The organism is Actinosynnema sp. NPDC053489 (assembly GCF_044544865.1).
Lineage (GTDB): Bacteria > Actinomycetota > Actinomycetes > Mycobacteriales > Pseudonocardiaceae > Actinosynnema.
Map to the genome: position 1 here is coordinate 173015 of NZ_JBITXT010000001.1, position 115343 is coordinate 288357.

The 115343-nt window shown below is 73.9% G+C and carries 96 protein-coding genes and 1 pseudogene (1 of these 97 cut by a window edge); 53 read left to right on the forward strand and 44 right to left on the reverse strand.

All coding sequences use genetic code 11. The features are described from left to right. From ACIGNX_RS00680 to ACIGNX_RS00695, 4 genes are all read left to right on the forward strand, one after another. Positions 1 to 1233, forward strand: partial view of an ATP-binding protein gene (locus tag ACIGNX_RS00680; RefSeq protein ID WP_396534782.1) — the end only. It extends 1251 nt beyond the left edge of the window; 1233 of the gene's 2484 nt are visible here — the last part of the coding sequence; its start codon lies off the left edge, out of view; the stop codon is at positions 1231 to 1233. A 61-nt stretch (positions 1234 to 1294) separates the two neighbouring features. Next, positions 1295 to 1924: a hypothetical protein gene (locus ACIGNX_RS00685; RefSeq protein WP_396534784.1), complete on the forward strand. Its 630-nt coding sequence runs from the start codon at positions 1295 to 1297 to the stop codon at positions 1922 to 1924. Positions 1925 to 2011: 87 nt separating this feature from the next. Further along, positions 2012 to 3187 carry a GDSL-type esterase/lipase family protein gene (locus tag ACIGNX_RS00690; RefSeq protein ID WP_396534786.1) on the forward strand — a complete coding sequence of 392 codons (1176 nt, stop codon included), beginning with the start codon at positions 2012 to 2014 and terminating at the stop codon, positions 3185 to 3187. 75 nt (positions 3188 to 3262) lie between these two features. After that, positions 3263 to 4408, forward strand: a complete 1146-nt coding sequence (locus ACIGNX_RS00695; RefSeq protein WP_396534788.1) for a macrolide family glycosyltransferase — start codon at positions 3263 to 3265, stop codon at positions 4406 to 4408. Here ACIGNX_RS00695 and ACIGNX_RS00700 read toward each other — a convergent pair. Next, the gene (locus ACIGNX_RS00700; RefSeq protein ID WP_396534790.1) at positions 4368 to 5585 is read right to left on the reverse strand and encodes an amidohydrolase family protein; all 1218 of its coding nucleotides are present in this window, start codon (positions 5583 to 5585) and stop codon (positions 4368 to 4370) included. The two genes, ACIGNX_RS00695 and ACIGNX_RS00700, sit on opposite strands and share 41 nt — an antisense overlap. Positions 5586 to 5829: 244 nt before the next feature. On the opposite strand from ACIGNX_RS00700, the gene ACIGNX_RS00705 reads away from it, so the two are divergent. After that, positions 5830 to 6933: a glutamate--cysteine ligase gene (locus ACIGNX_RS00705; RefSeq protein ID WP_396535642.1), complete on the forward strand. Its 1104-nt coding sequence runs from the start codon at positions 5830 to 5832 to the stop codon at positions 6931 to 6933. A 9-nt stretch (positions 6934 to 6942) separates the two neighbouring features. Here the strand turns inward: ACIGNX_RS00705 and ACIGNX_RS00710 are convergent, their stop codons facing one another. From ACIGNX_RS00710 to ACIGNX_RS00730, 5 genes are all read right to left on the reverse strand, one after another. Further along, positions 6943 to 8082 (reverse strand): histidine decarboxylase, encoded by a 1140-nt coding sequence (locus ACIGNX_RS00710; RefSeq protein ID WP_396534792.1) that lies wholly within the window; start codon positions 8080 to 8082, stop codon positions 6943 to 6945. 159 nt (positions 8083 to 8241) lie between these two features. Then, on the reverse strand, positions 8242 to 9270 hold the full coding sequence (locus ACIGNX_RS00715) for an ABC transporter ATP-binding protein (protein ID WP_396534794.1): 1029 nt from the start codon (positions 9268 to 9270) through the stop codon (positions 8242 to 8244). Further along, a complete protein-coding gene (modB, locus tag ACIGNX_RS00720) occupies positions 9267 to 10070 on the reverse strand; it encodes a molybdate ABC transporter permease subunit (protein WP_396534796.1) in 804 nt (267 codons plus the stop codon). The genes ACIGNX_RS00715 and modB overlap by 4 nt, the downstream gene beginning before the upstream one ends. Continuing rightward, complete coding sequence (gene modA / locus ACIGNX_RS00725) at positions 10067 to 10837, reverse strand: molybdate ABC transporter substrate-binding protein (protein WP_396534798.1); 771 nt, start codon at positions 10835 to 10837, stop codon at positions 10067 to 10069. The genes modB and modA overlap by 4 nt, the downstream gene beginning before the upstream one ends. After that, positions 10834 to 11241, reverse strand: a complete 408-nt coding sequence (locus ACIGNX_RS00730; RefSeq protein WP_396534800.1) for a molybdopterin-binding protein — start codon at positions 11239 to 11241, stop codon at positions 10834 to 10836. Before ACIGNX_RS00730 ends, modA begins: the two co-directional genes overlap by 4 nt. 351 nt (positions 11242 to 11592) lie before the next feature. Between ACIGNX_RS00730 and mbhE the strand changes: the two genes are divergently transcribed. The 9 genes from mbhE (at position 11593) to ACIGNX_RS00775 (ending at position 21005) form a co-directional block, all read left to right on the forward strand. Beyond that, the gene (mbhE, locus tag ACIGNX_RS00735) at positions 11593 to 13884 is read left to right on the forward strand and encodes a hydrogen gas-evolving membrane-bound hydrogenase subunit E (protein ID WP_396534802.1); all 2292 of its coding nucleotides are present in this window, start codon (positions 11593 to 11595) and stop codon (positions 13882 to 13884) included. Next, complete coding sequence (locus tag ACIGNX_RS00740; RefSeq protein WP_396534804.1) at positions 13881 to 14348, forward strand: MnhB domain-containing protein; 468 nt, start codon at positions 13881 to 13883, stop codon at positions 14346 to 14348. Before mbhE ends, ACIGNX_RS00740 begins: the two co-directional genes overlap by 4 nt. Next, on the forward strand, positions 14345 to 14776 hold the full coding sequence (locus ACIGNX_RS00745) for an NADH-quinone oxidoreductase subunit K (protein ID WP_396534806.1): 432 nt from the start codon (positions 14345 to 14347) through the stop codon (positions 14774 to 14776). Before ACIGNX_RS00740 ends, ACIGNX_RS00745 begins: the two co-directional genes overlap by 4 nt. Continuing rightward, positions 14776 to 16158: a complex I subunit 5 family protein gene (locus ACIGNX_RS00750; protein ID WP_396534808.1), complete on the forward strand. Its 1383-nt coding sequence runs from the start codon at positions 14776 to 14778 to the stop codon at positions 16156 to 16158. Before ACIGNX_RS00745 ends, ACIGNX_RS00750 begins: the two co-directional genes overlap by 1 nt. A gap of 14 nt (positions 16159 to 16172) precedes the next feature. Further along, the gene (locus tag ACIGNX_RS00755) at positions 16173 to 16655 is read left to right on the forward strand and encodes a Na+/H+ antiporter subunit E (RefSeq protein WP_396534810.1); all 483 of its coding nucleotides are present in this window, start codon (positions 16173 to 16175) and stop codon (positions 16653 to 16655) included. A 5-nt stretch (positions 16656 to 16660) separates the two neighbouring features. Then, a complete protein-coding gene (locus ACIGNX_RS00760) occupies positions 16661 to 16930 on the forward strand; it encodes a monovalent cation/H+ antiporter complex subunit F (RefSeq protein ID WP_396534812.1) in 270 nt (89 codons plus the stop codon). Then, entirely contained in the window at positions 16927 to 17250 is a 324-nt protein-coding gene (locus ACIGNX_RS00765) for a monovalent cation/H(+) antiporter subunit G (protein ID WP_396534814.1), read from the forward strand. Before ACIGNX_RS00760 ends, ACIGNX_RS00765 begins: the two co-directional genes overlap by 4 nt. Continuing rightward, positions 17247 to 18074: a universal stress protein gene (locus ACIGNX_RS00770; protein WP_396534816.1), complete on the forward strand. Its 828-nt coding sequence runs from the start codon at positions 17247 to 17249 to the stop codon at positions 18072 to 18074. Before ACIGNX_RS00765 ends, ACIGNX_RS00770 begins: the two co-directional genes overlap by 4 nt. Before the next feature lie 174 nt (positions 18075 to 18248). Beyond that, the gene (locus ACIGNX_RS00775) at positions 18249 to 21005 is read left to right on the forward strand and encodes a SpoIIE family protein phosphatase (protein ID WP_396534818.1); all 2757 of its coding nucleotides are present in this window, start codon (positions 18249 to 18251) and stop codon (positions 21003 to 21005) included. 82 nt (positions 21006 to 21087) lie between these two features. Here ACIGNX_RS00775 and ACIGNX_RS00780 read toward each other — a convergent pair whose 3' ends face one another. From ACIGNX_RS00780 to ACIGNX_RS00795, 4 genes are all read right to left on the reverse strand, one after another. Next, the gene (locus ACIGNX_RS00780; RefSeq protein ID WP_396534820.1) at positions 21088 to 21372 is read right to left on the reverse strand and encodes a DUF3040 domain-containing protein; all 285 of its coding nucleotides are present in this window, start codon (positions 21370 to 21372) and stop codon (positions 21088 to 21090) included. A gap of 24 nt (positions 21373 to 21396) precedes the next feature. Continuing rightward, positions 21397 to 21852 (reverse strand): hypothetical protein, encoded by a 456-nt coding sequence (locus ACIGNX_RS00785; protein WP_396534822.1) that lies wholly within the window; start codon positions 21850 to 21852, stop codon positions 21397 to 21399. A gap of 145 nt (positions 21853 to 21997) precedes the next feature. Beyond that, positions 21998 to 22204: a hypothetical protein gene (locus ACIGNX_RS00790; RefSeq protein ID WP_396534824.1), complete on the reverse strand. Its 207-nt coding sequence runs from the start codon at positions 22202 to 22204 to the stop codon at positions 21998 to 22000. 127 nt (positions 22205 to 22331) lie between these two features. Then, positions 22332 to 23990, reverse strand: a complete 1659-nt coding sequence (locus tag ACIGNX_RS00795) for a hypothetical protein (RefSeq protein WP_396534826.1) — start codon at positions 23988 to 23990, stop codon at positions 22332 to 22334. Positions 23991 to 24306: 316 nt separating this feature from the next. Here ACIGNX_RS00795 and ACIGNX_RS00800 point away from each other — a divergent pair, with 316 nt between their 5' ends. Continuing rightward, positions 24307 to 25554, forward strand: coding sequence for a serine hydrolase domain-containing protein (locus tag ACIGNX_RS00800; protein ID WP_396534828.1), 1248 nt, complete (start codon positions 24307 to 24309; stop codon positions 25552 to 25554). Here the strand turns inward: ACIGNX_RS00800 and ACIGNX_RS00805 are convergent. From ACIGNX_RS00805 to ACIGNX_RS00850, 10 genes are all read right to left on the reverse strand, one after another. Beyond that, positions 25534 to 26349, reverse strand: coding sequence for a S1 family peptidase (locus ACIGNX_RS00805; protein WP_396534830.1), 816 nt, complete (start codon positions 26347 to 26349; stop codon positions 25534 to 25536). The genes ACIGNX_RS00800 and ACIGNX_RS00805 overlap by 21 nt on opposite strands. A gap of 134 nt (positions 26350 to 26483) precedes the next feature. Continuing rightward, a complete protein-coding gene (locus ACIGNX_RS00810) occupies positions 26484 to 29246 on the reverse strand; it encodes a SpoIIE family protein phosphatase (RefSeq protein WP_396534832.1) in 2763 nt (920 codons plus the stop codon). Positions 29247 to 29533: 287 nt separating this feature from the next. Beyond that, positions 29534 to 31228 (reverse strand): M14 family zinc carboxypeptidase, encoded by a 1695-nt coding sequence (locus ACIGNX_RS00815; protein WP_396534834.1) that lies wholly within the window; start codon positions 31226 to 31228, stop codon positions 29534 to 29536. 97 nt (positions 31229 to 31325) lie between these two features. Continuing rightward, positions 31326 to 32306, reverse strand: coding sequence for a serine hydrolase domain-containing protein (locus ACIGNX_RS00820; protein WP_396534836.1), 981 nt, complete (start codon positions 32304 to 32306; stop codon positions 31326 to 31328). Next, positions 32303 to 33223: a DUF6895 family protein gene (locus ACIGNX_RS00825; protein WP_396534838.1), complete on the reverse strand. Its 921-nt coding sequence runs from the start codon at positions 33221 to 33223 to the stop codon at positions 32303 to 32305. Before ACIGNX_RS00825 ends, ACIGNX_RS00820 begins: the two co-directional genes overlap by 4 nt. Further along, the gene (locus ACIGNX_RS00830; RefSeq protein WP_396534840.1) at positions 33220 to 33948 is read right to left on the reverse strand and encodes a hypothetical protein; all 729 of its coding nucleotides are present in this window, start codon (positions 33946 to 33948) and stop codon (positions 33220 to 33222) included. Before ACIGNX_RS00830 ends, ACIGNX_RS00825 begins: the two co-directional genes overlap by 4 nt. 51 nt (positions 33949 to 33999) lie before the next feature. Then, positions 34000 to 34179, reverse strand: a complete 180-nt coding sequence (locus ACIGNX_RS00835; RefSeq protein WP_396534842.1) for a hypothetical protein — start codon at positions 34177 to 34179, stop codon at positions 34000 to 34002. A 264-nt stretch (positions 34180 to 34443) separates the two neighbouring features. Beyond that, a complete protein-coding gene (locus ACIGNX_RS00840; RefSeq protein ID WP_396534844.1) occupies positions 34444 to 37251 on the reverse strand; it encodes a BTAD domain-containing putative transcriptional regulator in 2808 nt (935 codons plus the stop codon). 68 nt (positions 37252 to 37319) lie between these two features. Continuing rightward, complete coding sequence (locus ACIGNX_RS00845; RefSeq protein WP_396534846.1) at positions 37320 to 38219, reverse strand: hypothetical protein; 900 nt, start codon at positions 38217 to 38219, stop codon at positions 37320 to 37322. Beyond that, on the reverse strand, positions 38201 to 38650 hold the full coding sequence (locus ACIGNX_RS00850; protein WP_396534848.1) for a peptidase inhibitor family I36 protein: 450 nt from the start codon (positions 38648 to 38650) through the stop codon (positions 38201 to 38203). Before ACIGNX_RS00850 ends, ACIGNX_RS00845 begins: the two co-directional genes overlap by 19 nt. A gap of 261 nt (positions 38651 to 38911) precedes the next feature. On the opposite strand from ACIGNX_RS00850, the gene ACIGNX_RS00855 reads away from it, so the two are divergent. The 4 genes from ACIGNX_RS00855 (at position 38912) to ACIGNX_RS00870 (ending at position 43143) form a co-directional block, all read left to right on the forward strand. Continuing rightward, positions 38912 to 40117 carry a zinc-dependent alcohol dehydrogenase gene (locus ACIGNX_RS00855; RefSeq protein ID WP_396534850.1) on the forward strand — a complete coding sequence of 402 codons (1206 nt, stop codon included), beginning with the start codon at positions 38912 to 38914 and terminating at the stop codon, positions 40115 to 40117. Next, a complete protein-coding gene (locus ACIGNX_RS00860) occupies positions 40114 to 41901 on the forward strand; it encodes a thiamine pyrophosphate-requiring protein (RefSeq protein WP_396534852.1) in 1788 nt (595 codons plus the stop codon). Before ACIGNX_RS00855 ends, ACIGNX_RS00860 begins: the two co-directional genes overlap by 4 nt. A gap of 743 nt (positions 41902 to 42644) precedes the next feature. After that, entirely contained in the window at positions 42645 to 42791 is a 147-nt protein-coding gene (locus ACIGNX_RS00865) for a hypothetical protein (RefSeq protein WP_396534854.1), read from the forward strand. Positions 42792 to 42924: 133 nt separating this feature from the next. Then, positions 42925 to 43143 (forward strand): hypothetical protein, encoded by a 219-nt coding sequence (locus ACIGNX_RS00870; protein WP_396534856.1) that lies wholly within the window; start codon positions 42925 to 42927, stop codon positions 43141 to 43143. A 9-nt stretch (positions 43144 to 43152) separates the two neighbouring features. On the opposite strand, the gene ACIGNX_RS00875 is transcribed toward ACIGNX_RS00870, so the two are convergent. Beyond that, positions 43153 to 43677 carry a hypothetical protein gene (locus tag ACIGNX_RS00875; protein ID WP_396534858.1) on the reverse strand — a complete coding sequence of 175 codons (525 nt, stop codon included), beginning with the start codon at positions 43675 to 43677 and terminating at the stop codon, positions 43153 to 43155. A 281-nt stretch (positions 43678 to 43958) separates the two neighbouring features. On the opposite strand from ACIGNX_RS00875, the gene ACIGNX_RS00880 reads away from it, so the two are divergent. From ACIGNX_RS00880 to ACIGNX_RS00945, 14 genes are all read left to right on the forward strand, one after another. Continuing rightward, complete coding sequence (locus ACIGNX_RS00880) at positions 43959 to 44747, forward strand: endonuclease/exonuclease/phosphatase family protein (protein ID WP_396534860.1); 789 nt, start codon at positions 43959 to 43961, stop codon at positions 44745 to 44747. 610 nt (positions 44748 to 45357) lie between these two features. Further along, entirely contained in the window at positions 45358 to 46752 is a 1395-nt protein-coding gene (locus tag ACIGNX_RS00885) for a cytochrome P450 (protein WP_396534862.1), read from the forward strand. A 107-nt stretch (positions 46753 to 46859) separates the two neighbouring features. Next, entirely contained in the window at positions 46860 to 47342 is a 483-nt protein-coding gene (locus tag ACIGNX_RS00890; protein ID WP_396534864.1) for an SRPBCC domain-containing protein, read from the forward strand. A gap of 46 nt (positions 47343 to 47388) precedes the next feature. Further along, complete coding sequence (locus tag ACIGNX_RS00895) at positions 47389 to 49122, forward strand: ABC transporter substrate-binding protein (RefSeq protein WP_396534866.1); 1734 nt, start codon at positions 47389 to 47391, stop codon at positions 49120 to 49122. A 301-nt stretch (positions 49123 to 49423) separates the two neighbouring features. Next, positions 49424 to 50341: a DUF1702 family protein gene (locus tag ACIGNX_RS00900; protein ID WP_396534868.1), complete on the forward strand. Its 918-nt coding sequence runs from the start codon at positions 49424 to 49426 to the stop codon at positions 50339 to 50341. A gap of 25 nt (positions 50342 to 50366) precedes the next feature. After that, positions 50367 to 52265 (forward strand): CRTAC1 family protein, encoded by a 1899-nt coding sequence (locus ACIGNX_RS00905; protein WP_396534870.1) that lies wholly within the window; start codon positions 50367 to 50369, stop codon positions 52263 to 52265. Beyond that, on the forward strand, positions 52262 to 53209 hold the full coding sequence (locus ACIGNX_RS00910) for an enediyne biosynthesis protein UnbU (protein ID WP_396534872.1): 948 nt from the start codon (positions 52262 to 52264) through the stop codon (positions 53207 to 53209). The genes ACIGNX_RS00905 and ACIGNX_RS00910 overlap by 4 nt, the downstream gene beginning before the upstream one ends. Further along, positions 53206 to 58725 carry an SDR family NAD(P)-dependent oxidoreductase gene (locus ACIGNX_RS00915; RefSeq protein ID WP_396534874.1) on the forward strand — a complete coding sequence of 1840 codons (5520 nt, stop codon included), beginning with the start codon at positions 53206 to 53208 and terminating at the stop codon, positions 58723 to 58725. Before ACIGNX_RS00910 ends, ACIGNX_RS00915 begins: the two co-directional genes overlap by 4 nt. Continuing rightward, complete coding sequence (locus ACIGNX_RS00920; protein ID WP_396534876.1) at positions 58718 to 59146, forward strand: acyl-CoA thioesterase; 429 nt, start codon at positions 58718 to 58720, stop codon at positions 59144 to 59146. The genes ACIGNX_RS00915 and ACIGNX_RS00920 overlap by 8 nt, the downstream gene beginning before the upstream one ends. A gap of 374 nt (positions 59147 to 59520) precedes the next feature. Beyond that, positions 59521 to 60723 carry a DUF6004 family protein gene (locus ACIGNX_RS00925; RefSeq protein ID WP_396534878.1) on the forward strand — a complete coding sequence of 401 codons (1203 nt, stop codon included), beginning with the start codon at positions 59521 to 59523 and terminating at the stop codon, positions 60721 to 60723. 81 nt (positions 60724 to 60804) lie between these two features. After that, entirely contained in the window at positions 60805 to 61704 is a 900-nt protein-coding gene (locus ACIGNX_RS00930; protein WP_396534880.1) for a methyltransferase domain-containing protein, read from the forward strand. Further along, positions 61704 to 62342, forward strand: coding sequence for a YncE family protein (locus ACIGNX_RS00935; protein WP_396534882.1), 639 nt, complete (start codon positions 61704 to 61706; stop codon positions 62340 to 62342). Before ACIGNX_RS00930 ends, ACIGNX_RS00935 begins: the two co-directional genes overlap by 1 nt. Next, positions 62326 to 63636, forward strand: a complete 1311-nt coding sequence (locus ACIGNX_RS00940) for an ABC1 kinase family protein (protein ID WP_396534884.1) — start codon at positions 62326 to 62328, stop codon at positions 63634 to 63636. The genes ACIGNX_RS00935 and ACIGNX_RS00940 overlap by 17 nt, the downstream gene beginning before the upstream one ends. Before the next feature lie 30 nt (positions 63637 to 63666). After that, positions 63667 to 64347: a winged helix-turn-helix transcriptional regulator gene (locus ACIGNX_RS00945; RefSeq protein WP_396534886.1), complete on the forward strand. Its 681-nt coding sequence runs from the start codon at positions 63667 to 63669 to the stop codon at positions 64345 to 64347. Between the two features lie 60 nt (positions 64348 to 64407). Here ACIGNX_RS00945 and ACIGNX_RS00950 read toward each other — a convergent pair whose 3' ends face one another. The 5 genes from ACIGNX_RS00950 to ACIGNX_RS00970 are packed head-to-tail and all read right to left on the reverse strand — an operon-like array spanning position 64408 to position 70203. After that, positions 64408 to 65049, reverse strand: a complete 642-nt coding sequence (locus ACIGNX_RS00950; protein WP_396534888.1) for a YncE family protein — start codon at positions 65047 to 65049, stop codon at positions 64408 to 64410. Further along, complete coding sequence (locus tag ACIGNX_RS00955) at positions 65046 to 66758, reverse strand: ABC transporter substrate-binding protein (RefSeq protein ID WP_396534890.1); 1713 nt, start codon at positions 66756 to 66758, stop codon at positions 65046 to 65048. The genes ACIGNX_RS00950 and ACIGNX_RS00955 overlap by 4 nt, the downstream gene beginning before the upstream one ends. A 16-nt stretch (positions 66759 to 66774) precedes the next feature. Further along, positions 66775 to 68064, reverse strand: coding sequence for an aminotransferase class V-fold PLP-dependent enzyme (locus ACIGNX_RS00960; RefSeq protein ID WP_396534892.1), 1290 nt, complete (start codon positions 68062 to 68064; stop codon positions 66775 to 66777). Between the two features lie 55 nt (positions 68065 to 68119). Continuing rightward, positions 68120 to 68836, reverse strand: coding sequence for a DUF899 family protein (locus ACIGNX_RS00965; protein WP_396534894.1), 717 nt, complete (start codon positions 68834 to 68836; stop codon positions 68120 to 68122). Next, positions 68833 to 70203 (reverse strand): DUF885 domain-containing protein, encoded by a 1371-nt coding sequence (locus ACIGNX_RS00970; RefSeq protein ID WP_396534896.1) that lies wholly within the window; start codon positions 70201 to 70203, stop codon positions 68833 to 68835. Before ACIGNX_RS00970 ends, ACIGNX_RS00965 begins: the two co-directional genes overlap by 4 nt. A 140-nt stretch (positions 70204 to 70343) precedes the next feature. Between ACIGNX_RS00970 and ACIGNX_RS00975 the strand changes: the two genes are divergently transcribed. The 5 genes from ACIGNX_RS00975 to ACIGNX_RS00995 are packed head-to-tail and all read left to right on the forward strand — an operon-like array spanning position 70344 to position 75353. Next, entirely contained in the window at positions 70344 to 71060 is a 717-nt protein-coding gene (locus tag ACIGNX_RS00975) for a crotonobetainyl-CoA--carnitine CoA-transferase (RefSeq protein ID WP_396534898.1), read from the forward strand. Beyond that, the gene (locus ACIGNX_RS00980; RefSeq protein WP_396534900.1) at positions 71057 to 72319 is read left to right on the forward strand and encodes an aminotransferase class V-fold PLP-dependent enzyme; all 1263 of its coding nucleotides are present in this window, start codon (positions 71057 to 71059) and stop codon (positions 72317 to 72319) included. Before ACIGNX_RS00975 ends, ACIGNX_RS00980 begins: the two co-directional genes overlap by 4 nt. Before the next feature lie 24 nt (positions 72320 to 72343). Beyond that, a complete protein-coding gene (locus tag ACIGNX_RS00985) occupies positions 72344 to 73210 on the forward strand; it encodes a class I SAM-dependent methyltransferase (RefSeq protein WP_396534902.1) in 867 nt (288 codons plus the stop codon). Between the two features lie 8 nt (positions 73211 to 73218). Next, positions 73219 to 74373 carry a trans-sulfuration enzyme family protein gene (locus tag ACIGNX_RS00990; protein WP_396534904.1) on the forward strand — a complete coding sequence of 385 codons (1155 nt, stop codon included), beginning with the start codon at positions 73219 to 73221 and terminating at the stop codon, positions 74371 to 74373. Continuing rightward, positions 74370 to 75353: a homocysteine S-methyltransferase family protein gene (locus tag ACIGNX_RS00995; protein WP_396534906.1), complete on the forward strand. Its 984-nt coding sequence runs from the start codon at positions 74370 to 74372 to the stop codon at positions 75351 to 75353. The genes ACIGNX_RS00990 and ACIGNX_RS00995 overlap by 4 nt, the downstream gene beginning before the upstream one ends. Here ACIGNX_RS00995 and ACIGNX_RS01000 read toward each other — a convergent pair. The 5 genes from ACIGNX_RS01000 to ACIGNX_RS01020 form a co-directional block, all read right to left on the reverse strand. Beyond that, a complete protein-coding gene (locus ACIGNX_RS01000; RefSeq protein ID WP_396534908.1) occupies positions 75261 to 76625 on the reverse strand; it encodes a metallopeptidase TldD-related protein in 1365 nt (454 codons plus the stop codon). The genes ACIGNX_RS00995 and ACIGNX_RS01000 overlap by 93 nt on opposite strands. Next, positions 76622 to 78085: a TldD/PmbA family protein gene (locus ACIGNX_RS01005; RefSeq protein WP_396534910.1), complete on the reverse strand. Its 1464-nt coding sequence runs from the start codon at positions 78083 to 78085 to the stop codon at positions 76622 to 76624. The genes ACIGNX_RS01000 and ACIGNX_RS01005 overlap by 4 nt, the downstream gene beginning before the upstream one ends. Positions 78086 to 78230: 145 nt before the next feature. Continuing rightward, positions 78231 to 78764, reverse strand: coding sequence for an EF-hand domain-containing protein (locus tag ACIGNX_RS01010; protein ID WP_396534912.1), 534 nt, complete (start codon positions 78762 to 78764; stop codon positions 78231 to 78233). 67 nt (positions 78765 to 78831) lie between these two features. Further along, positions 78832 to 79812 carry a TIGR03618 family F420-dependent PPOX class oxidoreductase gene (locus ACIGNX_RS01015; protein WP_396534914.1) on the reverse strand — a complete coding sequence of 327 codons (981 nt, stop codon included), beginning with the start codon at positions 79810 to 79812 and terminating at the stop codon, positions 78832 to 78834. Beyond that, positions 79809 to 80678, reverse strand: a complete 870-nt coding sequence (locus ACIGNX_RS01020) for a methyltransferase domain-containing protein (protein WP_396534916.1) — start codon at positions 80676 to 80678, stop codon at positions 79809 to 79811. The genes ACIGNX_RS01015 and ACIGNX_RS01020 overlap by 4 nt, the downstream gene beginning before the upstream one ends. Before the next feature lie 239 nt (positions 80679 to 80917). Between ACIGNX_RS01020 and ACIGNX_RS01025 the strand changes: the two genes are divergently transcribed. From ACIGNX_RS01025 to ACIGNX_RS01035, 3 genes are all read left to right on the forward strand, one after another. Beyond that, the gene (locus ACIGNX_RS01025; RefSeq protein WP_396534918.1) at positions 80918 to 81742 is read left to right on the forward strand and encodes an SAM-dependent methyltransferase; all 825 of its coding nucleotides are present in this window, start codon (positions 80918 to 80920) and stop codon (positions 81740 to 81742) included. 50 nt (positions 81743 to 81792) lie between these two features. Next, positions 81793 to 82623 carry a methyltransferase domain-containing protein gene (locus ACIGNX_RS01030; protein ID WP_396534920.1) on the forward strand — a complete coding sequence of 277 codons (831 nt, stop codon included), beginning with the start codon at positions 81793 to 81795 and terminating at the stop codon, positions 82621 to 82623. Between the two features lie 362 nt (positions 82624 to 82985). Next, complete coding sequence (locus ACIGNX_RS01035) at positions 82986 to 83495, forward strand: hypothetical protein (RefSeq protein WP_396534922.1); 510 nt, start codon at positions 82986 to 82988, stop codon at positions 83493 to 83495. 183 nt (positions 83496 to 83678) lie between these two features. On the opposite strand, the gene ACIGNX_RS01040 is transcribed toward ACIGNX_RS01035, so the two are convergent. Further along, a complete protein-coding gene (locus ACIGNX_RS01040) occupies positions 83679 to 84572 on the reverse strand; it encodes a DUF6801 domain-containing protein (protein ID WP_396534924.1) in 894 nt (297 codons plus the stop codon). A 113-nt stretch (positions 84573 to 84685) separates the two neighbouring features. Beyond that, positions 84686 to 85117, reverse strand: a complete 432-nt coding sequence (locus ACIGNX_RS01045) for a hypothetical protein (protein WP_396534926.1) — start codon at positions 85115 to 85117, stop codon at positions 84686 to 84688. A 452-nt stretch (positions 85118 to 85569) separates the two neighbouring features. Here ACIGNX_RS01045 and ACIGNX_RS01050 point away from each other — a divergent pair, with 452 nt between their 5' ends. Continuing rightward, a complete protein-coding gene (locus tag ACIGNX_RS01050) occupies positions 85570 to 86811 on the forward strand; it encodes an acetyl-CoA hydrolase/transferase family protein (protein ID WP_396534928.1) in 1242 nt (413 codons plus the stop codon). Between the two features lie 255 nt (positions 86812 to 87066). Then, positions 87067 to 87807, forward strand: a complete 741-nt coding sequence (locus tag ACIGNX_RS01055) for a hypothetical protein (protein ID WP_396534930.1) — start codon at positions 87067 to 87069, stop codon at positions 87805 to 87807. Between the two features lie 86 nt (positions 87808 to 87893). On the opposite strand, the gene ACIGNX_RS01060 is transcribed toward ACIGNX_RS01055, so the two are convergent. Further along, the gene (locus ACIGNX_RS01060; protein WP_396534932.1) at positions 87894 to 89153 is read right to left on the reverse strand and encodes a glycosyltransferase family 39 protein; all 1260 of its coding nucleotides are present in this window, start codon (positions 89151 to 89153) and stop codon (positions 87894 to 87896) included. A 584-nt stretch (positions 89154 to 89737) separates the two neighbouring features. On the opposite strand from ACIGNX_RS01060, the gene ACIGNX_RS01065 reads away from it, so the two are divergent. Beyond that, the gene (locus ACIGNX_RS01065) at positions 89738 to 90898 is read left to right on the forward strand and encodes a S1 family peptidase (RefSeq protein WP_396534934.1); all 1161 of its coding nucleotides are present in this window, start codon (positions 89738 to 89740) and stop codon (positions 90896 to 90898) included. Between the two features lie 156 nt (positions 90899 to 91054). Further along, a complete protein-coding gene (locus ACIGNX_RS01070) occupies positions 91055 to 93835 on the forward strand; it encodes a WD40 repeat domain-containing protein (RefSeq protein WP_396534936.1) in 2781 nt (926 codons plus the stop codon). Between the two features lie 82 nt (positions 93836 to 93917). On the opposite strand, the gene ACIGNX_RS01075 is transcribed toward ACIGNX_RS01070, so the two are convergent. From ACIGNX_RS01075 to ACIGNX_RS01090, 4 genes are all read right to left on the reverse strand, one after another. Then, positions 93918 to 94598, reverse strand: a complete 681-nt coding sequence (locus tag ACIGNX_RS01075) for a hypothetical protein (RefSeq protein ID WP_396534938.1) — start codon at positions 94596 to 94598, stop codon at positions 93918 to 93920. Between the two features lie 59 nt (positions 94599 to 94657). Then, positions 94658 to 95680 (reverse strand): endonuclease/exonuclease/phosphatase family protein, encoded by a 1023-nt coding sequence (locus tag ACIGNX_RS01080; RefSeq protein WP_396534940.1) that lies wholly within the window; start codon positions 95678 to 95680, stop codon positions 94658 to 94660. 121 nt (positions 95681 to 95801) lie between these two features. After that, complete coding sequence (locus ACIGNX_RS01085) at positions 95802 to 97619, reverse strand: thiol-activated cytolysin family protein (RefSeq protein WP_396534942.1); 1818 nt, start codon at positions 97617 to 97619, stop codon at positions 95802 to 95804. An 871-nt stretch (positions 97620 to 98490) separates the two neighbouring features. Beyond that, positions 98491 to 98943 (reverse strand): hypothetical protein, encoded by a 453-nt coding sequence (locus ACIGNX_RS01090; RefSeq protein ID WP_396534944.1) that lies wholly within the window; start codon positions 98941 to 98943, stop codon positions 98491 to 98493. Between the two features lie 626 nt (positions 98944 to 99569). On the opposite strand from ACIGNX_RS01090, the gene ACIGNX_RS01095 reads away from it, so the two are divergent. From ACIGNX_RS01095 to ACIGNX_RS01105, 3 genes are all read left to right on the forward strand, one after another. After that, positions 99570 to 101408, forward strand: a complete 1839-nt coding sequence (locus ACIGNX_RS01095; protein ID WP_396534946.1) for a glycosyltransferase — start codon at positions 99570 to 99572, stop codon at positions 101406 to 101408. Positions 101409 to 101454: 46 nt separating this feature from the next. Then, positions 101455 to 102519, forward strand: a complete 1065-nt coding sequence (locus ACIGNX_RS01100) for a hypothetical protein (RefSeq protein WP_396534948.1) — start codon at positions 101455 to 101457, stop codon at positions 102517 to 102519. Positions 102520 to 102735: 216 nt separating this feature from the next. After that, on the forward strand, positions 102736 to 103125 hold the full coding sequence (locus ACIGNX_RS01105; RefSeq protein WP_396534950.1) for an HPF/RaiA family ribosome-associated protein: 390 nt from the start codon (positions 102736 to 102738) through the stop codon (positions 103123 to 103125). 134 nt (positions 103126 to 103259) lie between these two features. Here ACIGNX_RS01105 and ACIGNX_RS01110 read toward each other — a convergent pair whose 3' ends face one another. The 5 genes from ACIGNX_RS01110 to ACIGNX_RS01130 form a co-directional block, all read right to left on the reverse strand. After that, on the reverse strand, positions 103260 to 104237 hold the full coding sequence (locus ACIGNX_RS01110; RefSeq protein WP_396534952.1) for an ABC transporter permease subunit: 978 nt from the start codon (positions 104235 to 104237) through the stop codon (positions 103260 to 103262). Next, positions 104234 to 105133, reverse strand: coding sequence for an ABC transporter ATP-binding protein (locus ACIGNX_RS01115; protein WP_396534954.1), 900 nt, complete (start codon positions 105131 to 105133; stop codon positions 104234 to 104236). Before ACIGNX_RS01115 ends, ACIGNX_RS01110 begins: the two co-directional genes overlap by 4 nt. Then, on the reverse strand, positions 105130 to 105525 hold the full coding sequence (locus ACIGNX_RS01120) for a GntR family transcriptional regulator (RefSeq protein ID WP_396534956.1): 396 nt from the start codon (positions 105523 to 105525) through the stop codon (positions 105130 to 105132). The genes ACIGNX_RS01115 and ACIGNX_RS01120 overlap by 4 nt, the downstream gene beginning before the upstream one ends. A gap of 297 nt (positions 105526 to 105822) precedes the next feature. Continuing rightward, positions 105823 to 106488, reverse strand: a complete 666-nt coding sequence (locus ACIGNX_RS01125; RefSeq protein WP_396534958.1) for a cupin domain-containing protein — start codon at positions 106486 to 106488, stop codon at positions 105823 to 105825. Between the two features lie 15 nt (positions 106489 to 106503). Beyond that, positions 106504 to 107742, reverse strand: coding sequence for an adenosylhomocysteinase (locus ACIGNX_RS01130; protein ID WP_396534960.1), 1239 nt, complete (start codon positions 107740 to 107742; stop codon positions 106504 to 106506). 345 nt (positions 107743 to 108087) lie between these two features. On the opposite strand from ACIGNX_RS01130, the gene ACIGNX_RS01135 reads away from it, so the two are divergent. The 5 genes and pseudogenes from ACIGNX_RS01135 to ACIGNX_RS01155 all read left to right on the forward strand — a co-directional run bounded on the left by ACIGNX_RS01135 (position 108088) and on the right by ACIGNX_RS01155 (position 112990). Beyond that, the gene (locus ACIGNX_RS01135; RefSeq protein WP_396534962.1) at positions 108088 to 108387 is read left to right on the forward strand and encodes a hypothetical protein; all 300 of its coding nucleotides are present in this window, start codon (positions 108088 to 108090) and stop codon (positions 108385 to 108387) included. Positions 108388 to 109305: 918 nt separating this feature from the next. Further along, positions 109306 to 109467 (forward strand): hypothetical protein, encoded by a 162-nt coding sequence (locus tag ACIGNX_RS01140; RefSeq protein WP_396534964.1) that lies wholly within the window; start codon positions 109306 to 109308, stop codon positions 109465 to 109467. Positions 109468 to 110439: 972 nt separating this feature from the next. Beyond that, positions 110440 to 111903, forward strand: a complete 1464-nt coding sequence (locus ACIGNX_RS01145) for a wax ester/triacylglycerol synthase domain-containing protein (RefSeq protein WP_396534966.1) — start codon at positions 110440 to 110442, stop codon at positions 111901 to 111903. A 107-nt stretch (positions 111904 to 112010) separates the two neighbouring features. Beyond that, a pseudogene (locus tag ACIGNX_RS01150) lies at positions 112011 to 112280 on the forward strand (SDR family NAD(P)-dependent oxidoreductase); the annotation flags it as partial. A gap of 50 nt (positions 112281 to 112330) precedes the next feature. Beyond that, positions 112331 to 112990 (forward strand): SDR family NAD(P)-dependent oxidoreductase, encoded by a 660-nt coding sequence (locus ACIGNX_RS01155; RefSeq protein WP_396534968.1) that lies wholly within the window; start codon positions 112331 to 112333, stop codon positions 112988 to 112990. 114 nt (positions 112991 to 113104) lie between these two features. Here ACIGNX_RS01155 and ACIGNX_RS01160 read toward each other — a convergent pair whose 3' ends face one another. Next, entirely contained in the window at positions 113105 to 114490 is a 1386-nt protein-coding gene (locus ACIGNX_RS01160; protein WP_396534970.1) for a tol-pal system YbgF family protein, read from the reverse strand. Between the last annotated feature and the right edge of the window lie 853 nt (positions 114491 to 115343).

Sequence of the window (115343 nt, forward strand, 5' to 3'; positions counted from 1 at the left end):
CCGGACCGGGGTCCGACGCCGGCGCGCCGGTTCGCCGACCGGGGCGCGGCGGTCGACTGGATGGCCGCGGAGCGGGTGAACCTCCAGGTCGTCGCGGACCACGCGGCCCGGCACGGCCGCTCGGGCGACGCGGTCGAGATCGTCGCCGCGACGCACGGGTTCCTGCGCACCTTCGGGTACTGGCACCAGGACCGGGCGTTGCAGGACCTGGCCGTCGCCGAGGCGCGCCGGGTCGGCGACCGGTCGGCCGAGGCGAAGGCCCTGCACCGGCTGGGCGAGGTGCAGCGGCTGATGGGCGAACTGCCGGCGTCGGTGATCAGCCTGCGGGGGGCGCTGGACCTGTTCCGGGATCTCGGCGACGCCCTCGGCGAAGCGGACGTGCTCACCGACCTGGGGTTCGTGCAGCGCCGCACGGGCGAGTACCCGGCGTCGGCGGCGAACCTGCGCCGGGCGCTGGAGCTGTACCGCGAGCTGGGCGACCGGCACGGCGAGGCGGGCGCGTCGAACTACCTCGGCGACGTGCAGCGGCTCACCGGCGACTACCCGGCGGCCATCGCGAGCCAGGCGGGGGCCCTGGCCTCGTTCCGCGCCCTCGGCGACCGGATCGGCGAGGCCAACGTCCTCACCTCGCAGGGCGAGGCGCTGCGCATCCTGGACGACCACGAGGCCGCGTCGGCGGCCCTCACCGAGGCGCTGACCCTGTTCCGCGAGTTCGGCAACCGCCACGGCGAGGCGAACGCCCTCAACTACCTCGGCGACGTGCGCCGCCGGCTCGGCGACCTGCCGGCGGCCATGGCCGGGCAGTTGCGGGCGCTGGCGCTGTACCGGGAACTCGGCAACCGGCACGGCGAGGCCGGCGCGCTGAACTGCCTGGGCGAGGTCCAGCGGCTGCGCGGCGAGCGCGAGGCCGCCGCGGCGAGCCAGGCCCGGTCGCTGCGGCTGCACCGCGAGCTGGGCGACCGCCACGGCCAGGCCCGCGCGCTGATCAGCCTCGGCCACCTGGCCCTGGACGACGGCGACCGGGCCACCGCGCGGGAGCGGTTCACCGAGGGCCTGCACCTCGCCCGGTCCCTCGCGGCCCGGCACGAGGAGGCGGAGTGCTGGGAGGGGTTGGGCCGCAGCGCGGGCGGCACGGCGTCGGGCAGGGCGTCGTTGCGCCGGGCGCTCGTCCTGTACCACCGCATCTCATCACCGCGGGCCCGTGCGCTGGCGGAGGAGCTGTCCGCCCGGTGACGCTCGACCGCCGGCACCGGGGCGCGACCGGTCCCGGCGCCGCCGCCCTACCGTGGCCGCCGTGATGCGCGGGGTCCTGGTCGTCGTGGTGCTCGCCCTGGCCGTGCCTGCTGTGGCCCGACCCGACCCTCGACGCCGCGGACCTCGACGCGGCGCTCCCACCGCGGGTGACCTGCCCGGCTTCGTCGCGCACGACGGGCTCACCGGCCCCCTGCCCGTGCCGGGCTCCGACCAGGACGGTCGGTCCGTGCCGACCGGCACGGCGTTGCGGGAGCAGTGCCGGAAGTGGCGCGCGGAAGGCGACGGCTGGGCCTGCGAGCACGCGCACGGGGTGGGCATGGTCGTGCTGGAGCTGTCGGAGAACGTGTTCTTCCGCGTCCTGTCCGACGTCGTCGCCTACGACGACGAGGACGCGGCGGAAGCCGGCTGGGACGGGCTGGTGGCCGACCTCCGCGACCGCGTCCGGCGGGAAGGGGTTCCCGGTGTCCGGGAGCGCTCGCCCGGGTGGGGCGACGAGGGCCTGTCCTTCGAGGGCGACGGGGTCACGGCCATGGCGATCCGGGCCGGCAGCGTGGTCGTCGCCTCCTCGGTGTGGGACGGCAGCGACCAGGTCGACGAGCGGGACGAGCGGGAGACGGCCCGGGAGTGGCCCGCGTTGCAACTGTCGAGGATCGAGCGGTTCGTCGGCTGACGCCGGTGCGCGTCAGCTCCGTGTCAGCGCCGTGTGAGGTGGTCGGCGCAGTGTCCGCGCATCCACCGCGGACGACGGAGGCAGTAGATGGACAACACCGACAACTGGGTGCGGACCTGGGCGGCCGCGCCCCAAGCGGCGCACGACGGGCTCGGCTCGCTCGACGGCCACCCGCCCTTCACCGACGTGACGCTGCGCCAGGTGGTGCGCGTCGGCGGCGGCGGGCGGCGGGTGCGCATCCGCTTCACCAACGAGTTCGGGACCACGCCCCTGACCGTCGGAGCGGCACGGGTCGGCTTCGCGGAGCCCGGCGGCGGGGTGCGGTCGGGGGTCGCCCTGACCTTCTCCGGCGCGGCCGCGGTCACCGTGCCGGCGGGCGCGCCGGTCGTGAGCGATCCCGTCGACCTGGACGTGCCCGACCTGGCCGAGCTGTCCGTCAGCCTCTACCTGCCGACGGTCGTGGAACACGTCACCTGCCACGACCCCGCCCCGGACCCCGGCTGGGCGATCCCGGGCGACGCCGTCGCCGCACCCGCCGTGCCGGAGGGCGCAGAGCCCCTGCCGGTGCGGGCGCTGCTGTCCGCAGTCGAGGTGCTGCCCGACCGCCCGGCCGGGGCCGTCGTCGTGATCGGCGACTCCCGCGTGGACGGCGCGGGCTCCACCCCCGGCGCGCACCACAGCTGGCCGGAGCTGCTGGCCGAGCGCCTCGTGCGGCACGGCCTGCCCGGCTACGTCTGCAACCAGGGCATCAGCGGCAACCGGCTGCTCACCGACGGCATCGGCACCGCCGTGCTCGCCCGCTTCGACCGCGACGTGCTCGCCACACCCGGCCTCGCCCACGTGGTGATCTCGGTGGGCGGCAACGACCTCGGCATCTCCCACGCCCCGCACGACGGTCCCCTGGGCGACTTCCTGCGGGCGTTCCCCGGCCCGCCGGTGACCGTCGCCGACGTCATCGCGGGCCACCGCCGCCTGGTCGCGCGAGCCAGGCGACGGGGCGTGCGGGTCCACGCCACCACGATCGCGCCCTTCGAGGGCGCGGAGATCCACACCCGGGAGGCCGAGAGCGCGCGTCGAGCGGTGAACGAGTGGATCCGCACCTGCGGCGAGTTCGACGCCGTGCTGGACTTCGACGCCGTCTGGCGCGACCCGGCCCACCCCGCTCGCATCCGGGACGGCTTCCACTGCGGCGACCACCTGCACGGCAACGACGCGGGCTACCGCGCCCTGGCCGACGCCGCGGACCTGTCGCTGTTCGCCTGAACCGGGAAATCGGTTGCGACCACCCGGCCGGGGCCGACAGGCTCGGCCGGGGGTGCGACCGGTTCAGGAGGTCAGGTGGAGGTTCTCTTCGTCACGCTGACCGGGCACGGCCACGTCACGCCGACGCTGGCCCTGGTCGAGGAGCTGGTGCGGCGCGGTCACCGGGTGGACTACGCGACCGGGCCCGAGCACGCCCGCGCGGTCACCGCGGCCGGGGCGGGCTGGGTGGAGCTGCCGGGGTTGCCGCCGTTCCGCCCGGCCGGCGGGGACGTCGTGGCGGCCTGGTTCCGGCACTACTTCGCGGCGATGCGGGAGGTCCACCCGGTCCTGCTCGACCGCTGCCGGGTCCGGCGTCCCGACGTGGTCTGCTACGACGCGACGAACTGGCCCGCGCGGCTCGTGGCACGGGAGTTGTCCATCCCGGCCGTGCGGTGCGTGCCCCACCTCGCGTCCAACGAGTCGTTCGCGCTGCCCATGCCCGACTCGCTGCACGTGATCGCCGACGACTGCGCGGAGTTCGCGGCACGGCACGGGGTCCCGCTCGACGCGCGCGGCACGGTCGACGCGCCCGAGGAAGTGAACCTGGTGTTCGTGCCCCGGGAGTTCCAGCCCGCGGGGGAGACCTTCGACGGCACGTTCCACTTCCTCGGTCCCCTGCTGGGCCGCCGCACCGTCGAACCGTGGTCGCCGAAGCACCCCGACCTGCCGCTGCTCTACGTCTCGCTCGGCTCGATCCTGACCGACCCGGCGTTCCACCGCGCCTGCGTCGCGGCGTTCGCCGACGGCGCGTGGCAGGTCGCCCTGAACGCGCCGGACCCGGGCCCGGTCCCCGACACCGTGGACGCCCGGGACTGGTTCCCGCAACCGGCGGTGCTGGGGCGGGCGCGGGCATTCGTCACGCACGCGGGGATGAACTCGACGATGGAGGCGCTGCACCGCGGCGTCCCGCTGGTCGCGGTGCCGCGGACACCGGAGCAGGGGGCGAACGCCGACCGCGTCCAGGAACTGGGCCTGGGCGTGCGCCTGCACGAGGGCGACGACCTGCGGGCGGTGGTCGACCGGGTCGCCGCGGACCCCGGGGTGCGGCGCGAACTGGACCGGATGCGCGCCGCGATCCACCGCGCGGGGGGCGTGGGGCGCGGCGCGGACCTCGTGCTCGCCGCCGGGCGCCGAACCGCGGTCAGCCCCGGTCGTGCCGCTTCACGCGACCGCCCTGCATGACGAAGTCGACGCCACCGGTGCACCCGATGTCGTCGAACGGGTCGCCGGGCATGGCGACGAGGTCGGCCGCCGCCCCGGGGCGGACCACGCCGCGGTCCGGGAGGTCGAGCAGCGCGGCGGCTTCGCGGGTCGCCGCGCGCAGCGCCCGCAGCGTGCCGATGCCGGTGGACACCATGGCGGTGAACTCGCGCCAGTTGTCGCGGTGCGGCAGGACGCTCGCGTCGGACCCGAACGCGATCCGCACGTCGGAGTCGGCGGGGTTCCCGGCGCACTCACGCAACCGGTCCGCGTGCCGCCGGATGCCGCTGCGCAGGTGGTCGGGCTTGTCGGCCCAGAACGCGTCGTCGTCCAGGCGGCGCAGGAACTCGAAGGTCACAAACCGGGTCGGCACGAGCCAGGTGCCCTTGTCCGCCATCAGGTCCAGCACGGCGCGGCCGGCGAGCGAGGCGTGCTCCACGGAGCGGACGCCGGCGAGCGCGGCCCACCGGACGCCCTCGTCGGTGAACGCGTGCACGGCGGTCGGCTTGCCGAGGTCGCGGGCGGTGGACACCAGGGCGTGGACCTCCTCCTCGGAGTAGGTGACCCGCTCCGGGTCGTCGCGCTCGGTGCTGAAGCCGCCCGTGCCCGCGAACTTGATCCAGTCCGCGCCCTGGCGCGCCTCCTCGCGGACGACGCGGATCACCTCGTCGACCCCGTCGGCCACCGCGCCCAGCTCCACGCCGAAGCGGACGGGCAGGCCGGCGGACTTGTCGCCGTGGCCGCCGCGCCCGGAGATGATGCGGGGGGCCACGACCAGCCGCGGCCCGGCGACGACACCGGCCCGCTGGGCCTCCCGGAGGTCCACGGTGATCGCCGGGTTCGCGCACCCGAGGTCGCGCACGGTGGTGAATCCGTTGTCCAACAACGTCCGCATCGCGGGCAGGGCGGCCAGGGCCAGCGCGCTGACGGAGGTGTCCGGCGACGACTCGGACACGACGTGGACGTGGCAGTCGATGAAGCCCGGCACCAACGTGCGGTCACCCAGGTCGATCACCGTCGCGCCCTCCGCCCGCCCGGGACCGACCCGCTCGACGCGCCCTCCCCGCACGAGGACCCCGGTCCGCCCGGCGGGGTGGTCCGACACCCCGTCCCAGAACCGGTCCGCGACCACGACCACCGATTCCCCGTCATCCGGCATTCCTGGCCCTCCGAATCGTTCATGGAATCGTTCCGACCGGACGTCCGCACTCGAACCACGCCGTGCCCGGAGGGGTTGACGCAATCATCTCGCGGGAAACCCGAAGAATGGCTCGACGTTCGACCGGGTCAGGTCAAGGGGAATTCCTGCGAGCCGCGGAGTTGGAATGGACCGAACGACGACCACGCCGAATTCGCCGCCGGTCGAATCCGCGACGGCGCCACCCGACCGCTCCGGCGTGACGATGGGGGTGGAGGAGGAGTTCCTCCTCGTGGAACCCGGGTCGGGGTTGCCGGCGAGCGCCGCGCGGGCCGTGCTGGACCGGGTCGTGCCCGGCGAACTGGCCGAGGGCGCCCGCGTAGAGCGCGAGCTGTGGGACACCGAGGTCGAGGCGAGCACCGGCGTCTGCACCACGCTCACCGCCGTGCGCGAGGCGCTCACCCGCCACCGCGCGGCACTCGGGCGTGCGGCGCGGGCCGAGGGGCTGGAACTGGTGGCGGTGGGGTTACCGGTGTTCGGCGCGGAGACCGCACCGCCCAACCGGGACGGCCACTACCGGTGGATGGGCGACGCCTACGGGCTCGTCCTGTCCGACCAGGAGTTCTGCAGTTGCCACGTCCACGTGGGCGTCGCCGACCGCGAGGTGGCCGTCGCCGTGCTCAACCACCTGCGGCCGTGGCTGCCGACGCTGTCGGCGCTCACCGCCGACTCGCCCTTCCGGCGCGGCCGGGACACCGGGTTCCAGAGTTGGCGGACCGTGGCCTACACCCGCCTGCCCGCCTCCGGCGTCCCGCCGTGGTTCGGCTCGCTCGCGGAGCACGACGCCGACCTGGCCCGCCTCGGTGAGTGCGGCCTGCTGCCCCGCGACCACGGCGGCCTGCGCCTGGCCCGCCTGTCCGGCCACCTGCCCACGGTCGAGGTCCGCGTCGCCGACGCCGTGCCGTCGGTGGACGAGGCGGTGCTCCACGCGGCCCTGGTGCGCGGCCTCGTGCGGACCGCGCTGGACGAGTTGGCCTCGGGTCGGGAGGCCGACCGGCCGGCCGACGGCGTCCTGGGCCAAGCGCTGTGGACGGCCGCCCGGCACGGTCTCGCCGGCCCGGCGATCGACCCGTGGACCGGCGCGCCGACCTCACCGCACGCGATGGCGGCACGCCTGCTCCGGCGGGTCGAGCCCGCCCTCACCGCCACCGGCGACCTGGCCGGGACCCGTTCGCTGCTGCACGGCGTGCTGCGGCACGGCAACGGGGCCGTGCGGCAACGCCGTGCCGCGGCCGAGGGTGGCATCGACGACGCGTTGTCCCTGCTCATCCGGGAGACGACCGCGGCCCACCTCTCCGACGGCGGGTGACGCGCGCCCTCACGTCAGGTCGGCGCACATCCGGTCGATCACGTCGGCGGTGAGGTGCGGCATGACGGACAGGTGCGCGCGGCCGTCCACGTCCAACAGGTTCCAGGTGCGCATGACCTGCTCGTCGGGCGCGTCGAACAGCACGACGTTGCCGCCGGGCGCGCGGGTCGGGTGGCGGCCCGCCTCGGCGAGGCGTCGGACCGCGTGCCCGGTCACCTCCAGGCACCGGTGCGCCCGCCGCGCGAGCCCGTCACCGCCCAGCCCGCGCAGCGCGTACCACAGCAGCAGCGGGGACAGCGCGTCCCGGGAGCCGCCGATGGTGTCGTCGTCGCTGCCCACGGCCACCCCGGGCGTGCGGACCCGGTCCGCGTCGGCCGCGCGCACGAGCACCACGCTGCTGGGCAGCGGCGAGCCGATCATCTTGTGCCCGCTGACCGACACGCTGTCCGCGCCGTCGGGGAACGCCCACGGCCGCGGCGGGTCCCCGAACGCCGCCAGCGGCCCGCCGAAGGCCGCGTCGGCGTGCACGAACACGTCGTCCACGCCCGCGGCGGACGCGGCCCGGCGGATGCCCGGGATGTCGTCGTACGCGCCGCGGCTGGTGGTGCCCACGGTGGCGACGACGATCGCCGGCGCTCCCCGGTCCCCGATCTCGCGGCCCAGTTCGCCGAGGTCCATCGCGCCGTCGTCGTCCACCGCCACCTCCACGAGCGGCACGCGGAGCAACCGGGCGATCTTGGGCACCGAGTAGTGCGCCTCCCGCGAGGCGAACAGCACCGCGTCGGGGTACCGCTCGCGCGCCACGTAGACCGCGTAGAGGTTCGCCTCCGTCCCGCCGTGCGACAGGTGGCCGAACACCTCGTCCGGCCGCCCGCCGGCGAGTTCGGTGAAGAACCCCACCACCGCCCGCTCGAACGGCTTGGTGTCCAGCCGGTACTCGCTCGTCTGACCGGGGCTGCCCGCGTTGTTGAGGTGCAGCGACAGGAACGGCGCGAGCGGGCCGTAGTCGAAGTCCAGGTTGACCGGGAACCCGGCGTGGTGCCGGAGGCGCTCCTCGGCCGAGTCGGCGAAGCGGCGCAGCAGTTCGGCGTCCGCGCCCCGGTCCGCATTCTCCTGTGACGGGATGCGCAATTCTTCGGTGGTGAACACTAATCCGCCTCCCGGAAGCCACCCGTGTGATCGGATCACCGCGCGCGATTCCACGTGGCGCGCTCACCGGCCCGCCGGTCGCGATTTCCGCCGAATCGGCTGGAATTGCCGAATCCGCACCGCGGAATGCACTCGGCGTTCGACGGTACCCGAACGGCGTCAGCTCGGGTAGGTGTGAATCTCGGTCGCCTTCACCGCCGCCCACAGCGCGTCGCCCGGCCGGAGGCGCAACTCGGCGACGGTCGCCGTGGTGACGTCGGCCGACACCGGCGGCGTGCCGTCGAGCCGGACGCGGGTGGTGTGGGCGTGCTGCTCGATCCCGACCACGGTGACGGGCCAGGTGTTGCGCGGGCTGCCCGCGGGCCGCTCCGGGTACAGGCCCACCGCCGTCGGCGGGAACGCCACGTGGACCTCCCCGGTCACCGGCTCGGCGACGGTCAGCCGCCCGCCGCCCGCGAGCGCCACCCCGGTGCCGTCGGCCGTGCCGCGGTAGAGGTTCAGGCCGACGAGGTGGGCGACGTAGTCGGTGCGCGGTCGGCGCGCGACCTCGGCCGGCGTGCCCTGCTGCACGACCCGGCCGTGCTCCAGGATGACGATCCGGTCGGCGAGGACCATCGCGTCCAGCGGGTCGTGGGTGACCAGCAGCGTGTGACCGGGGTAGTCGCGCAGGTGGCGACCGAGGTCGGAGCGGACCTTGAGGCGGGTGCTCGCGTCGAGCGCGGCCAGCGGCTCGTCCAGCAGCAGCAGGCGCGGGTCGGTGGCCAGGGCGCGGGCCAGGGCGACGCGCTGCGCCTGGCCGCCGGACAGCGCCTGGGGCTTCACGCCGGCGAACCCGGCCAGGCCGACCCGCTCCAGCCAGGCGGCGGCGATCGCGTTGGCCCGCGCCTTCGCGGTGCCGCGGGCGCGCGGGCCGAAGGCGACGTTGTCCAGCGCGGTCAGGTGCGCGAACAGCAGGTGGTCCTGGAACACCACGCCGATCGGGCGCCCCTCCGGCGGCAGCCCGTCCCACGTCGCCCCGTCCACCCGGACGGCCGCGCCCCCGACGAGCCCGGCCAACGCGCGCAACGCCGTGGTCTTGCCCGCGCCGTTGGGCCCGAGCAGCGCGACCACCTCGCCCGGTGCCAGGTCCAGGTCCAGGTCGAGGCGGAACGCCCCGCGGGTGACGCGGATCTCGGCGTGCAGCGTCACGTCGCCCCGCCGATCCACCGCTCCCGCAGCCCGGCCAGCACGCCGACCGACACCGCGAGCAGCACGACGCTGAGCACGATCGCCGCGTCCGGGTCGGTCTCCAGCGCCAGGTACACGGCCAGCGGCATGGTCGTGGTCTCGCCCGGGAAGTTGCCGGCGAAGGTGATGGTCGCCCCGAACTCGCCGAGCGCGCGGGCCCAGCACAGCACGGTCCCCGCCACGACCCCGGGCAGCACCGAGGGCAGGGTCACCCGCCGGAACGCGTGCCACCGCGACGCGCCCAGGGTGGCGGCGGCCTCCTCGTAGCGGGGATCGGCGGCGCGCAGCGCGCCCTCCACCGAGATGACCAGGAACGGCATGGCCACGAACGCCTCCGCCAGCACGACCCCGGCCGTGGTGAACGGCAGCGAGACGCCGAACCAGGCGTCCAGGTGCTGCCCGACCAGCCCGCGCCGGCCGAGGACGAGCAGCAGCGCGACACCACCGACGACCGGCGGCAGCACCAGCGGCACGGTGACCAGCGCGCGCAGCACCCCGCGGCCGGGCAGGTCGCCGCGCGCCAGCACCCACGCCAGCGGCACGCCCAGCAGCAGGCAGAGCGCGGTGGCCAGGCTCGCGCAGACCAGGGACAGCCGCAACGCCCGGCCCACCTCCGCGCTGAGCAGCCGGTCGGGCAGGGTGGCCCAGGGCGTGCGGATCAGCAGCCCGACCAGGGGGAGCAGCAGGAACGCCAGCCCCAGCAGCGCGGGCAGCACGAGGACGACGGGCAACCGCCCCCGCGGCGTGCGCTCGGTGCTCACGGCGCGGCGAAGCCGGCCTCGGCCAGCACCGCGCGGCCCCGGTCCGACAGCACGTGGGCGAGGAACGCCTCCGCCCCGGCGGCGTTGGGCGCCTTGGCCAGCGGTGCGATCGGGTAGTCGTTGACCGCCTCGCCGGACTCCGGGAAGTCGATGCCCTCGACCGCGCCGCCCGCCGCCCTGACGTCCGTGCGGTACACCAGCGCCGCGTCCACCTCGCCCAGCGACACCTTGGTCAGCACGGCCTTCACGTCCTGCTCCAGCGTGTCCGGCCGGGGGGTGATCCCGGCCGCCTCGAACACCTCCTCCGCCGCCGCGCCGCACGGCACCTGCTCCGCGCACAGCGCGATCTTCAACCCCGCCTCGCCGAAGTCGGCCAGGCCGCCGACCCCGCCCGGGTTCCCCCTGGGCACGGCGATCTGGAGGCTGTTCCTGGCGAACGTCGTCGGCGTGGCGGTGATCGTGCCGGTGTCGATGACCTGCCTCATGTTCGCCGGCGCGGCGGAGGCGAACACGTCGGCGGGCGCGCCCTGGTTGAGCTGCCGGGCCAGGGCGGAGCTGCCGCCGAAGTTGAACCTGACGGCCGCGCCGGGGTGGGCCGCCTCGAAGTCCTCGCCCAGCCGCGTGAACGCCTCGGTCAGCGACGCGGCGGCGAACACCGTCACGTCACCGGTGACGCCGGACGTGCCGCCGGTCGCCGGGGCGTCGGTCGACGGGGAACCGCACCCCGCCACCAGCAGGGCCGCGAGCACCGGGATCAGCCGTCTCACCTCGTCACGCCTCCTTCGATCTCGACCACGACGTGGGTGGACTTGATCGAGGCGACGGCGACGCTGCCGACCTCGAGGCCGAGCTCGTCCGCGGACTCGCGGCTCATCAGCGACACGATCCGGAACGGGCCCGCCTGCATGTCGACCTGCGCCATCACGCCGTCCTTGACGACCCGGGTGACGATTCCGCGCATGCGGTTGCGCGCCGAGGCCGCGACCGTGGCACCCAACTCGGGCGACTCGGCCAGCTGCTGGGTGAACGCGGCCAGCTCCGCGCCATCGATCGCCTTGCGCCCGTTGTCGAGCACGACCGACCGCAACCGGCCCTGGTCGATCCAGCGGCGCACCGTGTCGTCGCTGACGCCCAGCAGCTCGGCCGCCTCGCTGATCCGCAGATTCGGCATGAAGACGAGTGTAGGTCCGAATCCGCGGAGTTCTACCTCGGGGTGCTCGATCCGCCCGCCCGAACCGACCGGTCGGCCCGCGTGGGCGAATCCCGGGGATCGCCGACCGCCGGGAGCGCTCCGGCTCCGATGCTCCGCGGACCCGGTCCGCCGGCCCGGGTGGGGCGTGCGGATCACCCACCTGATCGAGCGAATTGGACAGTCTGAAGTGGACGAAAAAGCTCTGGGCTGGTAGAGCCGGAGACCGTCCTCTTGCGACAGGAGATCACCACCCGAGCGGGTCCACGACGCCTGCGGACCCGCTCGGGATCACGTAGGTTGCGGGCTATCCGACAGCCGGAGGAGTTGCCCGTGGTCGTCGCTCGCGGTGGTGCGGAAGCCCGCGGTGAGGGTGAGCAGCGCCCCCGACCGGGCGTGGACCGGCAGGGCTGGACGGCGTGCGCGGCGGCGGTCGCGGGGTTCGCGCTGTGCCTGATCGGCTGGCTCGCGGGTGGCGGCACGGTCTCGTTCCCGTGGGCCCCGACCCTGGACCTGCGGCTGAGCTTCGCGCTGGACGGCCTGGCCGTGGTCTACGGGCTGCTGGCCACCGGCGTCGGCGCGCTGGTCTTCGCCTACGGCACCCGCTACCTCGCCCTGCACCTGGAGCACGAGCGCCGCCCGGCGGCGGAGCGGTGGCGGTTCTGGCCGTGGATGGCGCTGTTCGCCGCGTCGATGGTCGGGCTGGCCACCGCGCAGGACCTCGTGCTGGTGTTCGTCTTCTTCGACCTGACCGCGGTGTGCTCGTACTTCCTCATCGGCTTCGACCGGTCCGAACGGGCCGCGCGGACCGCCGCGCTGATGGCCCTGCTGGTCACGGTGGTCGCCGCCGTGGCGATGCTGATCGGCGCGGTGCTGCTCTACGCCACCTACGGCACGTTCTCCATCCCCGACCTCGTGTCCCTGGTCGAGCCCTCGCCGACGACCACGCTCGCGGCCGCGCTGCTGGCCGTCGCCGCGCTGGCCAAGAGCGCGCAGGTCCCGCTGCACTTCTGGCTGCCGCGCGCGATGGCAGCGCCGACGCCCGTGTCGGCCTACCTGCACTCGGCGGCGATGGTCGCGGCCGGGGTGCTGGTGATCGGGCGCGTGCACCGGCTGCTGGCCCGCAGCGACGTGGTGCTGACCGGGCTGCTGGTGGTCGGGGCGGCGTCGGTGGTGGTGGGCGGGGTGCTGGCGCTGCGGCAGGACGTGCTCAAGCAGGTCCTCGCCTACTCCACGATCTCGCAGTACGGCTACCTGGTCATGATGTACGGGATGGGCGCGGCGGAGGGCAACGGCGGCGCCGCGTTCTACGTGATGGCGCACGCGGTCGCCAAGAGCGCCCTGTTCCTGACCGCCGGCACGGTGACGATGAGCACCGGCGAGGACCGGCTGTCCCGGCTGGGCGGGCTCGGCAGGCGCGCGCCGGTCCTCGCGGTGGCGTCGGGGGTGGCGGCGGCGACGCTGGCCGCGCTGCCGCTGACGATCGGGTTCTTCAAGGACGAGCTGTTCTACGCGGCGGCGCTGCGCCACGGCCCGCTGACCGCGGCGCTGGCCGTCGTGGCGGCGACGCTGACGGTCGCCTACATCGGGCGCTTCTGGCTGGCGCTGTTCCTCGGCCCGCCGCGCGGCGAGGTCGGCGGGACGTCGGGCCTGCTGGTCGCCCCGGTCGTGGTCCTGGCGGCCGTGGCGGTGTTCGGCGGCCTGGTCGTGACGCCGTTCGCGCGGCTGGCCGGCGCCGCGGCGAGTGTCTCCTCCGGCCGGGAGGTCGTGCTCGCACCCGGCTACCACCTCGACGCCCGCCCGGAGAACCTCATGGCCGTGGCCGCCTGGGTGCTGGGCGGGCTGCTGCTGGCGCTGCCGCGGCTGGTGGACCCGGTGGCACGCGCCGCGGCCGCGGCGGGGGAGCGGTGGGGGCCGCGCCGGGCCTACGAGGCGGCGCTGCACGGGTTGGGGCTGCTGTCGGCCGCGCTGCACGACCGGGAGGTGCGGGACCTGCGGTCGAGCATCGCCGCGGTGCTGGTGCCGGCCGGGCTGGTGATCGGCCTGGCCTTCGTCGCCACGCCGACGGCCGGCGCGTACGCCGTCGGCGCGGTGGCGGGCGCGGACTGGCTGGTCCTGCCGCTGCTGGCGCTGGTCGTCATCGCCACCGTGGCGATCGCCGGTTCGCGGTCCCGGGTGGCCGTCGCCCTGGCCCTGGCGGTGGTGGGCTTCGCGCTGGCCGCGGTGTACGCGCTGGTCGGCGCACCGGACGTGGCGCTGGTCGCCGTGGTGGTCGAGACCATGCTGACCCTGGTCTTCGTCGCGGCGCTGGCCCGGATGCCCCGGCCGGACCCGAAGCGCGACCCGATCCCGCCGGCCCGGCCCCGGCAGCGGTGGCGCGACCCGCTGGCCGGCGGGGTGGCCGGGCTCGCCGTCTTCGCCTCGGTGTGGGGGTTCCTGTCGCAGCCGGCCGCGGACAGCGTGTCCGCCGAGCACGTCCGGCTCACCCCGGCCGCGCACGGCGGTGACGTGGTCACCGTGATCGTCGCCGACTTCCGCGGCCTGGACACGCTGGTCGAGATCACGGTGCTGCTGGTCGCGGTGGTCGGCGTGGCCACCCTCATGCGGCGCGGGAGGCTGTGGTGAGCGCGGAGGAGGAGGGCAGTGGCCGCCCGGACGCGGTGGTCCGGGTCGTCGCCCGGCTGCTGCCCGGCCCGAGCCTGGTGTTCGCCGCCGCCCTGATCGCCAAGGGCTACGCCGAGGTGGGCGACGGGTTCGCCGCCGGGGTGATCGTCGCGCTGGCGGTCGCGCTGATCTACGTGGCGCTGGGCGCGGAGGGCGCGGAGGCGGCGCTGCCGGTGCTGCGCCACGCACCCCGGCTGGCCGTCGGCGGCCTGCTCCTGGCGCTCGCGAGCGGGTTCTTCGGCCTCGCGCTGGGCGACCCGCCGGTGACCCACCGCCCCGGTCCCGGCGCGCACGTCGTCAAGGTCGGCACGCTGGAGCTGTTCACCCCGCTGCTGCTCGACATCGGGGTTTTCCTGCTGGTCGTGGGCGTGCTCACGACGTTGCTGCACCAGCTCGGACGGCCGCTGGGGGTGGGCGGGCGGTGATCCTCGCCTTCGCCCTCGCCGCGGCCGTGCTGTTCGGCTCCGGCGCCTACCTGCTGCTCAAGCGCGACCTGATCCGCATGGTCGCGGGCATCATGCTGATCTCGCAGAGCGCCGTCGTCACGATCATCGCCGCCGGGCTGGCCCGTGGCCGGGCGGCGATCGCGGTGGCGCCCGGCGACGCGGTGAGCGACCCGCTGCCCCAAGCGCTCGCGCTGACCGCGCTGGTCATCGGGCTGGCCACGGTGGCGCTGCTGCTCGCCCTGGTGCACCGCGCCATCGTGGTCTTCCGCACCGCCGAGCAGGACGAGCTGGCCGCGACCGAGGCGGAGCACGAGGCCGGGTTGGAGCGGCAGCGGCAGGCCGACCGCGAGGAGGCCGAGGCCCGCGAGGAGAGCGAGCGGCAGGCCGAACGGGGGCGTGCCCGCTGATGCTGCTGTCGATCGCCCTCCTCGTGCCCTGGGTGTCGGGCGCGGTGCTCGTGGCGCTGGACGGGCGGCTGCGGGTGGTCGCCTGGCTCGCCGCCGCCTCGCTCGCGGCGACCCTGGCGGTGCTGGGCCTGCTGGCCGCCGAGGTGTTCGCCGAGGGCAGCCGGGAGGTCGTCACCGGCGGCTGGCCCGCCGGCGTGGGCATCGTGCTGCGCGCGGACGCCCTGGGCGTGGCGTTCGCGCTGCTGTCGGTGCTGGTGCTGCTCGCCTCGGCGGCGCATGAGGCGGTGGGCGGGGTGCGGTCGCGGACCTTCCCGGGCCTGGTGGTGCTGCTCGGCGCCGGGTTGACCGGCCTGTTCGTCACCGCCGACGTGTTCTCCTTCTACGTCTTCTTCGAACTGGCGATGACGGCGTCCTACGCGCTCAGCGCCTACGGCGGGAAGCGGCGGCAGCTGCGGGCCGCGCTGGTGTTCACCGCGGTCAACCTGCTGGGGTCGTTCGTCTTCCTGCTGTCGGTGGCCGGCGCCTACCGGGTCACCGGCGCGCTGGCGATGGACCAGGTGGCCGCGCGGGTGCTCGCGGTGAACCCCAACGCGGCGACGTTGATCGCGGCCGGGTTCTTCATCGCGTTCAGCGTCAAGCTCGGCCTGTTCCCCTTCCACTTCTGGCTGCCCACGGTCTACGCCGGCGCGCGGCCCGCGGTCGCCGCGGTCCTCAGCGGAGCGGTGGCCAACATCGGCGCGTACGGCTTGCTGCGCTTCGGCGTCGACCTGTTCCCCGAGCAGTTGCGGCACGCCGGCGTCGCGCTGGTGGTGCTGGGCGCGGCGTCGATCGTCTACGGCGGCGTGCTGGCGGTCGCCCGCGGCGACGCGGCCGAGATGCTCGCCTACTCCGCCATCGGGCAGGTCGGCTACGTGCTGGTGGCGCTGGGCGTGGGCGGTCCGGTCGGGCTGGTGGCCGCCGTGCTCTACAGCGTGGTCAACTCGCTGAACAAGGCGTTGCTGTTCCTGGCCTCCGGGGTGCGGGGCGCGCTGGTGGCGGGCGCGTTCGCGGTCGGCGCGCTGAGCGTGGCGGGCGTGCCGCCGGCGGCGGGGTTCGTCGGGAAGCTGGAGCTGTTCCGCACCGCGATCGCGGCCGGCAGCGCCGCCCTGGTGGTGCTGCTGCTGGCCGGCAGCGCCCTCTCGCTGGTCTACCTGTTCCAGGTCTACCAGCGCCGCTTCTGGCGGCCGGACACCGCGGTGACCGGCGCGCCGAACCCGTTGCCGCAGCGGTTGTCCACAGCGGTCCTGGCCCTGCTGGTGCTCGCCGGCGGGCTGTGGCCCGAGCCGCTGCTCCTGCTCAGCAGCCACGCGGTCGACGTCCTGCTGGCCGCACACCACCCCTGACCACGGAGGTCGCAATGAGCGCAGTGGTGCTCCGCGTCGTCATGCTCACCACCGTCTACCTGCTGGCGTTGACGAGCCTGCGCCCGGGGGACGTGGTCGTCGGCCTGGTGCTGGCGACGCTGCTCGTGCTGGTGGCCCGGCGCATCCGCCCACCGGGCCCGGCGTCGCCGCTGGGGCGCAGGCTCGCCGGCGTGCCGGCGCTGGTCGGCGGGACGCTGGTCGACCTGGTGGTCGGCACGTGGCAGACCGCCGCCTGCCTGGTCGGCCGGGGCCCGACCGCGGCCGGGCTGGTGGAGGTGCCGATACCGCGCAGCGGCCCGGCGTCGGCCGCGGCCTGGGGCGTCCGGGTCGGCTTCGTGCCCGACACCGTGGTGGTCGAGATCGACGAGGAGCGGGGCCGGATGCTGCTGCACGTCCTGGACGCGCACGACCCCGCGGCCGTGGTCGCCGCCCAGCACGACTCCTACCGGCGGCGGCAGCGCCGCGTCTTCCCCTGACCGCCGTGCCCGCCGTCGTCGTGGTCCTCGCCCTGTTCTGGGTCACGCTGCTGCTGGTCGCCGGTGGCGTGGCGCTCGTCCGCGCCCGTGACGTGCTCCAGCGGGTCGTCGCGCTCGACCTCCTCGCGGTGATCGTCATCTCCCTGCTGGCCCTGCTGTGCTACCTGCGGGGCCAGGCGTACTACTTCGACGCCGCCGTCGCGCTCGCCCTGCTGTCGTTCGTGGCGACCGTGGCGACGGCCCGCTACCTCGGTTCCGGGGGTCCGTTCGGATGATCTCCCTCGTGCTCGACGTACTCGGCGGCGCGCTGCTGCTGATCGGCCTGGTGCTGCTCACGATCAGCCTCGTGGGCGTGCTCCGGCTGTCGGACACCTACGCGCAGCTGCACGCCCAGGGCCTGGCCACCGGGCCCGGGGTGGTCGCGGTCCTGGCGTCCTCGATCGCGACCGAGGACCCGACGATCATCACGTTCGCGGTGCTCGCCATCGCGTTCGTCGTGCTCACCTCGCCGGTCGCCGGGCACGCGATCGCCCGTGCCGCCCACCGCAGGCGTGCGCGGGAGTCGCGGGAGGCGGACGGCGGGGGCGGCGCGTGACCACGGGGACGCGCGTGCTGGTGGCGACCGATTTCTCGGCGGGCGCCGGTGAGGCGCTGCGGCGGGCGTTCGCGATCGCCGGCCGCCGCGGCGCGGGCGTGACCGTCGTGCACGTCGTGCCGCGAGGGCTGGACGCCCGGTTGACCGCCACCGCCGAGGAGGCGCTGGGTCGACTGGCGCGGGACGCGCCCGTGCCGACGGACGCGGCCCTGGTCACCGGGCCGGTCGGGCCGGGGGTCGCGGCGGAGGCCGAGCGCCGGCGGGCGGACCTCGTCGTGGTCGGCGCGCACGGCGCGCACTGGTTGCGGGACGTCTTCCTCGGCTCCACCGCCGAGCTGGTGGCGGAGGTGAGCCCCGTCCCGGTGCTGCTGGTGAAGGGCTTCACCGGCGCGGACTACGCGGCGGTGCTGGTCGCGGTCGACGCGTCGGTCCGGTCGTTCCGGGCCGCGCGGCTGGGGGTGGCGTTGACCCGGGCGCCGCGCTACGCGCTGCTGCACGCCGTCACCGTGCTGGGGGAGAACCTGCTGCGGCTCAACGGCGCGGACGACCACGCCGTCGACCGGCTGCGCCGCGGTCAACTGGCGGTCGCGCGTTCCGAGGTCGAGCGGTTCGCCGGGGAGCTGGCGCCGGCCCCGGCGGAGGTGCTGGTCGAGCCGGGGCGCCCCGAGGAGGTCGTGTCGGCGCTGGCCGCCCGCCGCGGTGCCGACCTGGTCGTGGTCGGGGTCGAGCGGGGCGCCGGGCTGCGGCACGCGCTCATCGGCAGCGTGAGCCGGCACGCGATGCGCGGCGCTCCGTGCGACGTGCTGGTCGTCCCGGTCGACTGAGGCCGGCCGGGACGACCCGCGACCGCAGCCCCGCAGCGCGGTTCTCCCGAGGCGCCCACGACGTCCGACCCGAGTAGTGTTACGCGGTGTGAGAAGGCCCCGTCCCCGCCTGGACCACTCCGCCACCGGGTCGCAGCGCACCGCGGTTCGTCCGGATCACAATGGTGACGTTCAGTGACCGCGGACAGCGTGTCGGGCGCGCGCGCGGTGCCGGCCGGAGCCGCCGGGTCGGGGAGTGCGGACCTGCCCGGTCTGGTCGACGACCTGGGCGTGGTCGTGTGGGAAGCGGACGTGGCGGCGCGGCGCTTCACCTTCGTCTCCCGCTACGCCGAGGTGCTGCTCGGTTACCCCCTCGAACGCTGGTTCGACGGGGTGGACGGCCTGGTGGAGCTGCTCGACCCGGCCGACCTCGGGGAGGTCCGGCGCGCCTGGCGCACCGGCGCCGCCCAGGACTACTTCGAGGTGGAGTTCCGCGTCACCGCCGCGGACGGGCGGACGGTGTGGTTGCGCTGCCGGGGGAAGGTCGTGCGCGACGACCGCGGCCTGCCCGTGCGGGCGCGCGGCATGCTGGCCGACGTCTCCCGGCGGCGGGACGAGGAGCGGCACGACCGCTTCCTCGCCGACCTGGAGGGGCGGTTGCAGCGGCTGGGTGACGCGGAGGAGGTCATGGCGACGGTCACCCGGCTGCTGGGGGAGCACCTGGCCGCGGACCGGTGCGCCTACGCCCGCGTGGAGGCCGACGAGGACCACTTCGTGATGAGCGGCGACCACGCCACCGGCCTGCCGTCGTTGCGGGGCAGGTTCGCGTTGTCGGCGTTCGGCGAGGACGCGGTGCGGACGATGCGGGCGGGGCGGCCGTGGATCGTGGCGGACGCCGCGCGCGACCCGAGGCTGACCGACGGTGACCGCGAGACCTACCGCCTGACGGGCATCCGCGCCGTGGTGACGGTGCCCCTGCTGCGCGACGGGCGGTTCGTCGCCGGTCTGGCGGTGCACCAGGCGTCGGTGCGCCAGTGGGCGCCCGCCGAGGTCGAGTTGGTCTCCGTGGTCGTGGGGCGGTGCTGGGAGTCGCTGCAGCGGGTGCACGCCGACCGGGCGCTGCGCGAGAGCGAGCAGCGCCACCGGCTGCTGGTCGAGCAGGCCACCGACGCCATCTGGATCCTCGACCGCGATTCGAAGTTCCTCGAGGTCAACCCCGCCGCGTGCGCGTTGCTCGGCCGCACCCGCGAGGAGTTGATCGGCACGAGCCTGGCGGACGTCGTGGTGTCCGGCAGGGACGCCGACGGGCCGGGGCAGGACGGCGATCCGGCGGCCGGGCGCGTGGTCACCGAGGTGTGGCAGGTGCGGCGCGGCGACGGGACCGTGATCGCCCTGGAGCTGAGCATCCAGATCACGCCGACCGGGTTGCAGGCGATCGGTCGTGACGTGACCGAGCGGCAGCGCGCCGAGGCCGAGCGGGAACTGCTGCTGCGCCGCGAGCACGAGATCGCCGAGGCGCTGCAGCGCAGCCTGCTGCCCGGCGAGCTGCCCGCGCTGGACCGGCTGGCGATCGCGGCCCGCTACCTGCCGGCGTCGACGCACGCCCAGATCGGCGGCGACTGGTACGACGTGCTGGAGCTCGACGCGACCACGGTGGCGCTGTGCGTAGGTGACGTGGTGGGCAAGGGCCCGGCCGCGGCCGCGGTGATGGGGCAGCTGCGCACCGCCCTGGCCGGCTACCTGCTCGACGGGCACCCCCCGGTCGCGGCGCTGGAACGCCTGGACCTGTTCTCCAAGCGGGTCAACGGCGCCACCGGCAGCACCTGCGCCTGCCTGACCTTCGACCACGCCACCGGAGCGGTCCGCTGGGCGGCGGCCGGGCACCCACCTCCCCTGATCACCGACGCCGGGTCCGCGAGGCTGCTCGCCGGTGGCGGGGGAGCGGTGCTCGGCACGCCCGGACGCGCCCGCTACGTCGAGCACACCGCCGACCTCCCCGTGGGCGCGTCGGTCGTGCTCTACACCGATGGGCTGGTGGAACGCCACGACACGCCCGTGGACGAGGGCCTGACGCGCTTGCTCGCGGTCGTCCGCGACGCGGGGGACGCGCCGCCGAACGCCCTGGCCGACGCCGTCACCGACGCCCTGCTCGCCGACGGCCAGAGCGACGACGTGGCGCTCGTCGTCGCCCGCCACCTGCCCCCGCCGCTGCGCACCACCCTGCCCGCGCGACCGGACTCGCTGGCGCTCATGCGCCGCGAGGTCGCCGCGTGGGCGGGTGCCGCCGGGTTGTCGGCGGACCTGCTCGACGACCTGCAGCTCACCCTGGGTGAAGCGGCGGCCAACGTGGTGGACCACGCCTACGGCGACGGGACCGGCGACCTGGAGTACGCGCTGACCACCACCGCCACCGGCGTGAACGTCGTCGTGCGCGACCGCGGTCGGTGGCGGCCCGTGCCGGCCGACCCCGGTCACCGCGGGCGCGGCATGCAGATCATCCGGGCCCTGGCCGAACGCGTCGTCCTCGACCACCGCGACGACGGCACCACCGTCGACTTCCACCTCGTCCCGGAAGCGGCGACCCCGCCCCGGCCCGCGCCCGCCGCGCCGACCGGTGCCGAGGTCGCGGGCCCGCCCGCGGAACCCGGTGGGGGAACCGTCCGCGTGCGGCTGACCGGTGAGCTGGACACCGCCGCCGTGGAGCGGTTGCGCGCGTCCGTGCTCTCCCGCGTCGGCGGAGCCGGTGACCGCCCCGTCGAGGTCGACCTCACCGACGTGCGCTACCTCAGCAGCTCGGGCATCGCGCTGCTCCTGGACGCCGCGGCGGCCACCCGAGCCGATCGGGCGCTGACCGTCCTGGTGACCGGGGGCTCGGCACCCGACCGGGTCCTGTCCCTGTCCGGGCTGCACGGGCTGGACCCGGCCGGCTCGCTCGTGGTCCGGCGCGACTGACGACCGCCGGTGGCGGCGGTCCGCGGTGGCAAGGGATCGCGGTGGCGGGGGATCGGGCACGGTCGCGCGGGGTTCGCCCGGATCACCTGCCCCGCTCGTCGCGGGTCGGGTGGTCCGGCAGGTCGCGGACCACCCACACCAGCGCGCCGAAGACCGCGTAGGCCACCGCGCCGACCGGTGACCCGGCCGGCAGCATCACCAGGGCGAGCCCGGCCGCGACCGCGATCACGACCGAGCTGACGCGGGGTCGGCCTGAAGGTCGGGGCACGTCGTCGAGGGCCGCGAAGGAACGCTCCAGGTCCGGGTCGTCGGCGGCCAGCCTCCGCTCGATCTCGCGCAGGGCGTCCTGCTCGCGCTCGTTGAGCACAACCCACCTCCCGGGTACGGCGGTTCAGCGCGCGGCGGTGCGCCGGGTGCCGTGGTGCCGACGTCCGGTCGAGGTGCCACGGGTCGCGCGTCGGCCGCGGGGGACCACGTGCGGCTCCGGGCCGGGTGCGCCGTGCCGCCGGCAGTCCAGGCACCACCGGGACGCGGGAATGGTCAGCAGGAGGCGCAACGGGATGTCGTCCCGGCAACCGACGCAGCGCCCGTAGCCGCCGAGTTCGACGAGCGCGAGCGCGGCCTCCACGTCGGCGAGCGCCTGCCGTGCCGCCTCCGCCACCGCGGCCGCGACCTCACGACGCGCCTGGTCCGCCTCACGGCCCGCCCGGTCCAACCCGGCCAACTGCTCCACCCGGAACCGCCGCTGCTCCTCCAGCTCGGCCCGCAGGCGGGGCAGGTGCTCGGCGAGACGACCCGCACCGGAACCGGCGAACCGCCGGGCTGCAACGCCCTGGACCCCGACCACGACCACCTCCGCTGTGCTCCGGCCTTCGAGCTCCAGGATGGCGGGGTCGTTCGGTCGGGGCTTGTCGCGGCCCGACAAAACGGGGATCGCGTTCTATGGCTTCCCGACAAGCCGCAGAGGGCCTGCCGTCGTGCCGCCGGGGACGCTAGGGGTGCGACATCCCGTCGAGGGCGGACTGCTCGGGCTTGAGGGAGAACACGTCGTCCAGGGTGTCCAGGGCGGCGAACAGGTCGTCCACGGACACCTGCTGCGCACCGGGCGTCGTGGTCCAGGTGTGCACCGGGACGTAGTACCCGGAGTAACCGCCGGCGGCGGCGCCGCCCTCCGTGCTCCCACCGAACAACTCGGGCATCTTCACGCCGGCCGCCCCCCAGGTTGACGAGCATTCCTCATAATGGCTCTCCGGTGCCTGATCGGGATCACCCCGGTCGCCCGGCCCGACCCCCTCAACGTAGCAGCCGAAACGGTGATCGTGTCGGTCATTCGACCTCCTTCGCCAGAAGGTGTGAGTACTCCCAGGTGCGCACCAAACACTGGTAACCGATGCGCAACGCGTTCACGAAGGCGATACCCACGACCACGGCCCACCACACGTCGGTCACGCCGAGGAACGACCGCCCGTCCGGGAGCTTCGGCCAGGCGAAGTCGTCCGGAAAGCTCTCGTGCAACAGGAACAAAGCGCTGCCCGCCAACGACAGCACGGCCGTGAAGATCAGGCACACGCGGGCGGACATGGTCCCCTCCAGCAGTTTGCGCGACGGCGCGTCGAATCCCAACCAGGTCGCGGCCAGGGCCGGGAAAGCCAGGAGGAAAGCGGGGGCGTCGGTGTCGGACTCCACGTAGCGGGAACTGATGAAACCGATCAGCCAGAGAATCGCGAAAGTCGCGGTCGCGGTGATGGTCGCCCGCAGGACGGACCCCGGCGGCACTTCGAAGAACTTGAAGACGAGCGTCGGCCGTTCGCCGTCCTGGAATACGGGCATGTACCGGCAGTAGAAGTGCGCGTGCGGTTGTCCGAGCCGGCGGCGGAAGCGGCAGTGCGGCGGTGTCGGCGCGCCGTCGGCGGTCCGCGCGAGCGCCGCGGACAGGCCGACGGCCTCCTGCCCGGCCAGGTACAGGTCGTTCGGCGCGTGGACGTGCAGGTGGTAGCTCTCGGCCGTGGCCGCCTGGGCGATGTCCACGGTGAGCGTCACCGGTCGGGCGCCGAAGATCAGCCGCACGTAGCCGGGCAACGACCAGCGGCGTCGGGACCGGGCCGGGGTGAACTTGATGTCCGGTGTCTGGGTCAGCTGGTACTTGAACCGGTGGCGCGGCTCGTGGTCGACGTTCGCGATGGACGCGACGATCGGGTAGTTGCTGGTGAGCTGCTGCACGAAGACCGCCGCCATCTTCAACGCGACGGGGTGGGCGACCCGCAGGCCGCCGATGGCCTCGACCCCGCTGGAGTCCACCGGCGCGGGCGCGCGGCGGTCGATCCGCTTGACGATGCCCTGCAGCGCGAGCAGCTCGGCCCGGTCGGCCGCCGCCGACAGGGGCTCGGTGATCTTGCGGTTCTCCGCGGCCAGCAGCAGGACGTGCAGGACCTTCGCGGCCAGGCTGAGGTACTGGCGGTAGGACAACCACTGGGTCTCGTCGTTGTTCGCGTGGAAGATGTGGAAATCGTCGAGCAGTTCGCCCTTCCGGTTGATGAGGACCGGCACGTGCACGGCTTTCGAGCCGTTGCCCTTCATCAGCTTTCCTGGGATCTGCAAGTCGACCGTGCAGACCTTCGTCAGGGTGCGCCGGTCGGGTGTGTACTCCTCGACGACCCGGCGGCGGAATTGCTGCGGCATCGTGATCGCCGCGGCGAAGATCTTCGCTTCGGCGAGGGACACGTCGCGCGCCATGCGCGCTTCTTCCTGGAGGGTGACCGCGCGGCCTTCCGGGACCTGGTGGAACGGGAAGCGCTCGACCGGTTTCCGCAGGAATGGAGCCGTGTGGAACACCCACGTGTGCGCGGCCAACAGGAAGAGCGTGAGCAACACGAGCAGGAGGAGTGATTGCCAACCGCGCCCGGCGTCGCGGTACACCGTGGTGGCCGAGGTGATGTCGGCGACCGCGACGGCCACCAGCGCCGTCGTCAGCGCAACCCTGAGCAATCCTCGCAGCATTCGTCGCCCTGTGGCCGGAAATCAATGGTCGCCAGGCTATCGAGGTCATCCGATCACCCGTTACGGGGACGGGATTGGCCCACTCGATCGGAGTAGCAAATCCCGAACAGTGCGGTCCGGTCGGTCACCGGCGCGATTCTTGCCGGACCGGGTGGAATATCGGACGGTCGGGTTGGGTGTATCGCGGGCGTATCGGGAACCGCATACGTCGTCGCAACGGTCGGGTCGCTTCAGTGGTGCCCGAAGCCACGGCGCCCCGCGGCGCGGGTGGCGGCCACCGACGATGGGGGAAGGCGACGTGACCATGGACGCAGGGTTTACCGGTGGGATCGGCCGGCGGCGGTTGCTCGGGTGGGGCGGGTTGGCCGCGGCCGGTCTGGGGGTGGTGGCCGGCGCGGGCCGGGGCAACGCCGAACCGGCGCCGGCCGACCGCGACCGCGTCCCGCCCGACGCCCGACCGGGCGGGTCCTTCGACCGGTACGTGGCGGGGTTGGCCGCGCAGGACCGGTTCTCCGGCGTGGTGCTGATCGCGCACCACGGCCGGATCGTGCTGTCGCGCGCGCACGGCCTGGCCGACAGGGAAAGGGGCATCCGCAACCACGAGGGGACGGCGGTCAACCTCAGCTCGGCGATCCAGCCGTTCCTCCCGGTGGCCGTGCTGCAACTCGTGCAGCAGGGCAGGCTCGCGCTGTCGGACCGGGTCGGCGCGCACCTGACGGGCTTCCCCGCGGACGTGGCCGAGCAGGTCACGCTGCACCACCTGCTCACCAACAGCGCCGGGCTGGACGCGCCGATGCCCGACTGGCAGCGCGTCTTCCACAGCCGCGAGGAGGTGCACGAGCACTACGAGCGGTGGACGCGGCAGGCGCGGCTCGTGGTGCCGCCGGGGTCCGGGGACCAGGGCCACACCGCAGGCGCCGGCGCGGGCATGGCCATCGCCGCCCAGGTCGTGGAGGCCGTGACGGGCCTGACGTACTGGGACTACGTGCACGAGCACGTCTTCAAGCGGGCCGGGATGACCGGCTCGGGGTTCTTCACCAGGCAGCAGTGGCTCACCGACGAGCACATCGCGCACTCGTACATGCGGCAGGCCGACGGCAGCCGACTGGACGCCGTGCGCAACCTCGACCAGGGCAGCCCGGGCCCGGAGATCGCGGGTCGGAACCCGGCCCGGGCCTTCATCGGCCACGCCGCCGGCGACGGCTTCGCCACCGCGCCGGACCTGGTCCGGTTCGCCCGCGCCCTGCGCGACGGCACGGTGCTGAGCCGGCCCTACGCGGAACTGCTGACCGGGGCGAAGGGCCCCGGCCCGGCTCCCGGCTCGTTCCGCGGCTACACCGGCCCGCTGCACCTGCTGAACGGCCGCCAGTGGGTCTTCGGCCGCGGCGGCGCGACCGCAGGCAGCGCCGCCAACTGGGACGTCTACCCGGACACGGACTGGGTCGGCGTCGTGCTGAGCAACTACGACGACGTGCCGCTGCTGGACATCCTGCAGCGGCAGATGCAGGCCATCACCGGCGAACCGGTCGACTCACCGGGCGGGGGTGGCTGAGGGCCACCGCACGCCGTCGGGCCACTGCCCGGTCGCGGGGCCCGCGTGGGCGGCGGACGAGAAGATCTGCTTGCGCACCCAGTCGATGACGGAGCCGACCTTCACGTACACGTCGGGTCCCGGTTTGCACGGGTTGGCGCCGCGGCTCAGCACGCCGTCGAGCCGCCAGTACTGCCCGTCGGGGTTCTCGATCGCGGGACCGCCGTTGTCCCGCTCGCACGCCCCGCCGTCCTTCGCCTCGCGCTGGACGCAGAACTCGGAGGAGGTGTCGATGGAGCAGTTCTTGCAGGTGTCGGCCTTCACGACCGTGCTGTCCAGTTGTTGCAGGGTGGCCGGGCAGCGGTCGCCGCAGCCGCCGTCGCACCGGCTGCCCCAGCCCAGCAGCCGCACCGTCGCGCCGGTCGCCGGCACCCGGACCACGTTCAGCTGCCCGGACTTCACCTCGTCCGCCGGCTTCACCATGGCGACGTCCTGGGAGCCGTGGTGGGTGAACCTCTCGACCTTGGTGAGCACACCGCCCTGAGTGCGGTCCTTGCTGCCGACGCGGACCCGCAACCCGTCGGCGGTCATGCGGTCGAGGCAGTGGCTCGCCGTCAGCACCCAACGGCCGCCGACCAGAGTGCCGCCGCAGTGGTGGGTGCCGTCCTCGAACTGGATCGAGGCCATGAAGGTGTACACCCGGGTCGCGTCACCCCCGCCGACGACGCGATCGTCCGCCAGGGCCCGGGGCGCCGTGACGACCGCCGCGGCGAGGGCGACGGCGCCGACGAACGACAGGAAAGCCCGCACGCGCATGGGAAGCCTCCGACCGCGGCCCTGCCGCCGGCGGCAGGGGGTGGACCTCGCGGACCGAGTCTCGGCCGGGTGCCGCCCGGCCGCCACACCGCTCCCCCCGCCGTGTCGCGGACTCGCCCGATGCGGGGACGCGCCTACCCCGCCTCGGTGCGCTGCGCCGCTACCTGCACGGCGAGCGCGTCCGTGGTCAGGCCGTGCAGGCCCGACAGGGACAGCACCCGGGCGGGCGGGGTGCCCTCGACCGCGCGCACGGTCAGGGCGCGGTGGGCGCGGGTGGCGGTGGCGGCGGCTTCCAGCAGCAGGGCGATGCCCGAGCTGCCCAGGTAGCCCACCTGGCTCAGGTCGATCTCCACCGGGCGCGGGTCGGGTGCGGTGATGCGCGCGGTCAGGGTGGCGCGCAGGTCCTCGACCGTGCCGAGGTCCACGTCACCGGTCAGGCGCAGCACCTGCACCCGGGCGTCGTCCGCGGACTTCGCCACCTCCGCCCGATCCCGGGCCGGGTCCGTGACGGCCACGGCGGGCGGCGGGGACGACGGCGCGTCCACGAGGTCGAACTCGACGGTCGTGCCGTCCTCCGTGCGGTGGAACTCCGTCCGCTCGGCGATCGTGCGGATGATCTGCAGGCCGCGCCCGCGGTGGCCCTTGTCCTCGGGCTCGGGTCGCCAGCGGCCCCGGTCGCGGACCACCACGCGGACGCCCCCGGCGGTGGTGGCCACGTCGTAGGTGAAGTCACCGGGCTCGCCCGGCGGGTACGCGTGGTCCACGGCGTTCGCCGCCGCCTCGCCGAGGGCCAGTTGCAGGTCGTCCAGCAGGTCGGCGGACAGGCCGGCGGCGGTGGCCCACGCGGCGACGCGACGCCGCATCACCGACAGCTCGGCGGGCAGCGCCGGCACGGTGTCGCGCAGCGGCGGTGGCAGGTGGCGGGCCACGACCAGCGCCACGTCGTCCTCCTGCCCGTCGGCCAGCAGCGCCGAGGTGATGGCGTCGCTGAGCGCCCGCGGCGACAGGTCGTGGGCGTCGCGGACGGTGTCGAGCAGCCGTTCCAGGCCCTGGTCGACCACCGCTCCGCGCCGTTCGACCAGCCCGTCGGTGTAGAGCACCACGGACGCCCCCGGCTCCAGCTCGGTGGTCAGGTCGACGTACGGCGCCCGGCCCGGCGCGCCCAGCACCGCGCCGACCCCACCGGACAGCAGCCGGGGCTGCCCGGACGCGTCGAGCACCAGCGGCGGCGGGTGCCCGGCCACGGCCCAGCGGAGCCGACCGGTGCTCCAGTCGAACGTCAGGCACGCGCACGTGCTGCCCGCCGCGCCGTTGACCCGGGCGCTGAACGCGTCCAGCCGCTCCAGGGCGGCGGCGGGGGAGTGCCCGTCGAGCAGGTACCCGGCCAGGGCGCTGCGCAGCTGCCCCATCACCGCGGCGGCCTTCGGGCCCATGCCGACGACGTCGCCCACCGACAGCGCGACCGAGGTGCCCTCCAGCGTCAGCACCTCGTACCAGTCGCCGCCTATCTGCGCGTGGGTCGACGCGGGCAGGTAGCGCGCGGAGGTCGCCAGCCGGTCCAGCGCGGGCAGCTCGCGGGGCAGCAGGCTGCGCTGCAACGCCTCCGCGATCTCGTGCTCCCGCTGGAGCAGCCGCTCCCGCTCGGCCTGCGCGCGCTGCCGCTCGGTGACGTCCCGCCCGATCGCCTGCACGCCGGTCGGCGTGGCCTGGATGCTCAGCTCGACCTCCACCACCGTGCCGTCGACCCGGCGCAGGCCCCACACCTCGGTGACCACGCGGGCGGCGGACAGGTCGGTGGTCAGCCGGGCCAACCGGCCCAGCGCGTCCGGCACCACCACGTCGCCCACCGGACGGCCGACCAGGCCGTCCCGGTCGTGCCCCAGCAGTGCGCACGCGGCCTGGTTGACCTCGACGAACCGCAGGTCGTGGTCCAGCACCCAGATCGCCTCGGTGGCCCGTTCCACGAGCAGCCGGTGCCGCTGCTCGCTGTCGCGCAGCGCCCGGTCCGCGTGCACGCGCTGCAACGACTCCCAGCACCGGTTGACCACCACCGCCACCACCTCGACCTCCTCCGGCGTCCAGTGCCGGACGGTCGCCTGGTGCACGGCCATCGCCGCGACGAACCGCCCGCCGCGCAGCAGCGGCAGGCAGATCACCGCCCGGATGCCGGTGAACCGGTAGGCGGCCAGGTCGTCCGGTCCGAGCCGCGGGTCGTCCTCGCTGTCCGCGACCACCCACGGCTCACCCGCGCGCATGGCCCGCAGCGCGCCCTGGCCGAACTCGGCCATGGCGAACCGGCCGGGCAGCGGCGGCAGCCCGGTGGCGTAGTCGCCGCTCATCACGAAGTGGTCCTCGTCGGCCTCGGCCCGCGCGTAGGCGCACCGGTCCACCCGCAGGTACTCGCCGAGCAGGCGGGTCGCCAGCGCCATCAGCTCCTCGGCGTCGTCCAGGCGCTGCGACTCCCGGTCGAACTCGGCGAGGAACCGCTGCCGCTCCGCCTCGGCGTGCCGCGCGGTGACGTCGTTGATCGCGCCGAGCACCGCCCTGGCCGTGCCCCCGGCGTCCCGCTGGACGTGCAGCTTCTCCTTCAACCGGCGCACGTCGCCCGAGGCCGTCACCGCGCGGTACTCGACCTCGAACACGTCCCGCCCGGGCTCGTCGCGCCACCGCTGCCGGGTGGCCTCGGCCCGGTCGTCGGGGTGGATCAGCGAGCCGAGGAAGTCCGGCTCGGCCAGCCAGCGGTCCGCCGGGTGGCCGAGCAGTCGCTCGGCGTGGGCGGACACGAATGTGCAACGACGCGTCCGGACGTCGGCCCGCCAGACCACCACGGCCAGCGCGTCCACCAGTTCCCGCAGGTCAGTGACCTGGGACGGAGTCGCCTCGGGTGCGACACCCACGCGCGTCCACCTCCCCCTCGCTCGGACCGGTCGGAGCGGTCCGGCCTGGAGTTCCGACGGCGGCCAGGCACACAACCGAGCGAAGGGTACCCACGTGCGCCCCGACCACTCCGGGCGCGGCGATAGGTTCGTCACATCGACGCCCCGGGCCGCCGCGCCGGCGGGGGCGTCGATCGCGAGCCGCGACCCCCGCCGGCGTTCCCGGCCGCCCCCGCCCCGTCCCGATCCAGTCCACTGTGGACCATCCGGTGGCGGGGAGCACCACCTCACCGCCCCGGTGAGGCCGCCTACAGCGTCAGCGTCCACCGGTCGAGGTCGCCGGTGCCCACCCAGATGTAGTTGTGCACCCGCAGCTGCCAGGTGCCCTGGCGGGACTCTCGGGACAGGTCGAGGGTGAACGTGCCGCCCGGGTCGGGCGCGGTGCTCACGACCTGGTGCTGGAGCCGGTACGCCGTGCCGTCGGGGGCGACCAGGTCCAGCGTGATGACCGAACCGCTCATGTTCTTGTAGTGCAGCTCGACCCGGGACGCCGACCTGGCGTTGCCCTCGCAGCCGGTGACGGCGAGGCTCACCGTCACCGGCGGGGTGCGGGTGACCACGGGGGTGTCGGTGTCGTTGGTCCGCGCGCACGCGGTGGGCGGTTCGGGCGCCGGGGCGTAGGGGGCGGCGGTGTGGCGGGCCGCGTGCAGCAGCATGGGCAGCACCTTCGGCCAGAAGAAGCCGTCCTGGCAGGAGTGCGCGGGGAAGAAGCCGCCGCACGCCTGCTCCGGCGGCGGGCCCACCTCCCAGACGAAGGAGGCGACGCCGAGGTCGTCGTACGCCCAGTCGTCGGTGGTGCCCGAAGCGGAGTAGAGCACCTGGCCCGACTGCCCGTACTGCCAGCCGGGCCCCGCCAGCTCGGCGAAGTCCTGGGCGAGGTCGCGCAGCGCCGCGTCGTTGCCGGTGCGCCGGTCGACCGCGCCGCCGCTCCACGGGAACAGCGCGTAGTTGCCGTAGGCGTGCAGGGACAGCACCAGGCCGGACGTGTCGGCGGGCGCGGGCTGGGCGGGGTCGACCGCGCGCCGGTCGCGGTACAGGGAGCGCCACAACGCCTGCAACGCCTTCGTCTCCGGCTCCGAGTCGGGCGCGGTGCCCCGGAACGTCTGGTCGCACTGCTGGTCGGACGCGTTCTGCAGGCCCCAGTTCGAGGCGGTGTTGCGGTTGAGGTCGATGCCGGGGTGGCTGGACGACACCGTGCCGCACGTGGTGCCCTGGTAGTCGGTGTCGTTGCCGTTCTTGCGGTGGGAGACCGGGGAGTCGCCGCCGCGCTGCACGTTGTCCACGCCGTCGGGGTTGGCGATGGGTACGACCCAGAACTCGGTGGTGTCCAGCAGGGAGGCGATCGCGGGGTCGGTGCCGCCGACGAGGTGGTCGATCCAGCGCCAGGCGATCTCGCCGGTGGTCAGCTCGCGGGAGTGGAGCTGGCCCATGACGAAGAACCGGGGTTTGGGCGCGTCGGGGGACAGGGCGCAGTCACCGGGCCGCTTGCGCGTGACGCAGAGGGCGCGCAGGTCGTGCCCGCCCCGGTTCCGCGTCTTGAGCCAGGAGTCGCCGTAGTCGACGACGGTGGCGAGGTCGGGGTGGTCGCGGGCCACCTGGTCGAGGTGCTGCTCGTGGGCGGCGACCGTGTGGTACCCGCCGAAGAAGGTGTCGGCGTCGGCCGCCGCCGCGCGCGGCCGGGGCAGCACCCGGTCGACGGCGGCGCTGAACCCGGCCCGTCGCAACGCGGTGCCGGTGGTCGGGTCGCCGAGCACGAACAGGCTGTCGCCGTCCCGGTGCTCCATCACGTCGAAGCCGCCGGCCAGCAGGGCCTGCTCCGCGCCGAGGGGCGCGTGCACCTGGTACAGCACGGCGGACTCACCCTCCGCCGCCACCGCCGGACCGGCCGCCAGGAGCGCCGTGGCGGCGCACACCAGGGCGAGCCGCGATCGGGTTCGCTTCATCGGATCCTTCCCGCGCAGAAGGGGGAGCGGCGGCGGCGACCACTCTCCCAGCCCCACCGGGGACCGCGACAGCCCGCGTCTCAACCGGCAGGGCGGCTCAGTCGACGTGCTCGCGGAGCAGGAGGTACGCGGCCTGGATGAAGCGGCCCGCGGTGGAGGCGCCGGAGTTCGTCAGGGCCGCCACGGCGGTGCGGTTGTGCGGCAGGAAGCCGGTGAACGCGGTGGAGCCGCGGGTCGCGCCGCCGTGGAAGTAGACGTCCCGGCCGCGCACGGTGCGGTGGGCCCAGACCAGCGGGGCTTCGCCCGGACCCGGGTGCAGCACGGTGCGCAGGGCGGTCGCCAGCGGGGGTGGCACGGCGGTCGGGGGGTTGGCCAGGTGGTCCAGGTAGCGCACCAGGTCGTGGGCGCTCGACCGCAGCGCGCCGGCGGCGGGCAGGGCCGGGATCAGCCACGGCGGCCGGGGCAGGCCGTTCCAGTGGCCCGTCGCCTGGCCCTCGGGCGAGTCGCCGGTGTCGGTCAGGCCCAGCGGGTCCAGGACCCGGTCGCGCAGCAGCACCGGGTAGGGCAGCCCCGCGGCGCGGGTCAGGAGGTGGCCGAGCAGGCCGATGCCGAGGTTGGAGTACCGGGTGCGGTGGCCGGGCGGGTGGCGCAGGCGGGTGCGGGGCAGGCGTGCGGCCAGCAGGTCGGCGGTGTAGGTGCGGTAGGGGTTGCTGTACCAGCGCGGCACGGCGTGGCGCAGCAGGCCCGGCGGCAGGCGGGGCAGGCCGGCGGTGTGGGTGGCCAGGTGCCGGGCGGTCACGTCGCGGGCGTGGGGACCGGCGGGCAGCAGGGCCGCCAGGTGGCGCGCGACGGGCGCGTCGAGGTCCACCGCGCCCTCGGCCGCCAGGGTGGCCAGGAGCAGGGCGGTGAACGTCTTGGTGACCGAGCCGATCTCGAACCGGGTGCGCCCGGTGACCCGGGTCCGCCCGCCCCGGTCGGTGTGGCCGCGGCACAGGACGGTCAAGCCGTCCGGCCGCCGCACGGCGACGACCACGCCCGGCCCGCGGGACGCGCCGGCCACCTCCCGCGCGGTGGTCACGGCGTGGGGCCGGCGTCACCGGCCCGGACCAGCGCCAGCGCGCCGGCCATGACGGCCACCGCCGTGGTGTGGTGGTGGTCGGTGAACGCCTCCTGCTCGTCGTCGGTCACCGGCTGCCCGTCGCGCGGCACGAGACCGTCGTCCCGCTGCGCGTCGGCGAGCAGCCGCCACATGTCCGGCGGGCACTGCGGCCGGGGCAGGCAGGCGTCCACGACCAGCAGCTCCGCCAGCAGGTCCCAGTCGCAGATCTCGCCCCACACCCGCATCCACACCGGCATCCAGCGCTCCAGGTACGTGACGACCGGTTCGGGCAGGCACCCCGGTCGCAGGCCCCAGTCGGTGATGTGGAAGACGGTGTGGGTCACCGCGTAGGCCGTCGCCCAGTCGATCAGCCACGGCTCCGGCCGCTGCCCGAGCCAGGTGGCCTCCACGAGGGGCCGCCAGTCCTCCGGCCGCGACAGGCCCGCCAACCGGGCGGCGTTGGCCACGGCCAGGCGGCGGTTGGGCATCACCTCCACCGCCCACCAGGAACGCGAGGCGGTCAGGTGGGCCAGGAGCGCGTCGAGCTGCTCGTGGCGCAGCCCGGCGGCGGCGAACTGCGCGTACACCTCCAGCGGGTCCGTCATCAGCGGGTGGCGCAGTTGCCGCTCGTAGAGCAGGTCGCCGCAGCGGATCTGCCGCCAGCAGAACTCCAGCAGCCGCGCGGCCCGGGCCTGCTGGCCGCGCAATGCCGCCGCCGCGCGCAGCACGACGCCGGCGGCCAGGGCGCTCTCCCCGAGCGGTTTGTGCACCTTGTCGGGCTCCACCGCGGCCGTCGTCGTCTCGGCGGGGAACGCGCCCCGGTGGCGGTTGTCGTGCAGCCAGCCCATCCCGCGCGTCGCCACCCGCTCGGCGAGGTCGTGCCGGTGTGCGCTCACCCGGTCCGCTCCTCCGGGGCGACGAGCCGCCGCGCGATCTCGATGTCCAGCAGCACGCGCGCGCCGCCGCCGGTGAGCTGCGTCAGGTGCCGCAGCACCGGCTCCAGCTCCAGCGCCGTGTCCGCGCCGCGCGCCTGGCCGAACGCGACCCACCGGGCCAGCCTGGCCGCCGTCGGCTGGTCGCGGCGCAGCATCGCGCGGACCAGGCCCCGTTCGAGGTCGCCCACCCGCGCCAGCGCCAGGTCGGTCACCGGGCCGGGCACGGTCGGCCACGCCAGGGGCGACAACCACACCATGCGCCGCGACCACTCGCCCCAGTCGGCGTGGGCCTGTGCCGCGCACACGGCCTGCGCCTCGACGCCCGGCCGCGGTCCGCCGAGCCCGTTGGTGCTCCACCGGGCGACGAGCAGGCCCTGCGCCTGGGCCAGGCAGAGCGCCTCCACCGGGTCCTGGGCCGTCGCGGGGAAGAGCCGCAGCGCCTCCGCGACCACCTGGTGGTCCAGCGGGTGGGGCCGCGTGCCGGCCAGCAGCGCGGGCGCGAACGCGTCGGGGCCCAGCACGCGCACCGCCGCCAACGCCGCCTTGTCGTCCGCGGCCCGGCGGACGTGCTCGGCCAGCAGGGAGTGGTCCGGGCGGCCGGTCGCGTCCAGCCCTCGTCTCAGCGACTGCGCCAGGCGATCCACCTCGGCGGCGTAGGCCGTGCTGGGCGGGCTTGCGAGAACCATCGCCTTCTCCCGTCGCTAAGGGGTCGAGAACAGCCGCGGCCGGCCCGCGGATCAGCGGTCCTCGGGCTCCTTGGGCAGCTTCGGCGAGAGGAGCAGGAGCAGCAGGGCCGCGGTCGGCCGCGTGTACACCGGGGCGTCGCTGACCGGCGCCTCCGGCTCGGTGATCAACGCCGTGATCGCCGCCCGTTCCTGCGCGGTGACCCGGGGGCGGGTGAGGGCCGGGGTGGACATGAAATCTCCCAACCGGCGCACCGGGGCGGCTGCCCGGGGTGCACCATGGACGACGGGTTGTGGTCACGCTTCGGTTGGTGATGTCGGTGAACTGGTGGGGCCAACTATGGTCCGTCCCGAGTGGACGCTGCATCGCCTGATCGAGCGGTTTGCCACTACCACAACGACCTCGTGCCCCGAGCACCACTCCATTGCGCTCAACCACCCGATGAAGTGACGCACGCGCGGTGGGAACCGTGTCCGACCACGCGGTCCACAGTGTCCTCATGGGACGGCAGCGGCCCAGGAAGGACTCGGTGGAACGCCGGTCAAGGAGCGGTCGAGGTCGTCGAGCCGGCGCTGCAAGCGCCGCGCGTCGAGGTCGCGACCCTGCTCCCGGTACAGCACCACGGCTTCGTGCCATGCCGCGCGCGCCTGGTCGTGCTGCCCGAGCGCCACGTGGGGATCGCCCACGCTGTCCAGGGTCTCCGCGACCTGGTAGGCGTGGCCCAGGGTGCGGAACAGCGGGAGCGCTTGGTGATAGTACTCGACCGCGCGTCCGTGGTCACCCGTGCGGTGGGCGATGAGCCCGAGGCTGTCCAGGGTGTTGGCCTCACCACCGAGGTGGTGGTGCCGCCGGTACCGGGCGAGCGCGGCGGTGCAGTGCACCCGGGCGGTGCTGTGGTCGCCCAGCCGCGCGGCGGACCATCCCACCTGGTTGAGCGCGTCGGCCTCCCACACGGGCTGGTCGAGGTCGCGGTACAGGTCGAGGGCGTGGTGGGCGTGCCGCAGGGCCAGTTCGTCGTCGCCGGCTCGTTCCCACGCGAGCGCCAACGCCCGGTGGGTGTGCGCCTGCTCGAGGGTGTCCTGGTGCCGCACGGCCAGATCGAGCGCCTGGTCCAGCCGGTCGGTGGCCTCCTCGTGCCGGCCCAGCCGGGAGCAGGCGTCGCCGAGGTTGCGGAGGGTGCGGGTGCGGGTGGTGCGGTCGGGCAGGTGGTCGGCGACGTCCAGTGCCGCCTGCCACGCGGTGAGCGCATCGCGCAGGCGTCCGCGCCGGACGTGGAAGGTTTCCAGCGCCCAGGCCAGGTGCCACACGGCGTGGTGCCTGCCGAGGGCGCCGGCGGCGCGCTGGGCCGCGAGGAGCGTGGTGTGCTCGGCCGCCAGCCAGGCGGTCGCTGCGGCGGCGTCGGGCAGCTCCAGCGGGCGCGTGCCGGGCGCCGGGGGGTTGGGCCGCACGAGCGGGCCGTGCGGGTCGAGGAGCCGGTCGGCGGTGAACGCGGTGTGCAGGTAGAAGTCGAGCACCCGGGCGAGGGCCGCTTCCCGCACGTCGTTCGGCACGGTGGTGCGCGCGGTGGTGGCGGCGTGGCCGCGGACCAGGTCGTGCATCACATAGCGGCCGGGCGACCGGTGTTCGAGCAGCGAGGCGTCCTCCAGCGCCGCGAGGACCTTGCGGGTGCGGGCCGGGGTCGAACCGGTCAGGGACGCCACCGCGGGCAGCGTCGTGTCCGTTCCGGGCGCGATGGCCAGTAGTCCGAACACGGTGCGTTGCTCTTCCGTGAGGTTCCGCAGGGACGAGGACAGGACCGCCGGCAGGCTCGCGGCGGGGTCGTCGGCGTCGAGGGCGTCCGAACCCGACTCCCGCAGCTCGGCCACGGTCTCGGTCAGCGACGGGCGCCGGTGCGCGAGGGTGGCCGTCAAGGCGAGCGCCAGCGGGCACCCACCGCAGAGGGCGACCAGCTCGGCGGCGGCGTCCCGCTCTGCGACGACGCGGTGGTCGCCCAGGGAACCGGTCAGCAGGGCGAGCGACTCGGTGTCGGTCAGCACGCCGAGCGGCAGCGTCCGGGCACCGTGGCGGGCGGACAGGGCCGGCAGCCGGTGGCGACTGGTGACCAGCACGGTGCAGGACGGGCTGCCGGGCAGCAGCGGCACGACCTGCTCGGTGGACACGGCGTTGTCCAGCACCACCAGCACCCGCTTGCCGGTGAGCAGGCTGCGGAACAGTGCCGCCTGCGCGTCCTGGCCGCGGGGCACGCGGTCGGCGGTGACGCCCAGGGCACCGAGGAACCCGCGCAGCGCGTCCTCGGGTGCGGTCGGCGGGCTGGTCGGGCTGAAACCGCACAGGTCCACGAAGAGCTGCCCGTCGGGGAACCGGTCCAGGTGGCGGTGCGCCCAGTGCAGCGCCAGCCACGTCTTGCCGATGCCCCCGGAGCCCGTCAGGTGCGCGATCGCCACCGCCCCTCCGGGTGGTTCGAGCGCCTCGGTCAGGGCGGCCGATTCGTCCGAGCGACCGGTGAACGGCCGCGGTGGAGCGGGCAGCTGGCGGGGCGTCGCCACCGGCGAGGCGCGGTCCGCCCGGGTAACGGCCAGCCCCGGGTCGGCGGTGAGGATGCGCTGGTGGAGGTGACGCAGGTGCGGGCCGGGGTCGGCGCCGAGTTCGCCGACCAGGCGGTCGCGCACCCGCCGGTAGTGCTCCAGCGCGTCGGCCTGGCGGCCGCTGCGGTACAGCGCCAGCACGAACTGCTCCGCGACCCGCTCGTCCAGCGGGTGCCGCCGGACCCGCTCCGCCAGCGCCGGCAGCAGCTCGGCGTGCCGACCCAGGCGCAGCGCGGTGTCGGCGTGCTCCAGCTCGGCGGCCAGGCGCTCTCCGTCGAGGGTGGCGCGGAGGTCCGCCGCCCACGGCGTGTCCAATTCGGACAACGGATCACCGCGCCACAGTGCCAGCGCCTGGTCGAGCAGCGCCAACCGGTGCTCGTCGTCCGCTTCACCGGCCCGCGTGACCAGCTTGCGGAACCGGTGCACGTCGACGGCCTCGGGATCCACCACCAAGGCGTAACCCCCGTGGCGTGAGACGATCACCGCTTCGTCCGCCAGCAGCCGCCGCAACCGCGACACGTAGGTGCTGAGCACCCGCCGCGCGCGGTGCGGTGGTCGATCGACCCACACCCGGTCCAGCAGCTGCTCCGCGGTGACGACGCGGTTGGCCTCCGCGAGCAGGACCGCCAGCACGCACCTCTGACGGACGTGTCCCAGCTCGACCACCAAGCCGTCGACGCGGAGTTCCAGCGGTCCGAGCGCGCGGAACTCACCCCCCATGAACCCTCCCCCCGTGACCTCTGTACCCCAACGGCGTGGTGGTGGGCACCGCCGTTGGGGTACAGAGGTCAGTGCGCTCCCGACCGTGCCGCAGCGGCGGTCCACGCGTCGGCCAACCGGACCAGGTCCTCCCGGTCCTCCTCCGGCAGGGCCGAGAACAGCCGCCTCTTCGCATCGAGGACGACCTCCGGGAGCCGGACGCGCTCGGCGCACTCCCAATCCGCCACGGCGACCGACACCTCGCGTGCCTGCAGCTCCTCGGACGGTCCGCGCTCCTCGTACAGCGCCTGCAACCGTGCCTGTGCGCTCTCGGGGGTCGCGGCGGGCAGCCCCCGTCCACCCATGCACGCCGACCAGGCACCTACCGCCGTGCGGTAGCCGGGCTCCCCTTGCACCCGCTTGGCCATCGACGCGTGCAGCGCCTGCGGCACGTAGGTGATCCTCGCCCACTCGACGACGTCGCCGTACAGCTCACGGTGTGCTTGCGCGAGGCACCCGGCCCCCGGGAAGGACACCGTCGCGCCGTTGCCCAACCGGATCGCCCTCCGCTGCTCGTCACCACCCTCCAAAGCGCGCCGGTACTTCGCCTGCTCAGACGTCGAGAGGCTCCGCACGTACTCGTCGTTTGCAGGGACGGACGCGGGTGATCCGGCGTAGCGCGCGTGCAGGCCGTAACCGGTCTGCCGGCGATCGGCGGCGGTGACCGCGCCCGAGCCCTGCGCCGCCGCCGGATCGGTCCGGTAGGTCAAGCCGAGCGCGGCCATGCACGCGCCGACGAGCCGGTGCTCCGCCGATGCCAGGACCCCGTTCACGCGGTCGTACGTGCCCGTTCTCGTGAGCAGGTCGAACGCCGCCCTCGAAGCGCCGCGCCCGGCGCACCCCGTGCCGAGCAGGAGGCAGGCGAGCGCGATCACCGCACCCCGGAACACCACGCCACCTGCCCGGAGGCTCAGGCGCACCTCGACCACGAGTTGGAGCTGATCGCGTTGTCGAAGTCCCACGAGCCGAGGTTCGCGATCCCGGTGCCGCGGCTGAGCGACAGGCCGCCCCGCGAGCCGAGCGCGTAGTCGAGGCCGTCCCAGAGGTCGGCCCAGCACTGGGTGCCGTTGTTGTAGACCGACGAGGCGCAGTTGTTCCAGGTGCCCCCGCCGCAACTGCCGTGGGCGAACCGGCGCCAGTCCGGGTTGGTGCCCGAGAGCTCGCCGGGCCCGTCGTTGTAGTTGTTGTTGGCCCAGAAGCACACGTTCGACGAATGACAACCCGCCGGCGCCGCCGTCGGCACGACCTCCGGTGCGGACCTCAGGGCGGGTTCGGCGTTCGCCACCGCGGCGAACCCCACCATGCCGGTTCCCACCGCCAGGAACAGGACCCCCGCGAGCACCAGAACTGCGCGTCTCATCGATTTCCCCTCTCGTCGCCCCGCGTCCGGCCGTCTCGTCACGGCCTGGGACGCGGGTACCGGGGAAGACTGCCCGACCGGTGTGTCGTGACTGTTGAACGAGTGCCGAATGGCCTGGTCAGCGGGTCGGTTCGGTCGACCCCTCGCGGTACCCGCGACGCGCCGGCGACCGGCGGCGAGGAGGTGGCCCGGCCCGCGCGGTCGGGTTTCGGCGACCCCCTCGCGGGAAGCCGTCGGCGAGACGACAGCGGAGGAGGCGGTATGAAGGCCGTGGTGTGGCACGGGACCGGTGACATCCGGCTCGACGAGGTGCCCGACCCGAAGGTCCTGGAGCCGAGCGACGCGATCGTGCGCATCACGCGCAGCGCGATCTGCGGCACGGACCTGCACCTGGTGCGCGGCACGATGCCGGGCATGGTCGAGGGCACCGTCCTGGGGCACGAGGCCGTCGGGGTGGTGGAGGAGGTCGGTCCGGCGGTGCGCGGCTTCACGCCCGGTGACCGGGTGGTGGTGACTTCCACGATCGGGTGTGGCACCTGCTCGTACTGCCGCGCCGGGTACTACGCGCAGTGCGACAGGGCCAACCCGAACGGGCCGAGCGCGGGGACCACGTTCTTCGGCGGCCCGGAGGCGACCGGACCGGTGGACGGGTTGCAGGCCGAGTACGCGCGGGTGCCGTTCGCGATGACCACGCTGGTGCGCATCCCCGACGCGGTGACCGACGACCAGGCGATCCTGCTGTCCGACATCTTCCCCACGGCGTGGTTCGGCGCCCGGCTGGCCGAGGTCGGGCCCGGTGACAGCGTGCTGGTGCTGGGCGCGGGCGTGGTGGGCCAGTTCGCCGTCGCCTCGGCCAAGCGGCAGGGCGCGGGCCGGGTGTTCGTGGTCGACGGCATCGCCTCGCGCCTGGACCAGGCCCGAGAGCAGAACGCCGAGACCGTCGACTTCAACCGCGAGGACCCGGTGGCGCTGGTCCGGGAGCTGACCGGCGGCATCGGCGTGGACCGCGTCATCGAGGCCGTCGGCGTGGACGCCCAGCGCCCGAAGACCGGACCGGCCGCCGACCCCGACCAGGCCGGGCAGTTCGACGCCGAACGGCGGGCCGCCGCCCCCGGCGCGAACCCCGACGGCGACCAGTGGGTGCCCGGCGACGCGCCCAGCCAGGCCCTCCGGTGGGCGGTGGAGGCGGTGGCGAAGGCCGGCAGCATCGGTGTCATCGGCGTCTACCCGCCGGGCTTCGGCAGCTTCCCCATCGGCGAGGCGATGAATAAGAACCTCACCGTCCGGATGGGCAACTGCAACCACCGCCGGTACCTGCCCGAACTGCTCGACCTCGTGGTCAGCGGGGTGGTGGACCCGACGGCCTTCATCACGCAGCACGAGCGGCCGGTCGACGCGATCGAGGCATACCGGAGCTTCGACCGCCGCGAAGAGGGCTGGCTCAAGACCGTCCTGGACGTCGCATGAGCGGCACCGTGGCGGACGCGCTCGTCCGACGCCTGAGGACGTGGGGCGTGCCCCGCGTGTTCGGCTACGCGGGCGACGGCATCGACCCGATCCTGGCCGCCCTGCACCGCGCCGGGGGCGACCCGGAGTTCGTGCCCGCCCGGCACGAGGAGATGGCCGCGTTCATGGCGACCGGTCACGCCAAGTACACCGGCGGCGTCGGGGTTTGCCTGGCCACCCAGGGACCGGGCGCGATCCACCTGCTCGGCGGCCTGTACGACGCCAAGCTCGACCGGCGGCCGGTGGTGGCGATCGTGGGGCAGGTGGTGTCCACCGCGCTCGGCACCGGCTACCTGCAGGAGGTGGACCTGCACGCGTTGTTCAAGGACGTCTGCGGCCAGTACCTGCAGACCGTGTTCGCGCCCGAGCAGCTGCCCGTGCTCCTGGACAATGCCATGCGCACGTCCATCTCCGAACGGGTGCCGACCTGCCTGATCGTGCCGCACGACGTGCAGCGCGAGGACGCGGCCGACGACCTGCCGCACGCGCACGGCGTGGTGCCCTCGTCCGCGGTCGTCGCCCGCCCGCGCGTGCTGCCGCGCGAGGACGAGCTGCGCCGGGCCGCCGAGGTGCTCAACGCGGGCAAGCGGGTGGCGCTGCTGATCGGCCGGGGGGCGGCGGGCGCGGAGCGCGAGGTGGCCCAGGTGGTCGAGGTGCTCGGCGCGGGCGCCACGGCCTCCCTGGTCGGCAAGCCCGTCATCCCCGAGGACGCGCCGTGGCACACCGGCGTCATGGGTCACCTGGGCACCACCGCGTCGGCCGAGCTGATGTCGGGCTGCGACACGCTGCTCATCGTCGGCAGCAACGACCCGTGGACCGAGTTCTACCCCGCGCCGGGGCAGGCGCGGGCCGTGCAGATCGACGTCGAGGCGCGGGTGGTGGGCAGCAAGTACCCCGTCGAAGCACCGCTGGTGGGTGACGCGCGGGAGACGTTGCGCCTGCTGCTGCCGCTGCTGCGCCGCAACGCCGACCGCGCGTGGGAGCGGCGGGTGTTCGCCGACGTGGCCCGGTGGCGGCAGATCGCCGGCGAACGCGCCCGGACCCCGGCCGACCCGCTCAACCCCGAGCTGGTGGTGCACGCCCTGTCCGGCCACCTGCCCACCGACGTGCAGGTCGCCGTGGACGTCGGTTCGTCGACGTACTGGTACGCGCGGCACCTGGCGCTGCCGGTCGGCGCGCCCGCCCACACGTCGAGCTACCTGGCGTCGATGGGCTGCGCCCTGCCCTACGGCCTGGCCGCCAAGCTGCACGCGCCCGACCGGCCGGTCGTCGCGCTGGTCGGCGACGGCGCCATGCAGATGAACGGCCTGCTGGAGCTGATCACCGTCGCCGACCGGTGGCGCACCTGGGCCGACCCCCGGTTCGTGGTCCTCGTGCTGCACAACCGCGACTTGAACGAGGTCACGTGGGAGCAGCGCGAGATGGAGGGCGACCCCCGGTTCCCGACCTCGCAGCGCGTGCCGGACTTCCCCTACGCCGGGTACGCCGAGCTGCTCGGGCTGCGCGGCATCCGGGTCGACTCGCCGGACGCGCTCGGCACGGCGTGGCACGACGCCTTCACGGCCGACCGGCCGGTGGTGGTGGAGGCGATCGTCGACCCGGCCGTGCCGCTGCTCGCGCCGCACCTGCCCGGCGAGAAGGTGGAGATGATCCACCGGGGCCTCGACCAGGAGCCGGACGGCGACCCGGAGCGGGAGCACCTGCGCCGGCAGCGCGCGGCCGAGGGGTCCCCGGCCTCGGGCTGAGCGCCGCGGCCGGTCGGGCGGAGGCGTGGTGGACGCGCGGCGGTGGGTGCCGGTCGAGCACCGGTTCCCCGGCCTGGACCGGCGGGCGTTCGGACCGGCGTCCATCGTCTTCGCGGGGCGTTGCTGCTGGTCTACGGCCTGCCAGCGCTGAACGCGGCCGTGCCGTGGCACAACGAGGTGCGCGCGGGCGCGTCGCCAGCGAACCCGACCTTCCTGCCGGCCACCGACGGCGCGCGCGTCCAGCTGCGGGGCACCGCGCTCCGGGGTACCGCGCGGGCGTTCCTCGACCAGGTGCGGCGGGCGGTGACGCGGACCGGGCCGCCGTGCTGCCGTTCGCCATCGCCGCGGTCGAACTCGCGACCCTGTTCGCGGCCCGGCGCCTGGCCGCCCGGCGGGAACGGGCCTGGACGCGGGACCTGCTCGACGCCGTCAGCGGCTCGCGCGGGGAGCGCAAGGCCCACCGCGAGCACGTCGGCAGCCGGCGCAGGGCACCTGGTCGACAGCGCGGGCGACCTGCCGCACGAGCTCGCCCGCGCCGGGGGGCGACGACGACGCCCCCGGCGCGGTCCACGCCAGGTCGGAACTCCTCCGGTTGCGCTCCGGTACCCGTTCCTGACGCGTTCACACCCCGGTGCCGGTGATCGGCCCGTCCGCCACCTCACGGCATCGCGGTCGGTCGATCCGGGTTCACGTCCGGCGGCGCGGGTAGCCGGACGGTTCGACCCGAGGAGAGGAGCCGTGCCATGACCGAACCGCGACGCGACGAGGAGACGGTGGAACGCGGTGCCGCGGAGGAGGGGAGCGGCGCACCGCTGACCGAGACCGAGCGCGAGGTGTCCGAACGGCCGGCCGGCGACACCCCGCACGACCAGACCTCGCCCTCGGACTGAGCCCGCGACCGCCGACCCGTACCGGCCGCCGAGGTTTCGACGGCCCGGTACGGGTACCCCACCGACACGTCAAGCAGTCGGCGACGCGCAGCCCGCACCGGTCGCGTGCGTGCCCCGAGCACTGGACCCCGCCATGGCACCCACCCCATGCCCCGTTCGCGGCGCCATCGTCACCTACCTGAACCCCGACGTGCTGCACCCGACCGTCTACGTGCGCGGAGTCGTCATCGGCGCGCACGTCGTCGACCCGCAGACCTCGCACGAGTGGGTGCCGGTGATGCACCCCGACCGCACCGTCTCGGTGCTGGACACCACCAACATCCTCAAGGTGCGGCTACCCGGGTGCTCGTGAAACCGGGGCTCACAGCACGGCGGCGAACGAGGTGGTGCCGCTGACGCTCGTGAGGCCCCAGGGGGTGAGGCAGGCGGTCAGGTCGGTGGCGGGCAGGACCTTGGCCCGCACGACGGTCGCGCCCTCGAACAGGCCCTCGACCACCGTGCCGGTGAAGACCAGGACGGTGGTGCCGCCGGGCTTGAGGTTGACCTCGAAGCCACCCTGGACGGTGCTGCTCCGCCCGTCGTCCCAGTGGTAGGTCGAGGTGTTGGTGGTCTTGCCCGACAAGCAGCTGAACGTGCCGCTGACCAGGGCCGTGAAGGTCGCCACGGTGATCTCCGGGTGGGTGGGGGACACGCACCCGCCCAGCGTGCCGGTGGCGGTGAAGACGATCTCGCGCGGCAGCAGGGTCGTGCCGGGCGTGTAGGTGCCGATCTGGGTCCCCAGTGGACAGTCGATGTCCACGACGGACGCCGAAGCCGTACCCGGGAGCAGTGGCAGGGCGCTGGACAGCGCGACCACGGCGGCGGCGACCAACGAACGCAGGCGCATGGAACCGTTCCCCTTTCCTGGTGGTTTCGGGAGGTCCGAGTCTCACGAGCCCGCCGAGCGCCCTCAAGCGGCTGAACGGCTTGCGGTGGAACACCGTCGGTGGGCGCCCGTTCCGCAGATCCGCGGGCCTGGACCGGGGCCGCCGGCTCAACGGCGTCGGGCCGGTACGCCGCGCCCGGCGGTGTACCGGCGTCGGCGAGGGGAGTTCGACCGGGCGTCGAGGCGGTGAACTCTTGTCGAGCGCCCTTCGGTCACCGCGCCGGGGACAGCACAATCGCGGCGTGATCCGATCCCACCCCGCACGCCTGCTCGCCGCGCTGCTCGGCCTCCTCGTGGCCGCCGGCCCGCTGTTCCCGGCCACCGCGTCCGCCGCACCCCAGGCGCCGAACGGGCACCCGCCGTACTCGTTGCTGCACATGAACGTCTGCTCCAGCGGTTACGCCGGCTGCTACGCCAAGACCGAGTACCCGAAGATCGTGGACGAGGTGGTCGCCCGCATCGAGGCCAACGACGTCAACGCGGTCACCCTCAACGAGGCGTGCAGCGGCGACGTGGCCGAGATCGCCGCGCGCACCGGCTACCACCACCGCTTCGCCACGGTGATCTACCGGGGCGCGCCGCTGCCGTGCAAGTCGCCGGAGGGTCGTGGCGTGTTCGGCAACGCCGTGCTGGTGAAGGAGGCGATCCGGACCTCCGAGGACGCGCCGTTCTCCGTGTTCAACGGCGTGGAGCAGCGCCGCTGGCTGTGCGTGACGACCGCCCGCCGGGTGGACGTGTGCACCACCCACCTGTCCACCGGCGGCGAGGCACCCGGCAGCGTGAACGCCGTCCAGTGCGCCGAGCTGACCGCCGTCCTGGCCTCGCGCGGCCGGCCGACCGTGTTCGCCGGCGACGTCAACCGCCGCGCCTCGTGCGCCCCGCCGGCCCACTGGACCCTGACCGACGCCGGTGCCACCCAGGCGCCGGGCATCCAGCACGCCTACGGCACCCTGACCGCGCCGACCCTGGAGCTGGAGCCGACCACCCACACCGACCACGACGCCCTGGTCGTCCGCGCCGGCCTGCGCTGATCGACGCCGGGGTCCGGGCGGTCACCAGGTCCCGGCGACGGCGCGCGCACCTCGACGCCACCGCGGCACGGAGCGGCGCGTGCGCGGCACGGTGTGCGTCGCCGGTGGCCGGGCCAGGCCACGCCGGGTGCGGTGACCCGTGAGCCGTCATCGCAGCCGGGGCACGATGGCGGCGGTGGTGGGTTCGGCCCGGTGATGGGCGGCTCGTTCGGCGTCGAAGGCCGGTGATCACCCGCCGCGTGCACCCGGGCCGCGCGGCGGGCGACCCGGTCCTCGCGTTCCGGGCAGCTGAACGCGAGGCGGCGGGTCCGCGGTGCCCGTCTGGTCGATCCGCGGCAGCAGGCGTTGTCCGCGGCGACCGCGCGGTGACCTCCCGCCCGCACCGGCGCGGCGGGAACGCGCGCCGGCCGCGGTGAGCCGGAGGAGCCGCTGGTCGTCGCTCACGGCGCCACTACGAGCACACCGGCATCGTCCCGGCGCCGTCCGCCCGGTCGCGCGTGCCGGGCCGGGTCGCCGATTACCCCTCGCGCCGTTACGTTGCCAGAGGCCGCCCGCGTTCGACCCGAGGAGCGCCGATGCCACCCACCGCCACCGCCCGCGAGCCGCGACGATGACCGCCCCCCGCACCTACCCCGGCGCGCTGCCCCTGCTGGGCCACGCACCGCGGATGAAGCGCGACCCCGGCGCGTTCCTGCTCGAGCTCCAGTCGGCCGACCCGGTCACCCGCGTCCTGCTCGGCCGCACGCCCGCCTACGTCGTCAACGACCCGCTGCTGGTGCGCGACGTCCTGCGCCGGCCGGACGCGTTCGCCCGGGGCGGCCCCATCGCGGAGCGGTTCCGGCAGATGTTCGGCAACGGCCTGGGCATCTCCGACGGACCGTTCCACCGGCGGCAGCGCCGGTTGGTCCTGCCCGCCTTCCACCGCGCCCGCGTCGCCGAGCACGCCGCCGTCATGAGCGCGCACGCCGAGCGGAAGGCGGCCTCCTGGCGCGACGGCCAACGGGTCGAGGTCCACCTGGAGATGGACGAACTCGCGCTGGCCAACATCCTCCGGGTCATCGTCGCCGACGGCGCGGCCCTGGACCGGGCGGCCTTCACGGCCGCGACCGCCGAGGTGCTCGGCGGGCTGTACCGGCGGGTGACCGGCGCGGGCGGCGCGCTCGCGCGGCTGCCGACCCCGGGCAACCGCCGCTACCGCGCGGCGGAGGCGTTCCTCCGGCGGACGATCCGGGCGCTGATCGACGACTGCGCCGCGACCGGCGCCGACCGGGGCGACCTGCTGTCGCTGATGGTCTTCGCCCGCGACGGCGGGCGGCCCGCCATGAGCGACCGGCAGGTGCACGACGAGGTGATGACCTTCCTCATCGCGGGCAGCAACACGGTCGGCAACACCCTCTCCTGGGCCTTCCACGAGCTCGGGGCGCACCCGGACGTCGAACGCCGCCTGCACGACGAGGTCGACCGGGTGCTGGCCGGCCGGACGGCCGCGTTCCAGGACGTCGAACGCCTCGACTACACCCGGCGGGTGATCACCGAGACGCTCCGCTACCGCACGCAGGGGCTCCTCCAAAGCCGTGTCACCACAGTGGACACTCGACTGGGCGACTACCACGTCCCCGCCGGGAGGGTGGTGCTCTACAGCGCGCACGCGCTCAACCACAACCCCCGCATCCACGCCGACGCCGAGCGGTTCGACCCCGACCGGTGGCTGCCCGAACGCGTCGACCCGTTGGCGCGCTCGGCCTTCCTGCCGTTCGGGACCGGGCTGCACGGGTGCGTCGGCGCGGGGCTCGCCCGGGCGGAACTGGTGATCACGCTGGCCACGATCGCCTCCCGGTGGCGGCTGGAGCCCGTGCCCGGCCACCGCGTGCGGCCCAAGCCCGCGATCACGTTGCCGGTCAACGCGTTGCCCATGATCGCCCGCGGTCGCGCGACGGCGCCCCCGGCCGTTCCGCGCCTCGACCACCCCGCGGGACGGGGAGGAGCGCGCGGCGAGCACGTCTGACGCACCCGATCGGGCGCAACCGCGCCACGACAGCCGTTCCCGGCTCCGGAACCCGGTAACGTCCCCGGGCGCAAGGTGCGGAACAGGTCGTCCCCAGGAGGAGAACCGTGGGCAAACCCCTCACCGAACTCTCTCCCGTGGTCTCGACGACGATGGTGATCCGCAGGCCGGTGGCCGAGGTCTTCCGGGCGTTCACCGATCCCGCCGTCACGAGCCGGTTCTGGTTCACCGACAGCAGCGGACCGGTGGAGCCGGACGCCGAGCTGCGGTGGACGTGGGGGATGTACGACCTGACGGTCGTGGTGCGCGTCAAGGAGTTCGAGCAGGACCGGCGCTTCGCGATCGAGTGGCGCAACGGGCCGCGCCCGACGACCTTCGAGATGCGGTTCACCCCGCGCCCGGGGGACGCGACGCGCGTCGACCTGACCGAGACGGGGTTCGGCGGTGACGACCCCGAGGAGGTCGTCACGTGGGCGTTGAACTCGATGGGCGGCTTCACCGAGGTGCTGGCCGCCGCGAAGGCGTTGCTGGAGCACGACGTCGTGCTCACCCTGGTCGCCGACCGTCACCCCGACGGCATCGGCGGCTGAACGCGACCGGCGAGGACCCGACGGAGGGCGGTTCACCGTGCGGCAGGTGCTCCACAGGTCCCCGGCGGTCGACGCCACGCCCCGCCGCGGCGGGACGTTGACCATGGTCGGCGCGGGCGACGTCGACCACCTCGACCCGGCGCTGGCCTACCACACGGTGACCAGGGGCATCCTGCGCGCCTACACCCGCCAGCTCGTGGGGTACGCGGCCGGTCGTGACCGGACCGAGGCGGGGCGCATCGTCGCGGACCTGGCCACCGAGGTGCCGACCGCGGCGAACGGGCGGCTCACCGGGGGCGGCACCCGCTACGCGTTCACCCTCCGGGAGGGCGTGCGGTGGCACACCCCGACCGGCTCGCGCCCGGTCACCGCCCGGGACGTGGTGCGCGGCATCAAGCGCCTGGCGCACCCGCTGGCCAACAGCCCGGGGCTCGCGTACTACCTCAACGCGATCGAGGGCATGGCCGAGTTCCGCGACGCGCTCGCCGACGCGCCCCGCACCCCCGAGGCGATCGGGGAGCGCCTGGAGACCGCGGACCTCCGCGGCGTCGTCGCGCTGGACGACGTGGAGGTCCGCTTCACCACGCGGTACCCGATGTCGGACTTCCTCAACATGTTGGCCCTGCCGTTCGCGACGCCCGCGCCGGAGGAGTACCTGCGCTTCGTTCCCGGCAGCCCGGGCCTGAACCGGTCGATCGCCTCCAACGGGCCCTACCGCGTCACCGCCCACCGCCCCGGCGAGCTGATCGAGCTGCGCCGCAACCCGGCGTGGGACCCCGGCACCGACGACCTGCGGGCCGCCCACCTCGACGGCATCGTGGTCAGGCAGGGCGTGGCGGAGCGGGAGGCGCACGACCTCGTCGCCCGCGGCGAGGCCGACATGCTGTGGGACGTCCAGCCGCTCACCGAGGAACTCCCCGCGCTGCTCGCCACCGACGACCCCCGCCTCGAGGTGTACCCCGCCGGTCTGCTGAGCCCGTACGTGGTGGTGAACTTCGCCAGCCCGGCCGAGGACGGCGCCACCGGCAAGCAGGACGTCCGCACCGCCCTCCAGTACGCGGTGGACAAGGCCGCGGTGTCGGCGGTCTGGGGCGGACCCCGGCTGAACGACATCGCCGACCAGGTCCTGCCGCCGCTGTGCCTGGCGCACCGGGAGAGCCGTCCGCACGCCACCGAAGGCGGCCGGGGCGACCCCGAGCGCGCCCGGCGGCTGCTCGCGCGGGCGGGTTACCCGGACGGCCTCACCCTGCGACTGGTCCACCGCGACCGCGACATCCACCCCGACACCGCCGAGGCGGTGCGGGAGGCGCTGGGCCGGGCGGGCATCCGGGTGGAGCTCGTGCCCGCGTCGATCACCGAGCTGTTCTCGGAGTTCCTGTCCTCGTCGGAGTCGGCGCGACCGCTGGACTGGGAGCTGGCGCTCACCGGCTGGGAGCCCGACTGGTACGGCAACAACGCCCGCACCTACCTCCAGCCGCTGTTCGACAGCCGCGACGTGGCGGAGGACGGCGACTGGGGCGCGAACTACGGCCGCTACCGCGGCGAGCGGGTCAACCGGTTGCTGACCGAGGCCCTGACCTGCCCGGACGAGGAGCGCGCGGGCGAGCTGTTCCGCGAGGTGGAGGCGCAGGTCCTGCGGGACGGGGCGATCGTCCCCGTGCTGTTCGCCCACCAGTACTGGTTCCACTCGACCAGGGTGCGCGGGTGGCTGCCGTACCCGGTGCTGAACGGCGACCTGACCAACCTCTGGCTCGCCGACGCCGAGGAGCCCGCGGGCTGAGGCACGTTCTCGAATTCCCCCTTCCGATGTGGCGGTTCCTTCGTCCGGGTGCCGCGAAAAGGCTTGTGCGCGTGCGGTTCGACGCCGTGCCACTGTTTGTCGACATCTCTTTCGAGGGATCATTTCCGCTGGTCAAAAAGCATTGATCGACACCATCGCGTGAAGATGTGTTTACGACCTTGGGGGCACTGCCGGCCTCTGGTAGGCAGGAATCACGATTTCCGCGGTGTCCGGTTGCGGTGGTTCCGGGCGTTGGAGGCGTGATGCAGCACTCGGGTTTCCCCATTCCGGTGCCAGGGCGATGACGGCGGTCGCGTCGCGACTGCGGCTGCCGCCCCGGATGGCCGACTTCTCCCGCCGGGGCTTCCGGCTCGACCAACCGGCGCAGCGCGCCGTCCTCGAACGGCACGCGCGCCACTTCCTCGGCGGGTTCGACCTCGCCGTGCGGTCGTGGCGACGGCCGCACGAGCCGCTGAGCCGGGTGGACGCCGAGGAGCGCGGCTTCGCCTACGAGGGCGCCGCCATGTTCGCCGGGCTGCTCGACCTGGCCACCGCCGGCCGGGCGCGGGCCCTGGACCGGCTGCTCGCCGGGCCGGGGAACGCCTACGCGCACCTGGTGCACGTCGGCGCGGGGTGGTTGTTCACGGCGGCGCGCGTGCCCGTCCTGCCGCGCCTGCCGGGCACGCCGCTGCTGCGCTGGCTCGCCGTCGACGGCTCGGGGTTCGGCGAGGCGTACTTCGGTGGCGCGCGGGCGCTGCTGCGCCGGGCCTCGCGCCCGTCGGGAGCGGTGTGGCAGGTCCGCGTCGCCGGGTGTGGGCGCGCCCTGTGGTTCGTCGAGTCCGCCTGCCCGTCCGGGGTGGCCGACGTGATCGGCCGGGCGCCCGCGCCCGCGCGACCGCACCTGTGGAGCGGCGTCGGGCTCGCCGTCGCCTACGCGGGCGCGGCGGACCGGGTGGCCCGCGCCGACCTGCTCGACCTCGTCGGACCGCACCGGGCCCACTTCGCGCAGGGCGTCGTCTTCGCGGCGGGCGCGCGGGTCCGCTCGGGGATCGTGCCGCGGCACACGCGCGAGGCGTGCGCCGAAGTGCTCGGCGTGACCGCCGAGGAAGCCGCGCGCTGGGCCGACGAGGCCGCCGAGGACCTGCTCGACGCCCCGGACGTGCGGGCGTACCTGGCCTGGAAGGCGCGGCTGCGCCACCGGGTCGCCCGAGAGACCTGAGCTGACCGCTCGTCAAGGAGGACCGATGGGTGCGACGGTGACCGCTGCCGCGCGCAAGACCTTGTCCGTGATCACCGTGGTGGTCGTCTGCGCCGCCGCCGGCCTGATGGTGGTGCGGCCCGGCCTCGGCGACGACGCCGCCGCCGCGACCGCCGCCCGGTTCGGCTTCACCGCGATCGGGTTGAACGGGCCGCCGGCCGGCGCGCGGACCGAACGGGCCGTCGCGCCGGAGCTGCACGACATCCGCGGCTGGATCTCAGCCGTCGGCGCCGCCGTCGCGCTGGCGGACCTGCGCGGCTCCGGGCGCGCGGCGGACGTCTGCCTGGTGGACCCGCGCGACGACTCGGTGACGCTGCGGCCCGCGCCGGTCGGCGGCGACGCCCCCTACGCGCCGTTCGCGCTGCGCCCGGACGGCCTGCGCCACGACTCGACCATGGCGCCGATGGGCTGCGTCCCGGCCGACCTCGACGAGGACGGCGACGTGGACTTCGTCGTGCACTACTGGGGGCGCTCGCCGGTCCTGTTCCTCAACACCGGCGGGGTGGGCGTGCCCACCCGGTTCCGCGCCGAGGAGCTGATCGAGCCGATGGCCGTGTGGAACTCCGGCACGCTCAACATCGGCGACCTCGACGGCGACGGCCACCTGGACCTCCTGGTGGGCAACTACTTCCCGGACGGCGCGCGCCTCCTCGACCCGACCGCGTCCGACGAGACGCGCATCCGGATGCAGGACTCCATGTCGGCGGCGCGCAACGGCGGGGTCAACCGGGTCCTGCTGACGCGACCGACGGGCGTCGCCGACCGCAAGCCGGCCGTCGTGGACGCCAGCGTCGCCCTGACCGGCGACGCGGCCCAGTCGTGGACGCTGGCCACCGGGCTGCAGGACCTGACCGGCGACGGCGTCCCGGAGGTCTACCAGGCCAACGACTTCGGGCCGGACCAGCTGATGGTCAACCGCTCGGTGCCCGGCGCGTTGCGCCTGCAGGAGGTCACCGGGGACCGCGACCCGGTGACGCCGAAGTCCGAGGTGCTCGGGCACGACTCCTTCAAGGGCATGGGCGTCGCGTTCACCTACCCGGGCGGCGGTGGGCTGCCCGTGCTGGTCGTCAGCAACATCACCGTCCCCTACGGCCTGCACGAGAGCACCCTCGCCTTCGTCCCCGACGGCTCACCGGACGACCTGCTGGCGGGCGAGGTGCCCTACACCGAGCGGGGCGAGGCGTTGGGCCTGTCCCGCGGCGGCTGGTGCTGGGACGTCAAGGCGGCCGACTTCGACAACGACGGCGTGGACGAACTCGTGCAGGCCAACGGGTTCCTCAAGGGCGAGGCGAACCGCTGGCCCCTCCTCCAGGAGCTGGCCATCGCCAACGACGAGCTGTTGCGCCACCCGGAGGTGTGGCCGCGCTTCGGCCCCGGCGACGACCTGTCGGGCCACGAGCCGAACCGGTTCTGGGTGCGCGACGCGGGCGGGCGGTACTCCGACCTGGCGGACCGGGTGGGCGCCGCCTTCCCCGACAACACGCGGGGGCTGGCCGTCGGCGACGTCGACGGCGACGACCTGCTCGACGTCCTGGTGGCCAACCAGTGGGAGGACTCCGTGCTGCTGCTCGGCGGGAGGGGCGGCCCGGCGGCGGACCTGCGCCTGGTGCGCCCCGGCGCGGTGGACGGGGCGTTCGTGGACGCCATCGGCGCGCAGGTGCGGCTGCACCACGCCGACCGACCCCAGAAGGCCCAGCTCTACCCGGCCAACGGGCACAGCGGGGTGTCCGCGCCGGAACTGCACTTCGCGCTGCCCGGAGGGGGAGCGGTGCGGGCCACCGTGACCTGGCGGGACGACTCCGGCACGCACAGCGCCGACATCGTGGTCACCCCCGGCCACCACACGGTCGAGCTGGGGCCCGGCGCGACGGCGGTGACGCGATGACGGCCACCCGCCTCGACGGTGCCGGTCTCGACGACCTGACCCCCGTCGCCACCGGACAACCCGGGCTGACCCCCGACCAGCGCCGGGTCAAGGCGCTGACCCGGTTCGCCGTCTCGATCACCGTCTTCACCGTCGTCGGGCACCTGTTCCTCGGCTTCGAGCAGGCGCCCGTCACCCCGCTCGTCGCCGTCCTGGTCAGCTACGCGTCCGCGCTGGGCTTCGAGGCGCTCGACGCGTGGGCCTTCGCGAGGCGGCCCGAGTTCGCCAAGGGCGGGCGGGCCCTCGCGGTCTTCCTGCTGCCCGCCCACATCACCGGTCTGGCGACCGCGATGCTGATGTGGGGCAACGCCTCCCTGTGGCCCTACGTCTTCGCCGTCCTGGTCGGCAACGGGTCGAAGTACCTGGTGCGGCTGCGGGTCGGCGGCAGGCTGCGGCACGTCCTGAACCCGTCCAACACCGGCATCGTGGTCACGCTGCTGCTGTTCCCGTGGGTGGGCATCGCGCCGCCCTACCACTTCACCAGCAACACCTCCGGTGCGCTCGACTGGCTGCTCCCGCTGGCCGTGCTCGCGGGCGGCAGCGCCATCAACGGCAAGCTGACCGGCAGGATGCCGCTCGTCCTGGGGTGGCTTGGCGGGTTCCTGGCCCAGGCCGTGCTGCGCTGGGCGCTGCTGGACCACCACCTGCTCGCGGCGGTGGCGCCGATGACGGGGTTGGCGTTCATCCTGTTCACCAACTACATGATCACCGACCCGGCGACGACCCCCACCGGCAGGCGCGACCAGGTCCTCTTCGGCGTCACCACGGCCGCCGCCTACGGCGTCCTGGTGGTGTCGGGCGTGTCCTTCGGGTTGTTCTTCGCCCTGGTGATCACGTGCGTGCTGCGCTGCCTCGTCCGGCTGGCCGGCGCGGGCCTGCGCCGCGCGCGGGGAGCGGTGCGGTGACCGGCGCGCCGTCGATCGCCCTGGTCGGCATGGCGTGCCGCTACCCCGACGCCGACGGCCCGGACCGGCTGTGGGAGACGGTGGTCGGCCGCCGCCGCGCGTTCCGCCTGCTGCCCGAACGACGCCTCGGTGCCGGCTACCGGGGTGTCGAACCCGACCAGACCTACGTGACCCACGCGGGTCTGCTGCGCGGCTGGGAGTTCGACCGGCGCCGGTTCCGAGTGCCCGGCGCCCTGTTCCGCGCCGTCGACCACACCCACTGGCTGGCGCTGCAGACGTGCGCGGAAGCGCTGGCGGACGCCGGTTTCCCGGGCGCCGACGGGCTCGACCGCGACCGGGCGGGCGTCGTCCTGGGCAACTCGCTCACCGGGGAGTTCTCCCGCGCCGCCCAGTTGCGGTTGCGCTGGCCGTTCGTCCGGCGCGCCGCGCTCACCGCCCTGGCGGGCGCCGGCGTGCCCGACGACCAGGCGGGCCGGGCCGTCGACCTGCTGCGGGACCTGGTCCGCGACCCGTTCCCGGAGCCGGGCGACGAGACGCTGGCCGGCGCCCTGGCCAACACCATCGCCGGCCGCGTCTGCAACCACTTCGACCTGCGCGGAACCGGCTACACCGTCGACGGGGCCTGCTCGTCGAGCCTGCTGGCGGTGGCGACGGCCTGCCGGGCGCTGGTCTGCGGAGAGCTGGACTTCGCCCTCGCGGGCGGGGTGGACCTCAGCCTCGACCCGTTCGAGCTGGTCGGGTTCGCCCGCCTGGGCGCGCTGGCCCGGGGCCACCGGATGAGGGTGTACGACGCCGACCCCACCGGGTTCCTGCCCGGCGAGGGCTGCGGGGTCGTCGCGCTGATGCGCCACGACGACGCCCGCCGGCGCGGGTTGCGGGTCTACGCCCTGGTGTCGGGGTGGGGCACCTCCTGCGACGGGTCGGGCGGCCTGACCCGGCCCGAACCGGCGGGCCTGGTGCGGGCGCTGGAACGGGCGTACGCGATGGCGGGCGTCGATCCCGCCGCCGCCGACCTCGTGGAGGGGCACGGCACCGGCACACCCGTCGGCGACCGGGCCGAGCTGATCGCGTTCCGGCGGGCGCGGGCGGGCGCGGCGACGCGGGCCGCCCTCGGCTCGGTGAAGGCCAACCTCGGCCACACCAAGGCGGCGGCGGGCGTGGCCGGGTTGATCAAGGCGGCGCTCGCCGTGCACCACCGCGTGCTGCCGCCCACCACCGGCTGCGACGACCCGCACCCGCTGGTGGCCTCGGCCGACAGCACCGTGCGCGTGCTCGCCGAGCCCGAGCCGTGGCCGGACCGGACCCCCGTCGCGGGGGTGTCGGCGATGGGGTTCGGCGGCATCAACGCGCACGTCGTGCTCTCCGGCGCGGGCCGGGCCCGGGGCGGTGGGATTCCCGAGCCGGTGCTGCGGTGGAGCCGGCCGCTGCCGCCGCACGAGATCGTGGCGGTGACCGGTGCGGACCGCGACGACCTGGCCGGCCGCCTGACCGCCCTGGCGGCGAAGGCGGGTTCGTTGAGCACGGCCGAGCTGCACGACCTCGCCGCCACGCGGCACCGGGACGCGGCGGCCCGCCTCCCGTTCCGCTGCCTGCTGGTGGCCGACTCCCCGGAGCGGCTCGCCCGGGTCGCGGACCGCGCGGCGCGGCGGGTCGCGAGCTGGGGGTCGCCGTTGCTGGTCGACCGCGAGGAGGGCTTCGTGCTCGCCGGCGGCACCGGGCGCCGCGTGGGGCTGCTGTTCCCGGGGCAGGCGGCCCCGGTGCGCGCCCGCCTGGACGACTGGGCACGTGACCTGACCGTGCCGGAGGTCGCGGACGACGTGCGGCTGCACGACGGCGCGACGATGACCGACCTCGCGCAGCCCGCGATCGTGCGGCAGTCCGTCGCGGCCCTGGCCCTGCTCGACCGGTGGGGGTGCGCGGCGGTGGGTGCGGTCGGGCACAGCCTCGGCGAGATCACCGCGCTGGTCTGGGCGGGTGCCCTGTCCGCCGGGGACGGCCTGCGACTGGCGACCGCGCGCGGCCGGGTGATGGCGCGGCACGGGCGGGCCGGCACGGGCATGGCGAGCATCGGCCTGCCGGTGGCGCGGGTCGAGGAGCTGGCCGGGGACACGTCGGTGGTGGTGGCCGGGTTCAACGGCCCGGACCAGGTCACCATCGGCGGCACGGACGCGGACGTGCGCCGGGTGGCGGAACGCGCGCTGCGCCACCGCGCGCGGGCGAAGGTGCTCGCCGTGTCGCACGCGTTCCACACCGAGGCGATGCGCTCGGCGGTGGAGCCGTTCGCCGAGGAGCTGCGCGGGGTGCGGCTGCGCCCGCCGCGCCGGGCGGTGTTCTCCACCGTCACGGGCCGCCGGCTGGACCCCGACGTGGACCTGCGCTCGCTGCTGGTGGAGCAGGTGACGGCCCCGGTCCGGTTCGCCGAGGCCCTGGCCGCCCTGGCCGCCGGGTGCGACCTGCTGGTGGAGGTCGGGCCGGGCACCACCCTGACGTCCCTGGTGGCCGGGCGGCCCGCGGTGTCGTTGGACGCGGGCGGCTCCGGGCGCGAGCACGCCGTCGCGGTGGCCGCGCTGGCCGCGGTGTCCGCGATCGACCTGGACCGCTGGTTCGGCGACCGCGCCCACCGCCACGTCGACCTGGACACCCCGATCACGCTGCTGGAGAACCCGGCCGAGGCCGGGTCGGCCACCGCCGCGCCGGACCGCACCGCGGTCGCCGGTGCCGTCGCGGACCCCGCGCCGACCGCCGGCGCGGGGGTGAGCGGTGGTCGGGCGGTGGGGGTGGCCCCGGATCGCGGATCGGCCGTGGAAGCGGTCCCGGGTCGTGCGCCGGTCCCGGGTGCGGGGTCGGGTGGTCGGGCGGTGGGCGTGGTCGCGGACTTCCCGCCGGCCGCGGGCGCGGAACCGGTGTCGTTGCTGCGGGCCCACCTCGGCCGGGCGCTGGAACTGCCGCCGGACGGCATCCGCCCCGACCACCGGCTCCTGGCCGACCTGCACCTGAACTCCCTGCAGGTCGTCCAGCTCGTCGCGGAGGCCGCCGACCTGATGCGCCGGCGCGTGCCCACCCTGCCGCCGTCGCTGGACACGATCACCGTCGGCGAGGTGGCCGAGCTGATCGCCGCCCGTCCCCCGGCCGACGGGACCGCCGACGCGGTCGAGGGCGTGCGCCCGTGGGTGCGGTCGTTCGAGCACCGGTGGGAGCCGTGGACCGGTGACGCACCCGCCGACGACGTGCGGTGGACCGTGCTCGGCACGGCGCCCGAGTGGCTCCACGACGCCGCGACCGGGCCCGGTCCGGGGCGCGACGGCCTCGTCTTCTTCCTCGGCGACGACGCGGGCACCGCCCAGGTGGCGGAGGTGTTGCGCGCCGTCGCCGCGCACCGACCGGACGTGCTGGCCGTGCTGCACCACGGCCACCCGGCCGCCGCGGCGGTGGCGAGCAGCGCCGCGGTCGAGCTGCCCGCGTGCACCGCCACCTCGATCGAGCTGCCCCGGGACGCGCGCGGGGTGGACCTCCGCCTGGCCGGGATCGGTGGGCGGCTGCGGGTGGACGCGGCCGGCGGCGTGCTGCGCTCGGTCACGGTGGTGCGCCCACCGGTGCCGGGCGGGTCGCCGCCCGTCGGCGCGGGCGAGGTCTGCCTGGTCTCCGGCGGCGTCGCCGGCATCACGGCGCGCTGCGCGCAGGCGCTGGCCCTGAGCACCGGGTGCACGCTGGTCTTCCTCGGCCGGTCGCCGGCGGAGGCGTCGCGGGTGCGGGCCGGGCTGGCCGCGCTCGACCACCGGGTCACCGCGCACTACACCGCCTGCGACGTCACCGACCCCGACCAGGTGCGGGCCGCGGTGGCGCGGGCGGGCGCGCACGGGCCGGTGCGCGCCGTCCTGCACGGCGCGGGGGTGAACGAGCCGCGCTCGCTGGGCGCGGTCACCGAGCGCACCCTCGCGGCGGCGGTCGCGCCGAAGGTGACCGGGCTGGACAACCTGCTGGCCGCGCTGGACGGGCCGCCCGCGCTGCTGGTCGGCTTCGGGTCCGTCATCGGTCGGCGCGGGCTGCCGGGACAGGCGGAGTACTGCGTCGCCAACGACTGGTTGCGCGTGCGCCTGGAGCGGTGGGCCGCCGCGAACCCGGGCTGTCGCACGAGGGTGCTGGAGTGGTCGGTCTGGTCCGACGTCGGCATGGGCGCGCGCCTGGGCGTGCTGGACCCGTTGCGCGAGCAGGGCATCACACCGGTCGAGCCCGCCGCGGGCGCGGCGGCGCTGCTGGCCGCGCTGGCCGACGGGGCCGCGCCGGTGACCCGGCTCGTCGCCGGGCGCTTCCCGAGCGGTCCGACGCTGTCGGTGACCGGACCGGCGGCGGACCCGCTGCGCTTCTCCGCCGACGTCCTGGTCCGCGTGCCGGGGGTGGAGGCGGTGCTCGCGCCCGTGCTCTCCACCGCCGCCGACCCCTACCTGGACGACCACCGCGTGGACGGCGTCCCGGTGCTCCCCGCCGTCGTCGGCCTCGAAGCGGCGGCCCAGGCGGCGGCGGCCGTGGTCGGCGAGCACCCGGCGTGGGAGTTCGGCGACGTCGAGCTGCCCGCCCCGGTCCTGGTGAACCCGCACGAGCCGCGGGCGCTGCGCGTGGCGGCGCTGGCCCGCGACGAAGCCGATCCGCCGGTGGACGTGGTGCTGCGCGACGGCTCCGACGGCTTCACCGCCGACCGCGTCCGCGCCGTCGTCCGCCCCGCCCCGCCCGCGCCACCCGGCATCGCGCCGATGACCGCCCCGCCCCGACGCGACGGTCCGCACCCGTTCTACGGGCCGCTGCTGTTCCACTCCGGACGCCTGCGCGGCCTGCTCGACTACGAGCACCTGTCCGCCTTCCGGGTCCGGGCGTGGGTGGCGGCCGGCGGGCAGCCGTGGTTCGCCGAGCACCACGCGCCCCGGCTGCTGCTGGGGGACCCGGGCGTGCACGACGCGGCCATCCACGTGCTGCTGGCCTGCCTGCCGCACCGCAAGGCCCTGCCCGTCTCGGCCGAGCGGGTGGTGGTCTGGCGGCACCCCGTCGGCACGGTGCTGGTGACGGCGGAGGAGCGGTCGCACGACGGCGACGACTACGTGTACGACGTGTGGCTGTCCGACCAGGGCGGTGCGCGGGTCGCGCGGTGGGAGGGGTTGCGGCTGCGGGCGTTCGGCGCCCGGTCCCGGGCGGGGGCCCTGCCCGCGCCCCTGGTGGGTCCGCTGCTGAGCAGGCGGCTGTCCGAGCTGGGCATCGCCGACCGCCTGGAACTCGTGAGCACCGGGGAGGGCGTGGTCGCGCCCGCGGACGTGCCCGCGGGCGTCGGCCTGGCGGGCGACGGCCGGACGGCGGCGGAGCGCGCGGTGCTGGACCTGGGGCTGCCCGGGGACCGCGCCGGGGTGGTGGACCGGACCACCGACGACGGGCTCCTGCTGCGCGAGACGCCGGCGGCGCGGGTCCTCGCGCTGCCCGGTCCGCGGTCGGTCGCGGTCGCCCTGCCCCGGAGGGAGGGCGACGGTGCGTGAGTACCTCTGGCGGCACGTGGTGACGTTCGACGAGACCAACCTCGTCGGCAACGTCTACTTCGCGCGGTTCCTGCACTGGCAGGGGCACTGCCGGGAGACGTTCCTGGCCCGGCACGCCCCCGGGGTGCTGGGCATGCTGAGCGGCGGCGGTCTGGTGCTCGCCACCACGTCGTGCTCGATGGAGTACTTCGGGGAGTGCTTCGCCTTCGACGAGATCGACGTCGCGATGACCCTGCGCGAGCGCTGGGACAGCGGCCTGCGGATGGCCTTCGACTTCCGGCGCGACGACCGACTGGTGGCCCGCGGCGAGCAGACCGTGGCCGCGCTGCGCCGCGTCGGGTCAGGCGTCGAGGCCGTCGCCGTCCCGGACGAGCTGGTCGTCGCGCTCGCGCCCTACGAGTCCGTCGTCCGGGCGACGTGAGGGCGCGTCCCGCTCCCGCGCCGGGTGCTCCCGCCCGGCGCGGGCGAGCGCTGCCAGGTAGGAGACCTCGTCGTGGTGACGTGGCGGCATGTCCACCCCCGGGCCGTCGAATCACTATCGGAAACTCAACCGACTTCCACGGTACCGGCGCGACGGGACGATGTGCGCCCACGAACGGGTCGACTTCGCCCTGTCCGGGTTGGACGGTGCGTGTATTGCCCATTCCATCGGACTACCCGACACCCGACGGTGTCGTGAAGTTGCGGGTGGTCGTCGCCGCTGCCGTGGATCGCCGCTATCGGAACGTATAGCTTCAGTACCTTGTGGACAGTCCCGCCCACGTACCGCGCGGGACAGACGCTGGAGGTAGTGCAGTGAGCAACCCCGGTGAGACCTACGAATCCCTCAACCTCGAACCGAAACCCATCCGACCGCACATCCTCGCCGCGGCGACCGTCGTGTTCGGCGACGACTACTACGCAGGCCGGCGCGAGACCATCAACCTCTCCGGCTTCGTGCAGCTGAACAAGTGGCCCATGCCGGGGTTCGAGCACCGGGTGGACGAGAAGGGGCACGCGGAGTTCGAGACCGAGCTGATCAGCGCGCCCGAGGTCGGCATCAAGGGCTTCAGCTACGAGCTCGACGACCGCATCCAGGTCCTGTCCAACCCGTTCCTGCCCAACACCGGGCACGTGCGGCAGATCGTGCCGGGCAAGAACTTCCCCGCCGAGTTCTACATCCGCCGCTTCGGCATCCTGGAGACCAGCACGCTGCGCCTGGCGCACCGCAACGTGATCGACATCTACGGCGTGGTCGACGCCGTGCCGCCGTTCAAGAAGCCGCTCACGGGCCCGTACCTGGGCAAGCCGCGCGGCGACGGCCCGTTCGACGTCGTGCAGGCGCCGAACGTCGTCCGGGGCACGACGTTGCCCGAGGCGTGGTACCCCGCCGACGACGAGAACCAGCCGGTGGGCATCACGCCGACGGTGTTCTTCGCGGCGAGCGCGGGGCCCTGCATGTCGATGCTGGTCGACCCGTCGATGATCATGCAGGTGTCCCTGGAGGGCCGGGTCGAGCTGGAGGTGAACGGCCGGACCGTCCACGTCGACCTCGCGGGCGACCACCGCAAGGCCGCGGGCACCGAGATCCTGCTGTTCGGCCCGGAGAAGCACGACGAGGGCACGGGCGTCCTGGCCCAGATGGCACGGCTCGCGGTCGTCGGCCACTGCCCCGAGCTGGGCGGCCGGGTCATGCTGCGGGCGAGCTGGCCGCGGGTGTCGGGCGGCACGCTCGGCGAGGGCGGCGAGGAGAGCCTGAGCCGGGTCAGGTTCCCGGGCGCGCTGCACCTGGACGCCGAGTTCGAGCTCGTCACGCCGGCGGCCACGCTGTACGCGGCGAACCCCGTGCACGTCAGCGGCAGCCTCACCGACATGGGCGCGACCGGCACCGAGCTGTCCATGAGCGGCGTGGACGCCCCGCTGGTGACCACGCGGGACGAGGTGAAGGCGCGGCTGACGGGCGTGCGGCTGGTCATGCGCGACGCGTTCGTCGGCGAGCACGCGGCGGTCAACGTCTGACAGCGCGATGACGGTTCTCCCGACATACTCGTCTTTCCGCCCGGACGACCGTTCGGGGAACACCTCCGCAGGAAGGCGCGCATGGACCAGCGGCTCCTAGTCATGCACCAGGTGATGCTCGCGGACCGCCCCCGGCTCAGCGCCTACGACCGGGCACTGGCGTCGGTGATCACGGCAGGTGACGTGGTCGCCGACGTCGGCGCGGGCACGTTGGTGCTGTCGCTGCTGGCCCTGCGGCACGGAGCCGGTCACGTCTACGCCGTCGAGGCCGACCCGGCGGTGGCCGCGGTGGCGGAGCGGATCATCGCGGACAACGACCTCCACGACCGGGTGACCCTCGTCCAGGGGGACGCGCGGGTGGCCCGGCTGCCGCGCCGCGCCGACGTGATCGTCTCCGAGATGATGGGCAACCTCGGCCCGGAGGAGCAGATGGTCGAGATCCTCGACGCGGTGGCCCGGCACAACCTGCGGCCGGGCGGCTCGGTGGTGCCGCGTCGCCTCACCACCGAGCTGGTCGCCATCGAGTTCGACGGCGAGGGCTGGGGCACGTGGGGCGACGTCGTGCCCGGGTACCGCTTCGACGCGGTGCAGGAGTTCGTCGAACCGCACGCGCAGCTCCACTTCTTCCAGCGCGAGCCCCGGTTCCTCAGCGCGCCCGCCCGGCTCTGCGACGACGTGATCGGGCAGGGCCCGCCGGGCGGGCCGCGGCGGGACGTGCGCCTGCCGGTGCTCCGGGACGGCCGCCTCCAGGCGGTGATGGGCTACTTCACCGCCGAGCTGGCCGACGGCGAGTCGCTGTCGAACTACCCGTCCTACCCCGGCTGCAACTGGGCGGTCTGGGTGTGGCCGTTGCGGCACACCCGGGTGGAAGAGGGCGACGAGGTCCGGGTGACCGTCATGCCGCCGCGCGGGCGCGGCCGGGCGCGCGACGCCACGGCCTGGGCCCTGGACTGCCGCATCGCCCGGGCGGTGAGGCGGTGATGCCGTTCGCGGCGGGCACGGTCCGCGACATCCCGGTCCGGGGCCTGAAGCTGTGCGGGCTGACGTGGACCGGCGAGTTCCTGATGTTCTCGGAGGCGGTGTCCAACCGGATCATGGCGCTGGACCCGTACAGCGGGGAGGTGGAGCGCGAGATCCCCTGCCCCGAGGTGCGCACCGACCTGACGACCGTGGACGGCAACCTCGTGCAGGTCGTGGGCGACCGGCGCGCGCTGCGCGTGATGAACCCCGACTCCGGCGACGTGGTGGGGGAGGTCCCCAACCCGCGGCCGGGCAACGTGCTGTGCGGGCTGGAGGCCACCCGTCGCGGCATGTGGCTGGGGTACGAGGACCTGCGGCGCATCGACCTGCGCGGCTACCACGACATGGAGCTGCTCGACACGTTCGCGGTGTCCGGGAGGCCGGCCGGGGTGACCGTGTCGGACAACTACCTGGCCTACGCCGACCACGCCGCGTCGACCATCACGATGGTGGACATCGACGAGCGGCGCGAGGTGGCCGCGTTCTCGGTCGCGGGCAACCCGACCGGGATCACCTGGGACGGCACCCGGATCTGGTACTGCGACTACACGACGCTGCAACTGCGGGCCATCGAGGTGCCCGGTGTCGACAAGGGCTGATCGGGGCCGTGACGGGCCGCCCGCGCGGCTCGCGCTGGCGCTGAGGGTCGGCGAGGTCCTCCTCCTCGTCGCCGTGACGCTGGCACCGCTGCTCGTGACGGGACCGGTCGTGGCCCTGCGGCGCGGTGGCCCGGCCGCGCGGCGGCACGTGTGGTCGAGGCTGACGACCCTGTTGACGCGGCTCGGCCCGGCGTTCGTGAAGGCCGGGCAGGTGCTGGGCACCCGGCGGGACGTGCTGCCGACCGCGGTGTGCGACGAGCTGTCGGCGTTGCAGGACTCGGTCCCGCCGCTGTCCGCGCGCCAGGCGCGGGAGGCGTTCGCCGAGGTCTACGGCGACCAGTTCGACGCGCTGTTCACCGAGGTCGACTACACGGCCGTGGCCGCGGGCAGCATCGCCGGCGTCCACCGCGCGCGGTTGACCTCCGGCCGCGAGGTGGCGCTGAAGCTGCGCAGGCCCGGCGTGGAGCGGGTGATGGGGCTGGACCTGGCGCTGATGCGGCGCGGTGCCCGACTGGTGGCCGTGCTGCCGCCGTTGCGCGGTGTCCCGGTGGCGGAGGTCGTGGACGCCATGTGCGACGCCGTGCTGGGGCAGCTCGACTTCGAGCGCGAGGCGGCGAGCCTGGCCCGGCTGCGCGGCGAGCTGGCCGTGGTGCCCAGGGTGTGGGTGCCGCAGGTGGTGCCGCACGCGTGCCGGCCGCGGTGCATCGCCATGGAGTTCATCCCCGACCTGGACGTCGACGCGGCGTCGCGGTGCCCGCCCGCGGTCCGCCGGAAGTTCGCCGAGTCCGGGCTCACCGCCATCTACGAGATGCTGTTCGTGAACGGCTTCGTGCACTGCGACCTGCACCCCGGCAACCTGTACTTCACCGAGTCGGCACAGGTGGTCGTGCTCGACGCGGGGTTCAGCGTGCAGCTCGGCGACCGGCTGCGCCTGCTGTTCGCCGACTTCTTCCTCAACATGGCCATCGGCGACGGTGACAAGTGCGCCGCGATCGTCGTGGAGAGCTCCGCCGAGGTGCGCCCGGACGCGGACCTGCCCGGTTTCCTCGACCGGATGGCGGACCTCGTGCGGCGCAGCCACGGGCTGCCCGCCCGCGAGTTCAGCCTCATGGCGTTCGCCGCGGAGATGTTCGACCTCCAGCGCCGCCACGGCATCCACGCCGCGCCGGAGCTGATCTTCCCGCTGCTGTCGCTGCTGGTGATCGAGGGGACGATCCGCGACCTCGACCCGGAGGTCGACTTCCAGGAACTCGCCCGCCCGGTGCTGCTGAAGGGCAGGTTCACGTCCCGCTGAGCGGGGGCCGCTGCGGTTTATAGTAGTGAAATGGGCGGCAGGCGGACCTACAACCAGTACTGCGGACTGGCGTCCGCGCTCGACGTCGTCGGCGAGCGGTGGACGCTGCTGATCGTCCGCGAACTGCTGATGGGGCCGCGTCGCTACGTCGACCTGCTGGCCGACCTGCCCGCGCTGGGCACCAACCTCCTCGCGGAGCGGCTGAGGTTCCTGGTGGAGCGGGGCGTCGTGGAGCAGGTCGACCTCCAGGGCACGGGCTCGCGGTTGGCCTACGGGTTGACCCCGGCGGGCCGCGAGCTGCGGCCGCTCGTGTCCGGGCTCGCCCGGTGGGGCATGCGCTTCGTGGGCGAGGTGTCCGAATCCGACACGGTGCGCCCCCACTGGGGGTTCCTCGCGGTGGAGGCCATGCTGCGCCCGGAGCTGGCCACCGGGATCGACGAGTGCTACGAGTTCCGGGTGGACGACGACGTCTACCACGTCGAGGTGCGCGACCGCGTGCCCCGCGCGGTGAAGGGACCGGCGGCCGATCCCGCGATGGTGGCGACGACGGACGCGACGACGTTCGTGCGGATCGGCGCCGGCCGCCTGACCCCGCTGGCGGCGATGGTGACGGGCCGGCTGTCGCTGGTCGGCGAGACCGACGCCGTGCTGCGCTGCTGCGAGCTGCTGGGCCTGGACGCCGGGATGGCACCCGGCCGAGCCGCCGGCTGAGGGCGGCGCCGGTCGGCGCGGCACGCCGCGGACCCGAACCGGTGACCGTGGCGATGCCCGTCAGCGCAGCACGTCGTCCAGCCGGATCGCCTTGAGCCGGCGCGCGCGGAAGTCGCAGTACCACAGGCTGTAGCCGTCCCAGGCCATGCCCGTCGGCGCGCCCTCGACCCTGGCCGTGCCCGTGATCCGGCCGGTCCGGGTGTCCACGGCCCGCACCAGGCCGGTGTCGAACTCCGCGTACACCGCGGTCCGGTTGACCGCCGTCAGGCCCGACGGCGAACCTTCGACCGGGATCTCCCGCAGCACGGTCATCGTCTCGAAGTCCCGCAGTTGCAGCACCGCCGGTGCGCGCAGGCACATCCACACGCCCTCGGCCGTGGCCTCCACCCCGCACAGCCTGCCGTTGGACGGGGTGACGGCCTTCGTGCCGACGACCCCACCCGTGGCGGGGTCGACCAGCACGAGGCGCTTGGGTCGACCACCGACCTGGCACAGCAGCCCGTCGTGGTGGGTCAGGTCCGCCCGGACCCGGTCGCACTCCAGCTCCCGCACCACCTCGCCGAACCCCGGCTCGACGGCCCAGATCCGCCCGGCGTCCTGGTCGGACTGCCACAGCAGCCGGTCGAACCAGGTGAGCCCGCACAGGTAGTCGCCGGGTGAGGGCAGCGAGCGCACGACCGGGATCGTGGTGGGCGCGGTCACGGCGTCGGCTCCAGCCACAGGTTCGACAGGTCGAACCACCGGTCGATGGTGGGCATCGGGATGGCGTTGCGCACCCTCGCGCCCTTGAGGTGCGGGATGGTCGGGGCGTGCTCCAGGACCGGCACGATCGCCGCGTCCCGCATGACGAGTTCGTCCACCCGGTGCCACATCCGGTGCGCCCGGTCCTCGTCCACCGTGGCCAACGCCTCCTCAATCAGCCGGTCGACCTCCGGGTTGCTGTAGCACCCGTAGTTGCTGGTGCCCCTGGCCCGGTTGGTCTGGAACATCGGCTGGAGGAACGCGCGGCCGTTGTCGCCGAACCAGTCGGGCGTCCACGACGGCGACGTGAGGTCCCACGCGCCCGCCTCGGCGTTGGCCGGGTCCTGGAGGTAGGCGTAGTAGCCGGCGTGGCCCATCGGCAGCAGGTCGACGGTGACGCCCGCCCGTTCCAGGTCCGCGGCGCAGGACTTGGCGACCTCCGGGTTGGCGTCCACGTCGCGGTGCAGGAACCGCAGCGTCAGCCCGTCCGGGTACCCGGCCTCGGCCAGCAGCGCCCGGCACCGGTCGGGGTCGCCCCGGTCGCCCGGCGTCGGGTAGAGGTCGAACGGCTCGTAGCCGGCGTTGCCGGGCGGGATCGCCGAGCGGGCCGGGCGCATCACCGTGCCCGCCGCGAGCCGGTCGTAGATCTCCAGCACCGCCACCTTGTCGAACGCGTGCGCCAGCGCCCGGCGCACCTCCGGCCTGGCCAGCGCACCGCCGTTGTTCGGGCTCACGGTGTTGAACACCAGGTACGGGTTGAGCGCGTACCCGAGGTCGTTGCCCGGGTCGGTGGGGTTGGCCTCGTACGGCTCGGTGACGGGGGAGGCCCACGACAGGTCCGCCGCGCCCGAGTTGATCACCCGGCCCACCTCGACGGGGTCGGCCTTCTCCATGACCACCTCGACGGCGTCGACGTGCCCGCCGCGCACGTCGTCGGCGGCCGGGTCCCACACCGGGTTGCGCACGAGCCGCAGGTACCGGCCGTGGTCGTAGTCCACGACGCGGTAGGGCCCGTTGGAGCGGACCGCGCGCCGGAACGCGTCGCTGTCGGGCACGAGCGCGTCGTACTCGACCGGCGCGGCGGAGGCGAACGGCACCGCCAGGACGTGGATGAAGTCGGCGGCCGGGCGGATCAGCTCGAACACCAGCGTCCGGTCGTCCAGCACCCGGATACCGCTGATGTCGTGGCTGTTCTGGAAGTCCGCCAGCTCGGCCGCGGTCGCGTCGGCGTGCGGCACGGCCGCCGCGTACGCCGCGGCGAACTCGGCCATGCCGCGGATGGTGCTGGTGAAGTAGCGGATCGCGCCCGCACCGCACACCGGGTTGCACATCCGCTTGAAGCCGCGGACGAAGTCGTGCGCCGTGACCTCGCGCGGTGGGCTGGTGTCCCACAGCACGCCGCCGCGCAGCCGGACGGTGTAGCTGAGGTGGTTCACGCTCAGCCCGGCGTTGTAGGTCGTCGGCACCTCGACCGCGACGTCCGGCACCGGGGTGATCGCGCGCCAGTCCCGCAGGTCCTTGACCGCGGGGTAGGTGAACAGCTGCCGGGCGAACAGCCGGGTGATCTGGTGGCCGAGCGCGTAGTAGGCCGACGCCGGGTCCAGGTGGTCCATGCTCCCCGGTCCGTAGAGCCGGAGGGTGCCCCCGCGTCGCGGTCCGCTGCTGCTCATGCTGGTGACCTCCGGGTCAGGACATCTCGTCCGCGAGTCGGGCCATCACCCTGAACGCCCGATCGATCTCGTCGTGGTCGTTGAACAGGTGCGTGCAGACGCGGGCCGCGTAGTGCATGTGCGGTGAGCCCGGCACCTCGAACTCGACCCACCTGGTCCAGATCCGGTGCTCGGCTTCCAACCGGTCGACGAACGCCATGACCTTGTTGATGTTCCAGGCGTCCTCAGGCGCGCGGAACGGCTTGAACGCCACCACGGGCGAGTGCAGCCGGGTGTCGTGCAGCGGTGAGTACAGGGCCGACTCGCCGAACAGCTCCACGACGCGCCGCTTGGCGTGCCACCCCAGCTCCAGGGCGCGTTCCTCGATGCGCCGCCTGCCGATCCGGTTCCACAGCCCGCACGCCTCGGCCAGGGCGGCGGCGCGGCCGATGCTCGCGCTGCCCGCGCTCTGGAGGTAGTCGCCGATGTTGCAGGTCTCCACCGACGTCGTGGTGCGCTTGGGCATGTCGCCCACCAGCGGGTACCAGGTGGAGATCACCGGCCAGAACCGGGGCAGCGGCAGCGGGTTGTGCTCGGGGAACACCTTGTTCCGCACGTACAGCAGGCCGGTGCCGAGCGGGCCGCACTGGAACTTCGACCCCGAGCCCGCCAGGAAGTCCAGGCCGAGTTCGCGCAGGTTCACCTCCGCCATCCCCGGCAGCAGCGCCGCGTCGGCGATGGTGATGACGCCGTGCCGCTGCGCCAGGTCGCACAGCGCCCGGATCGGCATGCGCGTGCCGGTGTAGAGGGTGGTCGCCGCGAACGCCATCACCTTCGTGCGCGGGGTGATCGCCGCCTCGAACGCGGCGACGACCTGCTCGGCGGTGGTGTCCGGGCCGGAGGGCAGGGTGATCAGGTCGACCCGCACCCCGTGGCGGTGGTGCGCGAGGTTGAAGTTCGAGAGCACGGAGAAGCACTCGTGCGAGGTGGTCAGGACCGCGTCGTCGGGGCCGAGGTCCAGCCCGGCGACGATCCGCGAGATGCCCTCGGTGGCGTTGTGGCAGATGACCATCTCGTCCTGGTCCACGCCGAAGTCGCGCGCGATCCGCGCCCGGTACTCGGGGTAGAGGCTGGGCGGGTAGATGTTGGCCAGGCTGCCCGCCCACTCCCTGGTGACGCGGACGTAGGTCTCGACGACCTCGTGGGGCATCGCGCCGATGGTGCCGGTGTTCAGGTGGGTGGTCGTCGGGTCCAGCGCGAACAGGTCCCGGATCGCCTCCCACGACGCGGTGGCGAGGTCGGTGCCCGCCTCGACGGTCAGTGCCACGGCCCGTCCTCCTTCCCGGTGGTCGGTCGGATGCCGGCGGGGACCCCCGGCGGCGTCACGCGGAGGCCGTCGCCCGGATGCCGCCGCCCTCGGGGACGTAGTCGTTGTCCGCGTACCAGTCGCCGCGGCCACCGGGCAGCAGGTCGAGCACGGCCCACACCGGGTTCAGCAGGTCGATGCCGCGCTCGGCGCCGTCGAAGTGGTTGGCGGGCATCGAGTAGGAGTGGCGCACGGCGCCGCCCTCGTCGCGCAGCACGCTCACCATCGGCCGCTGGTCGCCACCCGGGCGCTCGGCGTTCAGGTCGGCGTTGAAGGTGGTGCCGTGGCTGGACAGCACGCGCACGCCGTCCCAGCCCCGCCGGCGCGCCCAGGCGCGCAGCTTGTCCAGCGGCGCCTTGGCGACCACGACGAACGACGTGTGCCGGGCCAGGTGCACGGCGACGCCTTGCAGGGCGTCCACCCACATCGAGCACATCGGGCACGCCGCGTCGTGGTCGGGGTGGAACATCAGGTGGTAGACGAACAGCGTGTCGTGCCCGCCGAACAGCGCGCGCAGCGGCGTCCGCACCGGCCCGTCGGGGCCGTCCTCGGCCAGCGCGTAGTCGCGCAGCAGTGGCCCGGGCGGCAGTGCCCGCCGCGCCGCGGCGACCGCCTCCACCTGGTCGCACAGCGCCCGCTCGGCCCTGGCGAGCTGCACGCGGGCGGCCTGGTACTCCGGGCTCGCGCCCTCCGGCCAGATCGGCAGGACGGGTCGACCGTGGGTGCCGCTCATCGTGCCCCTTCCACGTCCGCGACGACTCCGTCCGCGGTGGACACCGCGGTGGCATCGCGCACGGGATGCCTTTCGCCGCCACCAAAGCGTTGCGGATGCGCGGTGGGCGGCACAACCACCGCGGGCTGCCCGATGGGGTGATTCACCGTCGCCGCGCCACGCAGGTCCTCGGGCAGCACGCCGTCGCGCAGCAGGTGGTCGAACCGGTCGGCGACGGTCTGCTCCCCGTCGCGCGCGGCCAGCCACGCGGAGACCAGGCGCCTGCCCTCGACGTAGGTGACCGTGTACGCGCGCCAGAGCGGGTCGATCAGGAACGCCACCATGTGCCGGGCGCGCTGCTCGGGCAGCAGCAGCCACCGCGTCAGGTGCTCCACGACGTCCTCGGTCGACGCGCCGCGGTCGTGGAGCATGATCGCAGCGTCCTGGCGCGCGCCCAGCAGCTTCCACCACGAGCGCATCACCGCCTCCACCCGCTCGCCGTCGACCCGCACGCCCTGCTCGGCCAGGACGTCGGCCGTCCACGCGCCCCAGCCGTCCCCGAGCGACGCGTCCAGCGCCATCTCGGCCACGCCCTCGGAGACGAGGCACTGCGGGGTGTTGACCACGACCAGGGCGTGCTCGCCCTCGTCGCGCGTGCGGACCAGGCCGGCCTCCTTCAGGCAGCGCTCGGTGTGGTGGCCGGGGTAGGACTCGTGCGCAGCCAGCACGGGCAGGGCGGCGAGGTTGCGGCCCGCCCGCGAGTCGAGCGAGACCTGCGACCGGTAGTCGCCGAGGTAGCGGTTGAAGGCGTTCCACGGCTTGTCGTGCACGACCTCGTAGCGGACGTGCTCGCCGTCGGGCAGCCCGTACCGGTCGCGCACGAGCGGGCGCAGGGCGTCGGACACCGCCTGCACGGCCCGCTGGAGGTGGTCCGGACCGACGGTGTTGGCCTCGTGGAACCGCTCCAGCCGGGCCCGCAGGTCGCCGCTGCCCGGCAGCAGGGCGTCGATCTCGCCGTGCGCCTCGGCGTAGCGATCCCGGTCGCCCAGCCCGATCCCGACCTGGAAGCAGGTCTCCACCTCGGCGCGGAACCCGATCGGCCGGCCCGCCAGCCGCAGGGCGGAGCACTTCATCGCGGCCAGGTGCGCGGTCAGGAAGCGCTTGCGGTGCAAGGGGAGCGCGCTGTCGGCGACGCGCGCGGCGACCTCGCCGGCCTGCGCGGCGAGGTCGTCGGGTGACGGCAGGAGCTCGGCCCGCACCCGCCGCTCCAGCGCGGGATCGCCGAACCAGCAGTCCACGAAGCCCTCGGCCATCCTGCCCAGGAGCAACCCGATCCTCAGGTACTCGCGGACCTCCGGCTCGTCCATCGCCGCCTCCAGGCTCGGCACCGACGCGACCGTAACCGGGGTGGGTGGGGCGGGCAACGCGGAGGCGGCGCCACCTCCACTCGATCAGGTGCCTTTAGAAACATATAGCCGCTGTTACAGTCGAAGCGGATCGGCGAGCGAGCCGTCGGGAGGTTGTCCTGTTGTTCGAGTCGATAGTGGACCGGATACGCCCCGACGGGCTGACCGTCCAACTGGACGAGGACTTCTGCCGCGAGGTCGCCGACGTGTACGACCGCGCCCCCGCGTGGGCGCTCGACCGCGGGCTCGCCCGCAGCTACGAAGCGCTCCGGCGGGTGAGCAGGCGGCAGTTCGCCCTCGTGCTGGCGGCGGGCATCCGCGTGCGGCCGTGGCGCGGCGCGGGCCTGCCGTACCGCGACTCCGCCGAGCTGCGCCGGTCGGTGCGCGAGGCGCGGGTGCTCGACCTGCACCTGACCCGCGACGGGCACGGTTCCGTGCCCGGGCCGCGGGAGCACCCGATGCTGGGCGCCTCGGGGGTCGAGGTCGACGGCGTCCCGTTGTGCCACAACGACGTGTTCCGCGTGGTGCACGACGTCTTCGGGCACGTGGCGTTCGACCGGGGTTTCGGCCCGCGCGGCGAGTTCGCGGCGACCTACCTGCACGCGCGGATGTACCCGGTGTCCGCGCGGCCGGCGCTGTTCACCGAGCAGATCGGGCAGGTCTGCTGGTTCTTCTTCGGCCCGCACCTGCGCGACCGCACCGGCGCGCTGCCCCGGCCCGGCGCGCGGGACCACGTGCCCGCCCGCGACCGGCCCTACCCCCAGCAGAAGGTGTTCGCGTTCGACCGGCGCTACCTGGACCGGTTCGGGGCGCAGTTCGCCACCGAGGAGCCGCGATGAGCCAGGTCCACCCGGGCGTGCTGCCCGCCGCCGTGCGGGAGGACTTCCCGCTGCTGCTCGGCGCGGACGCGCCGGTCTACCTCGACAACGCCGCCACCACGCAGAAACCCCGGGTGGTGATCGACGCCGTCGCGGACTACTACCGCACCGCCAACAGCAACGTCGGTCGTGGCCACCACCGGCTGGCGATGGCCGCGACCGACCGCTACGAGCGCGCGCGTGCCACCGTCGCCCGCTTCCTGGGCGCGCGGCACGCGGACGAGGTCGTGTTCACGGCCAACACCACGGACTCCACCAACCTGGTCGCCGACGTCGTCGGCAGGCGGGTCGTGGGCCGCGGCGACCGCGTGGTGGTCAGCGGCCTGGAGCACAACAGCAACCTGCTGCCGTGGCGGCGGTTGTGCGAGCAGGTCGGCGCGGAGCTGGTGGTCGCGCCGGTGGACGCGGACGGGCGGGTCGACCTGCCCGCGTTCGCCGCGCTGATGGGACCGCGGGTGCGCCTGGTCGCCGCGGCGCACGTGTCCAACGTGCTGGGCACGGTCAACCCGGTGGGGGAGATGACCGCCGAGGCCCACCGCCACGGCGCGCTGGTGCTGGTCGACGGCGCGCAGGCGGTGGCGCACCTGCCGGTGGACGTGACCGAACTGGGCGCGGACTTCTACTGCTTCTCCGGGCACAAGGTGTACGGGCCGATGGGCGTCGGCGTGCTGTACGGCAGGCGGGAGCTGTTGGCCGACCTCCCGCCGTACCGGGTGGGCGGCGGCACGGTCAAGGGCGTCTCCCACCACGAGCCGGTCCGCTACGTGCCGGCTCCGGCGCGGTTCGAGGCGGGCACGCCGAACGTGGCGGGCGCGGTCGGGTTGGCGGCCGGCCTGGAGTACCTGCTCGACCTCGGCATGCCCGCCGTCCGGGCGCACGACGAGAGCTTGGTGGGTGCCGCGCTGGAGGCGGTCGCGGACCTCGACGACGTGGTGGTCGTGGGCGATCCGGGGGCCACCCCGTGCGGCATCGTGTCGCTGTCCGTGCGCGGCATCCACCCCTACGACGTCGGCGGCCACCTGGACGCCCACGGCATCGCCGTGCGCTGCGGCGTGCACTGCGCCAGCACGTTCCTCGACAGCCTCGGCCTGGTCGGGACGGTGCGGCTGTCCTTCGCCGTCTACAACACCCTCGCGGAGGTCGACCACGTCCGGTCGGTGCTCGCGAGCGCGCGACCCGGCGCGTGGACCGCCGAGCACCCCACCGAGCGCTTCCTCTGACCGCACGCACCCCCGAGAGGTCCGATGACCGCGACAGAGTTCGACCACACCCGCTTCAAGGAGGACCAGCGCCTCCACTGGGACGCCATCAGCGCCGGCTGGTCGTCGGTGGCCGACGCGTTCGAGCGCGGCGCCGGGGTGGTGACCGCGCGCTTGCTGGAACTGGGCGGCGTGGCCGCGGGCGACTCCGTGCTCGACGTGGGCACCGGCGTCGGGGAACCCGCGCTGACGGCCGCCGCCGCGGTCGGCCCGGCCGGCCGGGTGGTCGGCGTCGACCTCTCGCCCGCCATGGTCGAGCTGGCCCGGCGCAACGGCGCCGGCGTGGCCAACGCGGAGTTCCTGGTCGGCGACGTCGAGTCGCTGGACCTGCCCCGGTCCGGCTTCGACGTCGTGCTCGCCCGGTGGAGCCTGATGTTCGCCCCGGAGCCCGCGGCCGCGTTCCGCTCGCTGGCCCGGGTGCTCAAGCCCGGCGGGGTGCTCGCGGCGTCGACCTGGGGCCCGCCCGAGACCGCGCCCATGCTCTCGCTCGGCTTCCGGGTGCTCGTGACGCGGCTGGACCTGCCCGCGCCCGCGCCCGGCGTGCCGGGTCCGTTCGGCATGGCCGACCCCGAGGTGCCGGCGCGGCACCTGGCCGCCGCCGGGTTCACCGACGTGTCGGTCACCGAGGTCGAGGTCCCGTTCGAGCTGCCCTCCCCGGAGGCGTACGCCCGGTTCACCGAGGCCATCACCCCCGTGGCGATCCGACGCCGGGCGCGCGAGGTGCTGGGCGCGGACACGTCCGCGCTGTGGGCCGAGGTCGCCGCCTCCACCGCCCCGCACCGCCGGCCGGACGGGTCGGTCGCGCTGCCCAGCAAGGCCCTGTGCCTGCGCGCCACGGCACCGTCGGCGTGAGCGGCCCGATGCGGTTCGACACGAAGCTCGTCCACGAGGGGCAGCGCACGTCGTCCGGCCACGGCGACGTGATCCCGCCGATCCACGTGGCGGTGACCTTCGACCAGTTCGCCCAGGACCCGGCGCGGCACTACTACGCCCGCGGCGAGAGCCCCACCCGCGAGGACCTGGAGGCGTGCCTGGCCGCCCTGGAGGACGTGCGGTTCGCCCTGGCGTTCTCCTCCGGCCAGGCGGCCGCCGCGGCGGTGCTGTCCCTGCTGGAGCCGGGGGCCCGGGTGGTCGCGTCGGACGACGTCTACGGGGGCACCCACGGCCTGTTCGAGCTGTGCCGCCGCCGGGGGGTGCACGTGCGGCAGGTCGACCTGTCCGACGCGGAGGTGGTCGCGTCCGCGTTGACCGGGTCCGTCGACCTGGTGTGGGTGGAGACGCCGACCAACCCCCTGATGAAGATCGCGGACATCGCGGCGGTCAGCGCCGCCGCCCACCGCGTCGGCGCCACCGTGCTGGTGGACAACACCTTCGCCAGCCCCGCGCTCCAGCAGCCGCTCGCCGCGGGTGCGGACGTGAGCCTGCACAGCACCACCAAGTTCATCGCCGGGCACTCCGACGTGCTCGGCGGCGCGCTGGTGCTGGACGACCCGGACCTGCACCGGCGGCTGGCCGCGCACCGGACGGTGGTGGGGGGCGTGCCCGGCGCGTTCGACTGCTACCTGGTGCACCGGGGGTTGAAGACGCTGTCGCTGCGGGTGGCCCGCCAGGTGGCCAACGCGCGGGCGGCGGTCGAGGCCCTGGTGGCGTCCCCGTTCGTCGGCGCCGTGCACTACCCGGGCCTGCCCGACCACCCGCAGTCCGGGTTGGCCGCACGGCAGATGTCGGCGCCCGGCTCGATGGTGAGCTTCGAGTACCTGGGTGACGTGGCCGAGCTGATGCGCGGCACCACCCTGTTCGCGGCGGCGGTGAGCCTGGGCGGGGTGCGGTCGTTGATCGAGTGCCCGGCGTCGATGAGCCACCGGTCGGTGCCGCGCGACGTCCGGCTCCGGGCGGGGGTGACGGACGACCTCGTGCGGCTGTCGTTCGGCATCGAGGACCCGCTCGACCTGGTGGAGGACCTGACTGCGGCGATGGCGGCGGCCTCGTGGGCGGAGAGGAGCGTGGCGCGGTGACCGCGACGGCGTTGCTGGACGGCGGGGTGGCCACGGAGCTGCAGCGGGCCGGGCTGCCGGTCCGGCCGCCGTGGTGGACGACGAGGGCGCTGCTGACCGGTGCGAACCGGGCGGTGCTGCGCGAGGTGCACGAGCGGTACCTGGGCGCGGGCGCCGGGGTGATCACCGCCGCGACGTTCCGCTGCAACGAGCGGGCGTTGCGCGCCAACGGGTTGGACGCGGCGGGCCTGGGCTGGATGGTGCACGCCGCGGTCGGCGTCGCGCAGGCCGCGCGGCGCTCGGCGCGAGCACCGGACGCGCTGGTGGCCGCGTCGGTGGCGCCGGTCGAGGACTGCTACCGGCCCGACCTGGTGCCACCGGACGACGAGCTGCGCCGCGAGCACCTGTGGCTGGCCACGGAGCTGGTGCGGGCGCGGGTGGACCTGGTGCTCGTCGAGACCATGAACACCCTGCGGGAGGCCCTGATCGCGCTCGAAGCGGCCCAATCCGTGGGGGCGCGCGCGTGGGTGAGCTTCACGTGCGGTGACGACGCCACGCTGCTGTCGGGGGAGGACCTGGGACGGGCGGCTCGCGCGGTCGAGCGGGAGGGCGCGGAGGCCGTGCTGGTCAACTGCACGCCGTTCGCCCGGACCGAGCGCTGCCTGGAGGTGCTGCGGGCCCACTGCTCCGGCCCGATCGGGGCCTACCCGAACCTGGAGCAGCGCGCCGGCGTGCTCCCGCGGCAGCACGCCGACCGGCTGCTGCCCACGGCCGCGTCACCCGAGGAGTTCGCGGACACCCTCGTCCGGTGGCGGGCGGACCACCGCGTGGCCGTGCTGGGCGGGTGCTGCGGCAGCACCCCGGCCCACATCGACGCGTTGCGCGTGGCGCTCGGGGAGCACCCGCCGTCACCCGGCGCCGGTGGACGTCAGCGCGAAGCCCTCGACGCGCAGGGCGGGCATGGCGGTCCGGAACTCCCGGTCGCCCCACTCCCGGGGTAGCGCGGGCCCGGTGCGCCCGACCTCGCTGACGCGGGCCAGCAGCTCCACCGGGCTCTCCTCGAACCGGAGGTCGGGGGCGGTGCCCACCACCTCACCGCCCTTCACCACGTGGACGCCGTCCCGCGTCACCCCGGTGAGCAGCAGCCGGGACGGGTCCACCTCCCGCAGGTACCACAGCGAGGTCACCAGCAGGCCGTGGTCGGTGCGCGCCACCAGGTCCTCCAGCGTGCCGTCGGCACGGCTGCCGGACAGCACCAGGTTCCCGATCCGCGGGGTGTGCGGCAGGCCGGCCGCCCGCGCCGCGTGCCGGGTGGTCACCAGGTTCGCCAGCGCGCCGTCGCGGAGCCACTCGGTGCGCCGCAGCGGTGTGCCGTTGTCGAAGCACGACGACCCCGGCCCCGGCGCGTGGACGACGGTGAAGGGCAGGCACCCCAGGCCGGGCTCGGCCGGATCGCTCGCGAGGGTCAGGCGGGCGTCGGTGAGCCGCTCGCCGAGCCGCGTGCCGCCGTCCGGTCCGCTGAACACCGTGCCGCCGTCCAGCGCCTCCCGGAGGTCGGCGGCGCGGTGGAGGTGGGTCATGAGGTCGGCGACGCAGGACGGCGCCAGGATGACGTCGTAGCGGCCGGGGGACAGGTCGGCGCGGCGGCTCGCGGTGTCCAGCCGGGCGGTGGTGGCGGCCTGGGCACCGAGCACGTCCGCCTCGGCCGGGTCGGTCCACTCCGACCCCGCCCACGCCGAGGCGGTGCGGTCGGCACCGTGCGCGGTCAGGTCCAGCACGCCGCCCGGTTGGGCGTGGTGCAGCCGCAGCCCGGAGGTGGACGCGAGGTAGGTGGTGCGCACCCGGTGCTCGGCGTACCCGGACGTGGAGTCCCCGCGCGAGCGTGCCCGGTCGAAGACCTCCGCCAACTGCGCCACGACACCGGCCAACGCCCCGATGGACGTCCCGGTCGGCGGCCTGGACCACTGCCGCTCCCACGCGTCGGGCAGGGGGAGCGCGTCGGAGGCGGGCGCGGCCCGGCGCGCCGTGGCCCTCGCCTCCTCCACCGCCGCGCGCACCGCGTCGCCGGTGAGCGCCCCTTCCCGGGAGACGACGCCGATCCGCGCGCCGGGGGCCGACTCGACCACGGTCAGGGCGCGGCTGTGCACGACCCCGTTGCCGGTCACCGCGTTCCCCGCCCACCGCAGGTACGCGGTCGACGTCTCGTCGACGATCACGACCCGGTCGCCCGGTTCGGCCAACGCCGACTCGGCGACGTCCTGGGGCGTCCTCACGAGCCCGCCGTGTTCCGCACGCGCACGCCCTGGAACAGCGCGGTCGGGCAGCCGTGGCTCACCGCCGCCGCCTGCACCGGTTGGCCCTTCCCGCAGAGGTCGGCGCCGAACACCCGGTAGGTCCCCTCGCCGCCGACCGCCGCCAGCGCGCCCCAGAACGCCCGGGTGTCCGACCGGTAGGCCACGCCGCTGAGCTGCCCGGCCAGCTCGCCGCGGCGGACCCGGTGCGCCCGCTGGGCGGTGAACTGGAAGTCCTCCCGCCGCGCGTCGATCGACCAGCTGTCCGACCCGACCAGGTAGATCCCGTCCTCGACGGTCGAGATCAGCTCCTCGGTGCTCGGACCGCCGGGAGCGGGTGCGAGCGAGACGTTGGGCATCCTGGTGATCGCGGGCGCCAGGGCGGTCTCGGCGAAGGCGCAGCCCGCGGAGCGGGTCGCGCCGGCGGCCCGCGCGGTGCGGCGGTCGTGCTGCGAGCCGACCAGCACGCCGTCGCGCACGAGGTCCCAGGACTGCGCGGCCACCCCCTGGTCGTCGTACCCGACGGTGGCCAGGCCGTGCGGGGTGGTCCGGTCGGCGGTGACCGTCATCGCGGGCGAGCCGAAGCGCAGCGCGCCCACGTCACCCGGCCGGACGAAGCTCGTGCCCGCGTAACTGGCCTCGTGCCCGAGCACGCGGTCCAGCTCGGTGGCGTGGCCGACCGACTCGTGGACGGTGAGCCACAGCTGCGACGGGTCGACCACCAGGTCGTAGTGGCCGGGGGACACCGGTCGCGCGTGCCGCTTGTCGCGCAGCAGCCCGGGCAGGGTGGCCAGTTCGGCCTCCCAGTCCCACCCCTCGCCCAGCAGGTACTCCCACCCCCGCCCGGTGGGCGGCCCGACGGTGCGCAGCGCCGTGCCACCGGCGGCCACCACCACCTGCGGGTGGACGCGCACCCGCCGCTGCTCGGTGCGCGTACCGGCGAGGTCGGCGTAGAACTTGTCCTCCCGCACGGCCACGACCTTGGCGCGCACGTGCGCCACCCCGGGCGCGGCGAGCAGCCGCGCGCTCCACTCCGCCGGCAGGGCGGCGCGTTCGGCCTCGGGCACGGAGAACGGGTCGACCCGGAACCCCGAGGACCAGACGCCCACGTGCACGGGCTCGGGAACCGGTTCCTCCTCCCGGCCCAGGGCCGAGCCGGCCTTCGCCACCTCCACCGCCCTGGCGGCGGTCTCCCGCGCCGACCGGGTCGTCAGGTCGCCGGAGGCGGCGAACCCCCAGGCGCCGTCGCGCCACACCGTCACCGACAGGCCGATGACGGTGGAGTCGTGCCCGGAGTGGACGGCCCCGTCGAGCAGGACGAGCCGGCTGGTGCGCACGCGCTCCGACCGGAACGACGCGTGCCGGGCACCGAGCCTGCGCGCGCGGTCCAGGGCCGCCTCGGCGAGCGGGCGGGCGGTTGCCGCGGGGGATGAGCCGGTCACGCCGACGAAGGTAGGGCAGAACCGGGCGGGGCAAAACTCGTTGCCACGAAAGGATTACGCGTCACGACCGGGGCGCGTGGCGGCGGCCGCCGGGATGACTGCCCCGGCGGCCGCCGTCACGCACCCGATCACCGCGCTCGACGGTTCACAGGCTGCCCGCGAGTTCCGTGCCCGTGGCGCTCGGGTCCTCGCTCAGGTAGAACTCCTTGACCGCTCGGGCGAACTCCTCCCGGCTCACGTAGCCGTCGTGGTCGACGTCCAGCTTCTCGAACGCGGCCCGCGACTCGCTCTCGGACATGCCGCTCCGGGTCTGCGCCGCGGCCATCTCCTCCCGGCTGATCCGGCCGTCGTCGTCCCGGTCGGCCGCGTCGAAGGCGGCCAGCGCGAAGGGCACCGCGACGTTGTCCACGAAACCGGGGTCCTCGGAGGCGGTGGCCCACTCGTCGCGGGTGATCGCCGCGTCGACGTCGAGGTCGGCGTGCTGCTGGACGCCCTTCCACATGTCGGAGGCCAGCTTGGTGAGCCGGGTCGCTTCCGGGGAGCCGGGCGCCGCGCCGAGCGCCTGGCACCACGCCTCGGCCATCGCCGTGATGTCGCTCTGGTCGATCCGGCCGTCGTGGTCGGCGTCGATGCGTTCGAACACCTTGTCGTACTTGCGTTGCTTCAGGTCACTGGTCATCGGTTGTCTCCTCCACTCGACGCGCCGCCGGGCGTCCGACGCCCCGGCGGCGCGCGGCACACTCGGATCAAGCCGGCTGATCGGCGTGATCACCGGCCGGTCGTGGCCCGCGCGCCGACGGGCGTAGCCCTTCCACGTGCTGCCGCAGCCCTTCGAGCGCGTCGGCCCACCCGGCCGCGTGGCTCTCGAAGGACGCGCCCTCACGCTTGTCCTCGGGGATGTCGAGGGCGTCGAAGCCGCTCTCCACCAGCCGGACCAGGCTCCCGTCGCCGTGCGGCGCCACGGTGAACTCGACGAGCGTGGCGTTGGCCTCGGTGGCCACCTCGCCGGGGTGGGCGGCGGCCCACAGGTAGGCGAAGCGGTGCGGCGGGTCGATCACCCGGATCGTCGTGGGGAACTGCCCGTGCTCGCCGTGGTCGAGGTGCATGATCCCGCCGGGGCGCGGCTCGATCCGGGCCGGCGCGCCCGAGCCGAACCACCGGCCGACGTGCTCCGGCTCGGTGAGGGCCGCCCACACCTGCTGCACCGGAGCGGAGATGACGACCTCGCGCTCGATCCGGTCCGAACCCATGTCCTTCGTCCTTCCCTCGTGCGGATCCCGCGGCACTTGCCGATCGGCGTGACCGGAGCGGGCGACCACCCTGGTGATGCGGCCCCGCACCAACACCTCGCCGAGCTCCCCGCTGCGCTCGGCCACCGCGTCGGCGTGGGCCTCGCCCAGGTACCGCGCCGCGATGCGCCGGGCCCAGTCCCTCACCTGCCCGCGCTCGGCCTCCACCCGGGCCTCGCCTTCGAGCAGGACGAACGCGAACGGCGGCCTCTCGTCGTCCACGCACAGGGCGAAGTGCGGCCGGTGGCGCAGCGCCCGGCCCTTGACCGTGTCCGGGCCGGTGAAGAACAGCACCTCCGGCCCGTGCACCACGAACGAGACCGGCGCGACGTGCGGCCGGCCGTCGGCGCGGACGGTGGCCAGCTTGCCGGTGCGCGTCCCGTGGCCGACGAACTCCCGCCACTCGCCGTCGGACATCTCGCGCATGGCGGTGCTCACGACGCCCCACCCGCCGCCGGCCGGAGGCGGGCCGTGACCAGGAGGTACTCCATCCCCGTGCGCACCGCGTCGTCGTAGACGTCGAGGACGCGGGCCATGTGCTCGACGGTCTCCGCGCCGTACCGCCCCGACAGCTCGACCGCGCCCGCCTCCAGCGCCTGTCGGGTCAACTCGGTGGTGCGCAGGGTGCTCCTGGTGATGTCGAGGACCTCCAGCACGTCGAACCCGGCCGCGTCGAGCAGCTCCGCCAGCTCCGACCGGGGCGGCGCGGTGATCAGCATCCGCTCGCGGAGGTCCCGCTGCTGGCGCTCGCTGAGCGGCCCGCACCGGGCCACGTCGGTCAGCGCCAACGTCGACCCCGGCCGCAGCACCCGGGCCGCCTCGCGCAGCACGGCGCCGCGGTCGCTCATGTGCGGCATGCTCTCCAGGGCCCAGGCGCCGTCGAAGCCGTCGTCGGGGAACGGCAGCGCGGCGGCGTCGGCGAGTTCGAAGGCGACCCGGTCGTGCAGGCCCGCCGCGCGTGCCGCGGCGGTGGCCGCCCGCACCTGCCCCGGCGCGATCGTCACCCCGACGACGCCCGCGCCCGTCCGGCGCGCGAACCGCAGGGCCGGGTGGCCCACGCCGCACCCCAGGTCCAGCAGGCGTTGGCCGGGACCGAGGGGGACGCGCTCGACCATCATGTCGGTCAGGCGTTCCTGCGCCAGGTCCTTGCCGGTGTCGTCGTCGGGGCCGGTCCAGTAGCCGAAGTGCAGGTTCGGGCCCCAGATCACCTCGACGAGAGCGGTGGTCCGCTCGTACATCCGCGCGACGTCGGTGGCCGGCTCGCTGATGTCGGTCATCCCCGGCTCCCCGGTGGCGGTGGTCACGCGGACGTCCACAAGCTACCAGTTTCTCAACCGAGCGCGACCCGCCCCGACAGCGTGCGACGACCGCATTTCACCCGCCGGGGGGACGGTTGCGCGAGGTTCACCCGTCCGGCTAAAAGCGACGGACGAGCCCGGAAGATGGACGATGTCGTAGTTAGATGTGGCCCTGAGGCGTCCTGCGCCGCACGTCGACCCGAAGACCGGCGACCGTGCCCGGCGCGACCGGAAAGGGGTCGGCTGTGTCCATCTCGGCCGAGGGGGAAGCCGACGAGGTCGGCGGGATCTACGACGCGATGAGCGACCTCGTCGAGATCTACCACGGCAACATCCACCTCGGGTACTGGTCCGGGGACGACGACGCGACGCCGCTGGCGGGCGCGCTGGACCGGGTGACCGACCTGGTCGCCAACACCCTGGCGCTGGAGCACGGGCAGCACCTGCTGGACCTGGGCTGCGGCGTGGGCGAGCCGGCGATCCGGATCGCGCGCCGCTTCGGCGTGCGCGTCACCGGGATCACCAACAGCGCCTGGCACGTCGCGGAAACCACCCGGCGGGCCGCCGCCGCGGGCGTGGCCGACCTGGTGACCGCGCGGCACGCCGACGCCGGCGCGCTGCCGTTCCCGGACGCCGCCTTCGACGCCGTGCTGGCGCTCGACTCGCTGCCCAACGCCGTCGACAAAGGACGGTGGCTGCGGGAGGTCGCCAGGGTGCTGCGCCCCGGCGGCCGGTTCGCCGTCACCGCCTACCCGGCGCGGACCGCGCTGACGCCGGAGGACCGCGAGGTGCTGGCTACGCACGCGATCTTCGACCCGCCCACCGCCGCCGAGCTGTGCGACCTCGTGGCGCGTGCCGGGCTGGTGGTGGAGCGGCGGTGGGACTGGGGTGACCGGGCCGTCCGCACCTACGACGAGGTGGCCGCGCTGTTCCGCGCCGGTGACCCGGCCCTGGCCGACACCTACGGCGCCGAGCGGGTGCGCGCGTTCGAGCACGGGCTGGCCCCGGTGTTCGAGGTGTGCCGCGCCAAGCTCGGCTACCTGGTGGTGGCGGGGCACGCGCCCGGCTGACCGCTCCCACTCCCGCACCACTGCCCGCGAACCGGTCCAGGAGGTACCCGATGACCACCGACTACGTGCCCAGCAGCGCCGAGGTCGTCGCGTTCTACGACAACGCCCTGCCGCTCATCACCCACCTGGCCGGTGACAACGTGCACTACGGGTACTGGCACTCCCGTGAGGACACCAGCACCCTGCACGAGGCGATGGACAACCTGACCGACGTGATGATCGAACGCCTGGGTGTGACGCCCGGGCAGCGGGTGCTCGACGTCGGCTGCGGGCTCGGTGCGCCGGCGATGCGGCTGGCGCGGGCCACCGGCGTGGAGGTCGTCGGGATCTCGACGAGCGGGGCGATGGTGCGGGAGGCCAACGCCCGCGCCCGCGCCGCGGGGCTCGACGCGCGGGTGCGGTTCGAGGTCGCCGCCGCCGAGGACCTGCCGTTCGACGACACGTCGTTCGACGCGGCGTGGGCCATCGAGTCCCTGGTGCACATGGCGGACCGGCCGCGCGTGTTCCGGGAGATCGGTCGGGTGCTGAGGCCGGGCGGGCGGCTGGCGCTGACCGACTTCTACGAGCGGACGCCGTTCACCGGCGAGCGGCTGAGGAAGATCGAGCAGTACCGCAGGGCCGCGCTGAACACGCCGTTCCACCGGCTGGAGGAGTACCCGCCGATGCTGCGCGACGCCGGCCTGCACCTGGTCGAGTACCTGGACATCAGCGAGCGGACCGACCGGCACTACCCCCTGCTGCTGGAACGCCTGCGCGCCAACCGCGAGGTCCTGGCCGCCGAGTACGGGACCGAGGTGGTCGACGCCCTGGACTCGGTGTTCGACAACTGCGCCCGCACCGGCGAGCCGCACTACATGCTGATGGCCGCCCAGCGCGGCTGACGCGCAGGTGCGCCGGCCACCGGGCACGTCGGGGCCGGCTGGCCGGAAAACCCCGCAGGCCGTTGTCCCGGTGCCGGCCGCGACCCGGTCGGCGTCATCGGATGACGCATCGGCGGAACACTTCGGACCCGCCATGCCCGCCCGATCCCGCCGTCCGGCTCCGGTATTGCGCCTACGATTTGTGCGGACGAGTCGGCGGGTGTTCGTCGCACTGCCGTTCGCTGAATGGCGGAATGTCGTTTTCCCGGTGGCTGCGGGCTGAACGGTCGTCACTCGGTGGACGCATTTACAGTCGGATTGGGCGATGGCTAGCTTGGGCTACCCGATGAATTCGGGCTCCTCTCCCCGACAAAAGGACGTGCATGAGAACACATGAATGGCTGCCGGGTGCCCGGCTGGGCAGGCTCGCCGTCGTCGTGATCGCTCTCGCCACCCTGGTGGTGGCCGGCCCGGGTGCGCAAGCCGGCACCAGGGCGGCGGGCCTGGCCGCGCCGACGCTGTCCGCGCGAGTCCCCGACCTCTCCGCCCAGACCTCGACCACGGTGTCCAAGGGCTCCTGGTCCTGCACGTTGACCGCGGACCTCCCCAACCGCTGGTACGGCGGTTCGGGCGGCGGCGAGCAGGCGTTCGGCAACCTGACCTGCACCCACGTCATGCCCGAGATCTACATCGCGGTCGGCCTCTACCGCAACGGCTCGCTGGTCGCCTCCAGCGACAGCGACCGGTTCTCCACCACGTTCGCCAACGCGCTGCCGTCGAAGTCGCCCCACGTGTCGGCGACCTACGAGACCGGCGCCATCGCCGCGGTCCTCTGGCCCGACAACACGGTCACCCAGATCCCGCAGATCTACAGCGCCGCCATCTCCACCTGATCGGGGCGGCGCGGGCGGAACGGTTCGCGCCCGACCCCGGCCCTTGGCCGGTTCTCCCGTCGCACGACGGGTGGCCGGCCAAGGGCCGTTGCCGGGAAGTGGTCCCGGACCGCGCCGGCAACGCCTGCCCGGCGATCACCGGGACCGCCCGGTGACGGCCCCGGTGATCGGCGGGCACGGGGATCAGGCCCGGGGGAGGGTGAAGATCAGCCCCTGGCTCGGGTTCGACCAGCTGTTCCGCACGTCCACGGTGACGACCTTCGCCCGGTGCTGCTTGTCCGGCGTCAGGCCGGCGATGGTGGCCTGCTTCTCCGTGAAGAAGCCGACGAGACCGCCGTCGAGGTACACGTTGTAGCCCGCGGTCGGGTTCCACCAGGAACGGGCGTCCCACGCCAGGGTCACGGACGTCGGGGTCGCGGAGACCACGTGCAGCGCGTCCGGTCGGATCGGCCGGTCGAAGTTGGCGGACTGGGCCCGGATGGTGCCCAGCACGTCGTTCTGCGCCGGGTCGTGCGCGCAGGACGCCGTGACGGTGCCCAGGGGCGTGCCGTCGGCGCGTTCCGGGCGCAGCGCCAGCGTCAGGTCGCCCGCGTGCAGGTCGTGGTCGCCCGGCGCGCTGAACGACAGGGCGGGCAGGGCGCCGGCGGCCCGCACGGCGGTGCCGCGGACGTCGGTGATCCAGGTGGGCGCGAGGGTGAACGCGGCCCGGGTGGTCCGCGTCCCGTCCGGGCCGGTGATGGTCGTGTCGAGGGCCGCGGTGCTGTCGCCGTCCAGGCGCACCCCGCTGCCCACCGGCAGCGCCGGGCGCAGCTCGCGCAGGTCGAGGTCCACGTCGACGTAGGTGTATGCGTTGGTGGCGACGCTGTTCGCCCCGGCGCCTTCGTTCGGCAGGCCGCCGACGACCCACGCGGTGAGCTGGACGGTCGGCCCGGCGGAGGTGGTGCAGGTGTACTCCACCCGCACCGCGGTGGTGTCCGCCGACGCCGGGACCGCCGCACCGGCCAGCGCCCCGGCGGCCACCAGGGCCGAGGTCAGGGACAAGGCGGTGCCGTGGAATACGGTCGATTTGTTGCGCAACTTCGCGTCCTCTCCGTGTTCGCTCGCCCACGGGCAGTATTCCGCAATTCGCCCCCGCCGGGCGTGGACCATTCAGTCGCAGCGAGGCGGGCCGGCACCCGGTCCCGGTCCCTTCAGGACGTTTTGGTGAAGGTGCCCAGATACGTGAGCGTCTCGACGTTGGTCTCCCATGGGCGGTAGTACGCGTAGACCTTCATCGTGCCGACGTACGGGATGAACGAGGCGGTGTGGCTGCGCTGGTTGAGCACGCAGTTCGAGCCCGCGTAGCCCTCCAGGTTGTTGTGGATGAACCCCGAGCCGGTGTTCGGGTCGCCCCAGGCCGCGTAGTACTGGTAGAGGATGGCGGTGCCGGGTTCGACCACCCCGGCGAACGTCAGCTTGGCCGACCCCGGCGCGCTGAAACCGGAGCCCGGCAGGGAGCCGTAGTCGCTGAGCAAGCGCGTGCTGCTCGGTTGCAGGCAGGTCGACGCGGAGGCGCTGCCGGTGGCGGCCAGCAGACCGGCGATCAACGACGACAACAGGATCACGATGCGTAATCGGGTCATGACGGCAAGATAGTGCCGCGGGGCGTTCCCGGCCCTTCGGCGTCACGCACCCCACCGCGCACGCCATTCACCTGGTGCGGGCAGGTGTTCCGGGAAACGGTGTGCCTGCTGGAAATGTCGTTTCCGCGGGTAGGCCGGGTCGACACGGTGGGTGGTCGGACGTCGATCGGGAGCGCTTGGCGTTGAGGTGCCTTCATGGAACGCCGGGATCCGCGGTCATCGGCCTGCGCACCGCCGTCGCCTCGGACACCCTGATGATGCTGCTCATGCAGGCCGTCTCGCCGTGGTGCACCTGCGCGGTGTTCCCGTCCGCCCTTCCCACCACCCGGCCGGGTACGACCGGGCCCGGCACGGGGTTGTCCCCGGTACCGCCGGGTACCCACCGGGCCGCGCACCGCGGCCGACGCCCGTCAACAACACCGCACCTCCGAACCGGTTGGGTGATCGATTCCATGCGAGTTCTCCCCGAGTCCCAGTTGGCCGCCGTGCTGTCCGGTCTCGCCTCCCGGCCGCGGGTGGTGGTCAGCGGGAACCACGCCACCCCGCACCACGCGTTGGAGGTGCTGGACAAGGTGGTGGGGGAGTACCGCCTGTTCGCGCTGAACGCCCAGGAGGGCATGCCCGACCGCGACGGCGTGGTGCTGGAGACGCCCTTCGTGGGGCCGGGGATGCGCGGCAAGCGGATGCTGCGGTACTTCCCCTCCCGGTTGTCGCTGGTGCCGCACCTGCTGCGGCAGGCGTTGCCGCCGGACGTCGTGCTGGTGCACACCTCGACCCCGGTGGACGGGTGCGTGTCGCTGGGCACGGAGGTGAACGTCCTGCCTGCGGCGATCGAGGCGGTCCGGGCCCGGGGTGGTCTGGTGGTCGCCCAGCTGAACCCGCGGATGCCCCACACGCACGGTGACGGGGTGCTGTCCTGCGACGAGGTGGACTACGCGGTCGAGGTCGACGAGCCGCTGACCTCGCCCGTGCCCCGCGTGGTCGGCGAGGTGTCCGGCGTGATCGCCGGGCGGGTGGAGGCGCTCGTCCCGGAGGGCGCGACCCTCCAAATGGGCATCGGCGCCGTCCCGGACGCGGTGCTGGCGGCGCTGACCGGGCGCCGCGGCCTGGCGGTGTGGTCGGAGATGTTCAGCGACGGCGTGCTCGGTCTGGAGCGGGCGGGCGCGCTCGACCCGGACACCCCGGTGACCGCGTCGTTCGTGTTCGGCAGCCAGGAGCTCTACGACTGGGTGGACCGCAACCCGCGGGTCCGGCTGCTGCGCACGGAGAAGACCAACGACCCCGGGCTGATCGCCCGCCGGCCGCGGTTGGTCTCGATCAACAGCGCGTTGCAGGTCGACCTGTACGCCCAGGCCAACGCCAGCAGGGTGCACGGGGTGATCTACTCCGGGTTCGGCGGGCAGACCGACTTCGTGGTCGGGGCCCTGCACTCACCGGGCGGACGGGCGATCGTCGCCCTGCCCTCCTGGCACCCCAAGGCCGACGTGTCCACCGTGGTGCCCCGCCTGACCGGCCCGGTCACCTCGTTCCAGCACAGCTACCTGGTCAGCGAACAGGGCACCGCCACCATCTGGGGTCACGACGCCGGCGAACAGGCCCAGCAGATCATCGACCACGTCGCCCACCCCCGGGCCCGCGCCGAACTCGCCGAAGCCGGCCGCGGCCTGGGCTTCCCGCTGCGACCACCGGCCTGACCGCGCCGTCCACCCGTGCAGCGGGCTACGCGGTGAGAACTTCACCTCGTTGAACCTGTTGTCCCCGCCGCGCTGCCGGTACGAAGGACGCACCGCATCGACGAGCCCTCGCGCGAGGGGAGTCCGACTTCGGCGGATTCCTCACGACACCTGGACGGCCACACCGGTCCGTGCCGGCGTGCGGCCCCGACCGCGCCGGCTCGTCGTGCCCGGCACAGGACGCGAGGACCGCTGCCACCAGTGCGAGGAGGACCCATGTCACCTGTCGACCCGGCCGACCGCCCCCGCTCCCGGAGAGGGCTTTCCGCGGCGGCGTTGACCGCGTTGTTGCTGCCGCTGACCGTGGCGCCGCCCGCTCACGCGGCCGCGGTCAGCACCTACACCACCCCCGGCGTCTTCACCTTCACCGTGCCGGCCGGGATCACCGCCGTCACCGTGCACGTCGTGGGTGCCGGCGGCGGGGGTGGTGGCAGTGGTTGGGGGTTCTTCCCGGTCCCCGGCCCCGGCGGCGGTGGTGGAGGGGGTGGGGCGAACGCGACGTGCACGTTGGCCGTCACCCCGGGTGCCGCGCTGAAGGTCTCGGTCGGTGCCGGGGGTGCGGGAGGTGGTCCGCGCGAGGGCGTCTACCAGGCCAAGGCCGGCACGTCCGGGGGGAGTTCCGGCATCACCGTCGGCACGACCGTGCGGGCCAACGGCGGCGGTGGTCAGGGTGGGCAGGGTTCACTCGGTGACAACACCGGCGGTGCCGGGGGCAACGGCAGCGGCTCGGTGAGCTGCGGCGGCACGGTGGTCACCACGACCCCCGGCGCGAACGGCGCCACCGGCGGCAACGGTGTGCTGAGCAGTGGCGGGGGCCCGGGCGGCGCGGCCGGTCCGACGGTGCCCGCCGAATGCGCGGCCGGCACCGGGCGAGGGGGCAACGGCGCCAACGGCGGCGTGTTCACCGGGTTCACCGGCGACGCCGGCGGCAACGGCTGCGTCGTCATCAGGTACTGATCCGGCGGAAGTCAGGACGTCCCGGAAGGAGGTCGCGCACGCCCTGGCCGCGTCCACGCCGCGTTCGTGCGCCGGGGCCGGGGCGGCTACGCCATCCAGCGCCCGACCGCGAAGTAGGCGGTGAACAAGCCGAAGAACGCCAGGTTCACCACCAGCAGGAGCTGTTGCCGGCGGGTGTTGCGGGCCAGCAGGGCGTAGGCGACGGCCACGGGGAAGGCGCCGGCCAGGTGTCGGCCGATCGAGGACAGCGGTTCCACCGGCCCCGCGGACGCGCTGACCGTCATGAGGAAGACGGCGACGGCGAACAGCAGGTGGTCCGGTGGCAGCCGTTTGCGGGTCAGGCCGAGCGCGAGCAGCGGCAGGACCAGGAACAGCAGTTCCCACAGCGAGTCGGTGTCGTTGTGCGGGCTGTCGGAGCGGAGGACGTTGCGGACCGCCTGGACCACCGGTTCCCAGGGCCAGTGCGGGCTGCGGTGCCAGTAGTCGTGCTGCCAGCGGGAGAAGGCCAGTGGGTCGTCCCACCGCAGCCACAGGTAGGCCACGTAGGCCAGCAGGCCGAGCGGGACCACCGCGGCCGAACCGACGATCTTGAGCTTGGTGCCCAGCTCGTGCCGGGTGAACAGGTCCCGCCACCCGAAGCGCTGCGCCAGCGCCACCGCGAACACGATGACGACGAGCACGCCGTTGGGCCGGGTCAGGGTGGCCACCGCGCCGAGTGCGCCGGCCCACAGCCAGCGCTCGCGACGCACCAGCAGGAACACCGCCAGCGTCAACGGCACGAACAGCGCTTCGGCGTAGCCCGCGGCGAAGGTGACCGAGAACGGGCTGAACGCCAGGAAGAACACCGACCACCGGGCGGTGTGGGTGCCGAACCGCTCGACGACGAGCTGGTACAGCAGCCACAGGGCGATCAGCCCCAGCACGTTGGCCAGCACCAGCCCGACGTAGTAGGCGTGCCAATAAGTGCGGCCGAACGGGACCGACAGCCACCCGAGCAGCTTGGGCCACAACGGGAAGAAGACGACCGCCTCCGGGAACTCCGTGCGAACCCCGTCCGCCGGCCACACGACCGGCTGCCTCGGGTCCCAGTAACCGTGCGAGGCGATCTGGAGGTAGTACCCGATGTCGAACCGGTGCCACTGCTTGGAGCACTCGCGCAACTGCGACAGGCACTGGAAGCCGCCGGGTTGCGCGACCGACACCACGGTGACCACCACCATGGTCACCCGGCTCAGCACGAAGATCCACAGCGCCTCCCGCCACGCGGACCACCGGTGCGCGTCCTCGCCGGGCGGAGCGGGGTCCGGCGGAGTCGCGGTCGTGCCGGGGTGAACCTGTTCGAGCATCGAATCCCGCTCACTGTCGACCTTCGGCGATGTCCCGCCGGGAAGTGGACCAAAGGCGACTGTCCTACCAGAGCGCGCGTCTCGGCACATTTGCGACGGACGCACTTCACTCGAACAGGGCATGTATTCCAGTCGGCTTGTGCCCCTCCTCTCCGAGTGGGCGGTGATCTCGTCCGACGGTGGGCAGACCTCGGACCGCGGGGACCTGCCACCCGCCGCGGGGAACCGGTGATATCGCTGCACGCCCACAGCCGGAGGCGATCCCGAGATCACCACTCGTGCGCACGACAACGGGAAACCGGATTGCCGCGGTCGGCCGCGCCGTCGCGTTGTCACTACGGGATGGCGAATAGTTGTCTCCCGTGTTCCGGGATTGTAACTTTTCGAATTCCACCCGCCGTGAACTGCGAAAACAATCTTCAAGCGCCACCGACTCGGCGGTACGGGTGCATCGGGCGGGGAAGTACCGTTTCGAATCCGCCGGTTCCGCGACGGCGTGCCGATCGGTCCCGGGTTCCGTGCGCTCTTGCCCGGCAACCGACGGCAAAACACCCCTGCATCTCTTGTGTGGAAGGGCTGCCCAAGTGACTTCTTCACGCACCGTCCGATTAGCGGGCGCGATCGTCCTCTCGATCGGCCTCGCCATTCCGTCCCTGCCCGCGGTCGCCGCGCCGACCGTCGCGGTCACCACGTCCCCCGAGTCCGCGACACGCATCTCCCTCGGCATGGCCGAGGCGATGAAGCGCGACTTCGGCCTGACCGACGACGGCGTCCGGACCCGCCTGGCCCAGGAGGAGAAGGCCCGCGGCGTCGAAACCGTGGCCCGCAAGCTCTACGGCTCGTCCTACGCGGGTAGCTGGTTCGACCCCGCGACCGGTCGGCTCGCCGTCGCGGTGGCCGGTGACGCCGCCGCCGGCAAGACCGGCCTCGACGCGACCGTCGTGCCGGTCGCGTACAGCTACGCCCAGCTCGACGCCGCCAAGACCGCCATCGACCGGCAGGCCGGCAAGGCCGCGCCCGCCGGCGTGAACGGCTGGTACGTCGACGTGCGGACCAACACGGTGGTCGTCACCGTCAACCGGCACAAGGTCGACGCCGCCGTGACCGCCTTCCTCGACCGGGCCAAGTCCTTCCACCGCGCCGTGCGCGTGGAGGAGGAGGACAGCTCGCCGCAGCTCTACGCGGACGTGGTCGGCGGGTGGCCGTACTGGATCAACAACGCGTCCCGGTGCTCCATCGGCTTCGCCGTGTACGGCGGGTTCGTGTCCGCCGGCCACTGCGGCACCCCCGGTTCGCAGACCACCGACCAGAACGGCGCGCTCTACGGCTACTTCGCGGGCTCCACGTTCCCCTACTACGACTACTCGTGGGTGCAGACCGTCGCGGGTGTCAACCTCTGGGGCTACATGGAGGGCTACAACGGCTACTGGTACTACGTGCGCGGTTCCGCGCAGGTCGCGGTGGGCTCGGGCGTGTGCCGCTCCGGTTCCACCACCGGCATGTGGTGCAACTACATCCAGGCCCGCGGCCAGACCGTGAACTACCCGCAGGGCGTCGTCTACAACCTGACCCGCACGAACGTCTGCGCCGAGCCGGGTGACTCCGGCGGTTCCTGGCTCAGCTCGAACCAGGCGCAGGGCGTCACCTCGGGCGGCTCGGGCAACTGCTCGAGCGGCGGCACCACGTACTACCAGGAGGTCAACCCGATCCTGTCCGCCTACGGCCTGACGCTCGTCCTGAGCTGATCGCCGCGGCGTCGAGCCGACCGGCCCCCGGCACACCGGGGACCGGTCGGCTCGACCGTGGTCGCGCGATGTCCAGGGAGACAGGTCGCTCCTCCATCAGGCTGATCACCGGACGGGAACGACGATCCGAACGCGGTGATCCGGTAACAACGAGGCGTGGACGAGTTCCGGCCGGCGCGCTTCGACGCGTTCCTCTCCTACAGCCACAGCGGCGACGGCGGTTTCGCCCCGGCGTTCCAGGAGCAGCTCGAGGGGTTCGCCAGGCGCACCCGGCGGGACCGGCCGCTGCGCGTGTTCCGCGACGACGCGAACCTCGCCGCCGATCCCGACCTGTGGCAGGGCATCGAACGCGCCCTGTCGTCGTCGGCGTGGTTGTTGTTGCTGGCCTCACCGGACGCGGCGCGGTCGGAGTGGGTGGGCAGGGAGATCGAGTGGTGGTTGGCGCACCGCTCGCCCGCGCGCATCCTCATCGGTCTCACCGCGGGCGACCTCGCCTGGGACGCCGCGACCGGCGACTTCCACCCCGCCGGTACCGCCGTCCACCCGGCCTTGCGCGGCGTGCTGCCCGCCGAACCGCGGTGGATCGACCTGCGGGGCCTGCGGGCGCTGCCCGAGCTCGACCGCGGCGACCCGCGGGTGCAGGACGTCATCGCGGAGTTCTCCGCCCCGCTGCGCGGTGTCGAGAAGGACGAGCTGGTCGGGACGCACGTGCGGTGGCTGCGGCGCGACCGGCGGCGGACCCGGGTCGTCATCGCCGTGCTGCTGGTGCTGCTGGTGCTCGCCGCCGGGACCAGCGTGGTCGCCCTGGTGCAGGGGGAGCGCGCGAACGAGCAGGCACGGGTGTCGACCGCTCGGCTGCTCGCCGCCGCCGCCACGGCGGCCTCGTCCACGGACGCGGCGCGCGCGTGGTTGCTGGCCGCCGAGGGCTACCGCCTGCACCGCGACCGGCAGACCGTCGCGGCGCTGTTCCAGACCCTGAACGACAACCCGGAACTCGTCGGGCAGCACGACGTGGCCGCGCCGATCTCGGCGCTCGTCGCCTCGCCGGGCGGCATCGCGCTCGCCGGCACCACCGACGGCCGGGTGGTGCGCTGGGACCCCGCCACGGGCGACGACGACGAGACGGACCTGGGCGACCTACCGGTCACGGACGTCGCGGTGAGCGACGACGGTGCGGTGGCCGCCGCGACGGACGGTCAGCGCGCGGTGCTCTGGCGGGCGGGCGCGCAACCCGTGACCCTGGCCCGGGAGCAGCCGGGGCAGGTGGCGGTGTCGCCGACAGGGAGGACGGCCGCCGTGCTCACCTCACCGACGGCCGAGGTCCGGCGACTGGCCATCTTCGACACGGCGACCGCGGCCGGGCGCGGGGACGTCGCGCTGTCGGCGCACCACTGGGACGGGCTCGGCTTCCCCGACGAGGGCACCGTCGCGGTGACCGGCGGTGCGGGCATCTGGCAGCGCCTGCGGTTGGCCGACCTGGCCGTCACCGTCCGCCAGGAGGAGTACCTGGCGCCTCCGAGCCAGGGTCTGTCCGCCACCTCCGACGACGGCTCGTTCACCGGGTTCCTCGCGGGGTGGGCGGTGGTCTACGGGACGTCCACCGAGCAGATCACGGAGAACGTCTCCGGCGCGGGCAGTTCCTACACCCCGGACGTCCTGGCCATCCGCCGGGACGGCAGGCGGATCGCCTCCGGCGGCGGCGGGCAGCTGTGGGTGTCCGAGGTCGCCGCGCGCGACGACAACCGCGCCCAGCGGGAGCTGCGCGGCGCCGGCGGTGCCGAGCACGTCGCGTTCCTCGGCGCCTCCGACCGGCTCGTCACGGCCAGAGGCGGCACGCTGTCGTTCTGGGACCCCGACCAGCGGCCCAGGTTGCGCCTGGACGACGGCACCCTGGAGGTCCCGGAGAGCCCTCGGTCCGGCCCCGCCGCCCAGCTCGCCGCGTCACCGGACGGCCGGCGCGTGCTGGTGGTCGGCGGGTACGGCGACGTGGTGCTGCACGACCTCGACGGCGGCTCGGCCGCGGGCACGCCCGTGACCGGTCCCGCGGCCGGTCCGGCGACGCACGAGGGGAGCGAGCCGGACGTCTTCCCCGCGTGGTTGCCCGACGGCACGCCCGCGTTGGTCGACCAGGTCGGCTGCGGCCTCCACGCGATCCGCGGCGACCGCACCGAAGTCCTGCTGAACGCCCAGGGCACCCGGGTGCGGGCCGCGCGGTTGACCCCCGACGGGCACCTCGTGTGCGTCAGCCAGTACGGCGGTGTGTCGGTGCGCCGCCTCAGCGATGCGATGTACGTGCGGGACGTGGCCTCCGACCTCGCCGCCGGCGCCGCGGCCGCCGACGGTCCGGCCGCCATCAGCGAGGACGGTCGGTACGCGGCCTGGGTCGGCCGGCACGAGGACGGCGTCGTGCGGATGACCGTGGCGGACACGCGGGAGGAGGAGGTCACGTCCGTGGTGCGGACCGACGCGCGAGCCGTCCACTACGCGGGCGACCGGTTGCTCGTGTCCCACGACGACGGTTCGCTCGACGTCCGCGACGTGACCGGGGCACGTCTGCTGCGCACGGTCCCCGGCGGCACCGCGTACGCCCGCCCGCTGGCCTGGGTGCCGGGCACGGCGTTCATCGGCCGCGTCCGCAACGACGGTGCGCTGGTCGTGGTCGACGTCGACGCGGGCGCCGTGCTCGGTGAGCTGCGGCTGCCGATCACCCGGGCCTCGATGGCCGCGGCGACGTGGGAGGCCACCGGGATCGCGGGCGCCGGCGCCACCGGCGAGCTGCTGACCGCGACACCGCGCAACACCGTGTCGCGGTGGGCGGTCGACGAAGCGGCGTGGCTCGACCTGGCCTGCCGGTCCGCCGGCCGCGACCTCACCGCCGAGGAGTGGCGGCAGGTGACCGACTACGACCTGCCCACCGACCTGCGTTGCCGCCGGTGAGCCGGAGCACCGGTGTGGTGTGGACGAGAGCCGGGGCCGCGCCTGACCGGGCCGCACCAGCAGGTCGTCACGTCGCGAGGTGTCACGCGCCCGAGCCGTCGATCAGCCAGTAGGTGCAGTAGTGGTCGTTGGTGTAGTAGACCGACTTTTGTTGCACACCTGCGCTGATGTCCATGACGATGCGGTGGAGCCCGCGGTGGCGTTCGGAGGTCAGCCAGTTCTCGACGTCGCGGGAACCGGACTGCCAGTTGCCCGTGAACGCCGGAGACGCCTCCACGTCGTACTCGTACAGCTTGCGGACCTGTTTCTGGTACTTGGTGAAGCGCTGCATCGGCTTGCACCGCTGGCTGTCGCTGAACCCGTTGAAGCTCCCCCGGGACCCGATCCACCTGCGCTCGGTCGTGGTGGTCCCGCCGGTGGCGGGGTTCGGTCCGGTGAACCAGTACTTGTTCAGCTCCTGTGTCCGCGTCGCCCTGGGCCATGCTTCGGAGAAGGGGCGGTTCGGCGGGGACGGGTAGCCCGCCAGCAACGGCAACGCGGCATACGGGGTCCGGGGACCGTTCTTCCAGAACGCCAGGGCGGTGGCGGCGGAAGCCGGTGGGGCATCGGTGCGCCGGGCCTCCGCGATCAACCCGGCGGCCTGGACCTGGGCCTGGGCGGCGGGCGCGGACAGCGCGGCGACGGTCAGGACCGCGGCGAACACGGCGGTGACCGCGTTCGGCATCCGCAGGCCCGCCGTACGTCGGACTACGGGGGTGGTCATGTCGACATCTCCTCGTCGTTGGTCGATCGAAGCCCCGTTCAGGGGTGGGTGCCGGGTGCTCAGCCCGTTGTGACCACGAAGGTGCTGAGGACGACCTTGTGGTCGGTCGGCCAGGTCCAGGTGGGACGCAGGAACCTGTCCTTGCCCGACTCCTCGACGCGCTTGCTGCGGACGATGCTGCGGGACGGTCCGACGAGGACGCTGTCGAAGAGCCGGAGGCGATCGTCGGGGTGGTAGAAGACGAAGTCGATCCGGTCCCGCTCGTCGGCCTTCGGCGCCCAGGTGAGCTTGCCGACGTCGGCACCCGGGTTGTCGCTCGGCCAGGTGAAGCCCGGCGTGAGCACCGGGTCGGGGTTGATCTCGCGGTAGCTGTCGCGGAAACCGGCGTCCTCGATCGCCTTGGTCGTCGACCACGCGACCACGGTGCCGTTGTGGTCGAAGAGGTCCCGGGTCCGGTGGTCCCAGTCTTGGTGGGAGGGCTCGTTGAAGTCGCCGGCCAACAGCGTCAACCGTCCCTTGGACCGCTCCCTCCCGGCGTCCGCGAGCATGGCCTTGGTGACCTCCGTGCGTCCCGAGGCCGCGTTGAGCCGCTCGATCAGGCCCGCGTCGGTGATGGGACCGGTCGGGATCTCGTTCCAACCGTACTTGGAGGTCTCCAGCGGTGGCGGCGTGCCGCCGCCGTAGCCGCGCGGCAGGTAGGTGACGTAGTAGCGGTACTCCAGGTGCCCGGAGTAGGCCGCGACCTCGATGCCGTCGTCGACCGAGATGACCGCCTTCGTCCAGGACGGGAGCGATTCGTGCTCGAAGATCGGGTGTCGCGAGATCACCGCCGGGTCGGTCGAGTCCTCGGCACCGAAGTAGGTCAGCTCGCGCTCGGCGAGATCGGCCCGGAGGTCGGCCACCCGTTGCCGGTTCGACTCGCTGAGCATGACCACGTCCGGCTCGACGGCGGCGACGGTGTCCGCGATGCCCGCCCGGCCACCCGGGACCTGGCTGCCGCCGAGCCAGATGTTGAACTGCATGACCTTGAGCGTCCGGCGCGGGAGCCCGTCGTGCCGCGGCTCGCGTTGATTCCCGACCACCACCGACCTCCGTTCGCTGCCTCGTGTTCACGACCTGATCGCGGTTCGACGCGACCGGGCAACACCCGGACGTCCCGGTCTGCCCCCGCGGTCGGTCGGTGCGGGAGCGCGCAGCCGTCCCTCAGACGTCGGGCCACACTTCGACCGGCGGCTCGATCATGGTCCACTGGTACTGCCAGCGGAGCCAGAGGTTGTCGCCGTACTTGAGCCAGTCCGAAGGGGCGTCCACGACCCGCTTCCCGACCATGCGGTCGACCGGTGGAACCCAGTTGTTCCAACACGTGTAGATCACCTGGGTGGGCTCGTACCACGCCACCTGGGTGATCGGTTGCTTGGTCCACTGGGCCGGGTAGTTCCCGTACTCCAGGGTTTTGCGCACCAGGCCCTCGGAGAAGGTGCGCTTGTAGTCGTCGCCGCCGTCCGCGTAGGTGGTGTCGCCCTTGGCGATGGGTGGCTTCTTGAAGGCCGAGCCGTACTCGCTGTCGAGACCGGTGATCTTGGCGGGCTTGCCGTCCTTGTCCTCTCCCCAGACGTACAGGCCGTCGAGCTGGAACTTGAACGTGCACGGTTTGAAGGAGGACTCCTTGAACTTGCCGGTTTCGCCGACCTCGGCGAGGGTGTTGCCCCACAACGTGCGCAACTTGAAGGCCATGGGGGCGAAGTCGTCCAGCTTGATGTCCTGGTCGCTGAAGTAGTCCATGACCTTCCCGCTGCGGATGAGGGCGCTGACGTCCGTGATCTTCCCGCCGATCGCCAGGATCTTGAGCTCCGCGTTCTGCAGGAGCTGCTTGTACTTGGCGTCGATGTCGCCCTTGACACCCCCGATGCCGCGTTCGTAGGAAGCCTGGAGGGCAGCTCTGATCTCCGTGGTGCTCTGCGAGGAGGAGCAGCTGAACAGCAACATCCGGCCGTAGTCCACGTTCTGCACGTACAGCGGCGGGTTCCGCTCGCCGATCTGCCCTGATTCTTCGAGCTGGTCGTAGTCGCTGTTGGTGAAGTCGTCGGTGAACCACTCATCGGGGCGCTTGGGGAGGTCGAAACCGACCGTGAAGGCGTTCTGCATGAAGAAGGCCAGCACGGTGTGTTGTTCGGCCTGGTGCTCCACGTCGAGGGTCGCCCGTGCCTCGACGCCCAGGTAGTGCGCCGAGATGCCCATGTGCAGGAGCGCTTCGTGCGCCGAGTGCATCTCCCGTTGCTCGAACAGGACGGTACCCGCCGAACCGAGCTTCACCCCCTGCGTCATCGACCGGATGGCCTCGTGCACCGCGCCCGCGCTGGGCTTGTCGACCCATTCGTTGGCCTTTTTGCCGGAGATGGCGTCGATCCACACGTTCGTGCCGTCGCGATCCGTGATGGGAAGGGGGTCGAGGCGGCCGTCCTCGGCGACACCGCTTCCCTGGACCAACCCGGACGGCCACAGCACGGAACTGCGGCGGGCGAAGGTGAAGACCTTGCTCGGCGTGCGTGTGACGTCCCCCTCCCGTGTGGTGTGCAACCACCACTTGCTGCCCTTCTTCACCGCCCTGGTCACGGGGTCCGAGATGTGCTGACTGTCCTCCTTCGGGGGGCACAGGTCGTACCAGTTGACCATGGCGGCCAGCTTTTCCTCGATGTCGACCTTCTGGTCGGGGTCGTCGTCCTCCACGGTGACCGGCACGCCCTCGAGCTGCTTCTCCCCCCCGAAGGCCGCCCACACCAGTTCGCCGGGCTCCGCAGCGGTTCCCGCTCGTGCGAGCGCGGTGTCAGGGGCCGCGAACGATGGTTGATCCGCTTCGGCCAGCACCTGCCCACCCGGGCTGCCGTCGAGGGCCAGCAACAGGTACCGGTCCGCTCCGGTCACGTGCCGGCCCTGGACCAGCACCTGCCCGTCGAGCGGACCCAGCGCGACCGAGCGCCCGGGTGAGCAGTCGACGAAGAGCTGGGTGATTTCCGCGGACATGCGAGTCTCCTCTGCTTCGGCTGGTGTCGTTGTCGAACCGCCGGCCTGCCGCCCGGACCGGCGATCGGTGCGCCGCGACCCGGGTGACCGGACGGGCAGTGGGTGTCGCGGCTCGCGGCACATCGCCGTCGAACCCGGCACGACGGCTGCGGCATGCGATCGTGGTGTGGTTGGCCGGTGGAGGGGCACCGGTCCCGTTCGAGGGAGTCCTCCCCGCTGCGCTTCGCCGCTGTCGAGGTCGGGTGGCGCGACCCCGGCCGGGAGGCTCGGAACCTCGTCACGGCGGCCGCTGCCCGTGCGCGGTCGTACCCGGTCGCGGCGACGGCGGTCCGCGGCGGCAGGCGGGGTGGTCTCCGGCAGCCGGAGCCGGTCCACCGCCCGGTGCCCCGGGTCCACTCCGGACCGCGAGGGCCGCCTCCTCAAGAGTTCACGACGGCCTCCCGCTGTTCGCGGCTGTCGTCTCGGGTACGTGCGTGGTCATCCTGGTCCCGGTCCTCGATCGACGTCTCCGGTGTGCCCGTCGGAACCGGCTACCCCGCCCGGGCGTCCCCAGTCGCCGGCTCTTGTGCTGTCACCCCCATGAGTGAGGTGTGTCCGCGTTGTCCGTGCCGAGACCCGACCCGATCCGACGACGGCGGTGCGGCCCGTCCGATCGAGTGAACCGGGACTCCGGCACCCCCGCCTTCCGGCTCGCGGCCGTGCGCGACGGGCAACCGATCCACCACTTGCACGACCACCCGGTTCGCCGAACGGTTGGCGGACAACCGGATCGCGCGTCCGCCGAGCCCCCTCGGCGACTCCTCCCCACCCGAGTGGACCGGGGCGTCGGCGAGGGCGGCGTTGGGGCGACCGCCGGACCTCCGCGGTGCGGTCAGCCGCAGGGCTCGGGCACCACGCCGGCGAAGTCACGCGGGTAGCGGTCCTCCTGCGGGCCGTCGAGCCGACCGCCGACCGGGCACGGCACGTTCACCGCGGCGCCCGGGTCCACCTGCCACAACGCGATCCCCTTCTCGGCGTTGCCCGCGAGCACGCCGTGGGCGGACGTGGCCTCCAACAAGGAGGGGCGTGGTTCGGTCTGGCAGGTGAGCGGGTCGGGTGCGGGCCCCCTGCTCCACGTCGCGCCGCCCCGCACGCCGTCGGCGACCTCCCAGCCGAGCACTCCGTCGAGCGTGCACTCGGCCCGGACGACCGTGCGGTTGTCCGAGGTGAACGCGATCGCGCCCCCGATGTCGGCGGCCTTCAGGTAGAGGCGTACCCCCGGTCGTGCGACGGTGATCAGGCAGCGCGGTGGTCCTCTCCCGGTCGAAGTCGCCGGTCCTCTCATCCCAGGCCGGCCCGCCCGCGGTGGGGACGAGGAAGAAGTCGTCGCGGAAGTGCTCTCGTCGCCACAACGCGACTTCCTTCTCCACCCACGTCGACTTCGCCGCCTCCGGCGCCGCGAGCGGCACGAACGTCCGCGAGCCGCGCAGCGCCCGCTCGATCGCCGTCCACAGGGCAGGCGCGGCGGCGAGGGTGGGGTCGTCGCGGAACACCCGCGGTGCCGACGCCCGGTACCGGCGCCGACCCGGCCGGTGCAGGCCGCGTTGCAACGCCTTGGCGACCGGGCTGTCACCCTCGTGACCGTAGGAGATGAAGCTGTCGTGGGCGGTCCCGCTCACCGGAACCCGCATCGAGTGGGTTGATCGGCGGCCGAGTGCGGGAGAGGGGTTTTCGGTGGTCAGCCGGTTCGGGTGAAGTTGTGACGTGGCCGCGGCCGTTGTCGCGCCGCGGCTCCGCGAGGTACACCGACACTATTACTTCAGTGCAGATCGAAAGAAACCTAGGCCGGAGGTCGACGATGACGTGCACCTCCCGGGCCCGATCATCAAACGTCACCTGATCGTGGGATGAACACGGCCTTCCGGTTCCCCGTGGCCCCGGTGGGCACCCGGCCTGGGGGAGGTGCGGCCGATGACGGTGGGTGACGTGCTCGTGCGGCGCGGGTTGGTCGGGCAGCACCAGTTGGCCGAGGCCGAGCGGGAGGCGCGGGAGACCGGTGTGTCGCTGGTGGACGTGCTGGTCGCGTCCGGCCGGGTGGAGCGGGAGGCGGTGTTCCGGGCGCTGGCCGAGGCTTCCGGCCTGCCGTTCCTCGACTTGGCGGCCGAGGACGTCGACGACGCGCTGTGCCGGGCGCAGGACGTGACCCGGATGGTCGCCGGGGGGTGGTTCCCGGTGCGCCGCGAGGCCGACGGGACGGTCCTGGTCGCCGTGTCGTCGGTGGCGGACGGGCGGTTGCGCGCCGAGGTCGCCGAGGCGGTCGGGGCGCCGGTGGCGTTCGCGGTGGCCACCGACCGGGACGTCACCCGCGCGGTGCGGGAGCGGATGCGGGACGAGTTGCTGCACGTCGCCACCGAGGGGTTGTGGGAGCGGGACGAGGAGGCGTCGGCGCGCGAGGTCCTGACCGCGCCGCAGAAGGTGCTCGCGGTGGTGGTGCTGGTGGTGCTCGCGGCGCTGGCGCTGGTGTGGCCGGGTGGTGTGGTGGCGGGGTTGTCGTTGGTGGTGGCGTTCGGGTTCTCGGTGTCGGTGGCGTTCAAGTTCGCGGTCTGCATGGCGGGTGCGCGGCGCGAGTGGCTGCCGCCGGTGCGGGCGGTCGACCTGCGCGACGACGAGCTGCCCCTCTACACGGTGCTCGTGCCCTGCTACCGCGAGGAGAACGTGATCGGCCGGCTCGTGGAGAACCTGGGGGTGCTGGACTACCCGGCCTCGAAGTTGGAGGTCCTGCTGCTGCTGGAGGCGGACGACTCGTCGACGTTGCAGGCGGCCGTGGCGTCGCGGCCGCCGCCGTACGTGTCGATCGTCGTCGTGCCGGACGGTCAGCCCCGGACCAAGCCGAAGGCGTGCAACGTGGGCCTGCAGCTGGCGCGCGGCGAGTTCGTCGTCATCTACGACGCCGAGGACAAGCCCGATCCCGACCAGCTGCGCAAGGCGGTCGCGGCGTTCCGCGCGTCCGGGCCGAAGACGGTGTGCGTGCAGGCGGCGCTGAACTACTGGAACGCCGAGGAGAACGTCCTGACCAGGATGTTCACCCTGGAGTACTCGTTCTGGTTCGACTACATGCTGGCCGGGTTGGACTGGCGGAGCCTGCCGATCCCGCTGGGCGGCACGTCCAACCACTTCCGGGTGGACGCGCTGCGGCGGTTGGGCGCGTGGGACCCGTTCAACGTCACCGAGGACGCCGACCTGGGCATCCGCGCGGCGGCGCGCGGCATGAGGGTCGGGATCATCGACTCCACCACGTTCGAGGAGGCCAACCGGGCCGCCGGGAACTGGGTGCGGCAGCGGTCGCGGTGGATCAAGGGGTACATCCAGACGTTGTTGGTGCACCTGCGGCACCCGGTGCGGCTGGTCCGCACCACCGGTTGGAAGCAGGCGGCGGGGTTCGCGCTGCTGATCGGCGGCACCCCGTTGTCGTTCCTGTGCGTGCCGCCGTTGTACGCGCTGCTGGTGCTGTCGGTCGTGGTCGACCCGGCGGTGCTGGCGCCGCTGTTCCCCGGCTGGGTGCTGTGGACGAGCCTGGCGAACCTGTTGGTGGGCAACGCGCTGATGGTCTGGGTGTCGATGATGGGTGCGTTCCGGCGGCAGCGGTACCGGCTGGTGCCGTGGGCGCTGCTCAACCCCCTGTACTGGCTGCTGCACTCGATCGCGGCGTACAAGGCGGTGGGCCAGCTCGTGACCAAGCCGCACTACTGGGAGAAGACGGAGCATGGTCTCAGCCGTGTCGAGGCCGGCGCGTCGCCCGCGCCCGCCTGAGGCCCGTCCGCGGCCCTGGCCCGGCACGACGGGTCGCCGGTGGGCGGTGCGGCTCGCGTTGGCGCTGCCGTACGCCGCGCTGTCCTGGGAGCTGGGGCGGCGCGGGTTCGCGCCCGCGCAGAACGCCGTGCTGGAGCAGCGGGCCGCGGCCGTCCGCTGGGGTGCGACGGACCTGGGGTTCCTGGACCGGACCTACCCGCCGCTGCCGGTGGCGGTGGCGGCGCTGCTGCCGGGTGGAGCGGTCGCGCTGGGTGTGGCGGGTGCCGTGGCGGCGGGCATGCTGCTGCACCTGGTGGTGGAACGGCTCGTGCAGCGCCGGGTGCACGTCGTGGTGCTGGTGCCGCTGGTGCTCGCGGTCGCCGTCGCGCCGGGTTTCCTGCTCCTGCAGACCGGCGACTTCGCGGCGTTCACCGGGTTGGCGCTGCTGGCGGTCGCGATCGAGGGGTTCACCCGGTTCGCGTTCTCGGGGGAGACGCACGGCGGCTTCCAGGCCGGGTTGGCGCTGGGGTCGGCCACCCTGTGCGACCCCGTCGCGCTGGTGTACGCCGGTGCGCTGGCCGGGGCGGCTCCGCTGATGGCCTGGTACCGCTACGGCGGCGTGCCGGCCGCCACCCGCGCCACGGCGGCGGTGATCCTGTTCCCCGGTGTGGCCGCCGCCCTGGGTTGGGTGTTCCTCCAGTGGCGCTTCACCGGGCACGTGGTGAGCCCGTGGCAGGGCAACTCCCCGCCGGGCTGGGACGACGCCCTGCCCCGCCTGGTGGCGACGCTGCGCGCGGTGGGCGGTGACGTGGCCACCGCGCCGATCTACGTGCTGTGCGGGGTCATGCTCGCGGCTCGCCGTCCCCTGGCGCTGACGGGGTACCTGCTGCCGGTGGTGGGGCTGGTCGCGGTGCTGTGGCTGGGGTTGCGCTACTCGCACGTCGAGGCGGCGGTGCTGCTGGCCCTGGTGGGCGTGATGAGCGTGCCGCTGCGGCCGGGGCGCCGGGTGCTGGTGCTGCTGGCCGCCGCGGCGGCGTTGAAGCTGGGGATCGAGTGGACGCTGGCGTGGGACGACCCGGTGCTGCGCGACTGGACCACCCTCACGGGTGGTGTCGTCGTCGTGTGGCGCTGATCGGGGCGTCCGGCGCACGATCACCGCGGATCGGCGGTCCGGTGCCGAGCTCAGGCATCTCGCGGCGATCGGGCAGGGCGCTGCGGACGTGTTGGCCTCGCGGCGGTTGGAGGCGAGGAACCGGTGTGGCGCACCCGCGCTGAGCGCCGCCGCGTTTGGGCCGGCCGCCCCCGTGGTATTGGCCAGACCACTGTCGTCTCGTTCCGGAGGGTGCTCATGCAGATCCAGGTCAACACCGACCACCACGTCCACGGTGGCGAACGACTGGCCACCTTCGTGACCACCGACCTGGAGAGCGGCCTGGCCAGGTTCGGCGGGTGGTTGACCCGGGTGGAGGTGCACCTCAGCGAGGACGGGAGCGGCAGCCCGGAGGACAAGAAGTGCGTCATCGAGGCGCGGCCGGGGGGCAAGCAGCCGGTCGCGGTCACGCACCACGCGGGCACCGTGGAGGACGCGTACGCCGGGGCGGCGCAGAAGTTGGCGAGGGCGCTGGACTCCCGGTACAGCCGCGCCCACGACCACAAGGGCAGCGACAGCATCCGCCACATGCCCGCCCCGGAGGACCCGGAGCTGGTCGGCGTGATCGAGGACGAGCCCCGGGGCTGATCAGGGCTGCGTGACGCGGCGGGCCTCCGGTCGGGTTCTGCCCGACCGGAGGCCCCGTGGCACCCTCGGCCGCCTCGGCCCGGACGAGTGCGGAGCACCCGGCACGCCGCCCGAGCCGAACCGGTCACCTCCCGCTAGACCACGCGGTGCCGCACCCGCCACACCACCACACCGATCAGGACCGCCGCGACGGTGACGAACAGGGTCGCCTCGATGAGCTGGAACGTCCAGAACCGGTCCGCCGGGTGGTAGACCCCGAACCGCTGCACGCCCCGCGCCTGCAGGAACTGGTTGAGGTTGGTGCCGGCCTGGTTGGCGGCGGCCTCCAGCTCGTAATACTCCGCCGAGCTCAGCCTGCGCCCGGTGGCGTCCGCGTAACCGCGCTCGATCACCCAGTCGGCGAAGCCCGGCACGAACCCGGGCCCGACCTGGCCCTTCGAGCCGCCGACGGGCACCGGCTCCACGGTGGTCAGCGGCGTGGCGTACGCGGGTCGGGCCAGCAGCGCCACCGACATCCGGGCGGCGAGGAACGCCCCGAACGCGACGCCGAACGCGGGCAGGCTGCGCCGCAGGATCGCACCCGCGGCGGTGGCGACGCCGAACGCGAACAGCGCGTACGCCACCGGGACGAGCCCTTCCAGGTCGAAGGCGTCGTACTCGAACCGCCCCTCCCACACGTCGAACGGCCGGCGGAACCACGTCAGCACCGCGGTGAACGCCCCGGTGAGCGCGACGGTGACGCCGGCCAGCGCCGCGAGCTTGGCCGCCAGCCAGCGCGTCCGCGGCACGGCCTGCGTCCAGGCGAGCTGCCAGGTGCCGTCCTCCAGCTCGCGCGCGAGCAGCGGCGCGCCGAGGAACGCGCCGATGACGACGGGGAGCAGGTAGAAGGCCGCCAGGAGGTTCTCGACGTCGCCGTACTCGTCGTCGAGCCGGCGGAAGGAGGCCGTGCAGGCCTCGTCGACGCCGGCCATCCCCGCACACCGGGCGGCACCGCCGGGGAACAGGTCGTGGGCCTGCGCCCCGAGCACGAGCAGGGCGATGCCGAACAGGCCGACGAGCAGGCCCAGGACGCAGACCTCGGTCCGGTGCTGGCGCCAGATCAACCACGTCATGCCGTCACCTCCGACGTGGCCGCGGTGCCCGGCTCGGACGACCGGCGCAGGTACGCCAGCACCAGGTCCTCCAGCGCGACCGGCCGGGCCTGCCACCCGGGCGCGGTCGGGAGCGCGCCGTCGCGCACCAGCAGGGTCGTGTGCCGGTCGCTGTGGACGGCCTCCACGACGGCGCCGGCCCGGTCGGGGTCGGTGGCCGTGCGGGGGCCGACGAGCAGCCGGTGCTCGGCGAGGAGGGTGTCGATGTCGCCGGAGAGCGCGACCCGGCCGTGGTCGAGCACGACCAGGTGGTCGCAGACGCGCTCCAGCTCGTGCACGACGTGGGAGGAGAACAGGACGGTCACCCCGCCTTCGGCCACCGCGCCCATGAGGACCTGGAGGAACTCGTGCCGGGCCAGCGGGTCGAGGCTGGCCACCGGCTCGTCGAGGACGAGCAGGTCCGGCCGCTTGGCCAGGGCCAGGGCCAGGGCGACCTGGGCCTGCTGGCCGCCGGAGAGCGCGCCGGCCCGGCGGTCCAGGGGGATGCCCAGCTTCGCCAGCCGGCGCTCGGCCAGGCCCTGGTCGAACCGCAGGTTGCAGGCCCGGCCAAAGCGGAGCATCTCGGCGACGGTGAAGCGCTTGTACAGCGGGTGGTCCTGGGCCAGGAAGCCGATCCGGGACAAAGTCCGCGGGGTGCCGGCGGTGACGTCGTGGCCGAGGACCTCCACCGTGCCGGTGCTCGGTGCCAGCAAGCCGACGACCAGGCGCAGCAGCGTGGTCTTGCCCGCGCCGTTCGGCCCGACCAGGGCGATCACGCCGCCCGCCGGCAGGGCCAGCGTGCAGTCGCGCAGCGCCCAGCCCTTCCGGTACCGCTTGCCCAAGCCGTCGGTGCGCAGCGCGAACCCGGTCGCCGTCACGCCACGCCCTCGTTCCTCGTCTGCTGGTGCACGGAGGTGAAGAGCGCGTCGACCGCCTGCTCGTCCAGGCCGGCCGCGTAGGCGCGGCGCAACCAGGTGACCAGGCCGCGGCGCAGCGACGTGTACGTCGCCGCCGGCATCGCGGTGGACTGCTGCTCGTTGACGAACGTGCCCTGGCCGGGTCGGCCGGTGACCAGGTCCTCCTGTTCCATCTGCCGGTACGCCTTGGCGACGGTGTTCGGGTTGATCGCCAGGTCCTCGACCACCTCGCGGATGAGCGGGAGGCGGTCGCCGGGTTGGAGGAAGCCCAGCAGCACCGCCTGGCGCACCTGCTGGACGAGTTGCAGGTACGGCGGCACGCCGGAGTGGGCGTCGAGCCGGAAGACGAACACGATGACTCCTTACTGCTTTCCTAGTTCCATAGTAAAGCAGTAAGTGCGCACTCGACAAAGACCACACGTCCATCACGTGGCCGCACCATGACCGTCGTGCTGCGATGCACCCCCGGCCGGGGCATGGTGTCCACCTTGGCCGCCCGGGAGGTCACCCCGCTGTCCGGACCGCTCCGACACCCCCGGCCCGCGACCGGCCCCGGCCGCGCTCCGGGTGTTCGGGCCCGCCGTTCGGGCCGCTGTGGGCGGGCGTGGACCGACTGGTCCGGGTGGACCGGCCCTCGTTGACCCGGTCGTTCAGGAGGGTTCGCGGTCCGCTTCGAGGATGCGGTAGTCCTGGGGGTCCCAGCCGGGCGACACGACGCAGGTGATCAGCACGTCCGCGGGCGCGGCCGGTTCGGCGGCCTGCCAGGTGCCTCCCGGGACCAGCAGGCAGGGCCGCTGCCCCTGGGCGAAGTCGTCGCCGAGGACGTGTTCCGAGGGGTCGGCCGGTTCCTCCCCGCGACCACCGAGCAGCATGCGCAGGGGCGCTCCGCTCTGCCACAACCACAACTCGTCCGGCCGCACGACGTGCCAGCGGGAGCGCTCGTCGGGGCCCAGGGCGTACTGCAACGCGGTGGCGGCGGCGCGCGGACCGGGGTACCCGGGCGGGGTGAAGCCGTGCTCGGCCTCCCAGATCTCCTTGGCCCAACCGCCTTCCGGGTGGGGCAGCAGGTCCAAGCTCCCGGCGAGCGGTGGTCGGGCGGTGATCTCCACTCCGACACCCCTGATGTCCCGGCACAGGAAGCGGACCCTCGCGGCGACACCGAAGTGCGGCTCCACGACCACGAAGGGGCGTTCGTCACCGGCCAGGCGGCCGTTGGCGTGGTCGAGCACGGCGGCGTCGTCGGCGAGGACCACCGCGTCCGGGTGGTCGACGGTCCCGGAGGCGAGCCAGGACGGGTACGGCATCAGGTGCAGCATGGCGCTCTCCGGGGTTCAACGCGGGGCGAAGCTGAGTCGCTCGTCGTACTGCTGTTGTTCGAGGTCCTGCCGGTCGATGGACACCTCCAGCGCCGCCAGCTTGGCGCCGGCGATGCGCTGCTGCACCTCGGCGGGCAGCGAGTGGACCGTCGCGGACAGGCGCGAGGCGTTCTCGACGAGGTACTCGATCCCCAGGGCCTGCGCGGCGAAGCTGATGTCCATGAGCCCCTGGGGGTGGCCGGGTGAGGCGGCGGTGTTGACCGGGTACCCCTCCGCCAGCAGGAACTTGCGGTGCCCGCCGCTGTCGCGGTACTCGGTCACGAGCGGGAGGACGGTGCGGGTCTCGGACGCGGTGTCCGCCAAGGACGCGACGTCGATCTCGACGTTCCCGTGCCCGGCGTTGACGAGGGTCGCCCCGTCCTTCATCCGGTCGAAGTGCGACCTGGTGAAGACGTTGACGTTCCCGGTCGCGGTGATGAACAGCTCTCCCACGGCGGCGGCCTCGTCCGCGGGCATGACCCGGAAACCCGATGTCACCGCCCACAGCGCGCGAACCGGGTCGACCTCGGTGACGATGACGTCGGCTCCCCGGTGGGCCAACGCCTTCGCTATTCCCCGGCCGCACGCGCCGAAACCGGCCACCACCGCGCACGACCCGCAGTAGAGGGGGTTGACCAGTCGGCTGATCGCGTCGAGCGTGCTCTGCGCCGTGCCCATCTCGTTGTCGAAGAGCTGCTTGATCGGACTGCCGTCGATGCCGATCACCGGGAAGCGCAGGTGTCCCTGCTCGGCGAAGCGGTGCAGGCGGCGAACGCCGGTGAGGGTGTGCACCGACGCGCCGAGGACGGTCGGCACCAGTTCCTCCCGCTCGGCGTGCAGGAGGCCCAGCAGGCCGTCCGCCTCGTCCAGGATGAAGTGCGGGTTGTGGTCCAGTGCTGCCAGCAGTCGCGCGTGGTCGTCGTCAAGGTCGTCCACACCGGGTGCGAACACGGTCATGCCTTGGTCGTCGAGCCACCGCGCGACACCCGGGTCGGTCGACATGGGGTTCGACCCGCACACCACCAGGTCGGCCCCGGCGTCGCGCAGCGCCAGCAACAGCGGGACGGTCGAGGGCAGCAGGTGCACGTTGGCCGACAGGCGACGCCCCGTGAGCGGCGCGGTCGAGCCGAGGCGCTCGCGCACCACCCGCATCACCGGCATGTCGCGGTCGACCCAGGAGATCACTTCCGCGGTGCGGTCGGAATCGTTGCTCATCGGACTCCCCACTACCCCTGAGGTCGACCTCGTGTCCACCTTCGATCGTCTGCCCCGGTTCTCGTCGACGCAAGTTCAGGTCCACTGCGTCACCCGTGTGCCGCAAGGCCGTTCCGCGATATTCGTGAAAAGCCACCCGTGGTCTCCCTCCGCTTCGAACCCTTGCCGGGACTGCGATCATGTTGCGCCCGACCGGTCGCGGGCGCGGGGCGGCGAGCGCCGTGGATCAGTGCCTCGTGGTGCGGTTCGACGAAATCGTTTCACCCCCTTGTGGTCATTGCGGGCGAAGGGGAAGGTGTGGTGCACCAAGCCTGGAAGGCAAACGACATGCGAAACGCACTACGAGTGGCGGCGACCCTGGGGCTCGTCCTGATCACCGCCTCGACCGCCGCACTGCCCGCTGTCGCCGAGGACGGCACAGCGCACGGGACCTTCTACTACGTGGACCTCGTGGGCGGGAACCAGGAGGTCCGCGATCCCGCGATCGGCGACTGCCACCTCGTGTCCACGGTGGGCACCAGCGTCTACAACGCCACCGACACCACGGTCACCCTCTACACGGACACCAGTTGCGCGGTGCTCGCCAACCCCGTGCCGCCGGGCAGTTCGATCACCTTCCTGTTCAAGTCCTACCGCTTCCTGTAGTCCACCGCACCCGCTCGGCACTCGGGGGCACCAGGCACCGGCCCTCACCGCGCCGCGAACGAGGAGTGCTCCGTGGGTGAGCGCCGCGCAACCGCACTGCTCTCGGCGCGCACCCGACCTCAACTGCGGAAAATGCGGTGTGCTCCACCCCGCCCGGGTCGTCCCGTGAGCCCCCGGCGACTCCCCGGTCCGGAACGGGGTGTCGCAGCGGGCCTGCTCGATCTTCGAGCAGGGGAGGGGATTCTCCGTCCAGGGCTTGCCGCGGCCGTCACGAACGATCACTTCGGTAGACGTTTCTCGTTGTGCGGCAAGGTTTCACGGATGGGATCCTGGTGAGGGCCGACCCGCGGTCGGGGATCGGGTCGTGCACGGCACGGCACGGCACGTGCACCGATGTTTCCCGTCCAAGAAGAAAAACGGCGGTGTTCGGTGCCGCGCCGGGGTACGCGACGGCGGCGAGCCCGATGTGCGGGAGTGCTCGCCCGTTCGGCGCGGTCACGGCTCGGCGAAGGGCACAAGCCGGTTGCCGGCGCGTGTTCGTGCCCGCCGGAGTGCCGGGCACCGCCCGGAACGGAGAGCTGTGATGATCAAATCGTTACGCGGAGCCGCATCCGCGCCGGCGATCACCGCCTCTCCCCGGGCGTTGCTCGTGCCGGGCCCGGCGGGCAGTGCCCCGGTCGGCGTGCTTGACGTCACCCGCACCCAGCCCAGCAGCGACGACGTCGTCTGTTCCTCCCGCTGACCGCGGCACCGCAGTCCGTCACCTCCGGCTCCCGCGCCCGCGTCCTCACCACACCGGAACGCGGGTGCCCGGACCTGACGGCGACCGCGCCCTCCACCTGCACGACCACGTGGAACGCGGGGCAGGCGTCGACGGTCTCCGCCAACCGCACCGGCACCGTCGCAGGCGCCGCTTTGGTGGTCGCGTTCACCGGCACGATCACCTCCGGCCCGTTCACCGGCAGCACCGTCGTCCGGACGAACACCGGTCCGAGCGCGGGCGTGCTGCTGTGCATCGCCGGACCGGGCACCGTCCCCGGCTCTCACTACCTCGTAGCCCTGCGGATCACCTCGCCGTGACCCGTCGGTCCCGACGTCCCCACTCCGGGACCGGTCGATGACGGCAGGAGGGGACGACAGCCGGACCGAGCAGCCGAGCAGCCGGGCACGGGGACGGAGGTGTCCGCGGCGACTTCCCGTCGTTCCGGGCGGTGATGACGAACGCTGCCACGGGGGCAACCGGGCACTGCCGACTCGACAAGGGTGTTGCGCACCTTCGTGGCAGGGCTGACGACCGCGGTTTCGGCGGGGGTGCCGGACGTGACCCGCACCCCCGTCGAGCAGCCGAGCACCCGGTCGGGTGTGGGGTCGTGGGTGTCGCTGAGCGATGGCCCTGGCATCCGGCACCCGCACCAGCGCCGACCTCCTCACGGGACAGCAACTCGCTCGACCCGGTGCACAGCGGGTCCCGCACCTTCACCACCACCGGGGCCACCGGCCGGTCGTCACCGTCGCGGGGCCGTCCTGGTGGGGCGGACGTCGTGCCGCGCCGGCCCGGGGTCCCTGGGCGCAGCCGCGCCCGGATCCGGCCTTGGCGGTGTACCGATGGCGCGTTCCACTCCGCGCGACCCGACGGGTATCCGCGGCTCCATTCTGTTCGTGTGCCGGATTCACCGCTATCGCACCTTCGTCCTGTGCCCTTCGGGAGGGTGTCGAAAGGGAAGGTCTGCACCCGGGTCACTCGGCTCACCCCTTTCGACCAGTCGGCCGTCGGTGTGGAACTGCCCGTGCTCGCACAGCGTGAGGATTCCTGCTCGACGGGTGGTCATTCGTGCTTCGGGTGCCGCGCCGTTCACCGAGATGGATTCGCACGGAAGTGCCTTCACCCGATTGGTGCCCCGTCCGATCCGGTCGGCTCACCCCAATAGGGGTGTACACGAGCCGTGTATGTATGTGAGATGAAATATCGACCGGGTCGGAGCGCCTGTCCGGACGTCAGCCGGTCGACATCGCGACTTCCGTCGCCGGAATTCACACGGACCGGGGAGAACCATGGTCAACCGCGGAACACGGGCGTCCGCACGTGCCGTCTGGCGCGCGCCGGTCGAGATGAACGCCCTGGAGACGTTGTTCTGGCGCGCGGAGAACCACCCCGGGATGCGGTCGAACATGCTGGGGGTCTTCGTGCTCGACCGGAGCCCCGACTGGGAGAGGTTCGTGGCCAGGCACGAGTGGAGCACGCGGGTCGTGCCCCGGTTGCGGCACCGCGCCTTGGAACCGCCGCTGGGGCTGGGTCGCCCGTTCTGGGTGGCGGACCGGACGTTCGACGTGCGCAACCACGTGCGCCGGGTGCGGCTGCCGGAGCCCGGGACGACTCGTCAGTTGCTCGACCTGGCGCAAGCGGTCGCGTCCGCGCCCCTGCCACCGGAACGCCCGCTGTGGGAGGTGACCTTGGTGGAGGGGCTCGACGACGGTCGGGGTGGTCGGGCCGCCTACCTGCTGAAGCTGCACCACAGCCTCAGCGACGGCCTGGGAGCGGCGCAGTTGGCCACCGTCCTGCTCGACGATGCGGCCACGTCGGTGGACGCGTCCGCGCTGCCTCCGGCGCCCGACGCCCGTGCCGCCCCGGCCGCCGCACTGCTCACCGGCCGCCTCGCCAGGAACCTGGTCAGGTTGCCCCCGGCCCTGTTCCGCGCCGCCGGTGCGCTCCGCGCCAGGCGAAACGACCACGGGCAGCGGTTCACCCCGCCCTCGGTCAGCCGGATCGCGGACGGCCTGGTGTCTTTCGCCCTGACCACGCTCGTGCCCCCGGTCCCCGCGTCACCGCTGTTGCGCGTACGCAGCCACGCGATGCGCTTCGACGCCTTGGACTTCCCCCTGCGCGCGCTCAGGGCGGGCGGCAAGGCGGGGGGAGGCACCTTGAACGACGCCTTCGTGGCCTGCATCATGGGCGGCTTCGAGCGGTACCACCGCCGGTTCGGGCTGGACCTGCTGGCGGTCCCGTTGCAGATGCCGATCAGCGTGCGCCGACGTGACGACCTGCCGGCGGGGAACCGGTTGGCCAGCACGCGGTTGGCCATGCCGGTGTCGGGACTGAGCGCCGCCGAGCGGATCGCCGAGTCGCGCCGACTGGTGGCCACCGTGCGCACCAGGCCGGTGCTGCGGGCGTTGGACCTGCTCACCCGACCGATCACACCCCTGCCGGGACCGCTGGTGAGGTTCGTGTTCAGCCAGATGTTCCGCGGCAACGACCTCATCGCCACCAACTTCCCCGGCGTGCCCGGGGAACTGGGCCTGGCCGGTGCCAGGGTCCTCGGCGTCTCGCCGTTCCCCCCGTTGCTGCGCGGGGCGACGAGCATCGCGCTGACCACGTACGGGGACAGGTGCCACATCGGGATCACGCTCGACGTCGGCGCTTTCACCGAGCCGGACGCCTTCGTCGCCTCGCTGCGCGAGAGCTTCGAGGAGGTCCTCGCCCTCGCCGCGAACACCCGCGCCGGGACCGGGACCGCGTGAGCACCACGACAGCCGACCGCGCACCGCAACCGGAGCACCCCTGGCGTCCGCGCTGGACCTGTTCGACCTGAAGGGCAGGGCGGCACTCGCGACCGGGCGTCGAAGGGATCGGCAGGGCGATCGCCACCGGGTTGGCCGAGGCGGGCGCCGACGTCGCGCTGCTCACCCGCACCACGACCGCGCTGGAGCGCCTGGCCGGGGGGATCGAGGCACTGGGCCGCCGGGCGCTCGTGCTGACCTGCGACGTCAACGACGGCGACCAGGTGCGCCAGACCGCGCGGACGACGTTCGCGGAGTTCGGCGCGCTGGACGTGCCGGTCGACAACGCGGGCGGCATCGGTCACCCGGGTCCGTTCCCGGACCTGGAGTTCGACGACTGGGGGCGGACGCCGCGGCTGAACCTCGAATCGATCGTCCACGCCGCCACGTGTCCGGCGCGCACACGGTCGAGCGGGGCAGCGGCTCCGTCGTCAACGTCGCGTCGATCGCCGGCCCCGGCGGCACGCCCGTGCCGGCGCACTACGCCGTCACCAAGGCCGCCGTCATCTCGCCGACCCGGACGCCGGCCGCCGAGCGGGCCCCCGCCGGCGTGCGGGTGAACGCCCTGACTCCGGGCCGGGTGCGGACGGACCTCACCACCAAGTTCTTCGCCGACCCGGGTGCGAGCGCCGGGCTGCCGGCCGCCGTGCCGTCCGGCGTGCTCGGCGACCCGTCGGACCTGGTCGGATCGGTGGCCCACCTCGTGGGCGACGCGTCGCGCGGCGTCACCGGCAGCTGCCCGGTCTCCGACGGCGGCGCGACCTCCTTCATCGGCGGGCCGCAGATGCCCGACTTCCTGCAGCAGGGGTCGCATCCCCGCCTGAGCCCACCACGGATACCCCCGGAGGACCCACTGGGGTCCGATCGTCCCGTGCCCCTGTTCCCGGTCCCGGCGCGTGCTCCCGGGGTGTGCTCCGGCAGGCCGGGGTCGCCCGTGGTGAAGTCGACGCCGCTGCGGCGCGGCTCGACGCGCCACCGGCGTCGCCGGCCCTGTTCGACGGTGAGCCGCGTGCGATGCGCGTGGACCCCCGCCCCTCGTCGTGGTTGAGCCTCGCCCGGGCGCGAGCGACTGCTGCGCGAACGACTGCCGGATCGGGTGCGGCCGACCTCCAAGGGCGGCCAGAGGGGGCACGTCGAAACTCCCCGGGGCATCCGGTCGCCGCTACGACCGCTGCGCGACCAGCCCGCCTGCCCCGGTGGAACGCCCGGCCAGCCGCTCGGCCCGCCGCAGCGCATGGCGGACGACGACGTTGCCGCGGTAGGGCTGGAGTTGCCTGCTGAACGCGTGCAGGGCCGAGCGCACGCGCCCGGAACGGACCCAGCCGCACTCGTCGAGGAACCGCTGCCACGTGGTGCACGCCAGTTCCGGGTTGCCCCGGCGCAGTTGCAGCTCGGCCAGGTAGTGGGTGGTCAGCAGGCGGGAGCGGCGCTCTCGCTCCGGCCGGTGCTCCAACGACTCGCGCAGCGCGGCCTCGGCCGGCTCGTGGTCGAGCAGGAACGCCAGTGCCCGACCCGCCAGGTACTCCACCTCCGCCTGGTCGGTGCGCCCGGTGGCCGGAGGCTCGTCCTCGGCCTTCCCCAGGAACTTCTCGGCCCGGCCCAGCAGGGCGAAGGCCGTCCTGCGGTCGGCCAGGGCCGCGTGCGCGACGGTGGCCTGGCCCAGGAGTACGGCGCGCGTGCCGGGGGAGGCCCCCGGCGGGAGGCGGTCCACCGCCGCGTCGGCCAGTTGCGCGGCCTGCCGGTAGTGGCCGAGGAAGCACGCCTGCGTGCTCATGCCGCGCAGCACCAGGGCGTGCCCCGTGCTGTCGCCGACCTCGTCCGCGAGGAGCAGCGTCACCCGGTAGTAGTACTGGGCCAGGTGGTGGTGCAGGTCGTCGAAGGACATGGAGCCGACCAGGTGGGTGAGCGCCGCCACGCTGCTGACCAGTTCTCCGCGGAAGGGCCCGGAAGCAGCCGACCGCAGCCAACGCACGACGTCGTCGGCCAGGTAGGTGACGAGCGCCGTGCGCGCGTGCCCACCGCCGAACGCCTCGTCCGCGGCGGCGAAGGTGGAGGCCATCGTGCCCAGCGCCGCCACGAGCTCCCCGCCGGGGGGTCCGTCGGCGTCCGGGTCGGGGGAACGGCCCTCCGGTCGGGGCCGCCACGGGGGCACCGCCGACCAATGGGACCGGAACGGCTGTTCGTGGAGGACGGCGCGCAGCCGTGGGTCCTGGTCCTGCTCCAACAAGTGGTGCAGCGCCGTGAGAGCGGTGTGCCGGCCGGGCGCCGGGGTGGTGGCCGCCCCGGTGCGGTCGGCCAAGCCGGTGTCCTCCGTCGAGACGGGGCGTCCGAGCCTGCGGGACAGCGCCTCGGCCGCGAACGCCGCCACCGACGGGCGCGGTCGGGTCCCCGACAGCCAGTGCGAGACGCTGGTGCGGTCGTAGTGCAGCCTGGCGCCGGCCTCCGCGGCCACGCGGTTCACCGCCAGGGCGAAGTTGTGGTTGGTCCACCGCGCCTCTTTCAGGAGGAGGCGGAGCAGGTCGTTGGGGGTGCGGTTCCGCGGTGTCAAGGCTCTCCCGGTCGAACACGGGGCGCGGCGGCGCCCTGTCGGCGTGGGCACGAGGTGGGAGCTGTCGTGCGTCCCCCCTCGGAACGCAAGGCTTCAGTCAAGTGCCGACGTGGCGATTCGGCTATTGCACGCTGGGGTGACTCCGGTTGTGCACGTTCCCCGCCACGTCGCCGAGGTCGATCGGGCCGTGCTGCACGAAACGTGCTCGGTGCCGGCGGGCGTTTCACCGGAAGAGACGGGTTTGGGGTTCGAACGCTCCAGCGGCGCGGATCGCCGAGCGGATCGCACGACCCGTGCTGGGGCGTTGGTGCTGCTCCTTTCCGGCGACGGCAGGCCGCTTCCGGGACCTCCGCTCTCATCACGTTCGACGAGGGCCGGGATGTCCCGCCCCGGGTGCCCGGGGGGTCGACGGTGTCGCTCCGGGGCACCTGGCACCGCTGAGCGGGACAGCGGGGTCGTGCTCCGCCCGGACGCCGGTGGAGTGCCCCACCGGGCGGCCCCTTCCACGTGTTCGCGGTTCACCCCACCGCGCCACCTCGTCGACCTCGACCTCGACCTCCGGCATCGGCGGCCGGCCTCCGGTCGGTCGGGCGACGGGAGGGAACGGCTCGCGCCGAAATTCGGGCGGCTCCACCGACGGCACCGCCGCACGGGTGTCGAACGCCGGCGGCGGAGGGCGACCGCACCCTGGTCGCGGAGTCCACAGTGGATTTTCCGGCTCTGCCGGTGCGGGGTCCGGCCCGGTGGGTCCGCAGTCCTCCGGCACGCGAGTTTCCAGCCGACCCGGCATTCCGAGGTGTCGGAGAAAGGCGTCGCGCCATCAGGCGCAACGGCCTGTATGGGGTTATTGTCG

Excerpts from the sequence above, each read along its gene's own strand:
- ACIGNX_RS00690 (WP_396534786.1), top strand. The coding sequence starts at position 2,012 with ATGGACAACACCGACAACTGGGTGCGGACCTGGGCGGCCGCGCCCCAA.
- ACIGNX_RS00700 (WP_396534790.1), bottom strand. The coding sequence starts at position 5,585 with ATGCCGGATGACGGGGAATCGGTGGTCGTGGTCGCGGACCGGTTCTGG.
- ACIGNX_RS00705 (WP_396535642.1), top strand. The coding sequence starts at position 5,830 with ATGGGGGTGGAGGAGGAGTTCCTCCTCGTGGAACCCGGGTCGGGGTTG.
- ACIGNX_RS00730 (WP_396534800.1), bottom strand. The coding sequence starts at position 11,241 with ATGCCGAATCTGCGGATCAGCGAGGCGGCCGAGCTGCTGGGCGTCAGC.
- ACIGNX_RS00750 (WP_396534808.1), top strand. The coding sequence starts at position 14,776 with ATGCTGCTGTCGATCGCCCTCCTCGTGCCCTGGGTGTCGGGCGCGGTG.
- ACIGNX_RS00755 (WP_396534810.1), top strand. The coding sequence starts at position 16,173 with ATGAGCGCAGTGGTGCTCCGCGTCGTCATGCTCACCACCGTCTACCTG.
- ACIGNX_RS00765 (WP_396534814.1), top strand. The coding sequence starts at position 16,927 with ATGATCTCCCTCGTGCTCGACGTACTCGGCGGCGCGCTGCTGCTGATC.
- ACIGNX_RS00790 (WP_396534824.1), bottom strand. The coding sequence starts at position 22,204 with ATGCCCGAGTTGTTCGGTGGGAGCACGGAGGGCGGCGCCGCCGCCGGC.
- ACIGNX_RS00800 (WP_396534828.1), top strand. The coding sequence starts at position 24,307 with ATGGACGCAGGGTTTACCGGTGGGATCGGCCGGCGGCGGTTGCTCGGG.
- ACIGNX_RS00805 (WP_396534830.1), bottom strand. The coding sequence starts at position 26,349 with ATGCGCGTGCGGGCTTTCCTGTCGTTCGTCGGCGCCGTCGCCCTCGCC.
- ACIGNX_RS00815 (WP_396534834.1), bottom strand. The coding sequence starts at position 31,228 with ATGAAGCGAACCCGATCGCGGCTCGCCCTGGTGTGCGCCGCCACGGCG.
- ACIGNX_RS00830 (WP_396534840.1), bottom strand. The coding sequence starts at position 33,948 with ATGGTTCTCGCAAGCCCGCCCAGCACGGCCTACGCCGCCGAGGTGGAT.
- ACIGNX_RS00835 (WP_396534842.1), bottom strand. The coding sequence starts at position 34,179 with ATGTCCACCCCGGCCCTCACCCGCCCCCGGGTCACCGCGCAGGAACGG.
- ACIGNX_RS00840 (WP_396534844.1), bottom strand. The coding sequence starts at position 37,251 with ATGGGGGGTGAGTTCCGCGCGCTCGGACCGCTGGAACTCCGCGTCGAC.
- ACIGNX_RS00850 (WP_396534848.1), bottom strand. The coding sequence starts at position 38,650 with ATGAGACGCGCAGTTCTGGTGCTCGCGGGGGTCCTGTTCCTGGCGGTG.
- ACIGNX_RS00855 (WP_396534850.1), top strand. The coding sequence starts at position 38,912 with ATGAAGGCCGTGGTGTGGCACGGGACCGGTGACATCCGGCTCGACGAG.
- ACIGNX_RS00860 (WP_396534852.1), top strand. The coding sequence starts at position 40,114 with ATGAGCGGCACCGTGGCGGACGCGCTCGTCCGACGCCTGAGGACGTGG.
- ACIGNX_RS00865 (WP_396534854.1), top strand. The coding sequence starts at position 42,645 with ATGACCGAACCGCGACGCGACGAGGAGACGGTGGAACGCGGTGCCGCG.
- ACIGNX_RS00870 (WP_396534856.1), top strand. The coding sequence starts at position 42,925 with ATGGCACCCACCCCATGCCCCGTTCGCGGCGCCATCGTCACCTACCTG.
- ACIGNX_RS00875 (WP_396534858.1), bottom strand. The coding sequence starts at position 43,677 with ATGCGCCTGCGTTCGTTGGTCGCCGCCGCCGTGGTCGCGCTGTCCAGC.
- ACIGNX_RS00885 (WP_396534862.1), top strand. The coding sequence starts at position 45,358 with ATGACCGCCCCCCGCACCTACCCCGGCGCGCTGCCCCTGCTGGGCCAC.
- ACIGNX_RS00900 (WP_396534868.1), top strand. The coding sequence starts at position 49,424 with ATGACGGCGGTCGCGTCGCGACTGCGGCTGCCGCCCCGGATGGCCGAC.
- ACIGNX_RS00905 (WP_396534870.1), top strand. The coding sequence starts at position 50,367 with ATGGGTGCGACGGTGACCGCTGCCGCGCGCAAGACCTTGTCCGTGATC.
- ACIGNX_RS00910 (WP_396534872.1), top strand. The coding sequence starts at position 52,262 with ATGACGGCCACCCGCCTCGACGGTGCCGGTCTCGACGACCTGACCCCC.
- ACIGNX_RS00930 (WP_396534880.1), top strand. The coding sequence starts at position 60,805 with ATGGACCAGCGGCTCCTAGTCATGCACCAGGTGATGCTCGCGGACCGC.
- ACIGNX_RS00935 (WP_396534882.1), top strand. The coding sequence starts at position 61,704 with ATGCCGTTCGCGGCGGGCACGGTCCGCGACATCCCGGTCCGGGGCCTG.
- ACIGNX_RS00945 (WP_396534886.1), top strand. The coding sequence starts at position 63,667 with ATGGGCGGCAGGCGGACCTACAACCAGTACTGCGGACTGGCGTCCGCG.
- ACIGNX_RS00955 (WP_396534890.1), bottom strand. The coding sequence starts at position 66,758 with ATGAGCAGCAGCGGACCGCGACGCGGGGGCACCCTCCGGCTCTACGGA.
- ACIGNX_RS00965 (WP_396534894.1), bottom strand. The coding sequence starts at position 68,836 with ATGAGCGGCACCCACGGTCGACCCGTCCTGCCGATCTGGCCGGAGGGC.
- ACIGNX_RS00980 (WP_396534900.1), top strand. The coding sequence starts at position 71,057 with ATGAGCCAGGTCCACCCGGGCGTGCTGCCCGCCGCCGTGCGGGAGGAC.
- ACIGNX_RS00985 (WP_396534902.1), top strand. The coding sequence starts at position 72,344 with ATGACCGCGACAGAGTTCGACCACACCCGCTTCAAGGAGGACCAGCGC.
- ACIGNX_RS00990 (WP_396534904.1), top strand. The coding sequence starts at position 73,219 with ATGCGGTTCGACACGAAGCTCGTCCACGAGGGGCAGCGCACGTCGTCC.
- ACIGNX_RS01010 (WP_396534912.1), bottom strand. The coding sequence starts at position 78,764 with ATGACCAGTGACCTGAAGCAACGCAAGTACGACAAGGTGTTCGAACGC.
- ACIGNX_RS01030 (WP_396534920.1), top strand. The coding sequence starts at position 81,793 with ATGACCACCGACTACGTGCCCAGCAGCGCCGAGGTCGTCGCGTTCTAC.
- ACIGNX_RS01035 (WP_396534922.1), top strand. The coding sequence starts at position 82,986 with ATGAGAACACATGAATGGCTGCCGGGTGCCCGGCTGGGCAGGCTCGCC.
- ACIGNX_RS01045 (WP_396534926.1), bottom strand. The coding sequence starts at position 85,117 with ATGACCCGATTACGCATCGTGATCCTGTTGTCGTCGTTGATCGCCGGT.
- ACIGNX_RS01050 (WP_396534928.1), top strand. The coding sequence starts at position 85,570 with ATGCGAGTTCTCCCCGAGTCCCAGTTGGCCGCCGTGCTGTCCGGTCTC.
- ACIGNX_RS01055 (WP_396534930.1), top strand. The coding sequence starts at position 87,067 with ATGTCACCTGTCGACCCGGCCGACCGCCCCCGCTCCCGGAGAGGGCTT.
- ACIGNX_RS01060 (WP_396534932.1), bottom strand. The coding sequence starts at position 89,153 with ATGCTCGAACAGGTTCACCCCGGCACGACCGCGACTCCGCCGGACCCC.
- ACIGNX_RS01075 (WP_396534938.1), bottom strand. The coding sequence starts at position 94,598 with ATGACCACCCCCGTAGTCCGACGTACGGCGGGCCTGCGGATGCCGAAC.
- ACIGNX_RS01085 (WP_396534942.1), bottom strand. The coding sequence starts at position 97,619 with ATGTCCGCGGAAATCACCCAGCTCTTCGTCGACTGCTCACCCGGGCGC.
- ACIGNX_RS01090 (WP_396534944.1), bottom strand. The coding sequence starts at position 98,943 with ATGAGAGGACCGGCGACTTCGACCGGGAGAGGACCACCGCGCTGCCTG.
- ACIGNX_RS01095 (WP_396534946.1), top strand. The coding sequence starts at position 99,570 with ATGACGGTGGGTGACGTGCTCGTGCGGCGCGGGTTGGTCGGGCAGCAC.
- ACIGNX_RS01105 (WP_396534950.1), top strand. The coding sequence starts at position 102,736 with ATGCAGATCCAGGTCAACACCGACCACCACGTCCACGGTGGCGAACGA.
- ACIGNX_RS01110 (WP_396534952.1), bottom strand. The coding sequence starts at position 104,237 with ATGACGTGGTTGATCTGGCGCCAGCACCGGACCGAGGTCTGCGTCCTG.
- ACIGNX_RS01125 (WP_396534958.1), bottom strand. The coding sequence starts at position 106,488 with ATGCTGCACCTGATGCCGTACCCGTCCTGGCTCGCCTCCGGGACCGTC.
- ACIGNX_RS01130 (WP_396534960.1), bottom strand. The coding sequence starts at position 107,742 with ATGAGCAACGATTCCGACCGCACCGCGGAAGTGATCTCCTGGGTCGAC.
- ACIGNX_RS01145 (WP_396534966.1), top strand. The coding sequence starts at position 110,440 with ATGGTCAACCGCGGAACACGGGCGTCCGCACGTGCCGTCTGGCGCGCG.